This is a genomic window from Amycolatopsis japonica (assembly GCF_000732925.1).
GTDB lineage: Bacteria > Actinomycetota > Actinomycetes > Mycobacteriales > Pseudonocardiaceae > Amycolatopsis > Amycolatopsis japonica.
This window is the reverse complement of the sequence record NZ_CP008953.1, coordinates 8,031,852-8,144,355: the sequence shown is the minus strand read 5'-3', so window position 1 is coordinate 8,144,355 and position 112,504 is coordinate 8,031,852. Positions and strand designations below refer to the sequence as shown.

Genomic DNA, 112,504 nt, shown 5'->3' with positions numbered 1-112,504 from the left:
CGGCGGGCGGGACATCCTCGCGGAGATCACCGGACCGCGCGCCGTCGGCGATCAGTGTCTCGACGAAACCCTTGAGATGTTCCCTGGCGTGTTCGACGTGCTCGCCCCGGTGGAGCAAAGCGGCCAGTTCAGTGCCGTGATGTTCCTGAGAAATCAAGGCGTAGGTCTCGAGCACGACGGTGAGCCGGTCCAGCGGGTCGGTGGCACGATCCTTCGCGGCGGTGAGCAGGCTCAAGTGACGAGCGATCTGGCGCTGGTGCCAGGCGACCAGGATCGCCTCGACGTCGGAGAAGTACTTGTACAGCGTCGCGCGGCCGATTCCGGCGCGCTCGGCGATGTGCGACATCGTGACGCCGGTCAGGCCACGCTCTCCGACCAGGGAGGCGGCGGTGTCCAAAGCCGCGTCCCGCACCGCCTGCCGGTGCGTTTTGATCGACTCACTCCAGATCTTGGGCACTTGATCAGCCTACGCGCGCCTTGCCTTGCGCTGCCCGTAGCGCGTCAGCCCCCGCGGTTTATAGACGGCCAATGCCGTGGTCGCGAGCAGGATCAGGATCGCGGCGCCGGCGTCGACGACGAGCTGGGTCCGCATGCCGGACAACGGCTCCAGCGGCAAGGAAGGCTGCGCGGCTGTTTCCGCCACATGGTCGATCACCTGCGTGTGCACCAGCAAGACGATCGTGGCCAAGGTCGTGAGCAGAAGCTTGATCGTCACCCAGTAGTGCCGCAGTAATCCCCAGGCGGTCCCCCAGGACTGCACGAGGCCCGAGAGCAGGGCGGCGAAGCTCAGCGGCACGATCACGAGCCAGGACACCATCTCCGTCGCGACGTACGCGGCGCGTGCGGCCTGGACGTCTTCGGCGGCCAGGCCGACGATGGCGAGGGCCAGAAACGCCGCCACGGCACCGAGCCAGCCGAGCGACGTCGCGATGTGGACCGTGAGCGACAGCTTGCGCAACCGCGGAGTCATCGATGCCCGCCGATGTTCACGCCGGCCAGGTGCAGGACCACGAAGATGACGAGCAGCGTGATCGCGACCGCTGCGACCGCGACTACCCAGCGGGGCCTCGGCTCCGGACGATCGGCGGGCTCGGTGTCGGCTGGAGTGTCCGGACGGTCGGGTGGTGTGGTCACGGCGGCGTCCCTTCGGTGAGTTCGAGCGCACACGCTAGCCTTTTTGGAGACACTCTGTCTACATTTGGAGACGATGTGTTCGGTGTGAGCGGAGCATGACCGGAGCCGAACGGGGAATTGACGCCCGTGCTCCGTATCATCGCCGTCGTGACGCGGACAGCCCAGACGACGACCGTGCGAGGACAGCTCGCCCGGCTTGTTGCTGTGCTGGCCGTCCTGGCGGGTGTGGCGTTCGCGGCCGGGTTGCAGTGCACCGAAGGCATGGCTATGCCGATGGCGCACGACATGGGCCACGCGGAGACGCGCATTGCCTGCGATTCCCTCGCATCATCGGCGGAAACGCGGGTCGCCGCACCTTGTGCGGCTGAAAGCGGCGGAATGCTCGACCATCAGGGTTTGGGCGGGACGCTGGCGACCTGCCTCGCCTTCCTCTTCGCGGTCGTCGCGGCCGTCGCGGCGTTGCCACCTTCACGGTTGCGGGGCCTGGTGACGGCTTTCAGGCGAGTACGCGTTGTAGCGAGCCCAGTTATCTGGTCTCGGGCTCCGAAACTCGAAGAACTCTGCCTTCTGCGGACGTAGGAGAAAACTGGCCGCACTACGGCCGGTCGCTCGTTCTGGCCGCCGTGTCGGGCTAGCGCTCATCGACTTCTCGCTACTTCCTCGCAGGAGGCTTTCGCATGAATCTCGCTGCTGTCCTGGTCACCGGTCTGTTCGCCGGCGGCGTTTCCTGTGCCGCGGTCCAAGGTGGACTGCTGACCGGGCTGATCACCCGCCAAAAGGCCGCGGCCGCATCATCGGCCACGCCGGCTCGCCCCGCCAAGGGCCGAACGCAGTATCAAGGGAACACTCGAGCCCGGTCCGAACAAGAGGCGGATCAGCGTGGTTGGCGTGCCCAGCTCGGTGACGACCTCGCGCCGGTCGGCGGGTTCCTCGTGGGCAAGCTGGTCTCGCACACGCTGCTCGGAGCGCTCCTGGGCGCCGTCGGCGGCGCCGTCGAACTCTCCGTCGGCGCCCGCACCTGGCTGCAGATCGGAGCCGGTCTGCTGGTCATCGTCTTCGGGCTGGCTCAGCTCGGCGTACCTGGGTTCCGCCGGGTGGTCGTCGAACCGCCGATCTCGTGGATGAAGATCGTCCGGAATCGAACACGGTCACAGGCCGCGCTGGCACCGGCGCTGCTCGGGCTGGCCACCGTCCTGATCCCCTGCGGGGTGACGTTGTCCGTCGAAGCCCTGGCGCTGACCTCGGGCAGCGCGCTCGCCGGCGCGGCGACGATGGCGGTATTCGTGCTCGGCACCGGTCCGTTGTTCGCGATCCTCGGCTACGCCGCCCGCAAAGCCGCGACCGCATGGCAGGGCAAGCTCGCGCTGGTGACCGGGCTCGTGGTGCTGGCTATGGGTCTCTACACCCTCAACGGAGGTTTGGAGCTCGCCGGATCACCGCTGGCGGCCAGCCGCATCGCTCAAGCCGTCGGCGGCTCGGAAGCAAGTGCCGACGCCACAGCCGCATCCACAGTGGACGGAAAGCAGACCGTGGTGATCACTGCGCGCACCGGTTCCTACAGCCCGGAGAACGTTCAGGCGAAATCTGGCGTGCCCACCACACTGGTGATCAAATCGGAAAGGGCCCAGGGCTGCGTGCGGTCGTTCGTCATCCGGGACGAACAGAAGATCCTGCCCGTCAAGGGGGAGACCCGGATCGACCTCGGTGTCCTCCAGCCGGGACGGCTGGATTACGCCTGCAGCATGGGCATGTACACCGGCGTCATCACCGTCGTCTGAGTCCTAGGAGTCCACAATGGCATCAACCGAGAAGTTCATCTTCCAGGTCGACGGTATGCACTGCGGCAGCTGCGCCTTGCTCATCGACGACGCGCTGGAAGACCTCCCCGGCGTGCTGAGCACGCAGACGACCATGAAAAAGGGGATCAGCACCGTCGAGCTGGACGCGGACCGAAGCAGCGTCGAGGACGTGATCAAGGCGATCGAGGGACTGGGCTACCGAGCATCTCCACGGCCCTGATCGCCGGCCTTCTCGGGCGTGGCGTCATCGGATCCATGCCTGCTCGCTCGTCGGAGCAGCAGGTAGCCGAGCGCCACGCCCAGCACGGCGCCGACCGTGTTGGCGGCCTGATCGGACAGGCTGCAGTACCGGCCGGGGATCAAGGTCTGCAGCGGCTCGATGAGCGCGGGGAGCAGGAACGCGAAGAACAACGTCGGCAGCGCGCGTTTGGTCGCCAGGGTCGCGGCGCAGGTGAGGGGAAGCAGTAGCAGGGCGTTGAGCAGAGTGCCGCCGAGTCCGCCGCCGGAATGCAGGAGTCCGTCGATCGGATCCGCGGTCCCGATGGACAGGCAAGGGTGAAACTCGTATACGCCCGAATCTTCGCCGGGAGTCAGCGTGATGGCCAGACTGGCGGCGAGCAGCATGAGCGTAGTCAGGGTGGCGTTCCTGCTCCAGCCGGTGCGAGCCGCAAGTAGCTTGGCGAGTGGCACGCTGACCAGGCAGCCGGCGACCAGCGCCACCAGTGTCCAGCTCGAAATGGGCACGTGGGTGCCGAAGACCGTCACTGTCGCTCCTCGCTGCCGGGTCGGATCGTTTCGACACCACTACTACGGTTGCTAGTAGGTAGATCGCCGACGTGGCCTTCTCCGTTTCAAGGGGAGGGTTAGCGGTTCCGGGTGCGCTTCTTCGTTGCAAGGTCGGCCTTCATGGCTTGAAGCAGCCGAACGACCGGCGTCAGGTCGTCGACTTCCTGGCGGCAGCTCCGGCAGAACCGGATGTGTCGTTCGAAGTCCGCTCGTTCGGTCTCGTCGAGGATGCCGATCAGGTAGGCCGCCGCCGAGACGCCGAGTGGGCAGAAGCTGGCCATCGCGCCTCCTCGGGCTCGGGTCCGATCCTCTACTATAGCTCCTAGTAGAGAGCTGGAGGGCTGGGATTGCGCGCCGGGTACTATCATGGTTAGTATTCGGCTCGTGCGAGTTTCCCTGCTGGTCACTCGTTACGGCGCGGCGGGCGCGGACTTGGTTCCTGTACCCCAGGTTCGCACCCGCCCGTTGCCGCTGTTCGTTCGCGCCTTCTGTGCCAGAGAAGTGATGACTCAGCTGTGACCGGTCGTGTTCTCGTATCGCTGGATCGTGATCGTCATCGTGGACTTACCATCGCGGCCGTCGTCTTCTTGGCGGGGGCAGTGATGTTGCGAATGGTCGGCGTACCGACGGTCGATCTTCACGGACCACTGCACTACCTGGGCATTATGGACCCGTTGTGTGGCGGTACGCGGGCGACTTTCCTCTTGCTAACGGGGGAAGCGACTGCTGCTGCCCGCTACAACCCGCTGGTCTTCCCTCTCGCCGCCGCGGTTCTCTGCATGCTGGTCCGCTCCGGAGTCGGGATGATCGCCGGTCGTTGGCTTGAGATTCGCTTGCCGCGGCGATGGCGGCGTGGCGCCGTGGCGATCCTCATCATCGGAGTGGCCGCTTTGTCGGTTCGCCAGCAGTGGAATGCCGAGTTGTTGATGCAGTCCTGGCCGGTGGCATGATCCGGAGTCTGAGCGTGCTCAGGCTCCGGTCAACGGGCAAGCGACGACGGCGACCGAGAGCAGAACACCGGCGCCAGTGAACATCGGAAGCGTGGTCATCGTCGCCGCGGCGAGAGCGCACGCCAGAATCCGCTTCGCGCGCCCAGCGGGTGCGCCCCCGTTCGTCAGCGCGGCGAGCCGTAGCTCCACGCCGCCGCCACCCATGGCCAGTGTGCCATCCGGAGTGCCATGCCCGGCGACGCTGAGCAGCGCCGTACGTACCGTTGCGGCGCCATGTTCGCGTACCGCGGCGACGTCCGCGGCCAGCTCGACGAGCATGCGCACGGCCGAAGGAGCCTCGCGGAAGAGCGGGAGGAACGGCAGGGCTTTGGCGAGTGCGTCGACCCAAGTGATCACGTGATGGTGCTTGCCGCGCAGATGTGCGCGCTCGTGGGCCAGTACGGCGGCGACCTCGGCGGCCGAGAGATGTCGTTCGAGACCTTCGGTGGCGACGATGACCCCTCGGCGATAGGCATAACTGAACGCCATCGGTTCATCGTGGTCCAGCCACCAGGTGCGGGGGCAGTGGTCGTCGCAGCGCGCGGCCATTTGCAGGGTCTCGAGATGCTGCCGACGGGTGCGAGCACGTCGTCGAGCGAATTGCACGACGATGACGGCGAACCGGAGGGTCAAGAGCGAAACGAGCGCGATGCCGGCCAGGCCCGCGAAGACCTCGGCACGTGGGGGAGTGCCATGGGAGATCGCCGCCAGGCACTCGTTGACGATCGACATCACAGTGGTGCCGGCACCGTGGCCTGGAGACAGCAGTAGGACGGTGCCCGCGATGGTCGCCGCGAGAACGCCGACGGCGGCCAGCAGCCAGGCGACGAGTAGCGCCGAAGGGTCTGTTCGGGCCGGATTGATCCTGTTCAGCAGGGCGGGTGTGAACCAGCCGGTCAGGGCCGCGCCCAGCAGGAGCGCCAGTGCCGCGGTCATTCGCGGGCCGTTCTGCGCAAACCCTTGCGCAGCACCGCTGATTCCTCGGGTGACACCGTCGTGGCGAAGTGGAGAAGGACGGCTTCGGGATCGCCGGATTCGTTCAGGACCTCGCGCAGCGACTTCGCGGCGGCTTGCGCCCGGCTCTGTGCGGGGTGGTAGACGAACGCCTTGCCGTGCCGTTCGCGTTCCGCCCACTGCTTGCGGTGCAGGTTGTCGAGCACCGTCATCACCGTGGTGTAAGCGAGGTTCTTGCCGGTGTCGAGTTGCTCGAGTACTTCACGGACCTTCAGCGGGGTTTCGGCACACCAAAGGATGTCCATTACCGCACTCTCAAGATCGCCGAGACCGCGCATAAGACCTCCTTGTCGGCCGTCATGGTCCTGTCCGGCGCTATCGCGTGCACTGTCTACTAGGGCTCATCGTATCACTTGGCGGCAGCGAGGCAGGGCGCGGCGAAGCTCCTTGGTTACTCCTATCCATGATAGTAGGTAGGCTACTATCATGGATAGTTGTTGCTGTTGCGGGGAGGGCGGAAATGAAGGTTCGCTACCAGGCGCGAGGTACAGATCCAGACGGCCCGTCCGGCTGTGCGGAGATCCGCACGCGGTTCGATGACCCGTCGTTTGCTTCCACCTACGCCGCTTCATATCGGGAGTCGGGGCCTGCTCAGCGGTACTTCTCTTCGAGACTGCATGCCGTGTTCGAGGTTTTGGATCGATGTCCGGGTGGTGACCTTCTCGACGTCGGTTGCGGTCCGGGAGTCTTCGTCCGGCGTGTGCTCGATGCTCGCCCTGGAGATTTCCGGATCACCGCCGTCGACCGGTCGCCGGCCATGGTCGTCGAGGCCGCGGGCGGTACGGCCGATGCCGAGGTCGACCTGGTGGTCGGCGTGGCCGAAGCGTTGCCGTTCCCTGATGCTGCCTTCGATGTCGTGGTCGCGATGGGAGTGCTGGAGTACTGCGACCCTGTCGCGGTTTTGCGGGAGCTCGAACGGGTTGTGCGTCCAGGCGGGATCGTTCTCGTCAGCATGCTGAATCCGCTGAGTCCGTACCGGTTGTTCGAGTGGGGTGTGTACTGGCCGCTTCTTCGGCTGCTGGGGCGAGCCGAGGGTTTGCTCGGCCGTTCGTCCGGGCGACGGCACGGTGTGCCGAAGTCCGGCATCCGGGCTCTTCCGGTCGGGTGGCTGTGGCGACGGATGCGAGAGGCTGGACTTCATCCCGTCGACGTCGTCCACTACGACCTGACCCCGGCGGTTCCACCGTTCGATCGATTTCTGGGCAAGTGGACCCGTCGGCGTGAGCGGCCCGCGGACACCGTCACGCGCGGCTTCCGCCGCTGGATGGGCACCGCTTACCTTGTCGCGGCGACCAGCTCTCGACGGTCGAGGAGCAGGGTGATCACGACCGACACCATCGCCGACACGACGACCACGCCGCCGGTCAGTTCGGCAGACCACTGAAGGCCGTGTGTCAACTCCAGGGTGAGCATCAAAGCCGACCACAACAGGGTGGGAATCACGGCGGCCGTCGCCAAGGTCAGAACCCGTGAGGAGAGTCCCGACCGGCGCATGATGTCCAGCGCGGTGTCGGCGATGAGGCCCGCGGTCGCCGCGGCGACGATGGACCAGGCGCCGGTGAAGGCGAAATCGACCACAATGGACGCCAGTGTGGCGTGCGCTATGACGAACGCGGTCACGATTCCGAACGGCAGCCGCCAGGTCCGGCGCAGGTAGACCAACGGCAGCACGATCACCAAGGAGGTCACGACAAAGCTGCCCAGGCCGGCCACTGCCCTCGATTCGGTCGCGACGTGTTCCGGTGTTCCTTCGGGGAAGTCGCCCACCGCTTGCAGGGGTGAATCGGTGAGGAACGCGGACAGGAAACTCAACGCGAACGCGGCCACCGCCGACAGCGCGAGAACAGCCACCACGATCGGCAGAAGCGGTGTCTTCGGCAGGTTGCCTTCCTTCGCTCGCGCGGCGAGCACCGGACCCGACAGGAGCATGCCCGCGCCCGCGAAAAGCACGAGGTGCGACGGGCTCAGCAGCGCGTCGATTCCTGCCTCGATACCGAAAATCTCATGCCAGATCATGTCTGCGGCACCACCTGCCGCGAACACGACAGCCCCAGTCAAGGCCCATCCGTATCCCCGGGGAGGCGCGAAGACCGCGGCCGGCCCTGAAGTCGTCCGCCGCCGCCAGCCCATCACGACAAGCCAGCCGCCGAGCGCTGTCAGCCCGCCATAGAGAGCTCCATGCCATGGGGTGAAGAAAGAGTCCGGCAAGCCGAGCCAGTGCGCCCGGCCGTCGACGAAGACGGCGACGACGATCCACAAGCCGAGTAGGGCGGCGCCGACGTCCTCCCACTGAGTGCTCGCTGTGCGGTCGCCCGGCGAGGTGTGCCTTGTGGGTCGAGCGGCCGGCACTGTCTGTCCCGTGGCCATGGCTCCTCCTGGATATACGGGCGGAGGGTATGTGGAGCACTAAAGATATACCCCCACGGGGTAAGTCGCAAGGGTGGATTTTCGAGCCTGTGCCAGGGATATTCGCGCGGTGTGTGACATCGCTCGCTACCTACTATTAAGCATAGTGGTAGCGTGCCGCGGCGGTGAGCTTGTTCCCGACCGAGAGGTGTGTTCGTGGCCGGCTATCACTCCGGAACTGGAGTTCGCGTGCGAACTGCGTTACGGGCAGGAGTGTTCCTCTTCGGTCTCAGTGCGGGCGCCGCGACGGCCGCGACGCAAACCGGAATCAGCGATGGCGGCACTCCGTCGCTCCAGGAGCCGGTGATGAACGCGGCGCTGGCCGCTGGAGGAGGGAGTTCGGCGGCAGGCATGTTGTTGCCGGTCGCCGCGAGGCCTCAGCACGATGAGGTCGCGGTCCTGCGGACCGCCGAGCGCGTCCGGCAGGACAGGGTGGCGCGCGAGAAATCGGCGAAGGAGAAATCGGCGAAGGAGGAAGCGGCTCGCAAGCAAGCCGAAGAGGCCGCTTCCAAGAAGGTGTATCCGCCGGTGACCGGCGTGATCACCTCGAACTTCGGCCCCCGGTGGGGTAGTACCCACTACGGGCTGGACATCGCCAACAAGATCGGCACCCCCATTCGGACTCCGATGCGAGGAATCGTGATCGACGCGGGGCCGGCCAGCGGCTTCGGGTTGTGGGTTCGTATCCGGCATGACGACGGGACGATCACCGTCTACGGCCACATCAACGACTACGGGGTGCGTGCCGGGCAACGTGTCGAGGCGGGGCAGGTGATCGCCGAGGTGGGCAACAAAGGGATCTCGACGGGACCTCATCTGCACTTCGAGGTCTGGGAACCCGGCGGCCGAAAGGCGGATCCGTTGCAGTGGCTGAAGGAACGTGGCGCAGACGTCGGCGATGAACGGTAAGTACGGTTGAGCAGTGTAATGAACTACTATGCACGGTAGTATTGCCGTGTGTGGCGACGCGACCGGAGACTTGCTCGAACGCTGCTGTGTGCACTGCGCTCAGGTGTTCCGGCCGTACTCGCCGGATTGATCCTCTACCTCAGCCTGGCGCCCCGGACCTGGTGGTGGTTGGCGCCGGTGGCGTTCGCCGTGCTCGGACTCGCCTTGCACGGTTGCCGGTTCCGGCAAGGCGCCGGTCGCGGATTCCTTTTCGGGCTCGCGTTCTTCCTTCCTCAGCTGTCCTGGTTGCAGGACTTCCTTGGCGCCGATTTCGGGCCGTGGCCTTGGCTGGCGTTGTCGGTGACGATGGCTCTCTACTTCGCCATCGCCGGTGGCCTGTCCGCCGCGGTTCAACGTCTTCCCTGCGGACCCATCTGGATGGCGGCGGTCGTGATCGCCGCGGAGACACCTCGCATGTGGGTTCCGTTCGGCGGATTTCCCTGGGGGCGTATCGCGTTCACGCAGCCCGAAGGGATCTTTTTGCCGCTGGCCTCGCTCGGCGGCGCCCCGTTGGTGGGCTTCGCCGCGGTGCTCTGTGGGTTCGGGCTCTCGCGACTTGTGCTGCGTATGCGCGAGATCGGATGGCGATTTCGTCGCGCCATCCTCGGACCTGCGCTGACCGTTGTGCTCCCGATAGTTGCCGGGGTGGGAGCAGTGCTGAGTGTCGACGACGGCGTGGGGGTTGGGAGCCGGACAGTCGCTGTGCTGCAGGGCAACGCCCCGGATCGTGGGCTGGCCCTGCTCGGCGAGCGGGATTCGCTGCGCGAAAACCATTTCGCCGAATTTCGGCGGTTGATCGAACGGGTTCGCGAAGGTCGGGTCCAGAAGCCCGATCTGGTCGTCTGGCCGGAGACTGCGGTCCGGATTCCCGCTGACGGAGACCGGCTCGGCGAACTGGTGAACGAACTCGGTGTCCCAGTGCTCGTCGGCGCGCTTGAGCGCCTGTCCGATGGGCGCAACCAGAACGTCGCTGTCGTCTGGGAGCCCGGTGAAGGGCCTGGGCAACGCTACGCGAAACAGCGGCTGGTGCCGTTCGGGGAGTACATGCCCGCACGTGAGATCGCCCGGCTGGTCACTCCCTTCGCGGACAGCGGCGAAGACATCTCACCGGGAACCGGGAGCCCGGCGGTGTTGCGCCTGGCTGAGACGGTCGTCGGTGCATCGATCTGCTACGAGGTCGCCTACGACCAGACGGGCCGCGACGCCGTCCGCGCCGGGGCCGAACTGCTCACCGTGCCGACCAACAACGCGTGGTACGGGCGAAGCGAGATGACCTACCAGCAGCTTGCCATGGCCAGGTTGCGGGCCGTCGAGCACGGTCGCGCGGTGCTGGTCGCCGCGACCAGCGGAGTCAGCGCCATCATCCGGCCTGACGGCACGGTCACGCGCGCTTCCGGGCAATTCACCGCTGAGACGCTGATCGACACGATCCCGCTGCGACGGGATCTCACGATGGCCGACCGGCTGGGCCCTTGGGTCGAGCATGTGCTGATCGCGGCCGCGACCGGAGCCATTGCCGCCACGTTGATCCTGTGGGTGAGGGCCCGGTCGCCGGAGCGTCCGGCTTCCGGAATTCTCCGGCGACGAGGCAAGGTCGACACCAACTACTACGATAGATAGTACGATCAATGGCAGTAGTTGGCTTTTGACTCGTGAGGAAGTGCGTCGCTGTGGGCAAGAAGGCACGGAACAAGTCGGCGAAGACCACTACCCGCCCGGCGCAGCGCACGGCGTCGGCACATCAGGCTGCGGGCCCCGCCCGGACCGATGGCGTCCTGCCGCCCGCGCTCGCCCGCCCACGGCCGGCCCCATCCGCGTCCACAACTGTGGCTGTCAGGACCACACCGGAGACCAGCCCGGCGGAGACTGGAAGACGCACAGGACAAGGTCGCGCGACGATGGTGGGCTGTATGGACGGCCTTGCCGCGGAGGTGCTGCCGCACGGGGTCGCGGCCACCTATTGGTTCGACGCCGCCGATTCCGGTGAGCCGTACACGGCGGCTATTCGATTCACCGGTGTGAGGACCGATGTCACGGGCAAGCCGGGCGTTGGCGACCGGTTCGACGTGATCGAGCACCTAGAGATCATCCCGGGTAGCGGGCGGACGGCCCTGACGGCGAAAGTGCCGGGCGTCAACCCTGGCACGTGGCGAGTCACGGCGAGGCCGGACACGGCGGCGGGGCGAGGCTCAGCCGCGTCAAGACACCTGCCGAGGCGGGTCGTCGACGTGGTCGCGAGGCCGGGCCCCCTGGGGCAGGGGCCAGGAGTGCGGTTGCTGTCCTGGCCGCTGCTGGTCGGACTGGGCGCGGTGGTGGCGCTCGTGCTCCAGGCGGTCCTGGTCGCTCGGTCCGGGTACGGCGTCATGGGGGTGCTCGCCGTCTCGCTCGTCGGCTGTGCGCTCGGGTTCGCCGGGGCGAAGGCCTGGTACCTCGCGTTGCATCGACGGCATCCACGCACGTTCATGAACTCCGGTGCGTGTATTCAAGGCTTCCTTCTCGTCGCGCTGGCCGTGGTGGCGCTGGGCGCGTTGGTGGTGGGCATCCCGATCGGGCGACTCCTGGACTTGACGACGCCGGGCATCTTCCTCGGTATGGCCGTAGGCCGTCCTGGCTGCTTTCTCACCGGATGCTGCGCGGGACGGCCGACGACTTCGCGATGGGGCTTGTGGTCCTCCGATCGGAGGTTGGGGGTTCGCAGGCTTCCGGTCCAGCTCGTCGAGGCGGCCGTCGCCCTGGTGATCGGAATCGTCACGCTGAGCCTCGTACTCGGCGTCGAGCCGGGTGTCGACGGGATGATCTTCGCGGGCGCGGTCGCTGCCTATACGTTCGCCCGGCAGCTCCTGTTCCCGTTGCGCAACGACTCGCGAACCGCGACCGGTCGCGCCGTGACAATGGCCGCCTGCGGGCTGGTGCTCGCGGCGGCGGCCATTCTGGCGGCCTAGGACGGCTCGGACTGCACGGGCCCGTCGGTGCGTGACTGCGGCCGGCGGCCCGCCTGGATGTCGTCGAGCGTGCTCGCGAGCAGTGGAGGATCGGTCGGCCCGGTGATCTTGGCGACGATGGTCCCGGTCCGGTCGATGAAGAACGTTTCCGGAATGCCGATGACACCGAAGTCCATGGCAGCGCGGGAACCAGGATCGGTGACGTACTGGTAGCCCTTGCCACGGCCGAGCTCGTCGAGGAACCCGATCGCGGGTTTGCGCTGATCCTGGTAACTGATCCCGACGAAGGTCACGCCCGCATCGCCGTACGCGTCGGCCGCCGCCACAAGTGTCGGCTGTTCTTCGCGGCAGGGGACGCACCACGACGCCCAGAAGTTGATGACCACTATCCGGCCGCGTAGCGACGTGAGGTCCAGCTCTCCCTCGCGTTCCAGGTACGGCAACGAGAGCTCAGGCGCGGGCTTGCCGATCAACGGCGTGTCGACCAGCGTGGGGTCCTTGCCGAGGCGGGTGCCGAGCAGCGCGCCGACGGCGACCGCGGCGATGGCGGCGGCGAGGGCCACCCAGCGCAGCCATCGCATCGTCGCAGTACGGGGATCAGCGGATTCGGTGCTCATCGGCCGTTCCTGTCGAGTTCGCGGCGGGCGGTCGCGATCAGGGCTTCGACGTCCCGGCGGGTTTCCGGGAGCAGGTCGGGCCGCGTCTGGAGTTGCTCGAGGGTGCGGAGCGCGGCGGCCGGATCGTCGCGGCCGAAGAGTTCGACGTTGGCCCTCATCCACAGGGCCGTTCCCGCCGCATCGCCGCCGACGGGCAACGGCGGTGCGGGTGTGCTGCTCTGCGTGACCTCGTTGCCGGTCACGAAGCCGTTCTCCGGCCTGGGCTGCACCGACCCAGGGAGGACGACGGCAGCCGCGAGCCCCGCGACCAGCACGGTGACGACGTAGGCGAGCGTGCGGGCGACACTGAGCCGGGACGGTGTACGTGCACTGGGCATATCGAGGCCGTCGAGCCGGGCCATCGCATCCGCGGCGGCTCGTTCGTACTCGGTGCGCAGCCGTTGCCCGGCCTCGGCAGGGATCTCGCCGGTGCGAATCTGCACCTCCAGCGCCAGCAAATCCCGAAGCGCTTGCTCGCGCTCTTCCTCGAGACGTTCTCGTTCACGAGTCACAGGAGATCCTCACGACGGTAGTGGGCACGTGTTCGCTCCAAGGCCTGTGCGATCTGATCGCGCTGCTCCTCCGGTACGACGAGGACCACTTCTCGACGTCGCAGGAAGACGCCGAGCCCGGCGGCGCCTGCGAGCACGCCTGCCACCGGCAGGAGCCACAGCAGCAGCGTCGGGCCGTGGGCGGGCGGGTCGAGCAGAACCCAGTCGCCGTAGCGGGAGCGGAAGTACGCGACGATCTCTTCCTCGTCGCGGCCGGCCGCGACCTGCTCCTGTACGACCTGTCGCATCGCGGAGGCGGTTTCGGAGGGTGACTCGGCGATCGAGACGCTCTTGCACACCGGGCAGCGCAGCCGTTGCTCGAGTTCGTAGGCTCGGTCCTCCTGGCCGCCGGTGCTCATCAGCTGAGCCGCGACTACTCCCAGCAGGATCAGCACACCGGCGATACAGGCGAGACTGACGACTCGGCTACGCACCGGCTTTCGCCTCCGCCGGAGGAGCCGTCTCGGCCGTGGACCGCTCCAGACGGCCACGTCGCTTGCCGGTCAGTGCCCAACCCCCACCGGCGGCGATCATGAATCCTCCGACCCAGAGCCACGACATCAGCGGGTAGCGATAGAGGTTCACCGTCACGTTCTCCGGGGTGAGCTGGGCGAGCGCCACGTAGATGTCCCGGCCCGCCGTGCTCCACACGGTCGGCGTGCCGACCGCCTGCGGCTGGTTGACGAAGGTCTCGAGCCGGGGCTCTGCCGTCCAAACGGCTTGGCCGTCTTCGCGGAACACGAAGTGCGCGTCGCGCAGCGTCCGGTCGGGTTCGACATGCTGCTCGGTGGTCTCCAAAGTGACCGTGTACCCGGCGAACTGCGCCGTCTGCCCTGGAGCCAGGGTGACGGTGGCGCGGTTCGTGGTGGCTCCGGAGACCGAGATCGCCACAGCGACGACGGCCACACCGAGGTGAGCGAGCTGCCCGCCCCAGTACGCACGCTGCCCGGTGACCAGCCGCCACAGCCCGCGCGGCCGCCGGTTCGGCGCGGCGACAAGCAGTTGCCGGACACTCGCCGAGGAAATCGTCACCGCCAGGAACACCACAGCGACGGCGCCGACCGACCGGAGACCCGCCACGGTCACGACCGCGGCGGCAGCGCTGCCGAGCAGAAGCGGTACGCGTAGCCGGGTCCACAGCAGACCCGGTGTCGCCCAGCGATAAGGCGTGAACGGTCCCGCGCCCATCGCCAAGAGCAACGCGAACGACAGCGGTACGGCCATCCGGTCGAAGAACGGCCGTCCCACCGACACCTGCCCGCCGGAAAGGGCTTCCACGAAGATCGGGTAGAGGGTGCCGAGCAAGACGACGAAGGCGAACAGGCACAGCAGAAGGTTGTTCACCAGGAACAGACCCTCGCGACTGCCGAGTCGCAGGGATCGTGTTCGCGTGGCGATGTCCTCGCCGCGCAGTGCGAACAGCGTGAACCCGGCCACCAGCACCACGACGAGGAATCCGAGCAACGCGGGGCCGACACCGGACTGCGTGAACGAATGCACCGACGCGACCACCGACGAGCGGGTGAGGAACGTGCCGAGGATGGTGAGCGCGAACGTCGCGAGCGCCAGCACGAAATTCCACGCCTGCAACATTCCGCGCTTGACCTGCACCACGGACGAGTGGATGAACGCCGTGGCCACCAGCCACGGGATCAACGCGGCGTTCTCCACCGGATCCCACGCCCAATAGCCGCCCCAGCCGAGGACCTCGTACGACCACCAGGCGCCCACGATCAGACCCGCGGTCAGAAAGGTCCACGCCACGAGATTCGCCCGGCGAGTTCGGACGAGCCAGTCGACACCGCCCCGCCGGAGCACCAGCGCCGACATCGCGTAGGCGAAGGACACCGTGAAGCCGACGAAGCCGAGATACAGCAGCGGCGGGTGAATCGCCACCATGATGTCGTTACGCAGCAGGGGATTCGGGCCTGGCCCGTCCATAGGCGGAGTGGCCAGGATCTTGAACGGGTTGGCGACCGTGGTCACCATCCCGAAGAAGAACGCGGCGACCAGTCCCATGACGCCGAGCGCCCCGGTCCCGAGCCGGTCGTCCGCTCCCGTCAGGTTCCGGCCCGCGACGAAGATGTACCCGGCCAGTACCAGCGTCCACAGCACGATACTGCCGCCGAGTCCGGACCACGCGCTGGTGATCGTGAACAGCAGAGGGGTCGCGCGCGCGTGGGTCTCGGCGACGTACGACATCGCGAAGTTGTCGGTGAGCAGGGCGGTTTCGAGAGCTGCCATCGACAGGACCGCGCCGCCGGCCATCACCGAGGTCGCGGCACGTAACTGTCCTGTCCGGACGGTTCCTGGGCGGTGTTGCGCGCGGAAGCCGTACAAGGCCAGGACGAGCGAAGCGGCCAGGCCGAGCAATGCGCCACCCCAGCCCGCGGCCGGGACTGCTTGCGTCATCGAGGATCACCTCCGGGACCTGGCTGCGGCGTCGGGCCCGGCGGACGATAGTTCTCGTCGTGCTTGACGATCATGGTGTCCGAGAGGAATTCCGTGCCACGCCAAGAGCCTTCGACCACCACACCGATGCCGGGCTGGAAAAGCTGCGCGACCGGGCCGGTATGCAGCACGACGACCGCGGCGCTGTCCGGACGCACCTCGGAGGTCACGACGAACGTGAGCCCGTCGGCGGTGCGCCGGTCGCTACCCGGACGGATGAATCCGCCGAGTTGGAAACGCCGCCCTTCGGCGTAGTCGGCGTGCTTGGCCAGCGCCTCATCCGGCGTGAGGTAGTAGACGAGGTTGCCGTTCAGGTTGCCGAAGAGCAGTACGCCGACGAGCACCGCGACGACGCCGATTCCCGAAACGGCGAGCAGCCGGTAGCGCTTCACCGGTCACGCCCCAACTCGCGCTGGACGGCCCTGGCCCGCTGGACCAGCTTGACCGTGTACGCGGTGAGAACGCCGAAGGTGACTACGAAGCCGATGATCACCCAGGTCCATTCAGACATCGTTCGCCGGCCCTTCCAGTCGTGGTGCGGCCACCGCGAGGCCGGCCAGCCGGCTGTCCGCGGTGGCTTGGGCGGTAGCAAGGTCCTCTTCCAGCGAGGACAGGCGAGTGCGGGCTCGCAGCAGGGCGATCGCGAGTAGGGTGAACCCGAGCACGTTGACCAGCAGCACCAGCAGCATGCGATGGTCGATGGAAGGGTCGCCCGGTTTCAGGACGGTCGGTGGCTGGTGCAGGGCCCGCCACCACACCACCGACAGGTGCACGATGGGTACCTGCACGAACGCGACGACGCCGAGCACGGCCGCGCGCCGTGCCCGCGCGACAGGGTCGAGCGTCGCGCGCCGGAGAGCGAGATACCCGAGGTAGACGAAGAACATCAGCGCGGTCGTGATCAGCCGGGGATCCCAGGTCCACCACACGCCCCAGACAGGTTTGCCCCACCAGGAACCCAGTGCGATCGTCAGACCGGTGAACAGCACACCGACCTCCGCGCTGGCGGCCGCGAACCGGTCGAAGCGTTCCTTCCGCCGCCACAACCACAGCCCGCTCGCCACGAAGGTGATCACGAAGCACAGGTAGGCCGTCCACGCCGTCGGAACGTGGAGGTACATCAGACGCTGGTACTCACCCTGGATTCGGTCCGGTGGCGCGAGGACGGCGCCGGTCAGCCCGGCGGCGAGCACGACGACGGTGGCGACCGGCAGTCGTCGTCCGAGCGGGTTCATGCGTTCTCCTCACAGGCGTTCGCGCTCAGCAGCAGACCGAGCCAGCCGATCGCGGTGGTGGTGACCAACAGCAGGAGCCAGGGCCACGGAATCCGTCCGTAGGCGGCCGTCTTGATCACTTCCGTGGCGCCGAGCAGCAGCGGAAGCGCGAGCGGGCAGACCAGCAGCGGGCCGAGCGTGCCGCGCCCGGCCAGGCCGCGGACGACGGCCCCGGCGAGGGTGCCGAGCGCGGCCAGTCCCGCGGCTGTGACGGGCAAGACAGCCGAAAGCCACGCCCAGCCGCGCATCGGCGGCTGGTAGAACACGACCAAGGCCGGCAGCAACAGCAACTCGAAGGCCAGCAGCACGACCGTGGTCGCGACCGCGCGACCCGCGAGCCGGGCCGCCGGGGCGACTCCTGCCAGCCGCAGCATCCCCAGGTGTTCAGGCGAATCGGTCGTGGACTGGCGCAGGGTGACGAGCAGGCCGAAGAGCAGCACCACGACCCAGTACATCCCCAAGCCGAGCTGCGCGAGCAGCGGGCGGTCGGCGCCGACGGCCAATGGTACGAGCAACAGCGCCACCGCCCCGAACGGCGCGATCACCCAGAGCGTCTCACCGGCACGGCCCTCGATCCGCAACTCGGTGCGCGCGACGGCACCGGCCTGCCGCAGCGGCGTGGTCATCGGTGCTCACCGTCCGGCACGAACTCGTGGACGCACGGAACCAGTCGCCCGCCCTCGAGGAGAGCGAGCCGGTCGGCCAGCGATGTCAGCCGTGGGATGTCGTGGGAGACCACGACCGCCGCGCCGCTGCGGATACGGACCCGGTGCACGACCAGATCGACCAGACCGAACGACGCGGGGTCCAAACCGGCGTGGGGTTCGTCGAGCAACAGCAGCTTCGGAGCGGTCAGGATGACCCGTGCGAGGTCGGCGCGCCGGAGCATTCCCTGTGAGCATTGGTTTGCCCGGCGGTGAGCCGCTTGTCCCAAACCCACGAGGTCCAGTGCGGCGGTGGCCGCGGAAGCGGACCGCCCGGTCAGTGTGGCCACGTAACGCAGGTTCTCTTCCAGTGTCAGGAGCGGGTGCAACGCCGACTGATGTCCGACCAGCGCGATCGACGGCCTGACACTCTGGGCCGCCGAAGTGCCGAGCCTCGCACCAAGCACGGTTCCGAGCCCGCCGGCCGGTCGCAGAAGGGTGGCCAGGACGGCCAGCAACGTGCTCTTCCCCGAGCCGTTGGGGCCGAGGACACCGAACACTTCACCGGGGCGCACCACGAGGTCGAGTCCGCGCAGGACAGGGCTGCGGTGGACGGTGACGTCCAGATCCGTCACGGCCACCACGGCATCCCGCTGCTCTACTAACATCGCTAGTAGATTACAGTCGGTTGGAGCCGACCACTCGTCCGGGTTCCGACAGGCAGGTTTCTGACGTGGAGTTGTACGCATCGCTGTCGCTGGCCATCGTGGCGGGGATCATCTCGTGCACTTCGCCGTGCGTGCTTCCGCTGCTGCCCGGCTATGTGTCCTACATGTCCGGCGTCGGACGGTCCTCTGTGGACGGACCGACCATGACGCTGAGCAAACGTCGTGTCGCTGTCGCCTCGCTATTGTTCATCCTCGGCTTCACCGTGGTGTTCGTCGCACTCGGGATGACGGCCTCGGCCCTGGGGCTGGCGCTGGCACAGCAGAAGCAGACTTTGACGGTCATCGGCGGCATCCTGGTGATCGTGATGGGCTTTCTCATGCTCGGCGTCGTCCGGATTCCATTGCTGTACCGGGAATTCCGGTTCGACCTGCATCGTGTGCGCGGTGGCCCGGCAGGCGCGGTCGTGCTGGGCGTCGCATTCGGCCTGGGATGGACGCCCTGTGTCGGCCCAGTGCTCGCGTCGATTCTCGCGACCGCCGCGAGTACGGCGACGGTCGGCACCGGCGCGTTGTTGTTGTTCGCCTACTCGGTGGGGCTCGGGGTGCCGTTCCTGCTTGTGGCGTTCGGAGTGGCGCGGGGGCAGCGTGGCCTGGGCTGGCTGCGGAAGCATACGAGGAAGATCGAGGTCGTCGGCGGGGTTTTGCTGATGGCGATGGGGATCGCGATGCTCACAGGTGGCTGGACGCTGCTGATGAGCCAGATGCTGGCGTGGTTCGCCCGTCTGGGCTGGCCTCCCGTGTGACTTCCGGCGCGCAGGCTTCCGTGGTGCAGTCTCGCTGCCGCCAGCGAATCACCACGGCGGCGCCCAGAGCGGCCACCGACAGAGCCGCGAGTACGGGCTGAACGGGTGCCCACAAGCCGAGAGCACCGGACACGCCGAGCAGTCCCACGATGATCTTGTTGCAAACCGGGCATCCGACAGCGAACACCGCGGCGGTCACCGATCCGATCACCCGGCCACGCCCGCGGGTGTCGCTTTGGGGACGTCGAATGGACACCCAGAGCCCGGTGAGGACCGCGGTGAGCGCCAAAACGGGATACTCCCACCATCGGATCGGTGTCATGCGGGTGAAGTACGACGTGTCGATGACATCGGTCGGCACCCCGACTGCGAGCGCGCTCAGTGCGGCGGCGGCCACTGCGGCCACCCATCGACGGGATCGCTCACTCCACATAGGACACGACCGACATCATCCCGGCTTCGCCGTGGTAGACGTTGTGGCAGTGGGTGAGCCATTGACCGGGGTTGTTCGCGTCGAAGTCGACTTCCACGGTCGTGCGAGGGAGGACGATCGCGGTGTCCTTGCGAGCGCCGAGATTGTTCTGACCGCGAACCTGGAACGTGTGGCCGTGCAGGTGCATCGGGTGATACATGTCGGAGTCGTTCACGAAGCGCAGCCGGACCCGCTGCCCTTGCCGGATCGGCAGGCCGTCGTTGGGGTTGAAGGGCTTGCCGTTGATCGTCCAGTCGTATTTGGCGCCTGGCCCGGCCAGGACCATGTCATGGACGACGTCCGGATTCTTGGCAGGAAGGGAGACTTCGGGGGTGGCCTGGAAGTCGGCGAGGCCGTGTACTTGCCGCGCTTTCAAGGCCGCGACCGCGGTGTCGTTCGCCGTCGCCGATTTGCTGCCGCCGGAATGCAGGAGGATCTGGGCGTAGGCGTTCTTTCCTTCGGCGATGGCGATGACAGGCACACCCTTGTCAGGGAGGGAGATCACGGCGTCGACTCGCTCACCCATGCCGATCAGGACCGTCTCGGCGGGGTTCGGAGTGGTCGCGGGGAAGCCGTCGGTGTGGGTGATCCGCATCGGCACACCGGGAATACCGACCCGGAACACGGTGTCCCCGCCCGCGTTGATCAACCGGAGCCGGATGCGCTGCCCGGGTTTGCCGTCGAACGAATGAGGTGCGGTCGCGAGCCGGCCATTGGCCAGCATATGCGGGTAGATCACGTCTCCGGCGTCGCCGCCGAGGACGTCCGACTTCGGCATGCCGGGCATCTCGGACATGCCCGGCATCGAGTGGCCCATGGCCATGCCGTTCTTTTTCAGATTGTCGAGGACCGCGTCCGGATCGGTGCCGGTTCCGTCGATCCAGTCGTCGAGCACGATCACCAGTTCGTCGTCGTAGTCCTTGCCGTCGGCCGGATCTTCGACGATGAGCGGGGCATAGAGCCCGCGATCGAGCTGCACGCCGACGTGCGGATGGAACCAGTACGTCCCCGCGTCGGGCACCGTGAACTCGTAAGTGAAGTCCGCGTTCGCCGCGACGGCCTGCTGGGTGACATCGGGCACGCCGTCCATGTCGTTGCGCAGAGCGAGGCCATGCCAATGGATGCTCGTCGGCTGGGGGAGCCGGTTGCCGAGGTTGGCTTTCAGTACCTCGCCGCGTTTCAGTCGGATTTCCTTGCCCGGAAGCGCTCCGCCATACGTCCACGTCTTGACCGGTACACCGCCGAGGTCGACCTCACCCACCGTCGCGGTCAAGTCCGCCGTCGTGACGGCCGCGTTCGCCGCGCGCCGGGCCTGCTCACCCCTGGCGACCAGGGGTGAGGTCGGTCCGACCTTGGCCTGCACGGGCGTGCCGCCGCCGGACGAACAGGCGGACAAGCCCACAGCCGCGGCGGTACCGGTGCCCAGCACCAGGAAACCGCGCCGGCTCATCCGGCGGTTCGGGAACGGCGGGTGCTCGGCAGGTGTCATGACTCCCTCACGGTTCAGCGATCTACGAAGTCCGATAGTACATGGATTCTCCGGCGACATCTTGTGGCGTGGCTTGATGTCACTCGCTGGAGTTGTCCTTGGAGTGGTCACCCGGCATGGCCGCCTCGGTGAGCACCTGGGACGGCGCGCGGTGGGTGTTGACCTTCTGCTTCCCGAAGAAGCCGATCTCACCCTCCTTGTGGATGCGCTCGACCATATGCGGGTAGTGCAGCTCGAACGCCGGACGCTCGGACCGGATCCGCGGCAGCTCGGTGAAGTTGTGCCGCGGCGGCGGGCAGGACGTCGCCCATTCGAGCGAGTTGCCGTAACCCCACGGGTCGTCCACCGTGACGATCTCGCCGTACCGGTAGCTCTTGAAGACGTTCCAGATGAACGGCAGCGTCGAGGCACCGAGGATGTACGCGCCGATCGTCGAGATCGTGTTCAGCGTGGTGAACCCGTCGGACTGCAGGTAGTCCGCGTACCGGCGCGGCATGCCTTCGGCACCCAGCCAGTGCTGCACCAGGAACGTGGCGTGGAAGCCGATGAACGTGGTCCAGAAGTGCCACTTGCCGAGCTTCTCGTCCATCATGCGGCCGGTGATCTTCGGGAACCAGAAGTAGATCCCGGCGAACGTGGCGAACACGATCGTGCCGTAGAGCACATAGTGGAAGTGCGCGACGACGAAGTAACTGTCCGAGACCTGGAAATCGATCGCGGGGGCGGCGAGTAACACCCCCGTGAGCCCGCCGAACAGGAAGGTGACCATGAAGCCCACCGAGAAGAGCATCGGCGTCTCGAAGGTCAGCTGCCCTTTCCACATCGTGCCGATCCAGTTGAAGAACTTCACCCCGGTCGGGACCGCGACGAGAAAGGTCATGAAGGAGAAGAACGGCAGCAATACGGAGCCCGTCGCGTACATGTGATGGGCCCACACGGAAACCGAGGTGGCCGCGATACCGATGGTGGCCCAGATGAGTCCTTTGTAGCCGAACACGGGTTTGCGGCTGAAGACCGGAAGGATTTCCGATACGATCCCGAAGAACGGTAGGGCGACGATATAGACCTCTGGATGGCCGAAGAACCAGAACAGGTGCTGCCAGAGGATCACGCCGCCGTTCGCCGGGTCGTAGACGTGTGCACCGAGCCTGCGGTCGGCCAGCAAACCGAACAGTGCCGCGGTCAGGATCGGGAATGCGATCAGGATCAGGATACTGGTGACCAGGATGTTCCAGGTGAAGATCGGCATCCGGTACATCGTCATCCCGGGGCAACGAAGGCACACCACGGTGGTGATCATGTTGACCGCGCCGAGAATGGTGCCCAATCCGGACACCAGGAGACCGGTGATCCAGAGGTCGGCGCCGACTCCGGGGGAGTAGATCGCATTCGACAGCGGCGTATAGGCGAACCATCCGAAGTCGGCCGCGCCGCCCGGGGTGAGAAAGCCGGACACCACGAGCAGACTGCCGAACAGGTACAGCCAGTACGAAAACGAGTTCAGGCGGGGGAACGCCATGTCCGGGGCGCCGATCTGCAGCGGCAGGATGAAGTTCGCGAATCCGAAGATGCTCGGTGTCGCGTACAGCAGCAGCATGATCGTGCCGTGCATGGTGAACAGCTGGTTGTACTGCTCGTTGGACAGAAACTGCATCCCCGGCCGGGCCAGCTCGCTGCGCATCAGCATCGCGAGCGCACCGCCCACCATGAAGAACGCGAACGACGTGACCAGATACATGATGCCGAGCTGCTTGTGGTCGGTCGTGCGCAGCAAACGAAGGAGAACGGAGCCCTTCGGCGGTGCAGTGCGTTCCGAGCCGGGCCGCAGTGCGATGGGAGCGGGTTTGACGACCATGGGGCCTCCGTCCGAGTAACTACTAGATAGCATAGTAGATACTCGGGCGGAGGCGAGAAGTCAGGCCTGCCGTGGCGTCAGTCGGAGCCGGAGCAGACGATGGCGGGCTCGGGTTCGTACCGGACAGTGCGTGTCGACCGGGAGATCTCGGCGCCGCTCAGATCGCGGATCACCCGCGTGTCCGAAGTCGTGAACCCGGACTTACCCTTCGCCGTCCGGCAAGAGCCTGCCGACTTGGTGACGGTCGGCGGGCTGGTGTAGCCGTGTTTGGGGCCGGGGATCGATTCCACGGTGACGTGCTTCGTGCCCCAGAGTCGCACGGTGATCGACGAGTTCGTCCAGATCGTCTGGATCGCCACGCCGGTCGGTGCGTCGTTCTTGAACCTCAAGTCGATGACGCTGCTGCCGTCCGGATTCTGGAAGACGGTCGCCTCCCGTGCCGCCGGGTAGCGGCTGATGTGGAAGCTGTGTTCTTTGTGGCCGGCGTCGGTCATCCCGGCGAAATACGAGGCGTTGTAGAGCGTCGTGGCGAATTGCGAGATCCCGCCGCCAACGGCGCGCGCGGGCACGCCCTCTTCGATCACGCCTGCTTCGACGTAGCCCTGGGCGCGGCCACGCGGACCCGTGTAGTCGTTGAGGCTGAACGTGCTTCCGGGTTCGACGATCGCGCCGTCGACCTTCTCGGCGACCACGCGGATGTTGACCCCGGAGTCCCTGGCGAAGCCGCCGGTCGTGAATTCCCCGACGACCTCCCTGATGCCGAGCTTGGCGATCTCGTCGGCGGTGACCTGGGCTTGGGTGTTCCGGTACTCGGCGACGGCCACCCGGTTCCCGTCCTTGGAGATCGCCTTGATGAGCGCGGGCAGGGTCTTGTCCCAGTCGACCACGCGCCCCTCCTTGGCGGGAACGACCTGAGGTCGGTCGCCCTCGAAGGTCATCCGCGCGTCTTGGCTGGGCTTCTCGGTCGGGGCGAGCTGCTCGGCGAGCTCGCGGAGCTTCGCCTTGTCGAGGCTGGGCACCAGCTTCCCGTCCTCGGACGGGGTGAACGTCAGTGCCTCCGCGATGTCCGACGCGGACACGGTGGACTCCCGGCCATCGCCCCGGACAGTCGCAGGTCCGGACACCGCGGGCCCGGCCACCTGCTCGGCCGCCGCCCGCGCGCTTTCGGCGGTGGCCTTCGGCCGGACGGTCTCGACCGGCAGCTCGATACGCTCCGCGGAGGCCCAGCCGGTCAGCAGCGCGTGCCGAGACGTCGCCGTGTCCAGCCGTCGGCCTTCCTGTGGTAGGACGGGAACAGGGGTCAATCCGTCGAAGCGGACGTTTCCCTCCACGAGGACGCGGTCGACGCCCGTACGCAACTTGTCGATCGTCGTAGTCAGCGCCTGGTCGTCGCCCTGCGCGACGACGGGGAAGCTCTCGCCGGAGAACAAGGACGTGAAGCGTGCCCAGGGGTTGGCGGGCGGTGTTCCCGCCTGGGTGACCGAGGCCGCGAAATCCACCGTGATGCCCGCGGAGTTCGGGACGAACGCGGTCTCGCGCCCGTCCACCACGATCTGGACCGGCCGGGACAGTCGTGGCGTCAGCGCCTCGCGAAGGGTTTGCTCCGCGACGGCCGACGTAAGCCCGCCAAGCGCAACGCCACCCACAGAGGTCCCCCGGGGAACTTCGCCCGCGGTCAACGCGAGGTCAAGCCCGTACAGCACGGCCAGTCCGCCAATGACGCCGGCCGCGACGATCGTGGCGGGATGGCGCCACCACGGGCGTGCATTTCGGTTGGTGCCCGCTGGCGGCTCGACCTCGAGCTGAGTGGTGGTTTCTCCAGCATTTTCCCCTGACGGAACCACTGTTTCCCCCGGTCCTTCTCGCCGCGCCACGCGTTCCGGAGCCGCACCGTCCGGAACGTGACCTAGGCTACTATCGAACCTAGTTGACCTCAGAACAGGGCCAGGTCGCCGTGCAGCGCCCCCAGAGCCACTCCGGCCAGCGGGCCGAGGGCAACCGACGCGATCGTTGCGACGTAGGCGGTATTCGCGGCCCACTTGTCGACGGGAGGCGCCTCGGTGTCCCCTGTGGACCGCATCGCCGGGGCGATCCAGCGCAGGTAGTAGAAGACGCTCGCCACCGTGTTGACGGCCGCGACGACGACCAGCCAGGCGAATCCGCCGTCGAACGCGGCGGTGAAGACGGTCAGTTTCCCGACGAAGACCGCCGTCGGCGGCGTGCCGACCAGCCCGAGAAGGCAGACCGCCAGGCTGACCGCCAGCCATGGCCGTCGCCGCACGAGCCCTCGGTAGTCGTCGATCAGCGGCGCCTTCGGCAGGGCGCACACCACGGCGAACGCGCCGAGGTTCGTCACCGTGTAGGCGCCGACGTAGAACAGCAGCCCCGGCAGCGCCAGTGAGCTGCGAGTCGCGACGACGACGGCCATCAGCAGATAGCCGACCTGGCTGATCGTCGAGTACGCGAGCAGCCGCCGGACGTTCCGCTGGAAGAACGCGGCGAGGTTGCCCAGTGTCATCGTCACCGCGGCGACGATCGCGATCAGCAGCGGCCAGTCGACGGCGGTCTCGGACATGCCGGAGGCGACGAGCCGGTAGGCGGCGATGACACCGCCGATCTTGGGCACGGTGGTCAGGAACGCCGCCACCGGTGGCCGGGTGCCCTCGGTGACGTCGGGAACCCAGAAATGCGCCGGGACCGCACCCATCTTGAACAGCAATCCGGCGAACACCCCGACGAAGCCCACGGCCACCGCGACGCCGGGTGCCGACCCCAGCGGTTTGGCGATGTCGGCGTAGGCGGTGGCACCGCCGACGCCGAACAGCACCGTGGCGCCCGCCAGCATCGTGATGCCGAGCAGCGCGCCGAGGAGGTAGAACTTGAGCGCGCCTTCGGTGCCGGTGTCGTCCTTGGCGAACCCGGCCATCGCGTACAGCGGAATGCTGGCGAGCAGGAACGCGGCCACGAGCAGCAAGAGATCGTTGGCGCCGGTCAGCAGGACCGTGCCCAACGCGGCCAGCAGCACGAGTACGTAGAGTTCGCTCTCCCGTGGCGACGACCGGAACTCGCGCGCGCTCACACCCAAGGTCAGCACCACGGCGACGAGGACGATCGCGCGCCCGGCGTTGGTGGCGACGTCGATGGCGTACGTGCCACCGAACACCGTCCGATCCGGACTCGGCCACGCCAGCACCGTGGCGACCAGACCACCCGCGCAGGCAAGGAAGGTAAGCAGCCGGACCGGCCACTGGCGCTCGCGCGGAAGGTACGACCCGAGCAGCAGCGCGACCACGGCGGCCACCGCCAGGATGATCTCGGGCAGCAGCGCCGACGGGTCCTCGTCCAGCATCTCCACGGCGCGCTCACCGGGCCAGCAGCGTCAGGACGGACCGGGACACGGGCTCGATCGCGTCGAGCAGGAACCGGGGGAAGATCCCGATGACGACCGTCAGCACCAGCAGCGGCGTGATCGACACCGCCTCCGGGACGGTCAGGTCGGCTGCCGGAGCCGATTGTGACGGCCCGAGGAACACCTTCTGGAACGCGCGCAGGAACAGCGCGGCCGTGATCAGGATCCCGAGGAACGCCACGATCGTGGCCACCGGTGCGGCACCGAGGGAACCGGTGAAGATCTGGAACTCGGCGATGAACCCGGAGAATCCGGGCAGCCCCAGAGAGGCGAAGGCGGCGACGGCGGTCAGCCCGGCGAACCGGGGCGCCGTCCGCGCGAGCCCTCCGTAGCGGTCCAGGTCGTACGTGCCGCCCCGCTCGTACAGCACGCCCGCGAGCAGGAAGAGCGCTCCGGTGATCAGGCCGTGGCTGACCATCTGCGTCACCGCCCCGGTCACCGCCAGTTGCCGGGCCTTGACGGCCGAGTCCGCCACCAAACCGGCCGCGCCGACCGCGAGGACGATGTAGCCCATGTGGTTGACCGAGGTGTAGGCGATCATCCGCTTGAAATCCCGCTGTGCCAACGCGACCAGTGCGCCGTAGACGACGCTGACCACGCCGACGATGACGAAGACGAGCGCGTACCGGCGCCAGGCCTCGGGCAGGATCGGCATGGCGATCCGCACGAACCCGTAGGTACCCATCTTCAGCAGCACCCCGGCCAGGATCGCCGAGCCCGCGGCAGGGGCTTCGGTATGCGCGGGAGGAAGCCAGGTATGGAACGGCACGGTCGGGGTTTTGATGGCGAACCCGACCCCGAGCGCCAGCAGGATCAGGCCGGCGGCCCAGCCGCTCCCCGCGAGCGGGTTCTGCCGGGTCAGCTCGACGATGTCGAAGGTGTGCGGCGCTGCGGAGAGATAGAGCGCGATGAATCCGACCAGGAGCGCCAGCGAGCCGACGAACGTGTACAGGAAGAACTTCACCGCGGCGCGCGCGGCGTCGCGATGTCCCCAGCCCGCGATCACGAAGTACATGGCCACGATGGACAGATCGAAGAACACGAAGAAGAGGATCAGGTCGAGCGCGACGAACAGACCGAGGCTCACAGTTTCGAGGAACAGGAACAGCGCGGCGAAGGAGCGCACGCGCTTGTCCTGCCGCAGCGAGTACACCGCGCAGGCGAGGAAGAGACCGCCGGTGAGGGCGATGAGCGGAAGACTCAAGCCGTCGACCCCGATGTGATACCCCGAGCTGACGCTCGGGATCCAGCGCAGGTTGACCTCGTAGACGTAGCCGTCGGAAACCGGCGCCGCCACCCACAGAGCCACGATCAACGCGAACTCCACCGCGGAGACGCCGACCCACCACCAGCGGGCGAACCGAGCGGAGACGCGCGGCACCGCGAACAGGACCACCGCCGCCGCCAGCGGCAGGAACACCACGACGCTGAGCACGCTCTACCTCACGTTCTTCACAGGATCATCAACAGCACGGCGAGCACACCCAGCGCGACCGCGGCCTGGGCGTAGTACTGGTGCAGCTGCCCGGTCTGAGCCTTCGGAGCGAGCCGGCCCAGCGCGCGGGCCGTCCGCGTCACACCGCGGACCGCGCCTTCGATCGACCACTCGACACGGACGTCCGCCAGACGCCCGAGCGCCGTGCCCGTCGCCGCGGCCGCCCGGACACCGCCGTCGACCACGTGATCGTCAAACCGCGCAAGGGCACTCGCCAGCCGCATCGTCGGCCTCGCGACCACCAGGTCGGCGAGGCGTTCCAGCCGTAGCCAGTCCGCGAGCACCCCGTTTCCGGCCCCGGACAACGCAGGCCGCGATCGTGTCCAGATGGCCGCCGCGACCACGCCGACCACCGCGACTGCACCCGAGACCAGCAGTTCCACACCGTTGGGTACGGCCGCCGGGGAACCGCCCACGAATTCGGCGAACCAGGCGGCGGGACCAGGCAGGCCACCGATGCCGAGCAGGGCGGCCGCCGCCGCGAGGACCGGCAGCGGTGCGAGCAACAGCGGACGCAACCGCGTCGTCGGAGTCGTCTCGGTGGGCTGCCACAGCAACGCCAGCACCCGGCCGACGTAGGCCCCGCTCAGCAGCGCGGCGGCCAAACCGGCGACGTACAGGGCGGGGGAGTCAGCGAGTGTCGAGGCGAGAACCGCGTCCTTGCTGACCCAGATGGACAGCGGCGGTACCCCGGCCAGGCTCAAAGCTCCGACGGTGAACACCACGCCCAGGAACGGGAACCGCCGAGCCGCGCCACGGAGCCGTTCGAGATCCTTCGTGTCCAGCGCCACCAGCCACGCACCCGCACCGAGAAAGAGCAGGCACTTGGTCGCGGCGTGCGCCACGAGCTGCCCCGTCCCCGCCGCCGGTCCGCCGGCTCCGGCCGCGAGCACCATGAACCCGATCTGGGAACAGGTCGACGCGGCGAGCACCTGCTTGAGATCCCGTTGCACCAGCGCCACGGCGCCGAGCACGACCGCCGTGCCGGCACCGATCCAGGCGACGACGTCGGCCGCCCAGACCGTCGAGGCCAGAAGCGGCTCCACCCGCACGAGCAGGTACGCCCCGGCGGCGACCATGGTGGCCGAGTGGAGCAGAGCCGAGACGGGGCTCGGACCGTCCATCGCGCGGGAGAGCCAGAAGCTGAACGGAAGCTGGGCGGATTTTCCTATCGCGGCCAGCACGATCCCGGCCGCGATGACGTCGCGCCAACCGGCCGCTGCTTCAGGCAGTCCGGCGAGCGTGAGACCTCCGACCCCGCCCGCCAGCGCGGCGCCCGACGCCAGATACAGCCCCAGGTCGGCCGATCGGGTGGTCAGCAACGCGAGCGTTCCCGAGTCGACACGGCGGGTCTCGCGCCACCAGAAACCGATCAGGGCATACGAGCACGCGCCCATGACCTCCCACGCCATCAGCAGCACGATGAGATCCCGGGCGCAGACGGTGACGAGCATCGCGCCCGCGAAGACCAGCATCAGCCCGTGAAAGCGGGCGCGGGACTCGCCGGCGCCGAACTCTGCGGACGCGAACACGAGCACCGCCACCAGGATCACGGCCACCGTGACCACCATGACCGCCGACAACCCGTCCACGGCCAAGCTGACAGGCAGCCCGGCGAGCAGCGGTGCCGAGGCGTCCGGCCGGCTGCTCGCGGCGACCACCGCCAGCACTGCTGTCAAGGCCGCCGATCCAACGCCGAGGGCAGGCGCGAGCCGGTCGGCTGGGTGCCCGGCGACGAGGAGGATACCGCCGACGACCAGGGGGAGCGCTACGAGCAGCCACTGGACCATCGGCTCAGCCCTTGAGATCCGCGGCGGAGTCGGTCATGTCGACGTCCCGGCGCCGGAAGATCGCGGTCGTCACCGCGAAGCCGACCGCCATGTCGAGCGCCATCAGCGTGACGGCGACGAGGACGACGACTTGCCCGTCGGGGCGCATCGGCGAGACGAAGTACCAGAACGCCGCACCGGCCACGATCACCGCGTTGGCCATCAGTTCGAGGCCCATCATGATCATGACGATCGATTGCTGGGACAGCGCGCCGTACAGGCCGACACTGAACAGCGCGGCCGCGAGGTAGAGAAACCACTGGAGGGTCACCGGTTCAGGCCCCCTCGGACCGGGTCGTCCGGGCGCTTCGCGTCGAGGCGATCGCCGTAGCGGTCGTATCGGCCGCGGTTCGTGGCCAGGACGACCGTGGCGACCATCGTGGCGAAGAGGCACAACCCGATCACCATCATCACCAGCATCTTCGAACCCATCAGCGCCTCACCGAGCGCACGTGTCGGGTCGGCCGGGCGCGCGGCGTCCGACGTGGGCCACCGGACCAGCGAGATCCCCACGGCGAGCGCCACGAACACGCCTCCGGCGATGGCCAGCGACCCTTTCTGGTTGTGCACCATCGTCATCGGCATCAGCCCGGCGGGGTTCATCATGTACATGATCATGAAGACGACCATGACGACCATCTCCATGATCATCATCAGGATGACCAGGACGCCGAGGTAGGCGAGGTTCAGCAGGAAGACCGTTCCCGAGGCGAAGATGAACGACGCGAGCAGAGCGAACGTCGCCCGCGCCATCGAATCCACCCGGAAGACGGCAACGCCGGTGGCAACGGCTCCGACGGCGCACGCCCAGAAGGCGATCTGTGTCCACATTCAGCCGGGCTCCTTCCTCATCGGGCGATCACCACGATGGCGACGACGAGTGCCTGCAGCAGGGTCAACGGGATGAGCACCAGCCACGCGACTTCTTCGTACCGCTCCATCCGCACCGTCGGGATCCGGCGCCGGACCCACACCAGTAGTCCGAGCACGGCGACCGTCTTCACCAGCGTCCACAACCAGGAGGGCAGCAGCGGCCCGGCGCCGCCGCCGAGGAACAGCGGCACCGCGAACGCGGCGCCGGAGACCAGCAGCAGCCACCGGCCCGCGGCGAACACCAACCGGTCCACTCCGGACAGTTCCGCCGTCGCCCCGCCTGCGATGTCCGCGCCGACCGCTTGGTCGAACGGACCCCAGTACGACATCGCCAGCACCGAGAGCAGGTAGACGACGAAGGCGATGGGCATCCACGCGACGAACCACAGCGAGTCCTGCGCGGCGACGACGTCGGCCACCCGCAGCGAACCGGCCCCGAGTGCCGCGGTGATCAACGCGAACATGTGCGGTAGTTCGTAGGCCAGCCCCTGAGCGATGAACCGGTATCCGCCGATGAGGCCGTACGCCGAGTTCGCGCCCCAGCCGACCAGCCACACCGCGGCCCAGGCGACGACCTCCATCGCGTTGAACCAGACGATCCCGATCGAGAGGTCGGCCACCGCCCATCGGCCGAACGGCGTCACCAGGGACGCGAGGACTCCGGCCACCACGAGGGCGAGCGCGCCACCCCGCCACAGCAGCGTATCCGCGGCGAGCGTGCGACGTCGCTGCTGCACCAGCAGGCCACCCGCCTCGCGGAACGGCAGCGTAAGCGCCTGCCCGGCGTTCGCGCCGCTCGCCCGCGCGGACAGCAGCGAATCCCAGGACGCCGCCGCGGCGACCAGGAGTCCCAGCGCGAGGGGCAGTACGAGTCCGCCCCACCAGGGCAGTTCGTCAACCATGGGCCACCCGGAGACGCTCGAGGTCGGGATCGAGACTCGCGACGATCAACCGCGCCGTGGCGAACTCGGCGCCGGCCAGCAGCCGGGGCAGCGCGTCCAGGATCGCGGCCGGGTCATGCTTTGTCGGAGTAGGGGACAGCCGCCGCATCAGGCGGTCGTAAGCGTCGCCCTCCTCGGGCCGATCTGTCCACTTCGGACCATTCAGGATACCTAGGCCGGACAGGGACCACCGCAGCGTCCGGGAACGACGAACCCGACGCACCCATCGCGCGACGGCGCTTTCCACATCCTTGTCCGCCAGGATGTCGTCCCGCAGCCGGGCCGCGGTGATGGCCGCGTCTTCCCAACCCGCCACTGTCAACAGCCGTACACAGCTGTCGAGCCGTCGCGCCGGGTGGCGTCGCACATCCGCCCAGAACGGCTCCGTTCCCGCTGGAGGGTTGCCGAGCACGTCGACAGCCGCCTCCTGGATCACGTCACCCTGGAGCTTGGCCCGGATGAGGAGTCCGCTCGGCCAAGCGGGTAGCCCCGGTCCTAAAGGGACAGTCAGCTGGTCGAGCTTGAGTTCGTCCCGGTCGGGAGCCCGGTCCGCCATCGGGATCCCGCCGGGCATCTCCATGCCGCCCATGTCGTGTCCGGCATGACCGCCATGGTCATGGGACATCGCCATCTGGTCGTGGTGGGGCATCGGTGTCCGGTGCTCTTCGTGAGGCGGGCTGATCTCGGCCTCTGGCTGCCCCTCGGTCGACCGCACCTGATCCGCACTGGAGGCGAGTCCTGCTTCGACCGCCTCCGGGACCCCGAGGTGGATCCGGGCCCTGGGGACCGGAATCTGCTGCCACATCGAGTCAAGGAAAGGCGTCATCGCGGGATCGTCCGGCCCCGCGACGACCAGCAGGTTGGCGTCCGCTGGACTCAGGGCAGGTCGCCAGCCGTGGATCCGTGCGACCCGCTCGGCGGCGAGCCGCACGTTCGTACCACCCAATGTGGTGACGATCAGTGGACGTATCGGGGTACGCCGCACCAGCCAAGCCCTCACGTCCATCGGAACGCGCCCTCTCGCCAGGCGTACCACACCCCGGCGACCAGAACGGCGAGGAACAGGAACATCTCCACGACGGCGGGCGTTCCGACCTCGGCGACGACGAGCGTCCACGGGTACATGAAGACCATCTCCATGTCGAACGCGAGGAAGACCATCGTGATCGTGTACCAGCGGACGTGATACCGCGAGACCGCGTGCTCGGCAGGTGATCCGCCGGAGAGAAACGGTGCCACGTCCCGGACCATCGGCGCCAGCCTGATGAGCCTGGCGAACCCGTAGACCGCGGCGACGAGCACGACCACGGCACCGAATGCTGCCACCGCACCCAGCACGGTCTCACCTCACTCGACGTGGGATCTACTATGGAGGCTAGCGGAGCTATCGCATCTCGGCTGGGTGAAGAATCCTCGGCTCAGGCCTTGACGAACTCGGTGATGCGGTCTGTCCAGGTCTTGATGTCCGCCACCGACGTCGACACGTGCAAGCTGGATCCGGGGATGAGCTCGTGCAGGCGTTCGGCTGTCGACGCGGGGTGCAGGGGATCGGTATCCCAGGCAAGGATCAGCGTCGGGTGCGTCAGCGTCGCGATCGCCTCGGGCGCGGGCAGGTCCGACCTGCCGACACCCCGCAACACCGCGGGGAGCAGTGCGTCCGACACATCAGGCGAAAACCGGTAATTCGGGTAGTCGGCGAAAATCGGCGGCGGCTCCGCGTGTGCCCACTGCCGGCGCCATTGGGCCGCTCCGAGTTCCTCGATGCTGTCCGCGCTGTCGAAGTACCACTGCTTCGCCAGTTCGGCGTCAGGCGTCCAGGCGACTGGCGGAATCATCAGGACGAGCCGACGGAAACGGTCCGGGGCCGCGATGGCCGCGCGCAGGGCCGTATCGCATCCCAGTGACGACCCGGCGAAGTCCGTCGGCTGGGTGATGTCCAGGGTGTCGAGGAGCGCGAGCAGGTCCTGCGCGAAGTTCTCGAAAAGGTAGTCCTCGGGAATCGGGCGGCCGGTCGAACGGCCGTGGCCGCGCTGGTCGTAGACGAGCATGCTGCGCCCCGCGCCCAGGGAGTCGACGTCGAACAGCTCCAAGCTCCGCACGGCTTTGCGACTCAGCGGAACGCCATGGGCGTAACCGAGCGGAGGTCCGGATCCTTCGAATTGGTAGGCGATCGACGCTCCTGCGCGCTCGAAGTACTTGTCGGCCGACACTTGTACTCCTTCGTATACTCTTAGGGGGTATAAGTACCGTAGCGCGAGACGTGAGGTGTCGACAAGCGGTCCGCGTAGAAGAGAGGCGGGGTAGGGGTCGTCCGACGGGCGGTCTCATGACAGGGTGTGGGCATGACCAGCAGCGCGACCCGGCTTCGTGACGGCGCCATCGGCGTCGGATACGAAGGGCAGGAGATCTCCGAGTTCATCGACGGGCTCGTGCAGCGTGGCGTGACGCGTCTGGTCGACGTCCGGTTGACCCCGATCTCGCGCAAGCGGGGCTTCAGCAAGACAGCGCTACGGGCCGCGCTGGCCGAGGCCGGGATCGAATACGACCACCGTCGCGAGCTCGGGAACCTCAAGACGAATCGGGCCGGCTTCGCCGGTGACGAGACCGAGCTCAAGCAGGCAAAGGATCGGTACGTCGAGCTGCTGGAGAACACCGAGGCCCAGGCCAGCCTGGATGAACTCGCTCGCCTGTCTGCCGGTGAACGAGTCGCCGTACTGTGTTTCGAAGCCGACCAGCGGCGATGTCATCGTGACGTCGTGCTGGCGGAGATCGCCGGCCGCCTACCTCGGAACTGACCGCGGCGGCCAGTAAACGCCGAGGACGCTGAACGTCCGGGGATGCGCTGCGACGTTGCCGACGTAGAAGGCGACCTCACGGTCAGGGCCGCAGACTTCGCGCAAGAACCGCTGCTCGAGAAGTTGGGCGGCGTCGGCATCGTTCATACCGCGGAGGTTCCGGATCTGGAAGGCGACGAACTCCCAGTCGATGAACCCCTGCTTGTGGCCGTTGCAATCGCGCTCTTCGCACTCGTAGTGATAGGTGCCGGCGAACCGTGGCGCTCGTAGCGGCGTCCGGTCCTCGTTCTCGAACAGATCGAGCTGGCCGACGTAGCTGTCGATCTTGGCTTGCTGAGCCTTCGACCAACCCTGATGCCGGGTAATTCGCAGGGCCGTGATCCTTTTCGGGCGGATGAGGGCCAGTGACTGCGTGCTCATGGTGGCGCCGCGCACGAGACGGCACATCGTGGTGTGTTCGCTGATCGCCGGATCGATCCACGGGCGGCGGTGCGACCACTTGGTCAGGTGTTTCCCGACCTTCAGGGTGGGCATCCGCGGTCGCCAGCTCTCCTGTCTGCTGTCCTGCCTCGCCGGGACTGCCTCGACCGTCACGACGTCGTATTTCGCGAAGCTCGCGTCAGGGCCGAGCTCGCGGAAGTTGATCGGGTAGAGGCGGATCCAGCCGGGGCGATCGTGGTCGAGGCTGAGCCCGGCCACGCAGACGGTTTCGCCGTACTTCTCGGAGGGGTTGGGCGCCGCTTTCACGGTGATCAGGACCTGCAAGGTGACAGCCTGATCGCCCGCCGGTTTGGCGGTGGGTGTGTCCGGTGGCTGGCCGAACATCGGAAGCTGCGTCATCGGACCTCCCCGATCCGTCCACGTGAACTACCCAACGTAACTCCGGATTTGTCACCGTGTGAGCGGCCAAAGGAGTGATCTACCGCGATCGCTTCACTGTTCCTGGCGCCCGTCACGATTCCCTTGGGCAGGCAGCCTGAGCTGCTGTTGGTGGAAGTCGAAATGCTGCGCAGGGAAGCGGTAGACGTCGGCCAGGGTCATGTACTCGGTGAAGAACGGATCCCATCGGTCCGGGTAATACATGCCGCGGGCGAGGTCGGTGTCGGTTTCGGCGTCGAGGCGGTGGTGGAGGCGGCTGATCGTGTGGTCGCAGAGGCGCTTCATGGCCCGTCGGGTGAGCGTGTTTCCGGCGAGCCAGGAGCCGAGGTAGTTCACGACGTCGAAGGGGCGAGTCCCCGCGTTGAGCAGGCGGGCGTAGCCGCGGCTGACGCCGGGCGGGAGGCGGCCGAGCAGCCGCACGAGGTTCAGCAGGGCGCGCATGATCAGGAATCCGAGCAGCATGTGGAACAGCAACTGCCGGTTGGTCCATCGCGTTCCGTCGCTACGACGGCGCAGGTCGGCATCGCTCGCCTCGTCGAGTAGCCGGCCGAAGGTGAGACGAACTCGTTCCCAGTCCTGGTGAACCGCGTCCCGGTCCATCCAGTCAGTGTCCGCCCGCTGGGCTCGAGTGGCTAGTCACCATGGTGGCGAGTACGGGCGGTTCAGCAGCGGAGCTCCGCTCTCGGGGTGAGAGCGGAGCAGCTCGGTCCGCGAGGGGGCCGCCGCTGCGCAGAAGCGTTTCCAGGGTCTGTAGCAGTTCGGGCTGGACGCTGTACCAGCTCCAGGTTCCGCGTCGCTCCCGATCGAGGATCCCAGCCGTCACCAGCACGCGAAGGTGGTGACTCAGCGACGGCTGCGGCATGTCGAACTCCTCGGCGAGGTCGCAGAAACAAGCCTCGCCGCCAGGCGAGTAACGCACCAGCGACAACAGGCGGATACGCACCGGATCCGACAACGCCTTGAATAACTTCGCCGCCCGCTCTGCCTCTTCCTGCGTGACGACGTCCGCGGGCTCGGCCATCAGCAGTGTGACGGGCACCGGCTTGCGGGTGCGTCCGTTCTCCAACGCCATGCGCCCTCCTCGGTACGGGTGACCCGAAGGAGATCATACCGGTTGAATTGACAAACATCGATGCAGGCTCTTGAATTGGATTCACAGACTTCGATCCAGTTGTCCTTGTCTTGAGGAGACGTCATGACCCACGCCACGGACGGTTTGCCCGCCGGCAAGGTGCTGGACGTGCTCGATCGGATTGCCGACGAGCTCGGCGACAGGTTCCAGGGCACCTTCGGCCGGGATACGGTCGAACGTTTCGTCACCGAGACCTACTACTTGCTCGAACGGACGGCGACGGTCAAGACCCACCTGTCCACGCTGACCGCACGGTTCGCCCGCGAACGCCTGCTCGACCTGGCCAAGGCCGATGGGCTGACCCAGGTCACCGCACCGCAGGTGTTGTTCGTCTGCGTGCACAACGTCGGCCGGTCACAGATGGCCGCGGCGCTACTCGCCCACCACGCTTTCGGGCATGTCATGGTCCGTTCGGCCGGGTCGCAGCCGACCGGGACGATCCCGCCGGTCATCACGGAGGCGCTCGGCGAGTTCGACATCGAGCTGTCGAACGGGTTCCCCAAGCCGCTGACCGACGAGGTCGTCCGTGCCGCGGACGTGGTCGTCACCATGGGCTGCGGGGACGCCTGCCCTGTCTATCCAGGCAAGCGCTACCTCGACTGGGACGTGCCCGATCCGATGAACCAGCCCCTGAGCGTGGTCCGGACGATCCGAGATGAGATCGACCGCCGGGTCCGCCAACTGCTCGAAGAACTCCAGGGTTGAGGATCGATGCTCACTCGCACCGATCGTCATGAATGCAGCAACATTGTCTCGAGAGGATCCATTCATGTCCCGCACGCCTGAGGTGTTGTTCGTGTGCGTGCACAACGCCGGCCGCTCCCAGATGGCTGCCGCGCTGTTGCAGCACTACTCGCTCGGCCGGATCGCCGTCCGGTCCGCGGGTTCCGAGCCCGCGGAGAAAGTGAACCCCGCTGCTGCCGCGGCACTGGCCGAGTGGGGTCTGGACATCACGGCCGAGGTGCCGAGCAAGCTGTCCACTGCGGACGTCGAAGCGTCCGATGTGGTGATCACCATGGGGTGCGGCGATACCTGCCCGGTGTTCCCCGGCAAGCGTTACCTCGACTGGCCGCTGGAGGATCCCGCGGGTCAGGGTGTGGAGGCCGTTCGCCCGATCCGTGACGAGATCGACCGGCGGATCCGTGGCCTGGTCGCCGAAATCCTCGACGCCTGACCCTCACTTCCGCCTTCCTCGCACTTATGGAGACCAGCCCGTGACTCAGACCGCCGACAAGGCCGGTGCCCCGGCCGACACCGACGTCCTGCACAAACTGTCCTTTTTGGACCGGTTCCTGCCGGTCTGGATCATCGTCGCGATGGGCGCCGGGCTTCTGCTGGGCAGTGTGATCCCCGGTCTGCAGGGTGTGCTGGACGCGGTGAAGATCGGGCAGGTGTCGCTGCCGATCGCGCTCGGTCTGTTGCTGATGATGTACCCGGTGCTGGCGAAGGTCCGCTACGACAAGCTCGACACCGTGACCAAGGACAAGCGCACGATGGTGCTTTCCTTGGTGCTGAACTGGATTCTCGGTCCGGCGCTGATGTTCGCGCTCGCCTGGCTGATGTTGCCCGATCTGCCGGAGTACCGGACCGGGCTGATCATCGTGGGTCTCGCGCGGTGTATCGCGATGGTGATCATCTGGAACGACCTCGCCTGCGGTGACCGGGAGGCCGCGGCGGTGCTGGTCGCGCTGAACTCCGTCTTCCAGGTGATCATGTTCGGCGTGCTCGGCTGGTTCTACCTCGACCTGCTCCCCGGCTGGCTGGGCTTGGACACCACGAACGTCGACTTCTCGCCGTGGGAGATCGCGCTCAGCGTCGTCATCTTCCTCGGTATCCCGCTCGCCGCCGGATACCTTTCCCGCCGCATCGGGGAGCGGAGCAAGGGCCGCGACTGGTACGAGGGCGAGTTCCTGCCCAAGATCGGCCCCATCGCGCTCTACGGCCTGCTGTTCACCATCGTGATCCTGTTCGCCCTGCAGGGCGACAACATCACCTCCCGCCCGCTCGACGTCGCCCGGATCGCGCTGCCGTTGCTGGTGTACTTCGCGATCATGTGGATCGGCGGCTACCTGCTGGGCAAGGCGTCCGGTCTCTCCTACGAGCGCACCACGACGCTGGCGTTCACCGCGGCGGGCAACAACTTCGAACTCGCGATCGCCGTCGCCATCGGCGTCTTCGGCGTCACCTCGGGGCAGGCGCTCGCCGGGGTCGTCGGACCGCTGATCGAAGTACCGGTGCTCGTCGCGCTGGTCTACGTCAGCCTCTGGTTGCGCAAGCGTTGGACCGCGAAAGCGCCCGCGGAGTGACCGCAGCCGTGCGGGTGGTGGTCATCGGCGGAGGTCAGGCCGGTCTCGCCGCGGGCTACTACCTGCGCCGCGCCGGCCTGGACTTCGTCATCCTCGACGCCCGAACCCAGCCGGGCGGCGCCTGGATCCACGGCTGGGACTCGCTGCGGCTGTTCTCCCCGGCACAGCACAGTTCCCTGCCGGGGTGGCCGATGCCGCCCTATCCAGGGCCCGGGTATCCGACCGCCGAACACGTTGTCGACTATCTGGCCGCGTACGAGAAACGCTACGAACTCCCGATCCGCCGCGGGGAGACGGTGACCGCCGTGTCCCGGGACAGCGACCGGTTCCAGGTGAGCACCGATACAGGGGAGTGGAGCGCCGAGGCGGTCATCAGCGCCACCGGAACCTGGTGGCGTCCCTTCCTGCCGCTCATGCCGGGCGGTTTCACCGGCCGCCAGCTGCACACGGTGGACTACCGGGGCCCGGAGGAGTTCGCAGGCCAGGACGTCGTGGTGGTCGGCGGCGGCAACTCCGGCGCACAGATCGCCGCCGACCTCGCGGGCACGGCGAACCTGACCTGGGTCACCCGCCGCCCGCCCCGCTACCTGCCCGACCACATCGACGGCAAGGCCCTCTTCGACGTCGCCACCCGGCGCCGTCAAGCCCTGGAGACCGGGCAGGCCGACACCGCCGGAGTCGCCGGGTTAGGTGACATCGTCGCCGTCCCGCCCGTCCGCGAAGCACGCGACGCCGGACTGCTGCGGCCGAGCCCGATGTTCGCGCGACTCGACGCTGACGGTCCTGTGTGGACAGACGGCACCCGGCGGCACGCCGACGCGGTCATCTGGTGCACCGGGTTCCGCCCCGCGTTGAGCCACCTCGCCCCACTGCGGCTGCGCACCACCCGCGGCCACATCCCCACCGAAGGCACCCGCGCCGTCGCCGAGCCCCGGCTGCACCTGCTCGGCTACGGCGACTGGACCGGGCCGGCCTCGGCCACACTCATCGGCGTCGGCATGACCGCGCGGGCCGCGGTCACCGACATCAAGGCCGCATTGGACACCGGTCGCCGGTGACCCACCCAGATCCGCTCAGGCCAGACGCCCCAATCCCGGCAGGAACCTGCCGGTTCGCGACGCGTAGTCGCGATAGGCGGAGCCATGGGCCGTCAGTAGGTAAGGCTCCTCCACGGCGCGGACCTGGATCTCGATCGCCGCGGCCAGCGCGACTAAACCGGCGAAGGCAACCAGGTTCGGTGCCAGCAGCGTGATTTCCAGCGCGGCGGCGATCATCGCGGTGAACACTGGGTTGCGGGCCCAGCGGAACACGCCGCTGGTGACCAGAGGGGTCGCTTCGGTTTGATCGACGCCCGATGCGCCATGAGGTGCCCATGCTTTGCTGCGCGGCCAGTGTACCCACGACTCCGGCCAGTGTCAGCAAAAGTCCCAGGACGTGAACGCCGGCGGCATCCAGCACCGCCCACGGCCCCACCACGCTGGCCAACTGCAGAGCCGGCGCCACGAGGCCGAGCACGACCGCGACCGCGAACAGGGCGCCGCCCCACCACTCGAGCGATCCCGGACGCCCGCTCACTCCGCGGAAACCGACGTCGCCAGTGCACCGGTACTGCTGCCAGCTACGCATTCCGAAGGCCAGACCCAGGTACGTCAGGTACACCAGCAACGCGACCGCAGCCATCGCTTCCCTCCCAGTGTCGTTTCGCAGATAGTTCAGCTATTGCTGTTATATCAGTGACCGATGTACTGTTCTAGCTGTGCTGACGTGTGAAACCCGCGGTGCCGCCCTCGCCCGGCTCGGCCGGGCTCTCGCGGACTCGACCCGCTGCAAGATCCTGGTCGCCCTCCTCGATGGCGTGAGCTACCCAGGGAAACTGGCCGAACAACTCGGCTTGAGCCGCTCGAATGTGTCGAACCACCTCGCGTGCCTGCGCGGCTGCGGCCTGGTCGTGGCCACCTATGAGGGCCGCCAGGTCCGCTACGCTCTGGCCGACGCCCACCTCGCCTGCGCGCTGCGGGAACTCGTCCAGGTCGTCCTCGCCGTCGACATTGACGAGCCCTGCATCGACGACCAGGCTGCTCCCGGTGCCACGGCGATCAGCATCAGGACGATCCGATGAGCGAACAAGTGGAATCCAGCGAAAACCTGCCGATGGCCGATGCGCCGGCCGAGGGCTGTTCCGACGGCTGCTGTGCCGCGTCTAGCACCACCGCGGCTTCCGTGAGCCCGGAACGGCGCGCGGTCCTGTCGCGTCGGGTGCGGTTGTTCGTTGCCGCGACCATCACGTACAACATCATCGAAGCGATTGTCGCCATCTCCGCCGGGACCATCGCGTCCTCGACCGCGCTGATCGGCTTCGGGCTGGACTCGATCATCGAGGTCGCCTCCGCCGCGGCGGTCGCCTGGCAGTTCTCCGGCAAGGACCCGGAAGCCCGCGAACGGACCGCTCTCAAGGTGATCGCGGTCTCCTTCTTCGCTCTGGCCGCCTATGTCACCGTCGAATCCGTGCGTAGTCTGTTCGGCGCCGACCCCGCCGAGCACTCCACGGTCGGCATCGTGCTGGCGGCGGTCTCGCTGCTGGTGATGCCGTTCCTGTCCTACGCCCAGCGGCGCGCCGGGCGCGAACTCGGCTCGGCAAGCGCCGTCGCCGACTCCAAGCAGACCCTGCTCTGCACGTACCTCTCCGGTGTGCTGCTCGTCGGGCTGCTGCTCAACAGCCTCTTTGGCTGGTACTGGGCCGATCCGCTGGTCGCGCTCGTCATCGCCGCCGTCGCCGTCAAGGAGGGCCGTGAGGCCTGGCGCGGTGAGCACTGCTGCTGAGCTGCGCATCGACGAAACCGTTGTCGGCCAACGGAAATCGCCTGTGATCGGATGCCGGCGCGAGTCGAGGCGATCGGCCGCGTGAGTGGGTCGCCAGCTGAAGCACCGTCGCCACGACGAGCCGGGTCGCCGCGACGAGGGTTTCGGTCTCGACACGGTCCTCGGTTTCGGCCGGGGTCTGGTAGCCGGGCATTCCCATGCCGATCCCGACAGCGGGCAGCCCTGCGGCGGCGTAGCGCCGGTTGTCCGACGGCATGGCCCCGGCCCGCAACGGAACCCCGGTCTCCCGTCCCGCTTGGTCGAGCGCGGCCAGCAGGTCGTGCGCGGGCCCGCCCGCTTCGACCGCGGCACCGTCGCCGAGCTTGGCGGCGCCGTCGACGTTAATCACGTAGGTGCCGGAACGCACGCTGGGCGCGTGATGCGCGGACCCGCGAGCCCCGGCTTCCTCACCGTCGAGCAGGCTCACCGCCAGCCCGACGTGGTCCGGCAGGAACGGCGCGAGCAGGCGTGCGGCTTCGAGGACGACGGCGACACCGGAGGCGTTGTCCGCGGCGGCGGGCAGCCGCTGCTCCGGGTCGTCACCCACTCCATCGAAGTGCGCGGTCAACAACACATTCGGCGACCTGCCAGCGGGTTCGCGGAGAACCCCGTGCACGCTCGACCCGGCGACCTCGACAACTCGCATCGGCATCGAGGCGGTCACCGTGCCCGACCCCGCACGAGTCATCTCTTCGTGGAGCTCGGTGCAGACGGCGATCACCGGCAAAGCGCCCACCGACGGTCCGGCGATCATCTTCGGCATCCAACCTGCGGCGTCCGTTCCGCGGGGCACCAGCAACCCCGCGGCGCCCTCGGTCAGTGCTCGCGCCGAAACTCCCAGGTTCGGCGCGAGCACCCACTTCTCCCGCCACGCATCGGAATCGGTGAACGCGAGCTCGCCCGTGCGGGGTGCGGGCAGGTCCGTCGATGCGAGGTGCTCGGCGAAGTCTCGGCGGTGCACCCATCGCCGAGGTGCCGAGTCCGCGCTCCAGGAGAACTCGGGCGTGCGATACAGCTCCCGCACGCCCGCCACGGGGAACTCGTCGGTGGTGACCGACGCGCCGATTGCCCGCAGTTGCCCGGCGAGCCAGTGACCGGCCGCGCGGCCGCCGGGCGTCCCTGCCCGGCGGCCCGCGAACCGGTCGTCGGCCAACGCGGCGATCGTGGCCTTCAGCCGAGAGGCGGACGCCGTCGCGGTCATGAACAGCAACCGGCGCCAGCGGCCACCGCGTTGGCCTTCGCGGCCGGTTCGCAGCAGGATCCGGCCGCGGTCGCGGCCTCAGTGGTTCCGCAGCAGGTGCTCGTGGCCGTCGTCGTGCTGGCGGGGGCGGTGCCGCAACAGCCGCTCGAGGCCGGCGGGGTGAAGGCCTCGGCCGGGTTACCGGCGAAACCGCCGGCAGTTTCGTTGCTCATCACAGAACTCCTTGTGGTGTCGAGGGGTTTCAGAATCGCGTGGACAGCTGCAGTGCCCGGTCGCGGGCGGTGTCGAGCAGGGTGTCGGCGCGGCACTGGCCGGCGCACACCTGCACGCACGAGTCGCAGAACTCGACGGTCGGCGTGTTGGTGAACAGGCGACGGAGGAGCTTGATCATCGGAAGCCCTATCTAGACGCTTATCGAAACAGTGCCGATAGTTTGCGCCCGACTTAGATGGATGTCAATATAGATGGGTGTCGAAGTCTGAAGCGGGTTTGAAGCTGCTGCCGGTGATCGAGCAGGGTTGCTGCGCGCCGCTCGCGGCTGAGCCGTTGTCCTCGGAGCAGTCGGTGGACCTGGCGAAGGCGTTCAAGGCGCTGGGTGATCCGGTGCGGCTGCGGTTGCTGTCGCTGATCACCTCCGCGCAGGGGGAGAGCTGCGTGTGTGATCTGACCGCCGCGTTCGACCTGACCGGGCCGACGATCTCCCATCACCTGAAGGTCCTGCGCGAGGCCGGGCTGGTCGGCAGCGAGCGCCGCGGCACTTGGGTGTACTACTGGCCGCGCACCGAGACGCTGAGTCAGTTGTCGGGCTTGCTGTCCGCGCCAGGACTCGTGCCGGGATCCTGATCATCGTCCGACGACGCTGCACGGACCGCGGCTTCGTTGATGATGGCTCGCGCTTCCTCGATCACCTCGGGCGGCTGACCTTGGTCTCCCCAGAGCGCCGTCGTGCTGGTGTCCCACAGCCGTCCTGCCACTGTGGAGGGTGTGAGCATGACGCCGAGCGTGCAGTGCTCCCAGTCGCCGATGGCGGTGCTGTAGTCGTGGTGCAGAACCTGCAGTCGGATCATCAAGGCATCGCGCGCCTCCTCGGAAAGCTGTGAGGCGACGACGAACTGCAGGGGAGTGAAGTCGCCGGGCGTCGGGATGACCGTGCGGCTGTGGATGAGGGTGCCGGGCTTGGTGTGCTGGGCCGCGGACTCTATAAACTTGATCAGGTTGCGGCCGAGTTCGGTCCGGTGCTCGACCGGCAAGCCGTCCAGGGCGGCGAGCATGAGCAGCAGGTCGGCGTCGCGTCCTTCCGGAATCGGGGTCTCCGCCACGTCCTCCATGATCATGCGGAGCATGACGTGAGGCGCCTGCTCGTCGTGTCCGGCGGGATGCAGTGGCGCCCGGGCCGCGGAGATCGTCTCCCACGGTTTCTCGGCCAGCAGCGATGCCAGCGCCGGGTCCACGACCCCGGGGATGGCTTCGATGTCGGCGAGGGCGTATTCGTGGTAGCGGCGTGGTTCGTCGCCGAGTTCGACGGCGTCGCCGCCGGCCGCGCGCATGAGGTAGGCCAGTACCGCGCGGGTGGAGCGCAGGTGATCGAACAGGAATTCCCAGTCCCGTCGGAGGATCACGATCGCGGGAACGCCGGTCGGTGCCTGGGGAGGCAGGTAGCCGCGGGGCGGATCCGCGTGGTCGACCACCACGACCGTCAGCCACTCGTAGTCCTCGCCCACCACCTGAATAGTTCGTCCGCGCGCGTTGGTCATCGCCGCGGCAGCGAGCTTGAGGCGCCGCACAGTTCCGCTGCCCTGACCGAGCGCCTTCGTCACGTTTTTGCCCAGCCAGGACAGTTCACGTTCCGGCTTGTCGCTGGGATTGGTCCGGCTCTTGGACTGAATAACCGCTGCCTGGTCGCCGACCAGGAGCAGCCCGTCTCCGAGTTCTCGTGTTCCCGAACCTGTGCGTTGTTGCTCAGGCGGGAACACGAAGTCCGGCAACCCCCATGTCGCGGCGGCGTCCCGGACAGCGTCCTCGGCCGCGTACCCCTGTGTCGCGGCGTCGGGCAGCGGCGAGGCATCCGGGATACGCCGGATCGCGGTCCCCGCCGCGGTCTCGATCACCAGTATGAGCGGCTCACCCACGGATCAGCCTCCTCTTCTCGGCACCAAGGGATCGCACCATGTGCGAGCCGGTGGCGCCAGACGCGTTACCGCGCCGAAGCGGATTGGCAACACGCCGTCCGCGGCGATGAGCCGCTGCCGAGAAGGCGTTTAGCCACGTACTGGGCGTCGCGTCCGACGCCGCGGAGGGTGGCGGAGGCGAAGCTGCGTTGCCATTCCAGCCCGACGTAGGCCAGTCCCGGGTGTGTGGTGGACAGGCCTCGGTCGTGCAGCGGCCGATCGTTTCGGGCCAGTGCGCCGAGTCCGTCCAGGTAGGACAGTCCGGGTCGGAAGCCGGTGGCGAACAGGATGGTGTCGACGCCTTCGCGTGGTCCGTCCGGCCAGGCGACGGTGTCGCCGTCGATGGTGGTGAACATGCGCCTCTGATCCGGCCGTCCCTGGCTGATCGCGGCTTTGTAGACGCCGGGGTCGTTGACCGGCGAGGTGAGCGGCTTCTTCAGCAGGTGGCCGATCGGCAGGTGGTCGAACCCGACGGCGGCGGACCAGAAGTGCACGTCCTTCCCGAACGGACGTTGCGGCGCGAACTTGACCGGTGCCCGGGTGGCGAGGGTGACGTGGGCATGGCCGGCGAGTTCGGTGGCGATCTGGACGGCGGAGTTGCCCGCTCCGACGACGATCACGCGCTGTCCGGCGAACGGTTCCGGGCTGCGGTAGTCGCTGCTGTGCAGGAGGTTTCCGGTGAAAGTGTCCATGCCGGGTAGTGCTGGGTGGAAAGGCTTGGAGAAGCCTCCGGAGGCGGCGATGAGGATCGGCGCGGTGAAGGCGGGTTCGCCGGCGGCGTGCACGGTGAAGGCGCCGTCGTCGTGGGTGACGGTGTCGACGCGGTGTCCTGTGCGGATCTCGGTGTCGAGACAGGCCGCGTAACGGCGCAGGTAGTCGACGACTTCGTCGCGGTGTGGGTAGTGCTCGGGGTCACCGGGGAAGGGCAGTCCGGGGAGGCTGCTGTAGCGGGCGGGGGAGAAGAGGGTCAGCGAGTCGTAGTAGCGGGGCCAGGACCCGACCGGTTCGGTGTCTGCTTCGAGGATCACCGGGCGTAGGCCTCTGCTGCGCAGGGCCTGGGCGGCGGCGAGGCCGGCCTGGCCGCCGCCGACGATGATGGCGTCGTGGTCGTTCATGAGTTCCTTCCGGAATGAGGTGTTGCCGCGAAGGCGAGGACCGCGGCGACCACCGTGACGGCGGCGAGCACGAGGAAGGTCGGCGAGTAGCCGCCGATGCCGCTCGCGATGGCCGCGCCTGCCCAGGGGGCGAGGGCGACGGTGATGGTCAAGGGTGCTTGCAGGAGGGCGTTGAGGCGCCCGTAGTGGGTGGTGCCCCAGCGGTCGGCCACGGCGGTGGCTTGCAGGAGAGTGAACACGCCGCGCGCCATCCCGGCCATGATGGCGGCGACGATCAGCCCGGCGGTGGTGGTGAGCAGCCCGAGCACGGCCGTGGTCGCGGCGGCGGCGAGGAACACGATCGCGGTCCGGGTCTGGACCGTGGTCAGCCGGGTAAGTGTGGTGTAGCCGAGCCGTCCCAGGACCTGTCCGGCGCCGCCGAGGCCGAGGGCGATCGCCGCCGTCGTGCTGCTGACGCCGCGTTCTGTGAGCAGTGGTACGAGGTTGATCACTCCGGCGTAGACGGCGAACGCCGCCAGGCTGAACGCGATCACCAAGCCCCGGAACGGAATTCCCCTGGCGATCCGCGCCGGGTCGCTGTGCGTGCTGAGCGGCGGTTCGGCCGCTGGCCAGGGTCCGCGCAGGCCCCACAGGTGTGCCGGGATGGTGACGACGGCCAGCACCACCGCGAGGACGAGGTAGGTCTCCCGCCAATCCAGGTGCGCGGTGAGCAGCGCGGTCAGCGGCGCGAACACCGTGCTCGCCAAACCGGCGGCCAGGGTGAGCACGGTCAGCGCGAACACCCGCCGCGGCCCGTACCAGCGGGTCAGGGCGGCGAACGCGGGTGGGTACAGCACCGCGCCCATCGCGACCCCGGCCAGTAGCCACGCCACGGTGAACCACACCAGGTTCTGCGCCAGTGCGACGGCCACGATTGCGGGCACCGCCAAGACCGACCCGGCTGTCATCACTGAGCGGGGACCTCTGCCGTCGAGCCACCGCCCGACCGGGATCCCGGCCAGCGCGGCGACGACCTGACCGGCCGAGAACGCCGCGACCACCCACGCGGTCGGCCAGCCTGTGGTCTGGCTGATTTCCGGTGCCAGTACGGGAAAGGCGTAGAAGAGGATGCCCCAGCTGGTGATCTCGGTGACGCAGAGGACGGCCAGCACGCGGCGCAGCCCGGACGTGGTCAGCCCGGGCGACGCCGCGGCGGTCGCGATCGGCATGGCGGTCAGCGCACGGCGGCCGACGCCGCGGACAGCGTGAGGGCTTCCGGCTCGGGTGTCGCGCAGCAGCCACTGGCGGCCGGTGCGTCGTCCGGCTCGTCGAACAGGCCGGCGCCGCCGCAGACTCCGGTCTCGGCCCTGCGCAATTCGACCCGCGCGGCCGCCTCGTGGTCGCCGGCCAACTGGGCGGCGATGCTGCGAACCTGCTCGTACCCGGTCATCGCCAGGAACGTCGGTGCCCGTCCGTAGCTTTTCATCCCCGCTAGGTAGAAGTCCTTCTCCGGATGCGCGAGTTCCTTGGCGCCGTGGGGATACACGGTTCCGCACGAGTGGACGTTCGGGTCGATCAGCGGGGCGAGCGCGACCGGTGCCTGCAGTGTCGGGTCGAGCTCGAGCCGGATCTCCGACAGCCAGGTCAGGTCGGGCCGGAAACCGGACAAGGTGACGACCTCGTCGACCTGCTCGATCCGTTGTCCGGTGGAGGAGAGCAGAGTCAGCCGTCCGCCGGTGTCGCGTTCGACGGCGTCGGTGCGGAATCCGGTGATCACCGTGATCAGTCCGGATTCCACCGCTTCCTGGGCGCGCAGGCCGAGCGCGCCCCGTGCGGGAAGCTGGTCGGCGTCGCCGCCGCCGAAGGTGTTGCCGACCGCGCCGCGGCGCAGCACCCAGCTGATCCGCGTGCCGTCCTTCGCGAGGCCGGACAAGGCGACCAGCGCGGTGAGCGCCGAATGCCCGCTGCCCGCGACCACCACGTGCTTGCCCGCATATCGCGCTCGCACCGCTTCGTCGCCCAGATTCGGGACCCGGTAAGTGATCCGCTCCGGCGCCGCACGCTCTCCGGCGGCGGGAAGTCCTTCGCCGCCGAGCGGGTTGGGCGTCGACCAGGTGCCGGACGCGTCGATCACGGCCCGCGCCGCGATCCGCTGCTCTGTCCCGTCGGCGGCGCGGATGTGCACGGTGAACGGCTCGTCGTCGCGGCCGCTGTCCACGACCCGGTCCCGTCCCCGGCGGGCGACGCCGATCACCTCGGCGTCGAAGCGCACCCGGTCGCCGAGCGCCGCGGCCAGCGGTCGCAGGTACAGCTCGGCCCAGTCCGAGCCCGTCGGATACGCGTCGCCGTCGGGCCGGGTCCAGCCAGTGGTCTCCAGCCGGCGCCCGGCCGCGGGGGCGACGAGTTCGGACCACGGCGAGAACAACCGCACGTGATTCCACGCCGCCACGTCGGCGCCCGCGTGTACGCCGCGCTCCAGAACCAGCGGCTCGAAACCCCGCTCCACCAGTTCGGCGGCGGCCGCCAGCCCCACCGGGCCGGCTCCGATCACCACGACGGGCAGCTCGTTCATCCCCATGCACCTTTCATCGATCCATCTCGATTGAGTCGATGCGAGGGACTGTATCGACCGGAGTCGATTGACGCAACCATCGATTCTGGTCGATACTGGGTGGCATGACGACCGTTGTGCCTCTTCCTCTCGCCGGTCTCTTGCCCGAGCGTGAAGCCGCGACGTATGCCGGGTGGTTCGCGTGTCTGGCCGAGCCGATGCGGGTGAAGCTGCTGCACGCGGTCGCGACTTCACCGCGCGGTCTGACCGTCGGTGCGCTGACCGAGATCCTCGGAACCAGCCAGTCGACGTGCTCGCATCACGTCCGGAAACTGGCTGATGTGGGTTTCGTTCACCTGCGGAAAGAGGGCACGGCCACGGTCGTGACGATCAATCAGGCCTGCTGCAGCGGGCTCCCGCACGCGGCCGACGCCGTCATGGGCCTGCTCGCGCCACGTCCGTGCTGCCCGGACAACGTGCCCGACGACGTCACCATCCGCGCCCTTCGCGACGACGACTGGGACGCGGTCCGCCGGATCTACGGTGAAGGCATCGCGACCGGGCTCGCCACCTTCGAGACCGATGTCCCCAGCCGCAAAACGCTCGACGCGAAATGGCTCCCCGGGCATCAGTGGGTCGCCGACATCGATGGCGAGGTCGCCGGCTGGACCGCCGCCACCCCCGTCTCAGAACGCGAGTGCTACCGGGGACTCGCCGAGACATCGGTCTACGTCGCCGAGAACCACCGCGGCCGTGGCGTGGGCAAAGCCCTGCTCTTCAAACAGGTCACCGAAGCCGACGCCGCCGGGCTCTGGACCCTGCAGACCTCGATCTTCACCGACAACCGCGCCAGCATCGCCCTGCACCACAGCGCCGGCTACCGCACCGTCGGCATCCGCGAACGCATCGCCCAACGCGACGGCGTCTGGCACGACACCGTCTTCCTCGAACGCCGCAGCCCAGTCAGCTAGCCAGAGGATTTGCGCCCGTCACATACTGGTTCAGGGCTGAAGCGCAGTCACACGTCAGGAGGCCAATGCCTCCGCGAGTGTCCGGCAGAACAGATCGATCTCCTCGATCGTGTTGTAGTAATGGACCGACGCGCGGACGACTTCGTCCAGCCCGCGGTTTTCCATGTCCCAGCGCGTCGACGCCACCCGCGAGACGCTCACGTTGATGCCGCGCCTCGCCATGAACGCCTTGATCTCCTCGCCGGACAAACCTTCCGCGGTGAAGGAGGTGATGCCGCAGCGCTCGGACCCGACATCCCGTACCTCGACTCCGGGGATTCCGCCTAGACGAACGCGCAGGCCATCCGCCAAGTGGTAGACCCGGTCGCGGATGCTCGCGAGCCCCCAGCCGAGTGCGTAGTCGATCGCGGCACCGAGCCCGATCTTCGCCGCGTAGTTGCACTCCCACGACTCGAACCGGCGTGCTCCTGGCCGGACTTCGTAGCCGTCGCGTGAAACCCAGGTCGCGGCGTGCAAGTCGAGCATCGGAGGGCTCAGTTCGTCGAGCCGGTCGGCCCGGACGTACAGCAGGCCGGTACCGCGTGGGCCGCGGAGGTACTTCCGACCGGTCAACGACAGCAGGTCGCAGCCGAGGACGTCGACGTCCAGCGGCATCTGCCCGGCCGACTGGCACGCGTCGAGCAGGTACAGGACGCCGGCCTCGCGGGCCACCCTGCCTACCTCGACTGCGGGGTTGACCAGGCCGCCGTTGGTCGGCACGTGGGTCAGCGACACGAGCCGGACCCTGTCGTCCATCAGTTCGCGGAGACGCGCCACGGACAGCTGGCCCGACTCGTCGTTCGGTACGACCTCCACTTGAACGCCGTACCGTTGCGCCACCTGCAGGTACGCGATGAAGTTGCTGGCGTACTCGGCCTCGCTGGTCAGGATCCGGTCGCCCTGCTGGAACGGGATCGAGTAGAACGCGAGGTCCCACGCGCGGGTGGCGCTGTCGAGGACCGCGAGCTCCTGTGGCGTGCAACCGAGCAGGCGTGCGGCCGAGGCGTACACCCCGGATACGTCGTCAGCTGCTTCCGCTGCCGCCTCGTAGCCGCCGATACGGGATTCGAGACGGAGATGATCGATCACGGCGTCCAGCACGGGCTGCGGCATCAGCGACGATCCCGCGTTGTTGAGGTGGATCACCGAAGCGCAGCCCGGCGTCTCCTTGCGGGCCAGCTCCACATCGAACGGTTCCCCCGTCATACCGCCTCCTCCCCGCGGCGCGGCGCCGGAGCCGAGATGACTGCCGAATGATCGACGAGGCGGAGGAACGACCTGGCCCGTTCCTGCGACGGTCGCGTGAAGAAGACGTCCGGAGTGGCCTCCTCGACGATCACCCCGCCGTCCATGAACACGATCCGGTCGGCGACCTCCCGCGCGAAATGCGTCTCATGGGTGACGATCACCATCGTCATGCCCTCGCGAGCCAGACTCTGGATGACGTCCAGGACCTCGGCGTGGAGTTCCGGGTCGAGCGCGGAGGTCGGCTCGTCGAAGAGCACGACCTCCGGTTCCATGGCCAGCGCTCGGGCGATCGCGACGCGCTGCTTCTGCCCGCCGGAAAGCCGGGACGGGTACTCCCCGCTCTTGTCCGCCAGCCCCACGCGATCCAGAAGTCTTTCCCCCAGTTCCTTCGCCGCGGCGTCGGACAGTTTCCGCACCTGCCGCGGCCCCTCGATCACGTTGCCCAGCGCAGTCATGTGCGGGAAGAGGTTGAACTGCTGGAACACCATCCCCGCGTGTCTGCGAGCGCGTTGCTCCAGCCGCTTACGTCCGCGATCACGGCGCGTTCCGCATTCGAAGTCGCATCCGCAGATGCGCACGTGGCCGGCGTCGGGTTCCTCCAGGAGGTTCATACACCGCACCAGTGTTGTCTTTCCCGACCCGGACGGGCCCATCAGCACGATCACCTCACCTCGCTCGACGGCGAGGTTCACGCCGCACAGTACGTCGAGTTCGCCGAAGCTCTTCCGGATTTCTGTCAGCTCGATCGTGAAGTCGCTCATGCTCAATACGCCCTTCCCAGTCGCCTTTCGAGCATCCCCTGCCCGATGGACAACACCGTGTTGATCATCCAGTACATCAAGGCCGCGACCAGAAACGCTTCCATGTAGCGGAAACTGGCATTGCCGACACTTTCCGCGACCCGCGTGAGCTCGACCACGGTGACCGCGGATGCCAGCGACGTGTCCTTCATCAATGCGATGAATCGGCTACCGACGGCAGGCGTGGCGATTCTGATCGCCTGCGGGAAAACAATCCGCCGGAACGTACGCCAGTACGGCATGCCGATCGACGATGACGCTTCCCACTGTCCTTTGTCGACGCCCAGGATTCCACCGCGGAAGTTCTCGCTCAGGTAGGCGGCGGAGAACAACGTCAGTGCCAGGATCGCGGAGGGGATGGGTGCCAGTTGGATCCCGAGCTGCGGTAGTCCGAAGTAGAGCAACATGATCTGGATCAGAAGCGGAGTTCCCCTGAACACCGAGACATAGGAGATCGCCACAGCTCTCAGCACCCGGAAATCGGAGATTCTGGCAAGTGCGATCAGGGCACCGAGAAGAGATCCGAGAACGAAAGACGCCACACCGAGCAGCACCGTGACACCCAGTCCTTGCAACAACATCGGGAGCGCGCCGGCCAGCAGGTCCACGATTTCCTCCTCACCACACGAGTCGACTACCCTTTCAACCTGCCGGCAGCGCCTTCAGTTCGGCCGCCATGTCCAGCCCGCCCAGCCACTGCTGGGAGATCCGCGTGAGCGTCCCATCCGCGATCATTTCGTCGATCGCCTTGTCGACAGCCTGCTTCAGGGCCGCGGAATCCTTCTGGAAGGACATCCCGTTGACCTCGCTTTCCAGCAGCGGCCCGACCGGCTCGACGCTCAGGCCGTTCTTGCTCGCCAGATAAGCGCCCTGGAAGCGGGAAACCAGCATGGCGTCGGCGTTGCCGCGGGACAGGTCCGTCAGGCCGAGCGTGGCGTTGTCATAGGTCTTCACGCGTACGTCCTGGATCTTTTCCGTGGCGTATTTGTGCTGGGTGGTTCCGGCCGACACCGCGACTGCTTTCCCCGTCAGGTCGGCCAGCGAGCTGATCGAGGTGTTCCCCTCGGCGACGAAGATCGAGATCCCGTTGACTGCGTAGGGACGCGAGAAGTCGACTTGCTGTTTGCGTTCGGCGGTGATGGTCTGCCCGGAGATGACCAGGTCGAACCGGTCGGCCTTCACGCCCTCGATGAAGGTCTGGAAGCTGGCTTGCACGAACTCGACGCCACTGGCGCCCAGTCGACGGGCCAGATCGTGTGCCACGTCGACGTCGTATCCCGCCGGGGCGCCCGACCCGTCGACGAAGTTCCAAGGTGGATTCGCTTGTGTGAGCGCGATACGGATCTTCCCGCCGCTGCGCAGCTTCTGGAGGACGTCACCGGACGCCGTACTTGAGCATGCCGCCACGGAGCCGATCGAAGCGACGATGGTGGCGGACAGGAATGTCCTTCGGGACAGATGGATTGGTGACTTTCGCATAGCGTCTCCCTCACGAACGAGGGCCTGCGGCGCTGCCGCACGGCGGCGTCCGGAGAGACCGCCGAGCGTCAAGCGCGACCCTGTGGTGGTGCACTTACGCGTCACTCGAGTGAGTGGGACTGTATGCCCCCATAGGGTATAGGTCAACACGGCCAGGGTAAGCGCACGGCTAAGTAACGTCGTCGCAACAAGTCAAGCCACCGAACGAAACCCGGACGGCCGATTGTCCACGAAGTGTCTTAGTAGGACTGTTGAAACTGGGGTTATGTTGCCGTTGAGGGAAAGCTGGCAAGGTGGTGCTGGGGGTGGGCCGCTGTGTCCGGTTGCGACAGCTGAAAGGGTTGCTACCGAGCTTCGTAACACGACTGAGACGTGCGGTCGGCAGGGGAGGCCGACGACGCCCGCCCCGCCACAGCTGGTCGCGTTTGATGACCGCGCATCGGTCCTGGATCTCTTCGGGGGCACCTTCGGTCTCGGTGTGATAACCGCCGTAACGGCGGGTAGTGGGCCGCCGACCACAGTGGGCAATGGTCTGGCGGTCGCCAGGGCCACTCGGCCACTGGGCAGGGAGCGGGGTGTGATTGTGAACGTGGGCCCGTGGGGTGAGGACGTCGATGAGACGACGTACGCGCAGGGCAGGCTTCCGAGTCGGACCTATGCGTCGGCGAGCTTCCCGATTTCGTGGCCGAATTCCGCGGACAACGGCCAGCCAGCCCGGTTTGTGTACAAGGTGTTCGATCCAGAGGTGGAGACAACTGCGGAGCTTGACGGAGAGCAGTGGCTGATCTCCGAGTCGCCGGCCGGCCGGTACCAAGTCAAGCTGCTGATCGCGCGGGAAGCGGGCAATGTCCGTGAGCTCTGGGTGCAGCGGGTGCCGACCAAAGGCCAAGGCAAAGTCGAAACGAAGCTGAATCTGAGGCAGCCGGAGGCGGGACGGCTGGTGGAGTTGCTGCGCACCCTCGAGTGCATCCCGGCTGATGGCGAGCAGTCTGTACGGGTTGACGACTCTCTGGTGCGGGAGCTGTTCGCCAATCCGGAGTCGTTGACGAGAATCTATCGCGAAGACCCATCGCGGCTGCGGCAGTTGATTTCCGACGATGAGTCCGCGCGCGATGTGATCGCGTTGTCGCATCGCCGCGGTCAGCTGCAGAAGTTTCGGCGTTTGCTGAGTGATGACGACTATTTCGATGCTGAGGTCGGGCAAGCACCCGGGAGGCGGCGGGAGGCGGTGTGGCAACGGTTCTTCGAGGATAACCCGTGGATACTCGGAGTGCCGCTCACCGGTCAGCTGCTCACGGCCTGGAATGATCAGAAGTTGGAGCAGGTGGTCGCCGGCGCATCGGTCGTCGGCGTGGGCAAGCGGGCTGACGCGTTGCTGCGCACCTCCGGTCGGATCAAGTCGATGGTGTTCGCCGAGATCAAGACTCATCGCACTTCACTGCTGGCCGCCAGCGAGTACCGGTCGGGTTGCTGGCCGCCCTCCGACGAGCTGGCCGGCGGGGTGGCACAGGTGCAGGGCACGGTGCATCGCGCGGTGAGCGAGATCGGTGAACGCCTTCAAGACGTCGCTCCCGATGGTTCGGACGTGCCAGGCGGGTTCACCTACATGCTCAAGCCCCGGGCTTTCTTGGTCCTCGGCACCCTTGATCAACTCGTCGGGCAGGACGGCGGGCATCATCGCGACCGGATCCGCTCCTTCGAGCTGTATCGGCGACAGCTCCACGAACCCGAAGTCGTGACTTTCGACGAACTCCTTGCCCGCGCGGAATGGCACGTCACCATGGCTGAAGACGACGTCGAACCCCGGGAGACTTAACGTCAGAGGGACCTGGCGCTTGGTTCCCCGCTTGCGGCCAGTGGCCGGACGATCGGTATGACAGGAATGTTCGGTTCTTGGCCACACCGCAGTCTGCGGCGGGCCTCGTACGGGGGCGACCGCCCGAGTGGCAGGTGTCCACACAACTCGGCTGGAACGGGGCTACAGCCCTACCGCCATTTCCAAGTTCGGAATCACTACGCCTGTCGTAGGGGCCACGCCGTCTCCGATTGGGCTCCGTTGCCGACGTAGAGCCCGACACGCGTTGGTACAGACTGGCACTCGGCCCCGGCGAAGACTGGCGTTGACCTGCACAAACTGGCATAATTTGGTACTGAACGCTACTAGGCAACATGGTGGAGCTGCGGACTTTTAATCCGTAGGTTCTGGGTTCGAGCCCCAGGCGGCCCACCAAATTTGTCATTGCACGAACACCTTCCTTCGAGGCCCTGACCAAGGTTTTCCTCTGGTCGGGGCCTCGTTGTGGTTCATGGCGGCCTCGGCCGCCGGTGGTTGGGGGATGCGGAAGATCGGGATGATGCGGTCTGCGGCCGTGATCTTGATCTCGGCGATGAGCGTCTCAATGCGAGCTTGCGGGCGGTGCTGCGGGAACGTCGGTGATCTTGTCGGTCAACTCGTCCCGACGGGTACGAAGCTGCTTGGACTTGGCCTTGAGACCAGCGAAGCGCGAGGCGAGGTCGTCCTCATCGAGCGTGCCGTTCTCGAACGCGTTGAGGTACCGGTCGATGGACTGGTTGGTCTTGCGCCGATCATGGCCTTGGCGCACCCGCGTGAGATCGAGGAATTCTCTGCACGCATCCGGACATTCCGGACGCGCAGGTGATCGGTGTGCCCGACGAGAGCTACGGCGAGGAACTGATGGCGTGGATCCGGATGCGCGACGGGGCGCGACCGCTCACCGCAGAGTCGGTTCGCGAGTTCTGCACCGGAAGACTCGCACGCTACAAGGTGCCCCGGTACGTGCACCTCGTCGAGGGGGTTCCCGATGACGGTGACCGGCAAGATCCGCAAGGACGAGATGCGTGCGAAGTCCGTGGAACTGCTGGGTCTCGACGCCGCTGCCGAGATCGAGCACGCCTGACGGTGGTGCTCGCCCCGGCGGCCGGGGCGAGCACCGGTCACAGGATCAGAGCGGCAATATCGTGCACCAGATCTGGCCGTCGTCCATATTGCACGTGGCGAATTGGTAATCGCGGATTTTGGTCCAGACGCCCTTTGTGCGCCAGTGCCAGGTACCGAGTGGTCCGAATCGTTCGTGATATCCCTGGCCGTTGTAGGTAAAAGCGTCCACATCGAAGTAGGGCGGTTTGTTCCGGGGTCCACCGAACGTGCCGCGGCCGAGATCAAGCTGGTCGCATTTGGCGTACTTGAACTTGTTGGCGGTGCCGCCGTCGTAGTTCCACACGTCGCAGTGGCCGGAGCCGGAGCCCAGGTTGACCGTGACCGACATGGTCTTGCTGGTGTTGTTCCAGACCCCGCCGCAGACCGGCGGAACGCAGCCGCCTGCGGACGCGGCGGGCGCGTTGAGCACCGCCAGGCCGGTCGCCACCGCCACACCGGTCGCGACCACGGCGACGGCCCGGATGAATCGGGCCATTGTTTTGCGCATGTGAATCCCCCTTGCTGAAACGGCACGGTCCGGCGCAATCCGTGACCGCGCACTTTGTCGTGGGGCACACTCTGCTCGGTGATCGTGGCCGGGGGAACACTTTTCAATGCTCCGTGAAACGTCCGTCGGGTATGGTACTCGCGGGGCGTGGGGGGGTGCGCGATGTTGCGTATGCATTTCTCGATTACCGATCTGGCGCGGACGAGACTGGCGGCGGGGCCGGTACCGATCTGGGAGACGGTGCTGAGTCTGCACCGGCTGCAACGCGGTGACGGCGGGGCGCTGGTCGGGCCGTGGCGCCGGCACGCCCGTACCGCGCCGCCGGACGGGCGGCGGTCGCTGACCGCGTTGATCCCGCCGAGCGGCTACTTCCCGGACTTCCTCACCCCGGCCACAGAGGCCGACCTGCCCGAAGTCGCCGAGCAGGTCGCGTCGACACCACGCGACGTCCTCCGCCAGGACCTCGCACACCTGCGGTCCGGTCACGCGGACACGTCGTTCACCAAGGCGTTGTGGCACGGCTCGGCGACCGCGTCGAAACAGCTCGCGACGGCGTTGACCGGCTACCACCGCGCGACGATCGCGCCGATCTGGCACCGGATCGAGGAACAGGTGCACACCGATCGCACCCGCATGGCGGCGGGACTGGCCGCGAACGGTGTCGCGGGCATGCTGGCGTTGCTGCCGCCGGCCCTGCGCTGGCGTCCGCCGGTGCTCGAAGTCGACTACCCGGTGGACCAGGACGTCGTGCTCGGCGGCCGCGGACTGGTGCTGGTGCCGTCGTTCTTCTGCCACCGCACCGCCGTGACGTTGTTGCGTGACGACGACAACCCGGTTTTGGTTTACCCGGTCCAACATCGAAGCCCCGACCTCCGGCCGGACCCGGCGCATGCCGTCGCGCTGGCCCGGCTGCTCGGGCACAGCCGCGCGGCCGTGCTGGAATCGCTCGACCACTCGCGGACCACGAGCGAGGTGGCCGAGCAGGCCGGTGTCCTCGTCTCGTCAGCGAGCCAGCATCTCTCCGCGTTGCGGGCCGCGCACCTCGTCCGGACGGGCAGACATGGCAGGTCCGTGCGGCACACGCTCACCGAACTCGGCGCCGCGGTGCTTCGGGGTGACCCGTCCGGGCGGTGACCGGACCAATATATTCACTTGGGAGAATAGACAATTCCAGGTGCCGCGTGGTCGTGCCGTTCACCGTGGGTTTCGACCTGGAAATGACATTGATCGACTCGCGACCGGGGATGACGCTGGCCATCGACACGCTCGCCGAGGAAACCGGGTTCGCTACGGACGGCGCACACTTCGCCGTGAACCTCAGGCCGCCGCTGGACGCGTGGTGGCCACCCAAGACCAAGATCATCTCCCCGGTTTATCCCCGGTTTTGGGTCGAACGGGTTTACCAAGAGCCCTTCCTGGGAAAGTGTGGGCCGTCAGATCAGGAGTCCTGTCCGCTCAACTGCCGTGCGGCGTCCTGGTGGAGCGATACCAACTCCGACAGTGCGACGACTGCCCGCGACACCGTCGAGAGGTCTTTGCCTTCTTTGCTCCAAGGCGGCGGGAAGGTGTGAATGCCTTGGTCGGCTGCAACCGCACTGACGTCATTTTGCCAGCCGGGCCAGCGCAGGGTTCCGTAAAACCTGTCGAGCGAACCGACGAGCACAGCGTGCAACCATTCGGCGTACCCCAGCTCAAGGTCCTCCCAATCGAGGACGTCTGGTCCGAAGTAGCGGATGGTCGGCCGCCCCGCAGGGTTGGTCGCCCAGACGTACATACCGCCCAACACGTCGTAGGCGACTGGCAAGGCACCTGAGGCAGGTTCGGCGCGGTCGAGGATGTCGGGCAATGCCTCCGCGCCGCTGCCGAGAATGCGCAGCCACCCGTGGTCCACCAGTAACCCTCCAGTGTGGCCGACAACGGCTCCCAACCACGAGGTAGTCGTGATGCCCAATTCGCGCAGACAGTGGGCAGCGCGTTCGCCGTCCGGGGCGAGCACGGCCACCGGATAGGGCGCTGCCGCGACTGCTGTGGATACTTCGTCCCACGCGGATGTCGTCACGCCATAGAGCCTGGCAGACGAGAAAGCGTGATCATCTTCCCGGTTCATCCCCGGGAAACGACCGCAGGCGGCGCCAGACCCGGCCCAGGATTGGGTTCGAGCCCCAGGCGGCCACTCCTATTCCGGTGATGTGCGTCGGGCGGCGGTGGCGATCCGGACGAAAACGATCGCCACCACGGCACCCCAGAAAAGGGAAAGCCCGCCGTAGCCCCACAAGGCGACCATGACGCCGGCGAGCAGTGCGCCGCCGGCGGAGGTGAGGAGCACGAGGAAGTCGGCGGCGCCCTGGACCAGCGTCCGGATGCCGCTCCGGGTGGACGCTGTGAGCAGCACCGAGCCGGAGAGGTAGCCGGCGGACCACCCCGCGCCGAGCAGGAGGAGCCCGAGGCCGACCAGGAAGGGATCGTGCGCGGGAGTGGCGGCGAGTGTGATCGCGGCGGCCACCTCCAGGGCGAGCCCGATGAGCAGCATCCGGTGCGCGCCGATCCGGTCGCTCAGGTAACCGACCAGCGGCCCCGGAAGGAACATCGCCGCGGTGTGCACGCTGATCACGACACCGATCGTCGCGAGGGTCGCCGCGCCGTGGTCCAGGTGGATGGAGGCCATGTTCATCAGCGAGATCATCGTGGCGTGCACGATCATCAGCGAGAGGACGGCGCGCCGCACGGGCGGATCACCGGCGACCGCGGCCAGCGCGGTGCGGAATTTCGGCCGCGCCTTCGTCTCGCGGTCGAGGGATCTGGCCAGCAGCAGCGGATCCGGCCGGAGCGTGACGAAGACCAGCATCCCGCTGATGGCGAGCCCGGCCGCGATGGCGACATACGGTCCCGAGAATTCCGGCAGGACTCCCCGGCCGATCCCGGCGAAGGCACCGGTCAAGGCCGGGCCCAGGACGGCGGCGGCGATGGAGCTCCACGAGAGCACGCCCATCGACCTGCCCAGCCGGTCCGCCGAGGCGAGATCCGTCGCCGCGTAGCGGGCTTGCGCGCCCGCGGCCAGTGCCGCCCCCAAGGCGACGGCGCCGACCAGCAACAGGACGTAGGTCGAGAACACCGCACCGAGGACGACGGCCGCGGCGCCCGCCGCACCCGTCAGATAGCCCGCCGCGATCCCCGTCCGCCGTCCGCGGTCCATCGACAGCGAGGCCAGCGGAACACTGAAGAGCACCGCCCCGCAGTAGATCATCGCCTGCGCGAGCCCGGCCTTGCCCGCCGAGCCGGTCAGCCGCTCGGCGATCAACGAGATCAGCGGCCCCGCCATCGCGAACATCAGCGAGAAGACGGCTTGGACGAGCAGGAGCGAGCGGATCACCCGCCGCTGAACGGTACGCAGCGACTCGTCGCCGCGTACCGTCTCGCCGTCCGCCGGTTTGACCGACACCCTCGGCCCTCCTCCTCTACTGGTTCTTGGCGCCCTCGGTGATCCGGCGCTCGACTTCTTCCGGGGTGTCACTCACCGGCATGCCGTCGGCCCGGCGAGCCGGGACGCCGGCGCCGAGGACGTACAGCGCCGTCTCGCCCGCGCCGTCGATGCCGAGCGCGGCTTCCAGCTCGGTGTCGCGGAAGGCGTCGTTCTGTGACGGCCCCAGGCCGACCGCGGTGGTGCACAGGGCGAAGGTCTGGGCGAGGTGCCCGGTGTCGAGCAGCACCGTTCGGAGCATCCGCGCGTTGCGGTATTTGTACATCGCGCGGTGGACGTTCAGGGTGAGGAAGACGACGAAGCCCGCGGTGGTGATCATCCGCTGCCCGAAGACGAGCCGGTTCAGTTCCTCGTCACCGAATTCCTGCGAGACCACTTCGAGACTGTGGTCGTCCTGCGAGTACCGGTAAAGCCCGGGCGGAATGGATTCGACGTTGCGGACGACGATGTAGCATTCGCTCTCGTGCCTCGCGCCTCCACAGGGGCTGGTCCGCAGAGTCAGCGTGCCCAGCACACCGGCGTCGAAGAAATGCATCGGCGCGAACGTGTAATGCAGAATGGTGGAAAAGCTGCGCAGCGGAACCGCGTCCGTCGTGAAATGACGATGCGTCCGGCGGGAAAGCAACACGTCGCCGAAATCTCGCTGCAGCGGAAGGAAGGCCCGTGTCAGCCTGATGCGCTTCGCGTCGGGGCGCCGGGTGAAGGGCTCGGGCGGCGGGCCGCTTTCCTCGATTTCGGTACGGGCGGCCACGCGCCATGCCGCTACCTCGGCGTCGCTGGCGGCGCGTTCATGCGTGATGTACGCGGTGTCCTTGGTGCCGAAGTGGAAGAACTGCGCCGACGGTCCCCATGAGCTCCATTTGTCGAGCATGAGGTCTTCGTCGGCGGCCTCTTCCTTGGTCCGCAGGAGGCCGGCACCGGCGAGCGCCTCGACGGCCTCCGCGACGGAGGCGGGGTCGTAGCCGTTGAAATCCCTGGTCACAGACTCGGGATCGGTCCACTCCTCGAAGCGGTTGAGCAGCTCCACGGCCGTGCCGTCGACGGCGATGCCCTGCTTCTCGCCGTCTTCGGGGGTGACCGCCAGATAATCGTCGAGGACGAGGTCCCCGTTCACCCAATACCCCACCAGGGAGCGGGCGCGTCGCAGCTCCATCGTCCTGTTCCTCCTCGGGCACAACACAGGTACACTGCGGAGGGGTCGAAGGAAGTCGACCCCTCCGCAGTGGTCTCATCGAATCCGGCGGTCATCGCTGGAGACGATCGGCCTGATTTCAAGCCGACCCGATGGGCCGCCACGACTCGACTGCGCCGCCGATATAGGCCATCGGCGGCTCAGTCGATCAGATGGTGTGCGAACACAGCAGCATCTTCTTGACCGGGAGTTCGGTGCGCTGCACCTTGACCGTGATCTTCATCTTCCGTCACCTCCTTTTTGTCGTCTCACCTCAGCCGGATCCTCTTGTCGCATTTCCTGCGGCCGGTGGCTGCGGTCCTCCAATAATGGACCCGCCGCATAGGGGTGTCTTCTTCAGAAGTGCTACCCGGTATTTCGGTTCACCGTCCATTGTGGCCATTTCCCGGCCGGCGCCCGCATATTCGATCGTGCGATAGGCGGTGCGGGAGGTGGCTGCTCGCCGCGCCGGGGCGGGTCCCGGCCGAGCCCGGCGACCGGGGTGGCGCGCTGACCGGGAAGCGGCAGTTTTGGCGCACAGGGGTCACAACAGCGCCGCATTCTGTGACACTTTCACGGGCTGTGTCCCGTTGTGACAGCGCGAGAAGGGAATCTGCTGTGTCCGGAATGCTCAACAGACGCAAGGCGCTCGCTCTCGGTGGAGGTGTCGCGCTCGGCGCCATGGTCGCCGGTGCCGGTACGGCTTCCGCCGCGACGGGATGGATCCGGCTGCCGATCGTCACCGCCAACATCGGCCGCGACAACCTCGGGGCGCGCGAGGCCGCGATCGACGCCGTCCGCAACTGTGACTCCCTGGTGCGGCCCCTGGTCGGCTGGCAGGAGATCAACGAGGGCGACACCGGTGAGCCCGCGATGATCGATCACTACTTCGGGCCCCTGTACAACAACGCGTTCCTGCGCCACAACACGTCGTTCCGGATCCCGATCTCGATCCCGCAGCCGTGGGAGGTGGCGAGCGCGAAGACCACGTATGTGCACGGCGGCATCACCGGGGTGACCCCGCCGCGCTGGATCAACGAGGTCGTGGTGCGTCACCAGAGCCACCCGACGCTCCAGTTCGCGCTGATCAACTCGCACTACATCGCGAACGCGTACAACGGCGACCAGCGCGCCGACCTGCGCGACGAGTGGAACGAGCACAAGAGGATCCACGCCAGTCGCGTGCTCGCGCACCACAACGTCGGGCGCCTGGTCTTCTGGACCGCGGACACCAACAACCCGAACTACTACAAGGCCACCGGCCTGGACGCGGAGCGCCGGTGCTTCGGCACCGGGATCGACCGCATCAACTGGCTGGCGGGCAACGGCGTCGTCCAGGAACAGTTCATCGACACCAAGACCGTGGACATGCGCGTGGACGGGCATGACGCCCGGGTCGCCGTCTTCCAGGTCCGTCTGGCCTGACGGCACGCACGGGCCGGGCGCCGCCCCGCCCGGCCCGTGCGGGTCAGGAAAGGAAACCGGCGCGGAAGCCGATGGCGACCGCTTCGGCGCGATCGTGGACGCCCAGCTTGCGGAAGATTCGTTTGCAGTGGGTCTTGACGCTGTCTTCGGAGAGCGCGAGATCGGCGCCGATCTGGATGTTCCGTTTCCCCTGTGCCATACCCCAGAGGATCTGGAGTTCACGTTCGGACAGGCGAAGGCGTTCGGCGTCGGGTGGCGCGGCGGCCGGTTCGGGGTACAGGCCGTCGTACTTCCGGAGGAATCCGCCGATACCGGGCACCAGCGCCCCGGCGGCCGTGCCGAACGACCCGAACATGATCACCGCGGCGTCGGGGGCGACCGACAGTAACGCCGCCGCGGCGGCGGGACCGGTCGGCTCGTCCGGCCGGACCGCGACGAGCACCACGTCGGCGGGCGCGCGCGTGTAGCCGCGGACGAGTTCCTCGGCGGTCGCGGCGCATTCGACGCGCCCGATCCCCGGCGCGCCCCGCAGGGACCGTGCGATCCCGTGGCGCGTACTCGGCCGGTCGGCGTAGACCACTATCGCCACCGCGGCCGTCCTTTCCGAGGATCGATCGCGATCGCGTTCGTTTCGGGGATCGAACACGGCCTCCATGTCCGTGGAACGCCGGTTCGCACATTCTCTTACGCGGGATGATCAAAAATTTCCGGCACCCGATGTCGAGTTATCGAACTGTGACCCTCGACCCTGGGCTGGGATTTCGACAAGCAGTTGACCGCCACTATTTCGATTCACCCGATCGTGGTCATAAGGTCGAATTTTCCGCGTTACGGCTCCGACGGAGAGTGGTTCATTCGCGGCGGGGGAGACTGTAAGGAGTGGCGGCCGCGGGTCCCGTAAGTGGCAGTTCCCTATTGCCTGACGGGTCCTTACTGTCTGCTGTTGGGGCAAACCTTCGAGTAAGCCGGAAATGGTGGAGTGCGATGGTGTGGCTGCGAACGACCGACGGTGGAATGGGCACGGCGCCCGTTTCACGCGGTCTTCGCGAGCCCGCCTCGCGGCGGGCGAGTTGCTTCGCCGTGGTCTGCCGCGCGGTTCTGCTCGGTGCGTTCATCCTCGCCGGTTTCGCCGTGATGAACGCCTTCGAGACCGCTGTCGCCGCCGATTCCGGATGCGATCCAGGTGACCCCGCCACGGCGCCGCCGGGTTGCGAACTCGCGACCGTCGGCGTCCAGGAGACGGAGCCAGCCGCACGGATCGCGACCTCGCCGATCACGACGAAGGCGATCTCCCTCGTGAACACGACCGCCGGGCGGACCACGGCCTTGGTCGGCTCGGCCGCGCCGGCGCTGGCTCCGGCGATCGAGCAGGTCACCGCGATGACGACCGCGCTCACCCAGGCTGTCGACACCGCGGTGAGCGAGACCGTCACCACGGTGAACCGCACGCTCGACAACCCGATCACGACCAAGCTCACCGGCACGGTGTCCGCGCTCGCGCCGGTCGTTTCCAGCACCGGCCTGCAGCCCCGGATCAGCGTGCCGGGCGTCGTCACGATCACGGCGACGGAGGGCTCGCAGCCGGAGCCGCCCCACCTGCGGCCCGACCCGGAAACGCACCGCGAGCCGGTTTCGGCTGCGCCGCAGACCTCGACGGCGGTGGACCTGCCGGTGGTGTCCGCCCCGGCGGCTCCGCTCGACGGCGACTGCGCGTTCTGCGTGAACGGGCCGCACGAGGCGTCCTCGTTCCAGTGGCCGACCGCGACGGCGGCGCTTGCCGACATCGGCTCGCAGCGCCCGGTCGACCGCCTTCCCCTTGGTTTCCCGGCAGCGCCCATCGGCGCCGTCGGGCCCGGCGCCGGCACTTCGTCGGCGGGCTCCAACGGTGGCCACGCGCAAGGCGCGATTGTGCTGCCCGGGAGGTCCGCCCACGACCAGCGAATCGCCTGCTGGAGTGTCGGCCCGGATCACATCGCTCCGCTGCGTAAGCGCGCGCAGCAACCTCCAGTGTCGCCTGACTGACGTGTCGGCCACGAAGTGAATTCTTTGATCGGTAGCGACAGCAGGACCGCCGAGGTGCAACTCGACGGCAGGCTCGCGAACTCATGGGCTGAAATCGCCAGTCTGTAGCTCCCGCTGCCACTACCTCCATCAAACGGTTCGGTGTCCAGGGCTGTCGGTGAACAAACCCCTTTTCTCAGCAGACACGTCAACCGCCATGCCGATTTTATCGGCAGGCGCTCATGAACTGGAGCGTTGAAAATGAAAATCACACGTCGGACTCGGCGCCATCGCGCCGATGTCCCCGGCGGACGGGCCCCAATCGGCCTTTCCCCGGCAAATCCGTTCTCCCGCCGATCGAACCGCGTACTGCGCGGGGCGGCGATATCGCTCACCGCGACCTTCGCGATCGTCGGACTGGTCACGAACACCGCCGCTGCTTCCTTGCCGGGCCTCGACGGCCTCGGCCTTTCCGGAACGGACACCACCTCACTGCTCACGAGCTCTCAGCCCGGCTCGTCGGTGAGTGCTTCCGGAACGAGCGGCACCTCCAGCCCGGTCCCCACGGGGGACCTCCCGACAGCGCAGATCCCGACCGTCGGCAAGTTCCTCAGCGGCGACGTGCTCAGCGGTGGCGTCTTCACCGGCGGCCTGTTCGGCGGCGAGACGAAGCAGACGTCCGTCGACCCGAATCAGTCCGGCGGCCACTCGACCGGGGACACCACCCATGAGGGCGGCGGCGACGCGTGCGACTTCTTCCTGCAGCACATGTGGAAGAACGAGGACGGGATCCCGCTGCTGGGCAGCAACTCGCACGCCCTGACCTACCACACGGACCCGGCGTACAAGAACCTGATCCTGTCCATGGCCAGCGGTGCGATCGGCAACTCGCATATGCCGGTCATCGACGCGTACGGCGGACCGCTGGGCTGGATCCCGATCTTCAACCCCTCGCATGTGCGGGGCCACGGCACCGACTACCTCACGATGGCGACGGGATGCGGCGGCATGGGGCTGCCCATCGACACCAAGACCATGGCCGTCGACATGTCCCGGCTGCCGACGCCGGAGAAGGTGGTCAACTTCGTCCAGAAGGGGATGCCGAGCGTTCCCGACCCGGCGAGGGTCCTGGCACCGGACTACCTCTACAACACCCTCCAGGTCGCCGAGATCATGAACCGGCTCGGCCCCGACACGGTGTTCACCCCGGATGAGTACTTGTCCTTCGCGGGCAACAACTTCGACGCCATGCGCCTGCTGTGGCAGACCGCGTTCGAAAAGGTGAGCAGCGGCGACCCGGCCGCGGTCCTGGACGTCCTGAAGGTCACCGACAACATCAAGACGTTCGAGTCGCTCGGCATGCCGGGCCTGCCCGGCTCGGGTGGTGACACGGCGACCGGGAGCTTGCCGCTCGTCGGTCCTGCCTTGGGCGGCGTTCTCGGCGGTTCGCCCACCAAACCGGGCACCCCGGGGTCGTCTCCGCTGCGACCGGGCGTTCCGGCCATCGGCGGCACGCCGATCTCGGGCGAGGGTCCGACCATCCCGGCCGGTTCGCCGGTCTCGGGTTCGGTCACCTTCACGAACACCGGCACCGAGACGCTCACCAACCTGAGCGGTTCGTTCCCCGGCGGCACCGTCACCCCGTCCGCGACCTCGGTCGCGCCGGGCGGCACCGTCACCTACACGTTCACGGCCCCGGCGAAGCCGGGTTCGCAGAGCGCGAAGCTGACGATCACCGGCACCAAGCCGAACGGCTCGACCGTCAGCACGGAGATGACGATCCGTTATGTGGGCAAGCCTGCTCCTGACATGCCCGGTACCCCGGCTCCTGGCACGCCGCTCCCGGGGCTGCCTGGTCTGCCGAGCCTGCCGGGTCTGCCCGGCGCCGGGCAGCCGGGTGTCGGCGGGATTCTCTCGCCGGTGACCGGTCTGCTGGGCAACGTGGTTCCGGGCTCGACCCCGAAACCACAGCCGGTCCCGCAGCCGACGCCGAAGCCGACTCCGGTTCCGGTTCCGACGCCGCAGCCGGTTCCGGTCCCGCAGCCGCACCCGACGCCGCAGCCGTCGGCGAGCATCTCCATCGGTACCCCGCTGGTGAACGGGAAGGCCGCGGGCAGCGCCCCCGGTCCGAACGTTCCGTCGGGCAGCCCGGTCACCATCACGATCCCGGTGACCAACAACGGCACCGTCCCGGTGTCCGGGCTGGGTGGCAACACCTCGCTCGGCAAGCTGAACTGCGGCTCGGCCCAGCTGGCGCCGGGCAGCACGGCCCGCTGCACGGTCACCACGACCGCGCGGCCGGGCTCGAACACCGCGCAGTTCAACTTCACCGTGTCGGGTCCGAACGGCACGCAGCAGAGCAAGGCCTGCCGGATCTTCTACACCGGTACGCAAGCGGGTGCGGGCAAGCTGTCGATCACCGGCAAGCCTTCGGTCAACGGCGCCGTGGTCGGCTCGAACTCGACCGCGACCGTGCCCGCCGGCAGCACGTCCACCGTCAAGGTGCAGATGACCAACACCGGCACCGCGCCGATCGCCAACCTGCGAGGCACCTCGCAGAACGGCCGGGTCACCTGCAACGGGACGACGCTCGCGCCGGGTGCCAGCACTCAGTGCACGATCACGTTCACCGCGAGTCCCGGTGCCAAAGCGGTGAAGGCGACCTTCACCGGTAAGGACGCTTCCGGCAACACCTCGACCGTCGGTTTCTCGCAGAGCTACACCACCACCGGTGTGTGCACCTGCGACCCGGCCATGTCGACCGGGGGCCACCAGCCGCAATCGTCCGCCACCGGCACCGGAACCCACTGACAGACCGGACACCGCCGAGAGCACTGATCAACTCAGCAGAACTTGGAAAGGTTTCCCATGCGTACCTGGGTAAAACGGTCCCTTCAGGCCGGGTTGCTCGCAGGTGGCTTGATGCTCCTCGGCGTGGGTGTGGCCCACGCCGAGGAGGGCACCGATCCTCCTGAACCCGGTAACCAAATGACCGAGACGACCGCGGGCACCAGCCCGCTGAACACCGTGACATCGCTGGTGTCGGGGCTCGTGCAGCCGCGGCAGGCGACAACGACCGGCACCGCCTCGACCGCGTCGTCGGACAGCGGAGCCGCCAGTGACGTCACGACGTTGCCGGCGGTCGAGCCGCTGCCGACCCCGGTAGCGGCGACATCGGCCGACGCCGCGGGCGAAAGCACGGCCGGCGCCGACACCACCGCCACGACCACGTCGACGCCGGCGGACACCGGGTGTTCGTGCGATCTGACCATGGGCACGCCCACGGTCAACGGCACCGACGCCGGATCGTCGGACAACGCCGTACCGGTCACCGCCGGCCAACCGGCGACGGTGACAGTGCCGGTGACGAACACCGGCACCGGCACGGTCGGCAACGTCAGCGGCACCACCGCCGACGGTGCGATGACCTGTTACGACAGCACGCTGACCGCCAGTGAAAGCACCGTGTGCACCGGGCCGTTCACGCCGACCGCGGACACCACCGCGGCACCGGTCACGGTCACCGGCACGACGGCGAACGGTGAGCAGGCCGGCACCACCGGCACCGCCTACCTCGCGCCGGCCGTCAGCCCGGCACCCGCACCGGGTACCGGCAGCGACACCGGGTGTTCGTGCGACCTGACCATGGGCACTCCCACGGTCAACGGCACTGACGCCGGATCGCCGGGCAACGCGGTACCGGTCACCGCCGGGCAGCCGGCGACGGTGAGCGTGCCGGTGACGAACTCCGGCACCGGCACGGTCAGCAACGTCGAGAGCACCACTCCCAATGGTGCCTTGACCTGCGGTGACAGCACTCTGGCCGCCAAGGAAAGCACCGTGTGCACGGGAACGTTCACGCCGTCCGCGGACACCACCGCGGCACCGGTCACGGTCACCGGCACGACGGCGAACGGTGAGCAGGCCGGCGCCACCGGCACGGCTTACCTCGCCCCCGCCGGCCCGGCACCGGTACCCGTTCCGGCACCGGCTCCGATGCCGGTACCGGGCACCGGCGACCCGCATGGTGACCCCGGAACCCACCCGGGTCCGCCGTCCGGCGGCGGAACCGGCGGCACGACCGGTCACCAGACCGGTGGCTCCGGGCACGGCACCGTGGGTGCCGGTCAGGGAGTGGTCATGGTGGGGAGCGGTCTCGTTTCCCACGCGGCCGGAGCGCACAGCGGTTCGGCGGAAGCGTCCCTCCACGGCGCCTCCGGCGAGCACGTCGACGCCGGATACCCGGTGCCCGCCGGTGCCGTCGAGGCCGGTGGCGGCGGGACCGCTGACGATCAGTGGCCCGTCGGCGGCGGACTGGCGTTCCTGGTGATCGCCCTGCTCATGGTGACGGCGGCAGCCGCGCGCCGTCGTCGCTTCCGATAGGGGGAACGGTGTGGTGTGGCCTTGCCCCGGCCACACCACACCATCCCTCCTCGTTCGACGACTGGAGAGGCATGGCTGTCGAAACCATCCGGACCCGGCTGCTCCTGCTCGCCCTGGTCGGCCTGGCGTGGATGCTGGCCGCCGTCACGTTCTTGCCGGGCAACACCGGTTTCGCCGTGGTGAGCGCGTCTTTCGTGATCATCGTCGGCGTCGGCTGGGAGACACTTCAGCAGGCCGGTCGGCAGCTGCGCCGAGGCAAGGACCGGCCGAGTCCCGGGTTCGGCGCGATCACCTCGGCCTTGGCCGCCGCGGCGGCAATGGGGCTGGTGATCAGCCTGACCACGAACCCGATGCCGGCTCCGCCCGCGCCTGCCATGGCGGCCCCACGACCGTCCTCACCGCCGGTGATGCCGGCCAGGACGGTCGTCGATCCCGCGGTCCGCGTGAACCCGGTCGCGGTGCACATCCCCAGACTCGGCGCCGACTCGTCGCTGATCGAGCTCGGCCTCGACGCGAACCGCCGTATGCGGACCCCGCCGGTGACCACGCCGATGCAAGCGGGTTGGTACGAGCCGGGACCGGCGCCCGGCCAGACCGGGCCCGCGGTGATCGTCGGTCACGTCGACGGCGCGTCCCAGCCCGGCATCTTCTACCGGCTGCACGAACTCGCGCCGGGAGATCGCGTCACCGTCGAACGCGCGGACGGTTCCGTCGTCACCTTCGTGGTGCGCCGGACCATCCACGCCCCCAAAGATCGCTTTCCCACCAAGGAGGTCTACGGCCGCACCGCCGGCCCGGAACTGCGGCTGATCACCTGCGGCGGTTCCTTCGACCGAGCCGTGCGCTCGTATCGCGACAACGTCATCGTTTTCGCTCGGCTCGAAGGAGACGACAGCCACGACCGGCATGGGTGAGCACAGAAGCCCGTCGTCACCCGTTATGGCGGTAAGTAGCGATCAGCCGTTCCATCACTTCGACGGGGAGTGACGGGTTGGCGGCCGCGCATCCGGCCAGGCTCGGGTCCTCCACGAGTCCGATCAAGACGTCGGCCGGCAGGTTCGGGTGCGCCGCGGCCCACCGTCGTGCGACATCGTCCCCGAGACAGAGCAGCAACGTTTCCCCGCGCGTGTTCGGGTGTTCGGCGACCGCGCGGTAGATCCGGCGTGCGGTGGCGTTGTGTGCCATGTGATGCAGCAGGTCCGGGTCGCAGTGGGGGTTCGTCGCGAGCCTGCGGAACAGGCTCGGCCCGTGCCGCTCGGCGAGTGCCCACAGCCGGTCCGCCGACAGCGCGGGGTGCGGCGCGATTCCTTTGACGACACGGATGTCGTCGTCCGTCACGAGTCGTTCGAAGACGTCCGCGGGCAGTGCGACGCGCTCGGCGACCAGCATGCGGACCCGTGCGGACGGTGCTGCCGCGAGAAGACGCAGTTCCTCGTCCGTCGCCGCCGTGACGCGAGGCAACAGGCTCGGCCCGATCCGGATCGAGTCGGCCAAGCGGGTGAGGACGTCCAGCGGGACGGACGGGTTGTGCGCCACGCTTCGCCGAACGTCCGCGTCCTCGTCGTTCGCCAGTCCGCGCAGGATCGGCTCCGACACCACGGCGGGATTGGCGGCGAGGTCCGCGCGGACACCCGGGATGGGATCGGCGGCCAGCCGCGCGTGGACCTCACCGGGCAGGTCCGGACGACCGGCGAGGGTCCACCGGACCAGCGCGCTGTCGTGGTCCAGCAACGCGAGCACCTCGTCCGAGGGTGTGGTCGGATCGGCTGCCCGCGCGACGTCCGGATCGACGTCGTGCCACGTCGTGTCAGGTGCCGTCGCCACGGGTGGAGCGGGCAGGAGTGCGCGCAGAGGGCCGGGCAAAGCCGGGTTCGTCCTCAGACCGCACAGGATCTCTCGCGTTCGTTCGTCCACTCCGCACTCCGGTCGGATCGTCGCGGTTCCGCTCAAGATACGGCCTGAAGCCGGGGCCGCGGCCGGTACCGCCCGCGGCCCCGGACGTCACTTCAGGTGCCGGGCGAGGAACCGGCCCGCGGCTTCCCCGGCGAACGACGGGACGCCCGTGTGCCCGCCCATGTTGGCGTTCAACGTCTTCTCCTGGGAGCCGAAGGCGTCGAACAGATCCAGCGCCTGCTGCCGGTCGTTCCCTTCGTCGTCCCACTGGAGCAGGACGTGCAGCGGAATGGTGACCTGCCGCGCCTCTTCGAGGATGCTGCGCGGCACATAACTCCCGGCGAACAGGACGGCGGCTTCGACGCGCGGCTCGACCAACGCCAGCCGCGTGCCGATGGCGATCACCCCGCCCGAGAACCCGACCGGGCCGCCGATTTCAGGCAGTGCGAGGAGCGCGTCGAGGGTGGCCCGCCATTCGGGGACGGCCGTTTCGACCAGCGGTAGGACGAGCCGGTCGACGATGTCGTCGGTGACCGGCTCGCCGGCCTTCAGCACGCGCTGAAGATCGGCGCGGGCCTCGTCGACGACGGTGAAACGCGGCCGGTCACCGGCTCCGGGGAGCTCGATGGTGGCCGTCGCGTAGCCATCCGCCGCGCAAGCGAGGGCCCGGGCCACGAGCCGCGGGTGCATCCTGCCCAGTCCGCCGGGGTGGCCCATCAGGATCAGCGGGACCGGCTCCGTGGACTCCGGGGTCCACAGGACGCCGGGGATCTCGCCGAGGGTGAATCCGCGCTCGAGGACACCGTCTTCGAGGCGTTTTTCGGAAGTGAAGTGCATGGTCGTGCCTTTCGGGAGTGCTCGTGAAACGGCGCTCCCGGACGACCTATCGCCCGACCGTGACCCCAGAGGGGAGCACCCATGTCGAAATGTCCACGGGTACCACCTCCTCGTTCGCTCGCACGGCCTCCGGCAAGCTAGCAGCGGCCGCGATCGGGCGCCAACGGTTTAACCCACCACCGAAAGCCCGTCCGCCACGACGACGCCGTCGTGCAGCACCGTGCGGTCCTTGCCCCGGTCCATCACCGCGCTCGTCGGGGTCTCGCCGTCCACCAGCACGAGGTCGGCACGGTCGCCGACGGCCACCCCCGGCCGGTCGGCGATGCCCGCCGGCCGCGGGACGTCGTGGCTCATGATCGACGCGCCGCCCATCGTGGCGACGGCCAGCGCCATCTCGATCAGGTCGTCGCGGCGGAAGCCGTTCGTGAAGGCGAGTTGCCAGGTGCGGTCGAGCAGGTCGCAGTTGCCGTACGGGCTCCAGTAGTCCCGCTGGCCGTCTTCGCCGAGGCCAACGCGCACACCGGCGGTCGTGAGGTCCGCGAGCGACAGCTGACCGTCGGTCGACGGCGCGACGGTCGCCATCGCGATGTCCAGTTCCGCGAACGTGTCGATCAGCCGGCGGCTCACCGATTCCGAGATCGAGCCCAGTTCGTACGCGTGCGACAGGGTGACCTTGCCGCGCATGTCCAGCGCGCGGACCCGTTCGATCACCAGATCGGTGGAGAACACGCCCAGGTGGCCGGGTTCGTGCAGGTGGATGTCGACCTCGACGCCGTACTTCTCGGCGAGCCCGAACACGACGTCGAGATGCCCCTTGGGATCCTTGTCGAGCGAGCACGGGTCGATCCCGCCGACGACCGTGGCGCCCGAGCGCAGCGAGGCCTCCAGGACGTCGACGGTGCCGGGCTCGCGCAGGATCCCGGCCTGGGGGAACGCCATGATCTCGACGTCCGCGTGCTTGGCGAAGCGCTCCTTCGCGGCGAGGACGGCGTCGAGCTTCTCGAGCCGGCAGTCGACGTCCACCTGCGCGTAGGTGCGCACGCGGGTGGTGCCGTTGGCGATCATCCGCTCCAGCGTCCCGGCGACACGCTCGGGCAGCGGGACCTCGGCGTTTCGCCAGTTCTCGCGGTCGTTCAGCATCATCGCCCATACGCCGGGCGCGCCGGTGTGCGGCCGGAACGGCAGGCCGATCCGCGTCGAGTCCAGGTGGACGTGCACGTCGCTGAACGACGGGAACAGCAGCCGCCCGCGACCGTCGACGGTGTCCGGCGCCGTCTCGGCGGCGGGATCGTGCGGCCGTACCGCGGTGATCCGGCCATCGGCCACTTCGACGTCGCTGCGCTGTCCACCCCAGGGGCGGACGTCACGGATCAACAAGGGAGCACCTTTCTCGACGAGCTCCCTTTGGTATACCAAAGCGCTCCGTCAGAGGCAACGTCACTTGGTGTGCCGGTACGGGCGCGTATGGCCGGTCTCGGCGTTGTGCTTGGTGATGTCGTCGATCCCCATCTTTTCCAGCCGCGGGTACTCGGTCACGTCGAAGACGTTGTCCTCGCGGCGATGCGGGTAGATGTCGTGCCCCTTGCCCGGCCAGTAGGGGAAGACCACGTGCGTGTCCTTGTTGGAGTTCTTGGCGAAGGTTTCGGAGACGTAGTCCCACTTCTCCTGGACGAGCGGCCTCCTCGGGTCCTTCGGATCGTTGATCCACCCGGGCATCTTGATGTTGTTGTCCTTGAGGGTGCCCTCGAGGGTGTTGCCGCCGTTCTGCTTCGCGATCTTGGTGGCCTTCTCCTCGATCGAGCCGAGGTACTCGTCCTCTTCGCCGCGTTTGCGTTTCTTGGTACCGCCGGACCAGAAGAAGTGCTTGTCCGCCTTCAGGATCTCGTCGAGCTTCGGCTTGAACTTCTCGAACTCCTCCTTCGACATCTTGTCGACGTCGATGGGAGGTTTCCGCGGGCTCCTCCGCAACGGCTGGGGTTGCCCGCTGGGTCCGGCGGGCTGGGGCCGCGGCTGGCTGCCAGGCCCGTTCTTGCCGCAGGTGCCGGCGAGGCCGAGCGGGTCGCCGACGAGCAGCGGCTGATCGACGTAGCCGACGGGGTTCGGCGCGGCCGCGAGGCCGAGCGGGTCCTGGCTGAGGTAGCGCGAGGTCCGCGGGTCGTAGTACCGGAAAACGTTGTAGTGCAGCCCGGTTTCCTCGTCGCGGTGCTGGCCGGGGAAGGCCAGCGGCATCGACGCGGTGTCCGCGCCGGGCAGCGGCACACCCCAGAAACTGCTGCGGTCCTGCCAGACCAGCGTGCCGCGTTCGTCGAGCATCTCGGTCGGCGTGCCCGCCGGCGACGTGATCACGGCGCGGAACGCCACGGCTTCCGCGGCACCGGTGCGCTCGATCTGCGCGACCGGGCGGTCGTCGTCGTAGCGTTCCCAGGTGAAGAGCCGGTACGACTCGTCGGCGGGGTCGTAGTCCATGCGCTCGACCACGTTCATCCCGCTCCACAGGAAGCGGACGTCGTGCGTGAGTTCGGCCTCGCCGTCCTGATCGATCAGCCACCGGCGTTTGGCGAACCGCCGCCCGAGCGGGTCGTAGTGGTACGTCCAGAACGCGCCGTCGGGAGTGCGCACCGAACGCAGCCGGTCGAGGTGATCCCACTCGTAGGCGCAGGATCGGTCGCCGGTGACGCGGCCCCGCTCGTCGGAGTCGTAGACGCCCTCGTCGTGGGTGAGGTTTCCGGCCGCGTCGTGGGCGAACCGCTCGACGCCGGCTGGTCCGCGTGCCTCGCTGACCCGGCCCGCGGCGTCGAAGGCGAGTCGCCACGGCCGGATCGCGTCGTCGACGGCGGCGAGCCTGCCGTCCGGGCGGTAGCCGTACACGCGCTTCCCGACCCCCGCGACCTCCTCTTCGGCGAGCCGGTCTTCCGCGTCGAAGCGCCGTTGGAGCACCACAGCGCCGTCGACGCTGCGCGTGATCTCGCGTTCGGCGTCGTCGTAGCCGAATTCGATCTCGTGCCCGGCGATCTTCAGCGACCGCGGCAGTCCCGATTCGGTGAACCGCCACTCACTGTCCACACCGGACGATGTCCGGCGCAGGAGCACGTCGCCCTCGCGGCGCCAGCACACCCCGAGCCCGTTGATCGTGTCGACGACGACCTCATCCCTGTCGTCGTGTGTCATCTCGACCCGCGACTCGATGTTCTCGGCGACGATCAACCTGCCGAGCGCGTCGTATTCGTAGCGGGTGACGTCGTCCGGAGTACGCCGCGCCACGACGTTGCCCTGGAGGTCGTAGAAGTACTCGGTCACGTCGCCCGTGCTGCTGGTCATACGAAGCAGCTGCCCGGCGGCGTCGTAGGTGTAGCCGATCCGGCGGCCGTCGTAGTCGGTCTCCTCGACGAGCCGTCCCGCGGCGTCGCGGACGTAGCGCCAGGTGAGGCCGTTCGGATTCGTCACCGAGGTGAGCCGCAGTTCGCCGTCGTAGGTGAACAACGTGCGCGCGCCCGCCGCGTCGGTCTCCTCCAGGACGAGGCCGAACGGGCCGTACTTGCGGCGCCGCGCGGCTCCGGTCGCGTCGCGGTGCTCGACGACGCGGCCTTCCGCGTCGTGCACCCACGTCTCACGGCCACCGTCCGGGCCGAGCCGCCACGCGCGGCGGCCGTCGGCCGTCCATCCGAGCTTCGCCGCACCACCGGACGCCGTGTACGCGAGCCGCGGGCGGCCGAACAGGTCGCGATCGCCGGGGCGATCCGTCACGGGGGCGTCGGTGAGCGGGTCGGGCGCGTCCGGGATCTCCATCGGCAGCCCGGTGCCGGTGAGGGTGGTGGCCGGATCGAACGCGGGGACCGTCCGCCGGACGTCTCCCGCCGAGAGCCGGACCTCGCCCTCGGCGTGTGCCAGCGACACCGTTTCCCCGCCGGGCCGGTGGACGGCCACCAGTTCGCCGTGTTCGTCGTATTCGTAACCGGTCTCGCGGCCGAGTTCGTCCACTGTGGACAAAAGCTCGTCGCGCCGGTTCCAGCTGTAGCGCTGGGAGTTGCCCAGCGGATCGATGCGTTCGATCAACTGCTTGGCGTCGTTGAGGCGATACGTCCACGTGTGGCCGACGGCGTCGGTGTGCCGGGTCGCGCCGGGCTCGTAGGCGAACGTCGCGTTGTAGTAACCACTCGCGCCCACGGCGCGGACGCAGCGTCCAGCGTCGTCGTAGACGTAGCGGTACCAGGTGCCCGTGCGGTCCTTCCAGCCGACGAGCCGGTGCCCGAAGTCGTAGTCGAGCGTCATCGGGCGCCCGGCGTAGTCCGTGACCGTGCTCAGCTGGCCGTGCCGGTTGTAGGCGAAGCGCACGAGCGGCGGCTGACCCGGGGCGCCGAGCGCGACGATCCGCCCGTTCGCCGTGCCGATCGCGATTTCGACGCCGTCGTCGCGGCGGAGTCCCATGGGAGAGCCGTCGGCCGCGTACGCGAATTCCGTGCGCCCGCCGTTCTGCTCGATGGCCACGAGCGGCAGGATCCGGCCCGCACCGGCGAAACGCAGTTCGCGATCGCCCATCGACAGCCGGTACCCGTCCGCCGCGCGGCGCAGCCGGTGCCGCGGCCCCTGCATCGGCAGCACGGGCGTGGCCGCCGGAACGGGATAGGTGAGCACCATGCCGTCTTCGGCGTAGAACAAGACCCGGTCGCCCGTGAACGCCAGTCGTTGGTCCATTGTGGACGTCCAAGAAGGACCGAACCAGCGTCCGGCGGTGTAGGACGAGAGATGCGTGCGCGAGAGCTCCAGCTCCGCCGCGTCGCCGGGCAACGTCACGTCGACCTGCTTCATGACGACCTCACCGGTCGCGACGTCGACGGGGTCACCGCAGTAGTTCTTGGAATCCGAAGACGTCGAGCGGTCCCCGTTGCCGTCCTTCTTGGTGGTGTCGTTGTTCCCGCCCCGGTCCCGGTCGCCCCCGCCGCCGGCGCCGCTGCTGTTCGTCTGGTCGTTGTCGGACTTGGTGTTGGTGCCCTTGTCGTTGGAGTTGCCGCCACCGTTGTTGTTGCCACCGTCGGGTTTGCCGTCGGCGCTGGAACTGGTGGTGCCCTCGTCGGGATCCTTGTCCTTCTTGGGGTCGAGCCCGCGATCGTTGCCGCCCTTGGTCTTGGGCGGCGGCGGGGCGTCGACCTTCCCGCCCTTCAGTTTGCGCAGGGCCTTCGCCGCGTCGTCGAAGAGCGAGTCGGCCCGCTTGAGCAGCGGCATCAGGCCCTTGAGCGCCTTGACGAGTTTGGTCGTGATGTCGGCGATCTTCGCGGCGGTCTTGGCGACCGCGGTCACCACCTGCGGCACCACCCAGGTCAGCCCGATGCCGAGGGTGAACAGCACCTGCAGCGCCCAGCTGATGAGGTGGCCGACGAGTTCGGCGATGATGTCGCGGACGAGGGTGCGGACGGCGGCGACGACCTCGCCCGCGGTCTTGACCCCGCTGGAGGCTCCTTCGCAGCCCTTCTGCGCGGCCGTGAGGACGTTGACGGTGTCCGCCGAGCGCTCGCGATAGCGGTCCGCCGCGTCACCGGCCCAGGTCTGCAGGTCGGCCTTGACCAGGTCGGTCAGTTCCGTGCCGACGGCGCCGAGTTCCTTGGCGATGTTGGCCCAGGTTTCGGCCTGCGCCTTGATCTGGTCGGCGTCGCCGGTCAGGGCGTCGAGCGCGTCGGACAGCGGGCCGACGTGTTCGAGCAGCCAGCCGACGCCCGCGGCGAGGATCGACCCGAACGGATCCATGGCCATCGAAAGCGCGTCGAGAGCCGTCCCGACGGCACCCATCGCGACGGCGGCCCAGTCGCCCTTCTCGATGCCTTCTTTGAGGTCGTTCGCCGATTCCAGCAGCGGAACGCCGGTATGCCCCTTGGTGGAGTCCTCACGTTCAGCGACCAGCGGATTCGCCATGTTGTGCCGTCTTCCTGCCTTCGGGATCTCGCCGACTGGGCCAGGCGTTTCTACCATCGCCGCGCCCCGGCTCCTTGTGCGGGAAAGGATCTTTGTCCGCGCGCCGGAAGGACGACCCGTACGGGCAGGGTCTTGCAACTTCTGCTATGTGGAAGTTAACCTCCGCAGACTGAAATTGCCCGGCATCGCTCGCTTCTACCGAGAGGCGGATCCATGGTGAAGAGGACGCAGGCCGAAACGGCCGCGAGCGGCAGGCCCGAGGACGAACGGCTCGGGATCGGCAAGAGTTTCACTTACGGCATCCAGCACGTCCTGACGATGTACGGCGGGATCATCGCGCCGCCCCTGATCATCGGCGGTGCCGCGGGCGTTTCGACGGCGGAGATCGGGCTGCTCGTCGCGTCGTGCCTGTTCATCGGCGGGCTGGCGACGATCCTGCAGTCGTTCGGCATCCCCTTCTTCGGTTCCCGGCTGCCGCTGGTCCAGGGCACTTCCTTCGCGGGTGTGGCGACGATGACCGCGATCGTCGCGGACGGCGGGCTGCCCGCCGTCTTCGGCTCGGTGATCGCTTCCGCGGCGCTCGGCCTGCTCATCACGCCGGTGTTCTCGCGGCTGGTGAAGTACTTCCCGCCGGTCGTCACCGGGACGGTCATCACGGTGATCGGGCTCAGCCTGATGCCGGTCGCGGCCCAATGGGCGATGGGCAACAACACCAGATCGCCGGAATTCGGTTCGGTCTCCAACGTCGGCCTGGCCGCGATGACACTGGCGATCGTGCTGCTGCTCAGCAAGGTCGCCGTCCCGGCGATCTCCCGGCTCTCGATCCTGCTGTCGATCGTGGTGGGCACCGTACTGGCCGCCGTGCTGGGCAAGGCCGATTTCTCCCAGGTCTGGGACGGCCCGATCTTCGCGGTACCGACGCCGTTCGCCTTCGGTATGCCGACCTTCGACGTCGCCGCGATCGTGTCGATGTTCATCGTCGTGCTGGTGACCCTCACGGAGACCACGGCCGACATCCTCGCGGTCGGCGAGATCGTCGACACCCGCGTCGGCAAACGCCGGATCGGCGACGGGCTGCGCGCCGACATGGCGTCCTCGGCGATCGCACCGGTGTTCAACGGCTTCATGCAGAGCGCGTTCGCCCAGAACGTCGGCCTCGTCGCGATCACCGGGATCCGGAGCCGGTTCGTGGTGACCGCCGGCGGCGTGATCCTGCTGATCCTCGGCATGCTCCCGGTGCTCGGCCGCGTGGTGGCCGCGATCCCGTATCCGGTGCTGGGCGGTGCCGGTCTCGTGCTGTTCGGCACGGTCGCCGCGTCCGGTATCAAGACTCTGTCCAAAGTGGACTACAACGGGAACATGAACCTGGTGATCGTCGCGGCCTCGGTCGGGATGGGCATGATCCCGATCGCGGCACCGGAGTTCTACCACCACTTCCCGGCGTGGGTCGGCACGATCTTCCATTCGGGGATCAGCTCCGCCGCGCTCACGGCCGTCGTGCTGAACCTGTTGTTCAACCACCTCAAGCCGGCCAAGGCGGGCAGTGATCCGTCGGTGTTCGCGACGGCGACCAGGGTGATCGACTACTCCGACCTGAAAGCCTTCTCTCGGCTCGAAAACGGCGACAAGATCGTCGACGGCAAGATCGTGGACGCCGACGGCAAACCGGTCGAGGTGCGCGACGAGGAAGGCAGGCCGGTGTCCTATCGGATCGGCTCGGAGCCCGACGCGCACGGGTGAGCGAGGCCGGCCGGGGACTCTGAACTATCCGCGCTCGGCGCGGCGCCGGGCGAGTTCGCCGACAACGCGTTGCCACGCAGGGGAAGCCTCGGAGACACGGGAAACCACCAGCTCGCCGTACCCCGGACGGCCGCCCCGCCGTTCGTGTTCGACCGCCCAGGCGTCCAGGTCGTCGATGAGCGCGTCCAGGCGCGGATCACGCGGGTCCCATCCGACGGCCTGATCGCACGCGAGGTACACGCGGAGCGTCTCGGGATCGTCGAAGGCGGCGTTCTTCTCCCGCACCCGTTCCGGTACGGCGCGGGGATCCAGCGCCCGCATCAGGATCCACGCGTCGCGTTCGAGCAGCACCCGCTGCTCGCTGACGCCGAGACCGCGCATCCGCTCCAGGAGGGCGACCACGTCGGGCGGCAGGACGAGCCGCTCGCCGCCGGTCAGTTCGGCGATCCGGAGCCGGTTTTCGGCGAGCCGGTCGATCTTGCGCCGGAGTTCGGCGTCGATGTCGGAAATGGCGGCGGCGAACTCGGCGGGTTCCGCGTGCAGCAGCGCGTCGACGCGGGCCAGCGGCACCCCGGCGTCGGCGAGGGTCCTGATCCGGATGAGGTCCACCGCCGCTTGCGCGGTGTAGCGGCGGTAACCGGAGGCGTCCCGTTCGGGCTCGGGCAGGAGGCCGATGTGGTGGTAGTGGCGGACGGTGCGCACGGTCACGCCCGCGGTCGCCGCGAGCTGGCCGATCGTGAGCACCCGTCCTCCTCTTCTTGAGCCTAAATGCCGTCGACGACGTCGCGGATCGCCTGGACCACCGCGTCAGGGCGATCGAAGCAGAGCCGATGATGCAGTGTGTCGGTGAGGACGCGTTGCTCCCCTCGGGAGAACCCGCCGACCCGGGCCGCGTCCATCTTCAGCTTGGCCTCGTCGATCTCCTTCGGCGGATGCGCGACGACGGTGAGCGCGATCGCCGGGACGTCGGGCAGCTCCGGCCCGGCTCGCAGTTCGGTGGCGAGTGCGACCAGCCCGGTGCGCTCCGCGGCGCCGATGCGCAGCCACTCGTCGCTCACCTTGGCGTCGACGAGCGCCTCGCGCACGTCTTCCGGGTAGTCCTCGCGCAGCTCGGCGTACATCGTGCGAAGGGCGGCGCGATCCGGACCGGGTGACGGCCGCCCGGCCGCGGACAGGCTCGCCTCGGGCGGCATGAAGTCGTCCCAGTCGGGATGGAGGGCGTCCAGGAAGACCAGCCCGGCCACGTCGCGCGGATAGAGCTGCGCGAACCGGTGCGCGTAGAGGCCGCCGAGTGAGTGCGCCGCCAGCACGTACGGGGCGGGAATGTCCAGGCTGACCAGCAGCTCGCGCAGTTCCGAGGCGACCGCGGCGGCGGTGCGGGGCAGGGGGAGGGCGTCGCTGTGGCCCGTCCCGCCGCGGTCGTACACCACGGCGGTGGTGAACCGCGCGACCTCCTGCTGGACGCCGAAGTAGTCGAGGCCGACCGCGCCGGCGCCCGGCAAGAACACGACGGCGGGCCCACCTTCACCCGATCGGTGCACGAAAAGGCGGTGCTCGTCGATCTCTTGGAGTCCTCCGACAGGGGGTGTGTTCGTCATGCGGCAAGGCTCCGACCCTGACGCAGCGTCAAGGTCAAGCGGCCGGGAAGGTCGACGCTGACCTGGGGAAATGACCCGGTTCGGGATGGCAGCGTGTGCAAACGGGCAAGACCTGCGACAATGGACGGCGAGATCGGGGCATCGAATGGGCTCAGACTCGCTATGAAGAGCAGGTAAAAAAGTATGGCTCAGGGCAGCGTTAAGTGGTTCAACGGCGAAAAGGGCTTCGGCTTCATCGCTCAGGACGACGGCGGACCGGACGTTTTCGTGCACTACTCGGAGATCCAGGGCAGCGGTTTCAAGTCCCTGGACGAGGGGCAGCGCGTCGAGTTCGAGATCGGCCAAGGTCAGAAGGGCCCGCAGGCCCAGCGCGTCGTCGCCATCTGACTTTCTTCACGCCGAAGGCCTCCATCCGTACCGGGTGGGGGCCTTCGGGCGTTTCGGCTACCGATATCGTCGAAGCATGCTTGTGATCGTTCGTGAGCACCCGTGCGGCCGGACGCGGTGAGCCGCTCCGCCCTGGAGCCCGAGCAGGTCGGGCGGAAGGTGCGGTTGCGCGAGGTCGGCCTCCGGGACCGCCGGGTCCTGATGGGCTTCGACCGCGACATGGCCCGCGAGGCGACGCCGCTGATCGGCGGCGGGCACCGGCACTGGGCTTCGCACCGTTCGGGGTCCGCCGGCGACGACATCCACTTCGGTATCGAGACCGTGCGCGGCCGCATGCTGGTCGGCTCGGTCTGCACCATCGGCGCCGACCCGGCGACCGGCCGGTTCGGCTACGGCATCGGGATCGCGCCGCGCCACCAGCGCTGCGGCTACGCCACGGACGCCATCACCGTCCTGCTGGCGCATATGTTCGGACAGCGCGGCTTCCGCAAATGCGAGGTCAGCGTGTACGGCGGCAACCTCGCGTCGCTCTCGCTGCACGGCGGCCTCGGCTTCCGCGAGGAAGGCAGGCTGGCCGACACCGAAGTCGTGCGCGGCGAGATCAAGTACCTGGTGCGGATGGGCATCACGGCCGAGGAATTCGCCGCACGGCCTCTGGACGCCCTCGGTGATCTCGGCAGGCGTGGCCAGCACCGGCGGCCCCGCCGAGGCAAGCACTGGCGCGCGCCCGCCGCGGTCAGCGGCTGATCAGCCCGGATTCGTAGGCGAACACGACCGCTTGGACGCGGTCGCGGAGGCCGAGCTTCGTGAGGATGCGGCCGACGTGCGTTTTCACCGTCCCCGGTGAGAGGAACAGCAGTTCGGCGATCTCGGCGTTGGACAGGCCCCTGGCCAGCTGCTGCAGCACCTCGTTCTCCCGTCCGGTGAGCAGGGCGAGCCGGTCGTCCGGCGGCGCCGCGGGCAGGCCGGTGACGACGCGGTCGAGCAGCCGCCGGGTGACGGTCGGCGCGAGAGTGGCCTCGCCGGAGGCGACCACGCGGACGCCGGAGAGCAGATCCGGCGCCAGCGCGTCCTTGAGCAGGAAGCCGCTGGCCCCGGCCTGGAGCGCGGCGTAGACGTATTCGTCCAGGTCGAACGTGGTCAGCACCAGGACACGGGCACGGTGGGCCGCGGCGATCGCGGCGGTGGCCTCGACGCCGTCCATCTCGGGCATCCGGATGTCCATCAGCACCACGTCCGGATCGAGGTCCGCCACCAGCGCGACGGCCTCCGCCCCGTCACCCGCCTCGCCGACGACGTCGATGTCGTCCGCGTTGTCCAGGATCATCCGCAGGCCGGTGCGCACGAGCGACTGGTCGTCGGCGATTACCACCCGGATGGTCATGACGGCAGGGTCGCGCGGACGACGAAGCCGCGCTCCGGACGCGGTCCCGCGTCGAAGGTGCCGCCCAGGACGTTCACCCGCTCCCGCATGCCCTCGAGGCCGTGCCCGGCGCCGGACGGCTCTTCCGTCGCGATGCCGTCGTCGGTCACTTCGATCTCCAGCGTCTCGGGCCCATACCGCATCACGATAGTCACCGACGCCGCCGGACCGGCGTGTTTCAGCACGTTCGTCAGCGCTTCCTGCACGATCCGGTACGCCGCCAAGTCCACTGTGGACGGAAGTGGGCGGGGTTCCCCTTCGACCAGGAACTCGACCGGCGTCCCCGCGGAACGGATGTCGGCGGCCAGCCGCGGCAGGCGTTCCGCGCCCGGCTGGGGCTCCCAATCGGGCTCGTCCTGGCCGAGCGCGCCGAGCAGGCGCCGGATCTCGCCCAACGCGGTCCGTCCGGTGCCGACGATGGCGTCGAGCGCTTCCCGCGTCCGTTCCGGCCGCCGTTCCAGTTCGGCTTGGGCGCCCTGCGCCTGCAACACCACCACGGAAAGCGCGTGTGCGACGACGTCGTGCAGCTCGCGGCTGATGCGGCCGCGTTCGGCGGCCACGGCCAGCGCGGCCTGGGTGTCCCGCTCGCGTTCGAGGTCGGCGGCCCGCTGTTCCAGCACCGAAAGGCGGATCCGGCGCTGCCGTGTGTTCAGCCCGGCGAGCCACGCCACCGCGAGCGACAACCCGATGCCGGCGAAACCGCCCCAGTCCTGCACCTGGTCGTCTTCGGGGCCGGGAGGTGCCAGCCGATCGATGATGATGATCCGCGGCGGTGGCGGAGCCGGTTCCCGCGTATTCGCGTCGGCGGCGTGGATCGCCCACGCCCCGGTGACCAGCAGGCTCGCCGCCAGCAAGGCGAACGAAAGCCGTCGCGACCCCCACGCCGCGACGGAGAAGAGACCGATCAACGCCACGACGTCGACCGGGCGAAGATCGTTGCCCATGGCCAGATGCAGGAGTGAGACCGTCGCGCCGGTCGCGAAGGTGATCGTGGGATTGCGGTGCCGGACGAGCAGGGAAGCCAAGGACACCAACGAGGTCAGCCACCAGTCGAAGCCCTCCGGATCGTCGGCCGAGACCACAGTGGACAGTCCGATGAGCACGGTCAGCCCGATGTCCACGGCTTTCGGGTGATTCCTGAGGAAGGAGAGCACCGGCCGAGCGTAATCCCGGATCGGGGCCTCGCGGATCCCTCTCGCGACAGACATCGGGATACGACCTGCGGCAGACGCGCGAATACGACGGCGGGTCCCAGGCTGGACGCAGGAAGATCCCCGACAGAAACGGAATCCTCATGAGAAGGCTTCTCGTCGCGCTGGTCGCCCTCGCCGGCATGGTGTCCTTGGCGAGCCCGGCCGCGGCGGCTCCACGACTGAAGTTGCCGCCGCCGACCGGCTCGCATCCCGTCGGCTCCAGCGATCTGCATCTGATCGACTCTTCGCGCAAGGACCCCTGGGTGCCGACCGGGCCGCGCGAGCTGATGGTGTCGATGTTCTACCCCGCGCTGGTGCCGTTCGGCGCGAAACGGCCCTACCTCACCTCGGCCGAGGCGAAGGCGTTCCTGACCGAATCGGGCCTGCCCGACGTCGACCCCGGGCTGCTCTCCGGGCTCCGGACCAGCGCCAGGGTCGACGCCCCGCCGCTGCCGGGGAGGCACGCGCTCGTCGTCCTGTCGCCGGGATTCGGCAAACCGCGCACCACACTCACCGGCCTGGCGGAAGACCTGGCGAGCAAGGGTTTCGTGGTCGCGCTGATCGGCCACAACTACGAGTCCCACGGCACCGCCTTCCCCGACGGGCACGTCACCGAATGCGCCGCCTGCGGATCCGACTCCACGTTGCTCCCGCCGATCCGCTCCGCGGACGTCTCCTTCGTGCTCGACACCCTGACCAAGCCTTCCTCGCGCTGGGCCCGGCTGATCGACCGGACGCGGATCGGGATGGCGGGCCATTCCATCGGCGGTTACAGCGCGCCGACCGCGATGGTCGACGACCAGCGGATCCGGGCGGGCGTCGACATGGACGGCAGGCTGTGGTCGCCGATCCCCGCGTCCGGTATCGACCGGCCGTTCCTGCTGCTCGGCCGCGAAAGCGAGTACACCCCGGCCGGCCCGGACACGACCTGGGCGGGCAGCTGGCCGAACCTCACCGGCTGGAAGCGCTGGATCAGCGTCGCGACGGCCGGGCACGCGTCCTTCACCGATGTCGGCGTCCTCGGTGAACAGCTCGGCCTGACCAAGCCCGGCCTGCTCGGTGGCGAGCGCGGAATGCAGCTGACCAGGGCGTACGTCTCGGCGTTCTTCGACGCGAACCTGCGCGGTGGGCACCAGCCGTTGCTCGACGGGCCGGTGGCGGACAACCCGGAGATCAAATTCTGGAACTAGCCGAGGGGGACCCCGGTGAGGCCGGCGGAGAACTTCCACAGCCGCTCGGCCTCACCGGCGTCGATCGCGTACGGGCGCACGCCGACCCACTCGCCCTCCTCAGCGGCGATCTCGGCGACGTCGCAGTCCTCGCAGTAGAGCCCGCCCATCCCGTCGAGCCGCGGCGACGTCGCCGCCCAGACCTGGGTGGCCGCGCCCTGCTCCGGCGATTTGAACTCCGGGTCGGCCTGGTTCCCGTGCTCGTCGATCCAGCCGCGCTCGACCATCTCCTCCGGCCGCAGATGCCGCTGGAGGGGAGTGAGGATGGCGCCCGGATGCAGGCTGAACGCGCGGATCCCGTGTTCGGTGCCGAGCTTGTCCAGGTGCACGGCGAACAGCACGTTCGCCGTCTTGGCCTGGCCGTAGGCGAGCCAGCGGTCGTAGCCGCGCTCGAACTGGACGTCGTCCCAGCGCATCGGCGACGAGTGATGGCCGGACGAGGCCACCGTGACGACGCGGGCGCCGCCGCCGGCCTTCAGCGCGGGCCAAAGCCGGTTCACCAGGGCGTGGTGACCGAGGTGGCAGATCGCGAAATGCGACTCCCAGCCGGGGCCGACCCGCCGTTCCGGCGCGGCCATGATCCCGGCGCTCGCGATCAGGATGTCGATCGGGCGGCCGGTGCCGAGGAAGCGGCCGGCGAAGGCCTCGACGCTCGCCAAGTCGGCCAGGTCGAGCTCGCCGACCTCGGTGCCAGGGATCCCGGCGAGGGCGGCCTCGGCGTCGGCCGGACGGCGCGCGGGGACGACCACGTGCGCGCCGGCGTTCGCCAGTGCTCGCGTGGTTTCCAGGCCCAGTCCCGAATAGCCGCCGGTGACGAGGGCGAGCCTGCCGGAGAGGTCGATGCCGTTCAGTACTTCTTCGGCGGTGCTGCGCGCGCCGAAGCCGGAGCCGATCTTGTGCTGTGCGGTGGTCATGAGGCGGACGCTAAGAGCTAGAGGGCTCTCTAGGTCAAGGCGCTATCGTCGGTCCGGTGACGGAACTCGCGATCGGCCAGGTCACCGAGCGGACGGGCCTCAGCGTCCACGCGCTTCGTTTCTACGAGAAGGAAGGGCTGCTCGCGGCACCGGTGAAACGGGACGCGAACGGGCGCCGCGTGTACACCGAACACGACGTCGACTGGCTGCTGAACTGCACGAAGTTCCGGGCGTCCGGAATGCCGCTCGCCGTCATCCGCGAATTCGCCGAACTCGTCCGCCAAGGGCCGGGAAACGAGGAAAAGCGGCTCGAACTGCTGCGGGAACACCAGAACACCGTCCGCGACCGGATCGCCGAGCTGGCCGACTGCCTGGAACTGATCAGCCGGAAGGTCGAGGTCTACGAGGAGCACGTCGCGCGGGGGACCGCGAACGAGCTCTGGCGGTAGCCCGTCACGTTTCGCGTGGCGGCTTCGTCCTCATGACATGACTAAGCAGCTCACCGAATTCACCGCCCAGAAGACGATCTTGCTGAAGACCTTCAAACGGGACGGGACACCCATCGGGACGCCGATCAACATCGCCGTCGAAGGCGATCACGCGTACATCCGGACGTATGACGCGGCGTGGAAGGCCAAGCGGATGCGCAACGATCCGCGGGTCGAGATCGCCCCGTCGACGTTCCGCGGCGTCCCGACCGGGGAGCCCGTGAACGCGCGGGTCCGCCTGCTCGACGGCGCCGAGGCGCGGCACGCGGCCACCCTCCTGGCGAGGAAACATCGGCTCTTGCACGGCTTCCTCGTCCCGCTCTTCCACCGGCTGAAGAAGTACAAGACGCTCCATTACGAAGTCCGGCTCGACGTCCCCTAGTGTCTACAATGGACAGACGTTGCCACCCGATCGGTGCAACGTTTCGCCTGGCGATGGGCAAGAGTGGCCCCTAAGCTTTGCCGCTCGTGACCTGCGAGGTGAGACGATGAGGTCCTTCGGCGCGGTGGATCCGGTCAAGGTGGCGCTCGCCGGGCTCACCACGATGGCCCTCGGCATGGCGGCGGCGCTCAACGCCGACGCTTTGCCGGTGATCGGCGGCGGCACGACGTATTCCGCCGAATTCTCCGACGCGGGCGGACTGCGCGCCGACAACGACGTCCGGATCGCCGGGGTGAAGGTCGGCAAGGTTTCCGAAATCGACCTCGAAGGCGATCGCGTGCTCGTCTCCTTCCAGGTGAAGGACGCCTGGGTCGGCGACGCCACGAGCGCGTCCATCCAGATCAAGAACGTCCTGGGACAGAAGTATTTGGCGCTCGACCCGCGTGGCGAAGCGATCCTCGACCCCGGAGACCCGATCCCGCTGCGGCGGACCACCGCGCCGTATGACGTCCTTGAAGCGTTTCGGGATTTGTCGAAAACCGTCGACGCCATCGACGTCGGCCAACTGGCGAGAAGCTTCGACACGATTTCGGCGACTTTCGCCGATACGCCCGCCGACGTCCGCTCCGCGCTCGACGGGATCACGAAGCTCTCCGGCACCATCGCTTCCCGGGATCGGCAGCTCCGGACGCTTGTCGCGAACACGCGGCAGGTCTCGCAGACCCTCGTCGACCGCGACACCGAGGCCCAGCGGCTGATCCAGGACGGCAACGCGCTGCTGCGCGCGATCTCCACCCGGCAGCAGGCGATCAAGGACCTGCTCGACGGCTCGAAACGGCTCGCGACCGCGCTCGACGGCATCATCGCCGACAACGACGGGCAGCTGGGGCCGGTGCTCGAACAACTCGACCGGCTGACGTCGATGCTCCAGCGCAATCAGGATTCGCTGGCCAAGGGGATCGCCGCGTTCGCGCCGGCGATCCGGGTGCTCACCAACGTCGCGGGCAACGGCCGCTGGATCGACGGCTACCTGTGCGGGCTGGTCCTGCCGACGTTCGGCCCGCTCAACGAAAAAGGCTGCTTCGAGAAGTGAGCGGCACGCTCGCCGTCAGGGCTTCGTCCGCCGCAACCAGAACAACCCGATCACCGGCAGCACCAGCGGGATGAAGAGGTAGCCCTGCCCGTACACCGACCACACGGTGGCGTGGGGGAAGGCCTCGCGGTCGAAAAGGCTGAACGTGCCGACGGTCAGCACGCCGAGCAGTTCGACGCCGCAGGCGATCAGCGCGATCCGCCACCAGCCCGCGCCGCGGCGGGCCAGCGCCACGGTGGCCAGCAGATAGACCACGGCCGCGAACGCGGAGAGGGCGTAGGCCAGCGGGGCTTCGTGGAACTTGGTGCTGATCTGCACGGCGGCGCGCGAGGTCGCCGCCAGCGCGAAGATCGCGTACACGGCGACCAGGATCCGTCCCGGGCCGGAGGCCTTGTCCGTCGCGGTGTCCACCGTCTTCTCCTCGGTTTCTTCAGGCACTGGCGCCCGCCCACACCTCGTGCAGCCGGAGCACCATCACCGGGATGGCGAGGCACGCGATGCCGAGGATCGCGGTGCTCGCCCGGGTGCGCTCGGCCAGCGCCCAGAACGTCCCGAGCGGAAGCACGACCAGGCAGCCGATCAGGTAGGCGAGATAGGTGGCCATGCTGCCGGGGCGGCCGCCGCCGATCAGCAGGACGACACCGATCACGAGCTGGGCCACCAGGAGTACTTCGATCACGGCGAGGCCGGCGAGCAGTGCGTTGTCGGGCAACTTCTTGCGCGCCGCCTGGACGAAACTCCACACCGCGACCAGCGTCGCGCAGATCGCGACGGTCACCGCGAACCCTGTGATCACGTCGGCCTCCTTACCCGCTCCACCGGCGACAACGTACCTCCGGGCCGATCATCGCCGACGGGCGACCGGTGGGCCGCGTGGCGGGCGCCACGGGCCCGGCAGTGGTCCAGACCTCGGGTGAATAGATCACGAAACGCGGCCGGTTGGCGCACTGTCAATTTCCTTGCGCATTATTGCGTTCGGTGCCTCGACCTGGGATTACGGCACCGGTGCGTTCCTGTTACACACCGACCGGGTGGTTGGAATCCGAGTTGATCTCACGCTGGGTACCCCTACCATTCGGTAGTTTTCGAATTCACGTCCCTGAACAGCCCATCCGAACCCCCGATATGGCGGATTGGCCGTTCGGGGTCCGGCGGGTGGAATATTCTGCATCGCGATGGTGCACATGGCCCATCCGATTGGTGCCAAGGAGGGGGCGCTCGATGGACGTCCGGTACGAAGCGTATTGCTTCGCCGATCCACTGTTCTTCGATGAACAGCGGGAAACCGGGGACGCCGCCGACGATTTCGCCTCCCTGTTGCCCGCTCCTGGGGACGGCTGGCGCACCGGAGTGCGCGGAGTTTGGCGGTTGCTGCACCCTGTTGCTCGAAACCTTCCCTTGCAGGGCTGGAAAATCCACGTGTCGGCAGGTCTGGGCAACGCCGAGCGGGTGCTCGTGAAGGTGCACGAGCATTGTGTCGAGCACGCCGTGTCGTACAAGCATCTGCGTTCGCGGACGACCCTGCTGGCCAGGAATTCGAAATACGCTCCGCGTGACGGAAGCGGTAAGTTACTGACTCTTTATCCGGCTGACAACAACGAGCTGGAGCGTGTTCTCGCGGCGTTGTCGGCGAAGCTCGACGGCGAGCCCGGGGCGTACATTCTCAGTGATCTTCGGTATGGTGCCGGCCCGCTCTACGTCCGCTACGGCGGATTCGCCGAGCAATGGGTCGAACTCGACGGCAAGCGGGTCCTCGCGATACGCAAACCGGACGGGACGCTGGTCCCGGACAAGCGCGAACCGACCTTCTCCGTACCCGACTGGGTGACGATTCCGGAGTTCCTCGCGCCTCATCTCGCAGCTCGCAAGAGCGGCGGAGCGGATCAGTTCCCCTATCAGGTGAAAAGTTCTCTGCACTTCTCCAACGGCGGCGGCGTGTACCTCGCCGACCGGAAGGCCGACGACGAACGAGTGGTCCTCAAGGAGGCCAGGCCGTTCGCCGGCCTGGACCGCGACGAGGTCGACGCCGTCGAACGCCTCCGCCGTGAGCACGAGGTGCTGGAGCGGCTGAAGGGCATCGATGGCATCCCCACCGCCTACGACCGCTTCACCGTCTGGGAGCACCACTTCCTGGCGATGGAGTACATGCCCGGCGTCTCGCTCGGCAACTGGCTGGCCCGCAACTACCCGCTCACCCGGCGCGACACCACCGAGGCCGACATCGCCGCGTACACCGAACGCGCGCTGGCGCTGGTCCGCCGGGTGGAGGCGATGGTCGGCGAGGTGCACGAACGCGGGATCGTCTTCGGCGACCTGCACTCGCTGAACATCCTCGTGGACGGGGACGACGACGCGGTCTCCCTGATCGACTTCGAGATGGCTTCGGACGTCGAAAGCGGCACCCGGCCCGCGCTCGGCGCGCCCGGCTTCCGCGCGCCGAGGGACCGGAACGGGTTCGAGGTCGACGAGTACGCGCTCGCCGTTCTGAAGCTGTGGATCTTCCTGCCGCTCACGACGCTCCTCGAACTCGCCCCGGCGAAACTGCGCGGGCTCGCGGACTTCGTCCAGCAGCGCTTCGACGTCCCGGAGGGCTACGCCGACTCGATCGTCGCGGAGCTCGCACCCCGGAACGTGCCGCCGCTCACGAGCGCCACCGAGCTGGACCAGGAACGACCGGACTGGGCGCTGGTCCGCAAGCAGATCACCGAGGCGATCCTCGCCAGCGCGACCCCCGAGCGCACCGACCGGCTCTTCCCCGGCGACATCGAGCAGTTCCGTGTCGGCGGAGCGTGCTTCGGCTACGGCGCGGCCGGCGTCCTCCACGCGTTGAAGGCGGTCAGCGGCGAGCGGCATCCCGCGCACGAACGCTGGCTGCTGGACTCGATCCGCCGCGATCCGCCCGGACGGCCGGGGTTCTACGACGGCTCGTACGGGATCGCATACGTCCTCGAAGAGCTCGGTTACCGCGAAGAGGCCACCAAGCTCTTGACGGCGTCGACGACGCTGGTCGACCAGACCACCGACCACGGTCTGGAAGGCGGCCTGTCCGGGATCGGGCTCACTCAGCTGCATTTCGCGGTTGCCCGTAAGGACAACGAGTTCGGCAGGCAGGCGCTCGCCACCGCCGTCCGGCTCGCCGAAGCGCTCGAGATCGCCGACCCGCCTGGCGACTTCGGCCGCGCAGGGCTGCTCAATGGCTGGTCCGGTCCGGCGCTGCTGTTCGTGCGGCTGTTCGAACGCACCCGCGAAGAAGGCTGGCTGTCCTTCGCCGACCAGGCGCTGGAGCGGGACATCGAGGAGTGCGTCGAGTCCGACGACGGCTCGCTGCAGGTCCGCGACGGCGAGACCCGGACGTTGCCCTACGTGGGTGTCGGCAGCGCCGGGATCCTCATGGTCGCCGAGGAGCTGGCGAAGCACCGTCCCGACGCGAAGGCGTTGAAGAGCCTTCCCGGCCTGCGTGAAGCGTGCCGCGGCGAGTTCGTCATCCACCCCGGGCTGCTGTTCGGCAGGGGCGGGCTGATGACCGCGCTGGCCATGGGCGCCGAACCGGACCAGCGCGTCCGTGACGCCATCGACCTGCATCTTTCCCGGCTGGCCTGGTACGCGGTGCCGTACAAGGGCGGCCTGGCGTTCCCCGGCAACCAGCTGCTGCGGCTGTCGATGGACGTCGTCACCGGCGGCGCGGGCGTCCTGCTCGCCTTGGCCGCCACCCTGGACGGGAAGGCCGCGCTGCCTTTCCTGTCCTCCCGAACTGCCGTCCGATGAGGACGGCGGACCAAGAGGTAACTAGTGAAAGGGAACACCATGGAACTGGTTCTCGACCTGCAGGCCCTGGAAGCCCCCGAGGTTCTCGAAGGTGGCGGCGGTGGCAGCCACGGCGGCGCGAGCAACCTCAGCCTGCTGGCCTCCTGCGCGAACAGCACCGTCAGCCTGCTGACCTGCCACTGAGTCACGGCTGAGCACTGAAGGCGCGGGAGCGGCACAGGCCAAGTGCGCCGCTCCCGCGTCTTCATTTTGCCTTCCGGTTCATCTCGTTGGGATCACGGTGTGAGGAGTGGGATGGCGGGTTCCGCCGATCGGTTGCTGGTCACGGTGACCGCACTGGATCGTCCCCGCCTGATCGCGCTGATCTTCAGCGCGCTCGCCGGGACGGCGGCGGGGCTGCTCCTGCCCGGCGCGCTCGCCGCCGCGGTCGACGCCGTCGTCGCCGGACGGCCCAGCCTGCCCGAGGTCACCTGGCTGATCGTCCTCGGCGTCACCGAAATCGCCGTCGGCCTGATCGGCGGCATCCTCACCGCGCGGATGACCGCGTCCGCCACGGCCTGGCTGCGCCGCAAGCTCGCCGACCGCTATCTCGCGCTCGGCACCCGATCGACCTTCGCCGACGGTGACGCGATCAGCAGGCTCACCGGTGACTGCACCGGCGCGGGACTGGTCGCCTCCGTCGTCGTCCAGCTCGGGTCGACCACCCTCATCTCCGGCGGGGCCGTCGTCCTGCTCGCGCTGATGGACTGGCGGCTCGCGCTCGTCTTCCTCGGCAGCATCCCGTTCGGCCTGATGCTCGCGCGCACCCACCTGAAGAACACCGCCGACGACGTCCTCACCTATCAAGAGGTGTCCGGCGAGCTCGCGGCGAGGATGGTCGACGCCGTCGCCGGGCTCCGCACGATCGCCGCGTCGGGCACCGCCGACCGCGAAGCCGACCGTGTGCTGCGGCCGCTGCCGAAGCTGAGCCTCGCCGGCCGCGGGATGTGGCGCACGCAGGCCCGGATGGTGTGGCGGTCCGGTCTGCTGCTGCCCGCGGTCGAGCTCGCGGTGCTCGCCGCCGCCGGTTTCGGCGTGCTGGAAGGCAGGCTGACCGTCGGCCAGGTCCTCGCGGCCCTCGGCTACGTCGCCCTCGGCATGGGCCTGATCACGCAGATTCCCTTGCTCACCACACTTTCCCGCGCGCGGTCGTGTGCGCGGCGGCTCACCGAGGTGCTGGAGGCGCCGGTCCCCGAACCGGGTGACCTCGGCGTCGTCCCCGGACGGGGCACGCTCGAACTGCGCGGCGTCACCGTCGCGGGCGCGTTGCGCGACGTCGACCTGCTCGTGCGGGGCGGCCGGTTCACCGCGGTCGTCGGGCGGTCCGGTTCGGGGAAGTCCGCGCTGGTCAACGTCCTCGGTGGGCTGCTGACCCCGGACGAGGGGACGGCGACGCTCGACGGCCGTCCGCTGGAGAAGCTGCGGCCGTACGAGCTCCGCGCGGTCGTCGGGTTCGCCTTCGAACGGCCCGCGCTGCTCGGCGCGACGATCGGCGACGCCGTCGGCTACGGCTCGTGGGCCGGGGAGGCCGCCGTACGCGCCGCCTGCCGGTCCGCGCAGGTCGACGACCTGATCGTCCGGCTGCCGGACGGCTACCGGACGCCGCTCAGGGAAACCCCGCTCTCCGGCGGGGAGGCGCAGCGGATCGGGCTGGCGCGCGCGATCGCGCACGCGCCGCGGGTGCTCATCCTCGACGACGCCACCGCCAGTCTCGACACGGTCACCGAAGCCGCCGTCGAGGAGGCGATCGAACGCACGCTGCCCGGCAGGACCAGGGTGGTGGTGACGCATCGCGCGGCCACCGCGTCGCGGGCGGACACGGTGGTGTGGCTGGAAGACGGCCGCGTCCGGGCTGTCGGCGCCCACGACGAGCTGTGGCGGACTCCGGCTTATCGCGCGGTCTTCACCGAGGGTACGCAATGAGCGTCTGGGGGCTCTACCGCTCGGCGCTGGCCGGGCAGTGGCGCGGCGGGCTGGTGCTGCTGGCCTGCTCCGTACTGGAGAGCGCGCCCGCGTTCTTGTCCGGTCGCCTGGTCGAACTCGCGGTTGACGAGGGGTTTGCCGCGGATCGGCCAGGCACCGGACTGCGTTGGCTCGCGGTCTTCGGGCTGGTCGCCGTGATCGGCGCGTTCGGTTCGCGGCTGGTGTGGCATCAGCTCGGCAAGGTCGTCGAGCCGTTGCGCGACGCACTGGTGACCGCCGTCGTGCGCGGGGTCCTGCACGATCCGGCGCCACCGCGGAATCAGCCGGACGCCAGCGGCGTCGCCCGCATCACCCAGCACGTCGAGGTGGTGCGTGACGCCACGGCCGGACTGCTGGTGCAGGCGCGCGGGATGATCGTGACGACGGTGGCGGCGCTGGCCGGGTTGTTCACCGTCGCCGGTTCGCTCGCGTTGATCGTCGCGATCCCGGTGGTGGTCTCGGTCCTCGTGTTCGCCTGCCTGCTCCCGTCACTGGCGCGGCGTCAGCGCGCGCTCGCGCTGGCCGACGAGCGGACCGCCGAGGTCGCGGGCGCGTCGTTGTCCGGTATGCGGGACATCGTCGCGTGCGGCGCGGAACCCTTGGCCGCGCTGGAGCTCTACGACGCCATCGACACGCAGGCCAAGGCAGCCGTGCGGGTGGCGCGGTCCGGGGCGGCCCGGACGGTGGTGATCGCGACCGGCGGGTTCGTGCCGCTGCTCCTGGCGTTGCTGGTGGCGCCGGGCATGGTCCAGGCCGGAGTGCTCACCGCCGGTGCCGCGCTCGGCGCGCTGGTCTACCTGGCGACGACGATGCAGCCGGCGTTGCGCGGGCTGGCCGCGACCGCGAGCACCGTGGTGCTGCGGCTGATCGTCGCGCTGCGGCGGCTCGCCGAAACCGCCGAGGCCGAGCCGGAGGCCGACGGCACGGCCGAACCCGACGGGACCGCGATCTACGTGCGCGACCTGACCTTCAGCTGGGGCGCGGCCGCGCAACCGGTGGTGCGCGGACTCGACCTGCACCTGCGGCCCGGCGAGCGGCTCGCGGTGGTGGGGCCGAGCGGGATCGGCAAGTCGACCTTGGCCGGGCTCCTGACCGGCATGCTCACCCCGCAGGCCGGCCGGGTGCTGCTCGGCGGGGTTCCGGTCCGGGAGGTCCCGGCGGCGCTGCGGCACCGGATGGTCGCGCTGATCCCGCAGGAGGCGTACGTCTTCGCGGGGACCGTGCGGGACAACGTCGGCCTGTTCGCGCAGACCGCGATGGACGGCGAACTGCTGGCGGCGGTGCGGGCCGTCGGCGCGGAACCGCTGGTCACGCGGCTGGGCGGGCTCGACGGCGAGATCGGGCACGGCACGCTGTCCGCCGGTGAGGCGCAGTTGATCGCGCTCGCCCGGGTGTACGCGAGCGACGCGACCGTCGTCATCCTCGACGAGGCGACGTCGCACCTCGACCCGCCCGCCGAAGCCCGCGCGGAACGGGCGTTCGCCGAGCGGGGCGGGGTGCTGGTGGTGATCGCGCACCGGCTGACGTCGGCGCTGCGCGCGGACCGGGTCCTGGTGATGGACGGCAAGGAAACCGCCCTCGGCACCCACCTCGAACTCATGGACCGGTCCACGCGCTACGCCCAGCTCATGCACGCGTGGTCGCCGCGGCTACCCCAGCCCAGTGCGCAGTTCTTCCAGCGCGCTCCTGAGTAGACCCTCGACGGGGACCGGGCGCCGGGATTCGCGATCGACGAAGACGTGCACGAAGTGACCTTCCGCGATCACCGTCTCCTTCGAATACATCCCGACCTCGTAGCGGACGCTGGACCGGCCGAGATGGCCCACCCGCAGGCCGACTTCGAGTTCTCCCGGGAACGACACCGAAGCGTGGTACTTGCATTGGGATTCCACGCACAACCCGATGACCTCACCGGTCTCGATGTCGAGTCGGCCGCGTTCGATCAGCCAGGTGTTGATCACGGTGTCCATCACCGAATAGTGGACGACGTTGTTGACGTGTCCGTAGACGTCGTTGTCCTTCCACCGCAACGGAACCGTCTGCCAGTGCGGATACTCGGCGTTCACCACAGCGTCACCGATTCCCGCAGGATGACGGCGAGGTCGGCTTCGGACGCCTCGCGCGGCGCCGTCGCCAGCAGCCGTTGTTGTTTCACCGTGCCGGAAACCAGGGAGTCCACATCGGACTCGGTGTAGCCGACGGCGCCGATCCCGTTGGGGATCCCGATCTCCCGCATGATCTGGCCGAGCACCGCGGGCAGGTGATCCCGCAGATCGCCCGGCCATTCGTAATCCGGCGCGAGCAGCCGCGCCACCCGGATGTGCCGTTCGGGCGCGGCGTCGAAGGTGAACCGGAACGCCGCGGGCGCGGTCAGCGAGACGGCCATCCCGTGCGGCACCATCGCTTCGTCGCCCGGATACCCGGACGGATGGAAGTCCCGTACCTGCCCGGCGATCGGATACGCGTTGGCGTGCGGGATGTGCACCCCGGCGTTGCCGAAACCGAGCCCGGCGAACGTCGCCGCGAGCGCCATCGCCTCGCGCGCCTTCATGTCGGAACCGTCGCGCACGGCCGCGGGCAACGCCCACGACAGCAACCGCAGCGACTGCTCGGCGAACATGTCGGCCAGCGGATTCGAACCACAGTAAGGAACCCGGTCCTCCGGCCGCTTCCGGTCGAACTCGGTGTACGGCTTGGCCGTGTAGCTTTCCGCGGCGTGGCAAAGGATGTCCATCCCGCTCGCGGCGGTCACCTCGGGCGGCTGCGAGACCGTGAGCCTCGGGTCGACCACCGCGAGGCTCGGCCGCATCCGGAGATGGCTGATGCCGCTCTTCACCCGCAGCGACAACACGTCCAGCACGCACACCGTGGTGCTCTCGGAGCCCGTCCCGGTGGTGGTCGGCACCGCGACCAGCGGTTTCAGCGGCGCGCTCGGGGCGCGGCCGCCGCCGACCGGCGCGTTGACGTAGTCCATCAGGTCGCCGTCGTTGCTGGTCAACAGGTTCACCGCCTTGGCGGTGTCGATGGCCGACCCGCCACCGACGGCGACGAAGGCGTCCCACTCGCCCTGTCCCCGGGCGAAGTCGACGGCCTTCCGCATGCTGACGTCGGTCGGCTCGACATGTACGCCGTCGAAGACGACGGCTTCGATGCCATAGGTCTCGATGCCTTCGGCGATCCGTTGTGGCCAGCCCGTCGCGGCGACACCCGCGTCGGTCAGGACGAGCACCCGGCGAGCGCCGTACTGGGTGAGGTCGTAGCCGATCTCATCGCTCGACCCGGTGCCGTACTTCAAGGCAGGCGCCCCGTAAGTGAAAACAGTTTCACGTCCGGCGGTGGCTGAGGTCACGTTTTCGTGCTCCCTTGCTCGAACACGTTCCGAATATCGGACATTCCGCCGCTCCGGGGTTGCCGGAATCGGAAGATCGCTTGACGGCACCGATCACCGCCCGCCTAAGCTCTTCTCATTAGATACCAACCGGGAGCGTCCGTCGCCCAGACGGCCGTGCGGATCCTGACCGAGGCGCAGATCCACCGCGTGTACGCGGTGGTGGGTGAGTCCTTCCTGGATCTGCTCGACGCGCTGCAACGCGAGCGCTCGATCACCTTCGTCTCGGCGAGGCACGACTCCGGCGCCGCCTTCATGGCGGAGGCCGAAGGCAAGCTCACCGAGCATCCCGCGGTCCTGCTCGCCGGCCGCGGCCCGAACGCGGCGAACCTCGCGATCGGCGTCTCCACGGCGTACCAGGACGAGAGCCCGATGGTCGTCCTCCTGGAGAACCCGCCGCAGGATCCCGGCCCGACGAGCGAGCTGCCCACCGCGGACCTGACCGCGATGTTCGAGCCGATCTCGAAGTGGACCGGGCGTGCGGAATCCCCCGACGAGGTCCCCGGCCTGCTGGTCGAGGCGCTGACCCGCTGCCGTGAGGGGCGGCCGGGCCCCACCGTCGTCGCCGTCCCCGCCGATTTCTGGGGTGTCCCGTTCGACTCGGCGAAACCGGTCGCCTCCGTGCGGCCGCCGGCCACCGGCGCGCTCGGCCGGACCGCCGAGGCGGTCGCGCAGCTGGTCGACGAGGCCCGCTACCCGGTGGTGATCGTCGGCGGCCGGGCCCGCGCGGCGCGCGACGAGCTGATCGCCGTCGCCGACGAGCTCGCGCTGCCGGTGTACAACGCGTTCCGCCGTCAGGACGCCTTCCCCGAGAACCACGCGCGCTACGCCGGCCATCTCGGCATCGGCATCCCCGCGCGGCAGCTCGACGCGCTGGAGCGCGCGGACCTCGTGCTCGCGCTGGGCACGCAGCTCGACGAGGTCACCACCCAGTCCTTCCGCTACCCGACGCCGTCGCAGACGCTGGTGCTGGTCGGCACCGGGATCGAGCCCGCCCGCCGCGGTGGCCTGACCTTCCGGGTCGACTCCGAGGTCGAACCCTTCCTGCGTGAACTGCGCAATGTCGCCTCGCCTCGGCAACGGCGCGCGTCGGCCGCGAACGCGGCGGTGCACACCTTCATGACGCCGCCCGACACCAGCGGCGCCACCCGCGTCCACCCCGCCGACGTCATCCGCGCGGTGCGCAAGCTCGCGCCCGAAGACGCGATCGTGACCAGCGACGCGGGCAACTTCGCCCAGTTCATGCATCGCTACTGGTGTTTCACCGCGCCGCGCAGCCAGCTCGGGCCGAGCAACGCGGCCATGGGTTACGCGGTCCCCGCGGCGGTCGCGGCGAAACTCGCCGAACCACGCCGCACGGTGATCGCGATGGCGGGCGACGGCGGCGCGCTGATGACCGGGCAGGAGATCGAGACCGCCGTCCGCTACCGGGTACCGGTGACCGTCCTGGTGTTCCAGAACGGACTGCACGGCCCGCTCGCCGTGCACCAGGCGCGCAAACACGGGAGGCTGTCGGGGGTCACCGTCCCCGTCACCGACTTCGCGTCGTGGGCGCGCGGGCTCGGCGCCGCCGGGTACACCGTGGACGATCGGGAAGAGCTGGAGCCGATCATCGCGAGCGCGCTGGTGCGGCAACGCCCTTGTGTGATCGACATCCGCACGGATCCGGACGTGGTGACGCCGGACATCCGGTTGACGAGCCTGCTGGGCGCGTCGAGGCAGCAACAGGGCGGCCAGTAGGGGCCGCCACGCCGATTACCGGGCGGTACTTTTTCTCAGGGGATACACAGAAACCCTTGTGGTGCCGCCTTCACCTGCCCCAAAGGGTGGGAACGAGGTGACGACTCGGCCGACTTTCGGTCGCGGACACCGGATTTTGTCGGTCGGCCGTGGCACAATCGCGGCAACACCGAGAGTCCGATATGGACCGGGCAATGGCCGGTGGGGTTGTTGGCACGCAGTACGTACCTAGAGCGTTGTGTTGACACTGGGAGAAAACATGGCTGACGAAGCGAAGCCACAGGACAAGTCCGTTTCCGGCGTGGTGCCGGTGCTGTTCAGCGCGGACGCGGAGACCCACGACATCGCCGTCGTGGCCACGAACCGGGAGGCGTTGCGCCGCTCGCCGTTCGGCAACGAGGCGCCGCTGCGCGCGGCCAGCGGGGAATAGCCCGGCCGGTCGCCCCTCCTGTCGGAGGGGTACAGTCGGCGAAGGTGCAGTGCGGCTGCGCACACCCGAGTGATGGCGCTTGTCGGCCTGCGTGAGGTGTGCTTTACTGCACCAGGTCTCGATTTTTGTGTTCGTGTTGGTTCACGCTCGCAGAACTCAGCGGGCGTAGTGTCTCCTCGTGTTTCCGGGGAAGCAAACCGTCTGGTCATGACCCGGGCTGCCGACGTGGCTTCCTGTTTGTTTGTGTTGCATATGGAGATTTTATGACTCAGGGCACTGTGAAGTGGTTCAACTCCGAGAAGGGGTTCGGCTTCATCACTCCCGACAACGGCGGCGGCGACGTCTTCGTGCACTACAGCGAGATCAAGGGCAACGGCTTCCGTACCCTCGAGGAGAACGCCCGCGTGGAGTTCGAGATCGGGCAGGGCGCGAAGGGTCCGCAGGCCACCTCGGTCACCGTGATCTGATCCAGGTTTTCCAAGCAGGGCCGCCATCCCCTCGGGGAGGCGGCCCTGCTGCTTTTCCCGGGCCCCTTCTTCACGCGGGGGAGACGAGTCCCGCCTCGTACGCGAGCACGATCGCCTGAGCGCGGTCCCGCACCCCGAGTTTCGCCAGTATCCGGCCCACATACGTCTTCACGGTCTGCGCCGACAGCACCAGATCCGCGGCGATCTCCGGATTGGACCGTCCTTTCGCGATCAGCCGCAGCACTTCCCGCTCGCGTTCGGTGAGCACGTCGAACCGCGCCGGGGACGGCCGCGGAACCGGAGCGGTGGCCACGAAGTTCGCGATGAGCCGCTTCGTGACCGCGGGGGAGAGCAGCGCTTCGCCGGCGGCGACCACTTCGATGGCGTTGATCAGCTCGGCGGACGGCGCGTCCTTCAACAGGAATCCGCTCGCGCCCGCCCGCAGTGCCTCGTAGACGTAGTCGTCCAGATGGAACGTCGTCAGGACGATCACCTTCGGCTTCGCCTCGTCGCCTTCGAGCAACCGCCTCGTCGCTTCGATGCCGTCCATGACCGGCATCCGGATGTCCATCAGGACGACGTCCGGTCGCGTCGCCAAGGCGGAAATACCCGCGAGCGCCTCGATTCCGTCGCCGGCTTGGCCCACCACGTCCAGCCCCGGCTGCGCGTTCAGCAGGCTGGCGAAACTTTCCCGCACGAGGGCCTGGTCGTCGACGATGAAGACGGTCGTCACGCGTCACTCACCCTCGGGAGATCCAGTTCGACGGCCACGCGGAAACCGCCGTCCGGCCGCGGCCCGGCCTCGTAGGTGCCGCCGATCAGCGTAACGCGTTCGGCGATCCCGGCAAGGCCGGTGCCGTCGCCCGCCGTTGGTGCCGCGGGCCTCGACGGCGCCCCGTTTTCGACGAGGATCGTGAGCGCGTCCGGTTCTCGCCGCACCACGACGTCCACTCCCGCCCCCGGACTGTGCCGGGCCGCGTTGCTCAGCGCCTCCTGCAGGATCCGGTACGCGGCCAGTTCGACCAAGGCGGGAATGCCGTCCCCATCGTCGATCTCCGCCCGGATCTCGATCCCGGACGCCCGGCAGCCGTCGATCAGCGACGGCACCTCCGCGAGCCCGGGCTGCGGCTCGTGTTCCGGTTCGGCGTCGGTGTCGCGCAGCACCCCGACCAGCCGCCTGGCTTCGTCGAGCGCTTCCCTGGCCGCGACCCCGATGGCGTGGAACTCCTCGGCCGCGGCCTCGGACACGTCCGGGACGCGATAGCGCGCGCTGTCGGTCCGCAGCGCGATCAGCGAGAGATGATGGCCGATGATGTCGTGCAACTCCCTGGCGATCAGCGCGCGTTCCTGCAAGGTGGCCCGTTTCGTCCGCTCCTCGACCGTCGTGCGCTCGGCCGCGTCGGCCTGCTCCAGCGCCCGGCGGCGTTGCTGCATCCCGTAGCCGGCCACGATGGTCACGGCCACCACGACCAACGACCACACCAGGGTCTTCGTACCCGCCCGAGGTATCCAGGCGATGCCGACCGCGACGGCGAGTGCCACCGCGATGATCGAAATCCCTATGCCCTGCCCGGGTTTCGTGCGGGCGAGCGTCATCGCGAGCACCGGCAGATAGGGCAGGACCTGTACCTGCAACGGCCATTCCGACAGCGTGGGGCCGAACAGCGCGTAGTCGGCGGGGAAGAGGATCGCGATGATCGCGCTGATCATTCCCGCCGCGGCCACCCGCACGGCGGTCAGCGGGAAGCGGACGACGAGCAACGGCGGCGTGATCTGCAGGATCAGCAGGAAGAAGACCAGCGGCACACTGCCGCCGCCGAGATAGCGCGCCCACGAGCCGTAGGTCAGGCCCAGCAGTACCGCGAGCGCGGAGCCGGCGAGGACGGCCTTGACCCAGGCCGGCCCGCGCCACCAGGCCGACGGCGGTTCGAGATCGGCGTCGCGGCCGGTGAGGAGCGCCCACCCCAGAGAGGCGCCGTACGAGTCCATGGCTCGACGCTAACGACGCCGACGACCGGGCACATCCCCTCCTGGGGGACACCACGAGTCCTCCACGGGGTGTCCGTGGCGCTCGCCGAACTCGCGGTGGCTTTGTGATGCAACCTCGTGCAACTCTTTCTTTCGTGGCCCGGAAGTCGTTTCCTTGTAGGGACTTGGCGCGGCAGCGGAGGACATGTGGGCGAAGCGGTTGCGGGGATCGTGGCGAACCCCGCTTCGGAGCGTGACATCCAGAGCCTGCGTTCGGCACTGAGGGTGGCCGGCGTCGGCCGCGTGATGGTGTGGACCGACGCGGGCAAGATCATCGGCACCGTCCGCCGGATGGTGGACGCGGGTGCGAGCGTGCTCATCTGCCTGGGCAACGCGACCATGATGCGGGCCGCGGCGGCCGCCTGTGGCGACGTCCCGCTGCTGATGCTGCCCGCCGGGGGTGCCGACGAGTCCGCCGTCGCCGGGCTCGCCGCGGGGCTGGTGGCCACCCATCAGGTGGACACGGACCTGGTCACGAACCGCGCCACCGTGCTCGAAGTCGTCACGAAGGCCCGGCGCGAGATCGCGCTGATCGACGTCAGCGTGTGCTCGGAGAGCCGATGGGATCCCGCGTCGCTGACCGAGCTGTACTGCACTTTCGCGGTTCCGGACGGGGTCGGGCTGTCGAGCATCCCAGGACGGCTGTGTCCCAGCCCGAAGTCCACTGTGGACGGTGTCGCGGTCTCGCTCGGACCGGTCGACGAGACGCCGTACGTCGTACAGGCGCCGATCGCGCCCGGCGAGGTGCGGGAGGTGGGCGTACGCGGCTGGAGCGTGCTGGAAGCCGGGGTCCGCGTCGATCTCGCCGCGGGCGGCGGCTCCATCGCGCTGGACGGCCAGCCGCATTTCGTGCTCAAACCAGGAGAGAGCGCTTTCGTCGAGTTGAAACCCGACGGGCCGTGGTGCGTCGACGTCCGCGCCGTGATGGCCGAGGCCACCCGGACCGGCCTGCTGCTCGGCCGGAAACCGACGCCGGCCCTTCCCACGCCCCGCCTGGCGGACGCACCCTTGCCCTAGCCCAGGTCACAGAGACCTTCCGCTCCCCGGCGCACGCGGGCACACTGGCCTGAACAGAGCAGAAGGAGTAGGCCAGGTGCAGCTCGAGGCGGCGCTGCCGGTCGGTGCGGATCCGCGGCGGCACGCGCGTGCCCTCGCCGAAGTGCGCGAGGCCGCGCTCGCCGGGACCACGCTCCCGGGCAGGCCACGTGCGGTGATCGGCGCGTCCTGGCAGCGTATGCGGCGGCTGGGCCTGGACCCGGACCACGGCTCGCCGACTCCTCCGCTCGCCCCGGAACAGCTGGAAGCCCGGCGTCGGGGCAGCGGCCTCGCGACCGTCCTCCCCGCCCTTCGCGGCGGTCTGATCGGCCTCGCCGAGCAGGCCGCGCACATCATGGTCGTCGTCGACGCGGACGGCCGGGTGCTCTGGCGCGACGGCAGCACCGCGGTCCGCCGTCGCGCCGACGGGCTCGGCTTCGTCGAAGGGGCGGACTGGCACGAACCCGCCACGGGCACCAACGCCATCGGGACGGCGCTGGTCGCCAGGCATCCGGTGCAGGTCTACTCGGCCGAGCACTACGTCAGCAACCAGCACGACTGGACCTGCGCCGCCGCGCCACTGCACGATCCGAGGAACGGCAGGCTGCTCGGCGCCGTCGACCTCTCGGGACCGGCTTCCACCGTGCATCCGTCCACCCTCGCCCTGGTCGACGCGGTCGCGAAGCTCGCCGAAGCGCATCTGCGCACCACGCACCTCTCGGATCTCGAACGGTTACGCGGCCTGGCCACGCCCCTGCTCGCCAAGGTGAAGGGCCGGGCGGTCATCACCGACCCGCACGGCTGGATCGCGGCCTCGGCGGGGCTCGTCCCGGTCGGCCGGATCGCGCTGCCGAACGACGCCGCCCCCGGCCGCACCTGGCTGCCGACGTACGGCAACTGCCTGCTGGAGCCACTGCCCGGCGGCTGGCTCGTCCGGCTCACCGAGGAGGAGGACGCGTCGCCGACCCGGGTCGTGCTCGATCTGAGGTCGTCGCGGGAAAGCACGCTGCGCGTCTCGGGCGCGGCAGGCACCTGGTCGCATCGGCTGAGCCCACGGCACGCGGAGATGCTGTACGTCCTCGCGCGCCATCGTCAGGGGAGGTCGGCCTCGGAACTGTCGCTCGACCTCTTCGGCGACGCCGGGCGCACCGTCACCGTCCGCGCGGAGATGTCCAGGATGAGGCGGCATTTCGGCGGGTTCCTGCTGGCCAGGCCGTACCGGTTCGACGACGACGTCGAGGTCGTCGTCGAGCGGCCCGCCGACGGCGACGTCCTGCCGCACTCCGTCGCGCCCGCCGTCCGGGCTTGACCTTCGGTGTGCGCAATCGTGCGGTACGGCCCGGAGATCACGTGCCGATGACACACCCTGGTGTCACTGGCTGCGCTGATCCCGACTCGGATACCTTCTTTGCGGATAGAGCCAATGGGGAGGATCGGCGATGACGAGCACTGTGACCCGGCCGGGGAGCCCCGCGCCACCCCCCGCGCCGGAAGGCCGCGGCGGGATCGCCGGGCTGCTCGAGCTGCCGGGGAACGGGATCCGCGCGATCGTCCGCTCCGCGGCGACCACGCCGGGCAGGTTGTCGGTGATCGCGATCGGGCTCGTCCTGCTGTCGCTGGTCGCCGGGCTGTTCGGCACGCTGGCGGCACAGGACAAGAAGGACACGATCAACGGCCTGATCGACCACCGCGAACCGCTGGCCGCCGCCGCGCAACAGGTCTATCGCGCGCTTTCGGACGCCGACGCGACGGCCGCCAGTTCGTTCCTCTCCATCGGCACCGAGCCGCCCTTGATGCGCCAGCGGTACGACCGCGACATCGCGGAGGCCGGCGCGGCGCTGGCGAGGGCGGCATCGGACTCGTCCGGCGCGGGCAAGGCGGCCGAGCAGATCAACATCCTCGGCCGCGAAATCCCCGTCTACACGGGACTGATCGAGACCGCACGCGTCTACAACCGGCAGGGTTATCCCGTCGGTGCCTCGTATCTGCGCGAGGCGTCCGAACTGATGCGGGCGAAAATCCTTCCCGCCGCACAGGATCTCTACCGGACCGACACCGACCGGCTCGCCGCCGAACAGGACGACGCGACCGGATTCCCTTGGCTGGCAACGGCTTTGATGCTCGCCCTGCTCGCCGCGCTGATCGTCACCCAGGTGCACCTGACGCGGAAGACCAACCGGTTGCTGAACGTCGGGCTCGTCGTCGCGACCGCGTCGGTGGTGGTCGCCCTGCTGTGGGGCGCGGTCGCGCTGATCGTGCAGAGCACCCTCGTCGGCAGCGGTGAGGAAGACGGCTCGCACCAGGTGGACGTGCTCGTCCGGGCGAGGATCGCGGCGCTGCAGGCGCGCGCCGACGAAACGCTGACCCTCGTCGCCCGCGGCGACGGCGCGGCGTACGAAAAGAACTTCGGCGATCTCGCCGCGCAACTCGGCGGGACGGACGGCCAAGGCGGTCTGCTGGGCGAGGCCCGCGGACTCGCGGCGGGCGGCGCGGCCGCGGAGAAGGTGGACGCGGCCATCCAGGCGGCGTCGGCGTGGTTCAAGGCGCACGGCGAGGTACGGCGGCAGGACGAAGACGGCTTCTACCAGGACGCCGTCGCCACGGCCACCCGCGACGACAAGAAGGACAGCGCGGCCGGGGCGTTCCTGCGGCTCGACGAGAACCTGGTGGCCGCGATCAACGTGGGACGACAGGAATTCCTCGACGACACCCGCGGCGCAGACCGCGCCCTGACCCTGCTCGCGCCGGGCATCGCGGTGCTGGCGGTGCTGGCGGCGGCGGGGTCGGCCCTGGGAATCCGTGAACGGCTGAGGGAGTACCGGTGATGCGGAACGGTCTGCGAACGGCCGTGCTCGGCGCGGTTTTGGTGCTGGCGACGGCTTGTGGCAGCGCAGGGGCGCCGGTCGACCCGGCACCCGTCGGCGACGTCGCGCCGCCGCTGCCCGCGAACGTCGGCGGCGCCGACAACGCCGGCGGTGGCGGAACGACCGACACGAGCTGCAACCCGTTGGCCAGCCTGCGGCCGACCAGCGGCACGTCGATCACCAGCGGATCGACGATGGCGAAGATCAAGGAGAACGGCAAGCTCGTCGCGGGCGTCGACCAGACGACGTTCCTGTTCGGCTTCCGCAATCCGACGTCGGGCCAGCTCGAAGGTTTCGACATCGACATGGTCAACGAGATCGCGAAGGCGATCTTCGGCAGCGCGGAAGGCCGCGTCCAGTTCCGGGCCATCCCGTCGAAACTGCGGGAAGAAGTGCTCGAGAAGAAGCAGGTCGACATCGTGGTGCGGACGTACAGCATCACCTGCAGCCGGCTGAAGAAGGTCAATTTCTCGACCGCTTATTACCAAGCGGGGCAACGGATCCTGGTCGAATCCGGCTCGAAGGTCGGGCAGCTTTCGGACCTCGCCGGGCGGCGGGTGTGCGCGACCAAGACGTCGACCTCGCTGACGAAGATCGCGGCGGATCCGTCGAAGCCGGTGCCGGTCTCGGTGGACAACTGGTCGGACTGCCTGGTGATGCTGCAGCAGAAGCAGGTCGAGGCGGTGTCGACGGACGACGTCATCCTCGCCGGGATGCTCGCGCAGGACCCGACGCTGAAGATCGTGGGGGACCGGTTCACCGAGGAGAACTACGGCATCGGTATCCCGAAGGAGAACGAGGACATGGTGCGGTACGTGAACGCCGTGCTGGAGAACGTCCGCGGTGGCGCGTGGCAGGCGATCTACGCCAAATGGATCGGGAACAAACTCGAGGGCGGGACACCGCCGTCGCCGGTGTACAAATGAGAACGGGCCGTTCGGGATTCGCTCCCGAACGGCCCGCTTCGTCTTACGGGGATTTGTCGCCGATCACCGGCGGCACCGGCTTCATCTCGCCGTCGTAGCCGCCGAACAAGACGTCGGCGTCTTCCTCCTGCAGGTAGTTCGGGGCCTTCTTTTCCTTGTCCTCTTCCTTCTGCCCCTTGCCACCGGGCGCGCCGGCCCCCATCGGTCCGTGCCCGCCGCTCTTGCCCGCCGCGGCCGCGCCACCCCGGGTGACGCGCTCCTCCGGCAGCTTGCCCGACCCGGACCCGCCGCCCTTGCCCGCGAGCTTCTCGGCGTCACCGGCCGAAACCTTGCCACCAGCGAGCCGCTCGGCGACGTTGCCGGACCCGCCGTTGCGCCCGAACCCGCCACTGGTCAACCGGTTCGCCGCACTGCCGCCCGGCCCGCTCGTCGTCCGGCCGGGCTTGCCGCGATACTGCTCGCTGCCCAGCCGCCCGAGCCCGGTCGGACCAGGCCCGTTCATCGCCGCCAAACCCGGCCCCGGCCCCGGCCGGAACGACCCCGGCGGCCCGCTGACCGGCTGATTGGGCCCCGGCACGCCGGTGTGCCCGCCGCCCGTGGTGATCCCGGGCCCCGGCGTCGGCCCGCTCGGACCACCCGGCACTCCTGGCCCTGGACCACTGTTGGGCCCAGGCCCCGGCCCGCCGCTGAAGCCCCTGGGCTCGGTGCCCCCGGAAAACCCGGACGCCGTCGTCGACTCGCCCATCTCCGGCGGCGGGGCGAAGGTGGGCTGCTTGGAATTGACGTCGAAGAGCGACTGGTCGTAGTTGTGCATCACCTGCGCGGCCTGCTGATGCGCCTGGAACGACTGCTCCTGCTTGGCCGAGATGTTGCCGACCGTGTCCACCGCGCCGGCGAGATTCCCCGTCGCGAGCTGGTTGAGGGCGTTCTTGTACTCGGCGTTGCGGTCGAAGGGGATCTCTTCGGGCATGGAGTTCTTCGCGGAGGTGGCCGCTGCGGCGGACTGGGAGAAGCGGTTGGAGGCCAGGTAAGCGCCGTCGCCCGCGGTGTCGGCCCACTTGCCCAGACTCTTGAAGAACCCGTGCGCGGCCTCCGCGGAGGTCCCCTGCCAGTGGGCGCCTTCTTTACTGGCGGCGGAGCTGAGTGCGCTGCTGAAGGTGTTCAGCGCGTCACCCTGCTTGTTCCAGATCTCGCCCTTTTGGTCGATCTTCTCGGCGGAGAGGTTGTCGGTGACCATGCCGATCAGGTCGCGGTGCGAGTTGCCCTCGTAGCGTTGGTTCGAGGACCCGAGCCCGGCCCGGAACTGCTGGCCTTGGGCGAGGGATTCGGCCTGCTCACCCGAATACTGGGCGGCCTTCGCCTCCGCTGTCAGCCGTGCGGTCACGGCGTTGCCGCCTGGCCCCTGGTTGACCTCGTCGTAGGTCTCCGCGTAGCGCTTTCCCTCATACGTCCGGCGCGCTTTGCCGTCGAGGTTCATCGCGGAATCGACCTTGTCCTGACCGGCGTTGTCCGCCATGGTCCCCTCCCTGTTCTGGTCAGCTGCCTTGGGGAAGCTTCGGTGCGATCTGCTCGGCGATGGACTTCGCGTCCGTGCAAGCCTGTTCAGTCGTGCCGCTGTTCGAAAGGCCGAGATTCACCGTCGCCCGGGCCTTCTCGGCAACGGCGATCCCGATCAGACAGGCGCCCTTGCCCGCGCTTCCAGGCAGCTCGACCGCCTTGCGGCCGGCGACGGTGATCTGGTTCATCTCCCCGGTGTCGGTCTTCAGCTCCGTGATTCCCGCATTGGGCACGAGGTAGACCGCTACCGTCCCGTATCGCGGCTTGCTCGAACCGCAACCGTTGTCACTCTCGTACGTCTCGGCCGCGGGAGGATCGAATCCCAGTGAAGAAGCGATCGGCTCAAGCAGATCGCATGCCTTCAAATCACCGAAGGCATCTTGGGGGGAGGCGCTGGAGCCTTGGCCGGATGTTGACGGCGCGGGAATCGACGGAGTCGGATTTCCGGGTTTCTCGGTCGTGCACCCCGCAAGGGCGAGTGGTAGGGCTGCGAGCGCGATCAGAAGAGAACGCTTCGGAAACTTGGCACCGTACTGGCTCATCTAGTAGATTTCCTTGCCGATATCGGACAGATCCTTGCTGGCCGCATGGTCACTGGACTGATATTTTGCCGATCGCGGTGTCGATTGCCGCTTGTGCGCGTTCGACGATGGTGGGCGGCTTTCGCCTCCGCTGTCAGCCGTGCGGTCACGGCGTTGCCGCCTGGCCCCTGGTTGACCTCGTCGTAGGTCTCCGCGTAGCGCTTTCCCTCATACGTCCGGCGCGCTTTGCCGTCGAGGTTCATCGCGGAATCGACCTTGTCCTGACCGGCGTTGTCCGCCATGGTCCCCTCCCTGTTCTGGTCAGCTGCCTTGGGGAAGCTTCGGTGCGATCTGCTCGGCGATGGACTTCGCGTCCGTGCAAGCCTGTTCAGTCGTGCCACTTGACAGAGTCACGCTCACCGTGGCCCTGGATTTGTCCGTGACCGAAATTCCGATCAGGCAATTCCCTTTACCGCCGCCGCCGGAAATTTCTACAGCCTTCTTTCCTGTCACACTTGTCTCAGTGGTCTGCCCGCCGTCCGGTTTCAGGTCGGAAATGCCGGCGTTCTCGACCAGGTAGGTGGTGGCGGTGCCATAGCGTGGCTTGTTGGCGCGGCAGCCGTTGTCGCTTTGGTAGGTCTCCGGGGCTGCCGGACTGAACCCCTTCTCGCTGGTGACGGGTTCCAGGAGATCACATGCCTTCAAATCGCCGAAAACCCCTTCGGCGGGAGGTGCTGTCTGTGGTCGACTGGAGGTGCCCGCGGTTGCCGTCGGTGTTCCGGTTTTCGCCGAGGTGCATCCGGAAACAGTCAGCAGGGAGATGGGCAGGAAGAGAAAGGCGGCAGTTCTATTGACCCGGCGGGCGGTTATGCGCATCTAACCGAAATCCTTGTTGAGGTTAGACAGGTCGACACTCGCGGCGTGATCGCTCGACTTGTATTTGCTTATGGCGGTGTCGATTGCGCCGCAGGCGCGCTCGACCACGTTCTGAAGCGTTTCGAGTTGCGTTTTGGCGGACTGATCGTCACCTGAAGCGACCAAGCTCATGTGCTGGGCGACCTCGCCCGCGTACGGGCTCGCTCCGAGCTCGGGAGAATTCGCCAGACTGTCGAAGTGGATCTTGTTGCCGGTCCAACTGTCCAGGTAGTCGTTGAGCGCGGTCTTGTAGGCCTCGCCCATCTCAGGGCTGACCGCGAACCGCCCCTCGTTCGCGGCCTTCACCATCGCGTCGGCCTGCGCCGAGAAGTCACCCAAGATGTCCGAGAAGTTGCCCGGCGGTCCGCCGGTGCCGTCCGTCATGGTCTCTCCCCTGTACCAAGTCCCGGTTACTCGTAGCGCTCGTCAGGTCACGATATCAGCGGAAACGGCCTCGAAGGCCGCCTTCCGGCGAGGATCACGCGCTGCCGACGCGGGCGGCTTCGACCAGGTCGTGGACCCATCGCGCCAGGTGAGAGCCACTCGTCGGGGTGAACGTGCGGCGGACTTCGCCGTCGGGGAAGCGGTCGGTGGTGAGCATGAAGCGGCCCTGAAGGCTGTCGAACCATTGGACGCTCTTCTGCTGCGGTTTACCCCGATCGTCGCGCAGGGTGACGCTGATCGTGCCCAGCCGCGCGAGCGGGTGTTCGAAGAAGCGGGCGGCCGCGCCCAGGCGGAGGTTGTTCGGGTCCTCGTCGAACGGGTCGTCCGGTCGTTTGGCCGGGGGGAGCGTGCTGGACGTCGTCACCCGACCGGGGAACGGCGGCAGGGACGGCAGATAGCCGAGCAGCGTCGTGACGACCTGTTCGGGGTAGACCGGCTCGAAGAGGATGTCGAAGCCGCGCTGCTGGCTCACGATGCCCAGGCGGCTGTTCCACGCACCCCGATAGAGGTATTCGGCGTCCTCCTCCACCTCGTGCGCCTCCATGGTGAGGACGAAGTCCCCGGTGGCCCAGAGCCGGAGGGATTGTTCGTAGTCGCGCAGGAGTTCGCGGCCGCGGGCGAAGCCTCGGTCGGCCAGCCCCGCCCAGATCTCTTCGCAGTGCCGCTCGCGTTCGGTGATGGTGGTTCCGACGGTCGGGATCTCGAAGGGCAGCACGAATCTGCCGAGCCCGAGTTCTTCGAGTACGACGTCGAGCTGGGCCATCGACATCGAAAATGACGCAGGCACCCGGTCCTCCCCCTCATCACCTGCTGAATCGGTTCTCTCCCGCACCGTAGCGGGTTCGACCCGGCGCGGGCACGACCTGGGCGCTCACCCCCTAAGATCTGGGGTGACGTGGTCGCGGGGGATTTCGGGAGGTACCAGTGTCGGAAGAGCCGCGCCGTCCTCGGCACGCAGCGCCGGACGACGCCACGCCGGAGCGTGAGGCGGAGTCCGCGTCCTGGACGCCGCCGGCGCCGGTCCGCTGGGAAACGCCCGAACCGTCCATTTCCGGCAGGCTCGATCTCGCCGAGCCGTCGCGGCCCAAGCCGAAGCCCCAGCCGGAGACGGACGCCGAGCGCACGATCTATCACGCGCCCGTCCAGCGTCCGCAGACTCCGCCGCGCGGCCAGCAGCGGCCGATCCCCGGCGCCGAGGATCCGACGCGTCCGCCGGGCGACATGGCCCCGGTGAGCCCGCAGACCCAGGTCGTCCGCCCCGCGTGGCAGGCACCCGCCGACGCGCCGCAGCCGACCAGCGTGCTCTCCTCGCCGGCACCGGAGACGCAGAGCATCATGCCGCCGACGCCGCGCGTCGACAACGGGCCCGGGCCGCTGCCGGACCCGGGCACGGAAAGCGTCCTTCCCGAACGTTCCAGCGAAAGCCGGGGAACCGGCACCGGCACCGGGTCGGGCAGCCACGGCACCGGAACCGGGACCGGGACGGGTTCGTTCCCCGGAACCGCACGCCGGACGTCGTCCCGCACGTCGCGTCGCGGCCGTCTCGGCGCCGGGCTCGTCGACGTCCCGCAGGTGCCGTACCGCGACCCGGCGTCCGCCGTCCTCGAGAACCCGATGGTGGCCGAGGAGAAACGCTTCTGCGGCAGCTGCAGTGCCAAGGTCGGCCGCGGCAAGGACGGCAAGCCCGGTTCGCCAGAGGGCGAATGCGAGAAGTGCGGGAACCCGTTCTCCTTCGTCCCGAAGCTGCGGCCGAACGAGATCGTCGGCGGCCAGTACGAGGTGCTCGGCGCGCTCGCGTACGGCGGCCTCGGCTGGATCTACCTCGCGCAGGACCACAACGTCAGCGACCGCTGGGTGGTGCTCAAGGGCCTGATCGACACCGGCGACGCCACCGCGATGGCGGCCGCCGCCAACGAGCAGCGGTTCCTCGCCGAGGTCGAGCACCCCAACATCGTCAAGATCCACAACTTCGTGCAGCACCCGGACGGCGACACCGGCAACTCGGTCGGCTACATCGTCATGGAGTACGTCGGCGGTCAGTCCCTGCGCCAGCTCGCGCTCGCGCACCACCGCGAGACCAAGCGCCCGGAGCCGCTGCCCATCGGCCAGGTGATCGCCTACGGGCTCGAGATCCTGCCCGCCATGGGCTACCTGCACGGCCAGAACCTGCTGTACTGCGACCTCAAGCCCGACAACGTCATCCAGACGCACGAACAGCTCAAGCTGATCGACCTCGGCGCGGTCCGCCGCATCGACGACTACGAGAGCCCGCTGTTCTTCACCACCGGCTACAGCGCGCCCGAACTGGCGACGCACGGCGCTTCGGTGGCATCGGACCTGTACACGGTCGGCCGCACGCTCGCCGTGCTCAGCTTCGAATTCTCCGGCTACACCAGCAAGTACAAGACGACCTTGCCCGGCCCGGACGTCGTGCCGCTGTTCGCGCTCTTCGGTTCGTACTACCGCTTCCTGAAGCGCGCGACGCACA

The 112,504-nt window shown here is 68.3% G+C and carries 115 protein-coding genes and 2 pseudogenes (2 of these 117 only partly in view); 46 read left to right on the top strand and 71 right to left on the bottom strand.

Going from position 1 to position 112,504, the window contains the following annotated elements; all coding sequences use genetic code 11:
• The 3 genes in view from AJAP_RS37745 to AJAP_RS44200 are tightly spaced (at most 9 nt apart) and all read right to left on the bottom strand, a layout consistent with a single transcriptional unit that may run on beyond the window.
• Positions 1-457, bottom strand: partial view of a TetR/AcrR family transcriptional regulator gene (locus tag AJAP_RS37745; RefSeq protein WP_038520464.1) — the 5' portion only. 113 nt of this gene lie to the left of the window's left edge; 457 of the gene's 570 nt are visible here — the first part of the coding sequence; the start codon lies at positions 455-457; the stop codon falls past the left edge of the window.
• A gap of 9 nt (positions 458-466) precedes the next feature.
• Entirely contained in the window at positions 467-970 is a 504-nt protein-coding gene (locus AJAP_RS37740) for a hypothetical protein (protein WP_038520461.1), read from the bottom strand.
• Entirely contained in the window at positions 967-1,134 is a 168-nt protein-coding gene (locus AJAP_RS44200; RefSeq protein WP_158509819.1) for a hypothetical protein, read from the bottom strand. Before AJAP_RS44200 ends, AJAP_RS37740 begins: the two co-directional genes overlap by 4 nt.
• Before the next feature lie 147 nt (positions 1,135-1,281).
• Between AJAP_RS44200 and AJAP_RS37735 the strand changes: the two genes are divergently transcribed.
• From AJAP_RS37735 to AJAP_RS37725, 3 genes are all read left to right on the top strand, one after another.
• Complete coding sequence (locus tag AJAP_RS37735; RefSeq protein WP_148311627.1) at positions 1,282-1,713, top strand: DUF6153 family protein; 432 nt, start codon at positions 1,282-1,284, stop codon at positions 1,711-1,713.
• Between the two features lie 98 nt (positions 1,714-1,811).
• A complete protein-coding gene (locus AJAP_RS37730) occupies positions 1,812-2,912 on the top strand; it encodes an urease accessory protein UreH domain-containing protein (protein ID WP_038520456.1) in 1,101 nt (366 codons plus the stop codon).
• Between the two features lie 16 nt (positions 2,913-2,928).
• Positions 2,929-3,153, top strand: a complete 225-nt coding sequence (locus tag AJAP_RS37725) for a heavy-metal-associated domain-containing protein (RefSeq protein ID WP_038520454.1) — start codon at positions 2,929-2,931, stop codon at positions 3,151-3,153.
• On the opposite strand, the gene AJAP_RS37720 is transcribed toward AJAP_RS37725, so the two are convergent.
• Positions 3,129-3,698 (bottom strand): VanZ family protein, encoded by a 570-nt coding sequence (locus AJAP_RS37720; RefSeq protein ID WP_038520453.1) that lies wholly within the window; start codon positions 3,696-3,698, stop codon positions 3,129-3,131. The genes AJAP_RS37725 and AJAP_RS37720 overlap by 25 nt on opposite strands.
• A gap of 98 nt (positions 3,699-3,796) precedes the next feature.
• The gene (locus AJAP_RS37715; RefSeq protein ID WP_038520450.1) at positions 3,797-4,000 is read right to left on the bottom strand and encodes a zf-HC2 domain-containing protein; all 204 of its coding nucleotides are present in this window, start codon (positions 3,998-4,000) and stop codon (positions 3,797-3,799) included.
• A gap of 234 nt (positions 4,001-4,234) precedes the next feature.
• Between AJAP_RS37715 and AJAP_RS37710 the strand changes: the two genes are divergently transcribed.
• Positions 4,235-4,669: a DUF2752 domain-containing protein gene (locus AJAP_RS37710; RefSeq protein ID WP_084098469.1), complete on the top strand. Its 435-nt coding sequence runs from the start codon at positions 4,235-4,237 to the stop codon at positions 4,667-4,669.
• Positions 4,670-4,687: 18 nt separating this feature from the next.
• On the opposite strand, the gene AJAP_RS37705 is transcribed toward AJAP_RS37710, so the two are convergent.
• Positions 4,688-5,644, bottom strand: a complete 957-nt coding sequence (locus AJAP_RS37705) for a M56 family metallopeptidase (protein ID WP_038520444.1) — start codon at positions 5,642-5,644, stop codon at positions 4,688-4,690.
• Complete coding sequence (locus tag AJAP_RS37700; RefSeq protein ID WP_038520441.1) at positions 5,641-6,000, bottom strand: BlaI/MecI/CopY family transcriptional regulator; 360 nt, start codon at positions 5,998-6,000, stop codon at positions 5,641-5,643. The genes AJAP_RS37705 and AJAP_RS37700 overlap by 4 nt, the downstream gene beginning before the upstream one ends.
• 344 nt (positions 6,001-6,344) lie before the next feature.
• Here AJAP_RS37700 and AJAP_RS43345 point away from each other — a divergent pair, with 344 nt between their 5' ends.
• Entirely contained in the window at positions 6,345-7,106 is a 762-nt protein-coding gene (locus AJAP_RS43345; RefSeq protein WP_407639388.1) for a class I SAM-dependent methyltransferase, read from the top strand.
• On the opposite strand, the gene AJAP_RS37690 is transcribed toward AJAP_RS43345, so the two are convergent.
• Entirely contained in the window at positions 6,998-7,981 is a 984-nt protein-coding gene (locus tag AJAP_RS37690) for a hypothetical protein (RefSeq protein WP_148311625.1), read from the bottom strand. The genes AJAP_RS43345 and AJAP_RS37690 overlap by 109 nt on opposite strands.
• A 336-nt stretch (positions 7,982-8,317) precedes the next feature.
• Here AJAP_RS37690 and AJAP_RS42760 point away from each other — a divergent pair, with 336 nt between their 5' ends.
• The 3 genes from AJAP_RS42760 to AJAP_RS37675 all read left to right on the top strand — a co-directional run bounded on the left by AJAP_RS42760 (position 8,318) and on the right by AJAP_RS37675 (position 12,018).
• Complete coding sequence (locus AJAP_RS42760; protein ID WP_063777826.1) at positions 8,318-9,037, top strand: M23 family metallopeptidase; 720 nt, start codon at positions 8,318-8,320, stop codon at positions 9,035-9,037.
• A 48-nt stretch (positions 9,038-9,085) separates the two neighbouring features.
• Positions 9,086-10,696: an apolipoprotein N-acyltransferase gene (gene lnt, locus AJAP_RS37680; RefSeq protein WP_051972721.1), complete on the top strand. Its 1,611-nt coding sequence runs from the start codon at positions 9,086-9,088 to the stop codon at positions 10,694-10,696.
• A 290-nt stretch (positions 10,697-10,986) separates the two neighbouring features.
• Positions 10,987-12,018 (top strand): prolipoprotein diacylglyceryl transferase family protein, encoded by a 1,032-nt coding sequence (locus AJAP_RS37675; protein ID WP_202965554.1) that lies wholly within the window; start codon positions 10,987-10,989, stop codon positions 12,016-12,018.
• Here AJAP_RS37675 and AJAP_RS37670 read toward each other — a convergent pair.
• From AJAP_RS37670 to AJAP_RS37635, 9 genes are read right to left on the bottom strand one after another with little or no spacing between them, the layout of a single operon-like run.
• Positions 12,015-12,635: a redoxin domain-containing protein gene (locus AJAP_RS37670; protein WP_051972720.1), complete on the bottom strand. Its 621-nt coding sequence runs from the start codon at positions 12,633-12,635 to the stop codon at positions 12,015-12,017. The two genes, AJAP_RS37675 and AJAP_RS37670, sit on opposite strands and share 4 nt — an antisense overlap.
• Positions 12,632-13,186 (bottom strand): hypothetical protein, encoded by a 555-nt coding sequence (locus tag AJAP_RS42640; protein WP_051972719.1) that lies wholly within the window; start codon positions 13,184-13,186, stop codon positions 12,632-12,634. The genes AJAP_RS37670 and AJAP_RS42640 overlap by 4 nt, the downstream gene beginning before the upstream one ends.
• Positions 13,183-13,659, bottom strand: a complete 477-nt coding sequence (locus AJAP_RS37660) for a cytochrome c-type biogenesis protein (RefSeq protein WP_038520434.1) — start codon at positions 13,657-13,659, stop codon at positions 13,183-13,185. The genes AJAP_RS42640 and AJAP_RS37660 overlap by 4 nt, the downstream gene beginning before the upstream one ends.
• Positions 13,652-15,637 carry a heme lyase CcmF/NrfE family subunit gene (locus tag AJAP_RS37655; protein ID WP_038520431.1) on the bottom strand — a complete coding sequence of 662 codons (1,986 nt, stop codon included), beginning with the start codon at positions 15,635-15,637 and terminating at the stop codon, positions 13,652-13,654. Before AJAP_RS37655 ends, AJAP_RS37660 begins: the two co-directional genes overlap by 8 nt.
• Positions 15,634-16,068: a cytochrome c maturation protein CcmE gene (locus AJAP_RS37650; RefSeq protein WP_038520429.1), complete on the bottom strand. Its 435-nt coding sequence runs from the start codon at positions 16,066-16,068 to the stop codon at positions 15,634-15,636. Before AJAP_RS37650 ends, AJAP_RS37655 begins: the two co-directional genes overlap by 4 nt.
• Positions 16,065-16,187, bottom strand: coding sequence for a hypothetical protein (locus AJAP_RS45155; RefSeq protein WP_267284116.1), 123 nt, complete (start codon positions 16,185-16,187; stop codon positions 16,065-16,067). The genes AJAP_RS37650 and AJAP_RS45155 overlap by 4 nt, the downstream gene beginning before the upstream one ends.
• Entirely contained in the window at positions 16,180-16,911 is a 732-nt protein-coding gene (gene ccsA, locus AJAP_RS37645) for a cytochrome c biogenesis protein CcsA (protein WP_038520427.1), read from the bottom strand. The genes AJAP_RS45155 and ccsA overlap by 8 nt, the downstream gene beginning before the upstream one ends.
• Complete coding sequence (locus tag AJAP_RS37640; protein WP_038520425.1) at positions 16,908-17,576, bottom strand: heme exporter protein CcmB; 669 nt, start codon at positions 17,574-17,576, stop codon at positions 16,908-16,910. The genes ccsA and AJAP_RS37640 overlap by 4 nt, the downstream gene beginning before the upstream one ends.
• A complete protein-coding gene (locus tag AJAP_RS37635; RefSeq protein ID WP_038520423.1) occupies positions 17,573-18,262 on the bottom strand; it encodes an ATP-binding cassette domain-containing protein in 690 nt (229 codons plus the stop codon). Before AJAP_RS37635 ends, AJAP_RS37640 begins: the two co-directional genes overlap by 4 nt.
• Positions 18,263-18,327: 65 nt before the next feature.
• Between AJAP_RS37635 and AJAP_RS37630 the strand changes: the two genes are divergently transcribed.
• Positions 18,328-19,065 (top strand): cytochrome c biogenesis CcdA family protein, encoded by a 738-nt coding sequence (locus tag AJAP_RS37630; RefSeq protein ID WP_038520421.1) that lies wholly within the window; start codon positions 18,328-18,330, stop codon positions 19,063-19,065.
• Between the two features lie 422 nt (positions 19,066-19,487).
• On the opposite strand, the gene AJAP_RS37625 is transcribed toward AJAP_RS37630, so the two are convergent.
• The 12 genes from AJAP_RS37625 to AJAP_RS37570 all read right to left on the bottom strand — a co-directional run bounded on the left by AJAP_RS37625 (position 19,488) and on the right by AJAP_RS37570 (position 33,638).
• A complete protein-coding gene (locus tag AJAP_RS37625) occupies positions 19,488-21,137 on the bottom strand; it encodes a multicopper oxidase family protein (protein WP_228694771.1) in 1,650 nt (549 codons plus the stop codon).
• The gene (gene ctaD / locus AJAP_RS37620) at positions 21,106-22,881 is read right to left on the bottom strand and encodes an aa3-type cytochrome oxidase subunit I (protein ID WP_038520418.1); all 1,776 of its coding nucleotides are present in this window, start codon (positions 22,879-22,881) and stop codon (positions 21,106-21,108) included. The genes AJAP_RS37625 and ctaD overlap by 32 nt, the downstream gene beginning before the upstream one ends.
• A 77-nt stretch (positions 22,882-22,958) precedes the next feature.
• On the bottom strand, positions 22,959-24,527 hold the full coding sequence (locus AJAP_RS37615; protein WP_228694769.1) for a VanW family protein: 1,569 nt from the start codon (positions 24,525-24,527) through the stop codon (positions 22,959-22,961).
• Positions 24,528-24,814: 287 nt separating this feature from the next.
• Positions 24,815-26,230, bottom strand: a complete 1,416-nt coding sequence (locus AJAP_RS37610) for an NADH-quinone oxidoreductase subunit N (RefSeq protein WP_038524633.1) — start codon at positions 26,228-26,230, stop codon at positions 24,815-24,817.
• Between the two features lie 13 nt (positions 26,231-26,243).
• Positions 26,244-27,725, bottom strand: a complete 1,482-nt coding sequence (locus AJAP_RS37605; protein WP_038520414.1) for a complex I subunit 4 family protein — start codon at positions 27,723-27,725, stop codon at positions 26,244-26,246.
• 17 nt (positions 27,726-27,742) lie between these two features.
• Positions 27,743-29,575 carry an NADH-quinone oxidoreductase subunit 5 family protein gene (locus AJAP_RS37600; RefSeq protein WP_038520413.1) on the bottom strand — a complete coding sequence of 611 codons (1,833 nt, stop codon included), beginning with the start codon at positions 29,573-29,575 and terminating at the stop codon, positions 27,743-27,745.
• A 4-nt stretch (positions 29,576-29,579) separates the two neighbouring features.
• The gene (gene nuoK / locus AJAP_RS37595; protein ID WP_038520411.1) at positions 29,580-29,885 is read right to left on the bottom strand and encodes an NADH-quinone oxidoreductase subunit NuoK; all 306 of its coding nucleotides are present in this window, start codon (positions 29,883-29,885) and stop codon (positions 29,580-29,582) included.
• Positions 29,882-30,445 (bottom strand): NADH-quinone oxidoreductase subunit J, encoded by a 564-nt coding sequence (locus AJAP_RS37590; RefSeq protein WP_038520409.1) that lies wholly within the window; start codon positions 30,443-30,445, stop codon positions 29,882-29,884. The genes nuoK and AJAP_RS37590 overlap by 4 nt, the downstream gene beginning before the upstream one ends.
• Before the next feature lie 17 nt (positions 30,446-30,462).
• Positions 30,463-31,389 carry a complex I subunit 1 family protein gene (locus AJAP_RS37585; RefSeq protein WP_038520407.1) on the bottom strand — a complete coding sequence of 309 codons (927 nt, stop codon included), beginning with the start codon at positions 31,387-31,389 and terminating at the stop codon, positions 30,463-30,465.
• Positions 31,382-32,359 carry a hypothetical protein gene (locus AJAP_RS37580; protein ID WP_051972718.1) on the bottom strand — a complete coding sequence of 326 codons (978 nt, stop codon included), beginning with the start codon at positions 32,357-32,359 and terminating at the stop codon, positions 31,382-31,384. The genes AJAP_RS37585 and AJAP_RS37580 overlap by 8 nt, the downstream gene beginning before the upstream one ends.
• 65 nt (positions 32,360-32,424) lie before the next feature.
• Positions 32,425-32,754, bottom strand: a complete 330-nt coding sequence (locus AJAP_RS37575; RefSeq protein WP_378438505.1) for an NADH-quinone oxidoreductase subunit A — start codon at positions 32,752-32,754, stop codon at positions 32,425-32,427.
• A 92-nt stretch (positions 32,755-32,846) separates the two neighbouring features.
• Complete coding sequence (locus tag AJAP_RS37570) at positions 32,847-33,638, bottom strand: alpha/beta fold hydrolase (protein ID WP_038520401.1); 792 nt, start codon at positions 33,636-33,638, stop codon at positions 32,847-32,849.
• 132 nt (positions 33,639-33,770) lie between these two features.
• On the opposite strand from AJAP_RS37570, the gene AJAP_RS37565 reads away from it, so the two are divergent.
• Positions 33,771-34,223, top strand: coding sequence for a DUF488 domain-containing protein (locus AJAP_RS37565; protein WP_038520399.1), 453 nt, complete (start codon positions 33,771-33,773; stop codon positions 34,221-34,223).
• Here the strand turns inward: AJAP_RS37565 and AJAP_RS37560 are convergent.
• From AJAP_RS37560 to AJAP_RS37550, 3 genes are all read right to left on the bottom strand, one after another.
• Positions 34,209-35,063, bottom strand: coding sequence for a hypothetical protein (locus AJAP_RS37560; protein WP_038520398.1), 855 nt, complete (start codon positions 35,061-35,063; stop codon positions 34,209-34,211). The genes AJAP_RS37565 and AJAP_RS37560 overlap by 15 nt on opposite strands.
• Positions 35,064-35,156: 93 nt before the next feature.
• Positions 35,157-35,702 (bottom strand): DinB family protein, encoded by a 546-nt coding sequence (locus AJAP_RS37555; RefSeq protein WP_038520396.1) that lies wholly within the window; start codon positions 35,700-35,702, stop codon positions 35,157-35,159.
• A gap of 4 nt (positions 35,703-35,706) precedes the next feature.
• Complete coding sequence (locus AJAP_RS37550) at positions 35,707-36,174, bottom strand: ArsR/SmtB family transcription factor (RefSeq protein WP_051972717.1); 468 nt, start codon at positions 36,172-36,174, stop codon at positions 35,707-35,709.
• A 123-nt stretch (positions 36,175-36,297) separates the two neighbouring features.
• Here AJAP_RS37550 and AJAP_RS37545 point away from each other — a divergent pair, with 123 nt between their 5' ends.
• The 4 genes from AJAP_RS37545 (at position 36,298) to AJAP_RS37530 (ending at position 39,598) form a co-directional block, all read left to right on the top strand.
• On the top strand, positions 36,298-36,939 hold the full coding sequence (locus AJAP_RS37545; protein WP_038520394.1) for an arsenate-mycothiol transferase ArsC: 642 nt from the start codon (positions 36,298-36,300) through the stop codon (positions 36,937-36,939).
• 64 nt (positions 36,940-37,003) lie between these two features.
• Complete coding sequence (locus AJAP_RS37540) at positions 37,004-37,408, top strand: arsenate reductase ArsC (protein ID WP_038520393.1); 405 nt, start codon at positions 37,004-37,006, stop codon at positions 37,406-37,408.
• Positions 37,409-37,448: 40 nt separating this feature from the next.
• Positions 37,449-38,540 carry an ACR3 family arsenite efflux transporter gene (gene arsB, locus AJAP_RS37535; protein ID WP_038520391.1) on the top strand — a complete coding sequence of 364 codons (1,092 nt, stop codon included), beginning with the start codon at positions 37,449-37,451 and terminating at the stop codon, positions 38,538-38,540.
• Entirely contained in the window at positions 38,537-39,598 is a 1,062-nt protein-coding gene (locus AJAP_RS37530; RefSeq protein WP_038520389.1) for an ArsO family NAD(P)H-dependent flavin-containing monooxygenase, read from the top strand. Before arsB ends, AJAP_RS37530 begins: the two co-directional genes overlap by 4 nt.
• Before the next feature lie 15 nt (positions 39,599-39,613).
• On the opposite strand, the gene AJAP_RS44995 is transcribed toward AJAP_RS37530, so the two are convergent.
• On the bottom strand, positions 39,614-39,826 hold the full coding sequence (locus tag AJAP_RS44995; protein WP_267284165.1) for a methyltransferase family protein: 213 nt from the start codon (positions 39,824-39,826) through the stop codon (positions 39,614-39,616).
• A 470-nt stretch (positions 39,827-40,296) separates the two neighbouring features.
• Here AJAP_RS44995 and cmtR point away from each other — a divergent pair, with 470 nt between their 5' ends.
• Both cmtR and AJAP_RS37515 read left to right on the top strand, forming a co-directional pair.
• Positions 40,297-40,659, top strand: coding sequence for a Cd(II)/Pb(II)-sensing metalloregulatory transcriptional regulator CmtR (gene cmtR / locus AJAP_RS37520; protein ID WP_038520387.1), 363 nt, complete (start codon positions 40,297-40,299; stop codon positions 40,657-40,659).
• A complete protein-coding gene (locus AJAP_RS37515) occupies positions 40,656-41,360 on the top strand; it encodes a cation transporter (protein ID WP_174492076.1) in 705 nt (234 codons plus the stop codon). The genes cmtR and AJAP_RS37515 overlap by 4 nt, the downstream gene beginning before the upstream one ends.
• Here the strand turns inward: AJAP_RS37515 and AJAP_RS37510 are convergent.
• The 3 genes from AJAP_RS37510 to AJAP_RS44195 are packed head-to-tail and all read right to left on the bottom strand — an operon-like array spanning position 41,317 to position 42,991.
• The gene (locus AJAP_RS37510; protein ID WP_063777824.1) at positions 41,317-42,600 is read right to left on the bottom strand and encodes a M28 family metallopeptidase; all 1,284 of its coding nucleotides are present in this window, start codon (positions 42,598-42,600) and stop codon (positions 41,317-41,319) included. The two genes, AJAP_RS37515 and AJAP_RS37510, sit on opposite strands and share 44 nt — an antisense overlap.
• On the bottom strand, positions 42,597-42,812 hold the full coding sequence (locus AJAP_RS37505; protein WP_038520386.1) for a hypothetical protein: 216 nt from the start codon (positions 42,810-42,812) through the stop codon (positions 42,597-42,599). The genes AJAP_RS37510 and AJAP_RS37505 overlap by 4 nt, the downstream gene beginning before the upstream one ends.
• 29 nt (positions 42,813-42,841) lie before the next feature.
• Positions 42,842-42,991 carry a hypothetical protein gene (locus AJAP_RS44195; protein WP_158509817.1) on the bottom strand — a complete coding sequence of 50 codons (150 nt, stop codon included), beginning with the start codon at positions 42,989-42,991 and terminating at the stop codon, positions 42,842-42,844.
• A gap of 77 nt (positions 42,992-43,068) precedes the next feature.
• Between AJAP_RS44195 and AJAP_RS37500 the strand changes: the two genes are divergently transcribed.
• Positions 43,069-43,443, top strand: a complete 375-nt coding sequence (locus tag AJAP_RS37500) for an ArsR/SmtB family transcription factor (RefSeq protein ID WP_051972716.1) — start codon at positions 43,069-43,071, stop codon at positions 43,441-43,443.
• Here AJAP_RS37500 and AJAP_RS37495 read toward each other — a convergent pair.
• The 4 genes from AJAP_RS37495 to AJAP_RS37480 form a co-directional block, all read right to left on the bottom strand.
• A complete protein-coding gene (locus AJAP_RS37495; RefSeq protein WP_051972715.1) occupies positions 43,395-44,729 on the bottom strand; it encodes a hypothetical protein in 1,335 nt (444 codons plus the stop codon). The two genes, AJAP_RS37500 and AJAP_RS37495, sit on opposite strands and share 49 nt — an antisense overlap.
• Before the next feature lie 65 nt (positions 44,730-44,794).
• Positions 44,795-45,883 (bottom strand): flavin-containing monooxygenase, encoded by a 1,089-nt coding sequence (locus AJAP_RS37490; RefSeq protein WP_038520383.1) that lies wholly within the window; start codon positions 45,881-45,883, stop codon positions 44,795-44,797.
• A complete protein-coding gene (locus AJAP_RS37485) occupies positions 45,880-47,091 on the bottom strand; it encodes an MFS transporter (RefSeq protein ID WP_051972714.1) in 1,212 nt (403 codons plus the stop codon). Before AJAP_RS37485 ends, AJAP_RS37490 begins: the two co-directional genes overlap by 4 nt.
• Positions 47,092-47,096: 5 nt before the next feature.
• Entirely contained in the window at positions 47,097-48,434 is a 1,338-nt protein-coding gene (locus tag AJAP_RS37480; protein WP_038524614.1) for an NAD(P)-binding domain-containing protein, read from the bottom strand.
• Between the two features lie 104 nt (positions 48,435-48,538).
• On the opposite strand from AJAP_RS37480, the gene AJAP_RS37475 reads away from it, so the two are divergent.
• A complete protein-coding gene (locus tag AJAP_RS37475) occupies positions 48,539-49,384 on the top strand; it encodes a helix-turn-helix domain-containing GNAT family N-acetyltransferase (RefSeq protein ID WP_038520382.1) in 846 nt (281 codons plus the stop codon).
• A gap of 54 nt (positions 49,385-49,438) precedes the next feature.
• On the opposite strand, the gene AJAP_RS37470 is transcribed toward AJAP_RS37475, so the two are convergent.
• From AJAP_RS37470 to AJAP_RS37455, 4 genes are read right to left on the bottom strand one after another with little or no spacing between them, the layout of a single operon-like run.
• The gene (locus tag AJAP_RS37470) at positions 49,439-50,629 is read right to left on the bottom strand and encodes an aminotransferase class V-fold PLP-dependent enzyme (RefSeq protein ID WP_038520380.1); all 1,191 of its coding nucleotides are present in this window, start codon (positions 50,627-50,629) and stop codon (positions 49,439-49,441) included.
• Complete coding sequence (locus AJAP_RS37465) at positions 50,626-51,432, bottom strand: amino acid ABC transporter ATP-binding protein (RefSeq protein WP_038520378.1); 807 nt, start codon at positions 51,430-51,432, stop codon at positions 50,626-50,628. The genes AJAP_RS37470 and AJAP_RS37465 overlap by 4 nt, the downstream gene beginning before the upstream one ends.
• Positions 51,433-51,434: 2 nt before the next feature.
• Positions 51,435-52,079 (bottom strand): amino acid ABC transporter permease, encoded by a 645-nt coding sequence (locus AJAP_RS37460; protein WP_038520377.1) that lies wholly within the window; start codon positions 52,077-52,079, stop codon positions 51,435-51,437.
• Positions 52,080-52,113: 34 nt separating this feature from the next.
• Complete coding sequence (locus tag AJAP_RS37455) at positions 52,114-53,022, bottom strand: transporter substrate-binding domain-containing protein (RefSeq protein ID WP_228694767.1); 909 nt, start codon at positions 53,020-53,022, stop codon at positions 52,114-52,116.
• Between the two features lie 505 nt (positions 53,023-53,527).
• Between AJAP_RS37455 and AJAP_RS37450 the strand changes: the two genes are divergently transcribed.
• Entirely contained in the window at positions 53,528-54,766 is a 1,239-nt protein-coding gene (locus tag AJAP_RS37450) for a Shedu immune nuclease family protein (protein ID WP_051972713.1), read from the top strand.
• 580 nt (positions 54,767-55,346) lie between these two features.
• Here AJAP_RS37450 and AJAP_RS44300 read toward each other — a convergent pair.
• The gene (locus AJAP_RS44300; RefSeq protein WP_038520375.1) at positions 55,347-55,553 is read right to left on the bottom strand and encodes a hypothetical protein; all 207 of its coding nucleotides are present in this window, start codon (positions 55,551-55,553) and stop codon (positions 55,347-55,349) included.
• Here AJAP_RS44300 and AJAP_RS43335 point away from each other — a divergent pair.
• Positions 55,551-55,868, top strand: a pseudogene (locus AJAP_RS43335) (AMP-binding enzyme); the annotation flags it as partial. The gene AJAP_RS44300 and the pseudogene AJAP_RS43335 overlap by 3 nt on opposite strands.
• Before the next feature lie 45 nt (positions 55,869-55,913).
• Here AJAP_RS43335 and AJAP_RS37440 read toward each other — a convergent pair.
• Positions 55,914-56,396: a hypothetical protein gene (locus AJAP_RS37440; RefSeq protein ID WP_148311623.1), complete on the bottom strand. Its 483-nt coding sequence runs from the start codon at positions 56,394-56,396 to the stop codon at positions 55,914-55,916.
• A gap of 171 nt (positions 56,397-56,567) precedes the next feature.
• Between AJAP_RS37440 and AJAP_RS37435 the strand changes: the two genes are divergently transcribed.
• Positions 56,568-57,530: an ArsR/SmtB family transcription factor gene (locus tag AJAP_RS37435; RefSeq protein WP_228694765.1), complete on the top strand. Its 963-nt coding sequence runs from the start codon at positions 56,568-56,570 to the stop codon at positions 57,528-57,530.
• Between the two features lie 83 nt (positions 57,531-57,613).
• Positions 57,614-57,730: pseudogene (locus tag AJAP_RS44990) on the top strand (HAD family hydrolase); the annotation flags it as partial.
• A 104-nt stretch (positions 57,731-57,834) separates the two neighbouring features.
• Here the strand turns inward: AJAP_RS44990 and AJAP_RS37430 are convergent.
• The 3 genes from AJAP_RS37430 to AJAP_RS37420 all read right to left on the bottom strand — a co-directional run bounded on the left by AJAP_RS37430 (position 57,835) and on the right by AJAP_RS37420 (position 61,027).
• On the bottom strand, positions 57,835-58,503 hold the full coding sequence (locus AJAP_RS37430; RefSeq protein WP_051972712.1) for a DUF2625 family protein: 669 nt from the start codon (positions 58,501-58,503) through the stop codon (positions 57,835-57,837).
• A 69-nt stretch (positions 58,504-58,572) separates the two neighbouring features.
• Entirely contained in the window at positions 58,573-59,835 is a 1,263-nt protein-coding gene (locus AJAP_RS37425) for an MFS transporter (RefSeq protein WP_051972711.1), read from the bottom strand.
• Positions 59,836-59,851: 16 nt separating this feature from the next.
• The gene (locus tag AJAP_RS37420; protein WP_051972710.1) at positions 59,852-61,027 is read right to left on the bottom strand and encodes a SagB/ThcOx family dehydrogenase; all 1,176 of its coding nucleotides are present in this window, start codon (positions 61,025-61,027) and stop codon (positions 59,852-59,854) included.
• A 645-nt stretch (positions 61,028-61,672) separates the two neighbouring features.
• Between AJAP_RS37420 and AJAP_RS37415 the strand changes: the two genes are divergently transcribed.
• Positions 61,673-62,470, top strand: a complete 798-nt coding sequence (locus tag AJAP_RS37415; RefSeq protein ID WP_038520368.1) for a hypothetical protein — start codon at positions 61,673-61,675, stop codon at positions 62,468-62,470.
• 43 nt (positions 62,471-62,513) lie between these two features.
• Here the strand turns inward: AJAP_RS37415 and AJAP_RS37410 are convergent, their stop codons facing one another.
• Positions 62,514-63,059: a response regulator transcription factor gene (locus AJAP_RS37410; RefSeq protein WP_038524599.1), complete on the bottom strand. Its 546-nt coding sequence runs from the start codon at positions 63,057-63,059 to the stop codon at positions 62,514-62,516.
• A 395-nt stretch (positions 63,060-63,454) separates the two neighbouring features.
• Here AJAP_RS37410 and AJAP_RS37405 point away from each other — a divergent pair, with 395 nt between their 5' ends.
• From AJAP_RS37405 to AJAP_RS44985, 4 genes are all read left to right on the top strand, one after another.
• Positions 63,455-64,492 (top strand): hypothetical protein, encoded by a 1,038-nt coding sequence (locus tag AJAP_RS37405; protein ID WP_038520366.1) that lies wholly within the window; start codon positions 63,455-63,457, stop codon positions 64,490-64,492.
• Between the two features lie 240 nt (positions 64,493-64,732).
• Positions 64,733-67,282: a COG1361 family protein gene (locus tag AJAP_RS37400; protein ID WP_148311622.1), complete on the top strand. Its 2,550-nt coding sequence runs from the start codon at positions 64,733-64,735 to the stop codon at positions 67,280-67,282.
• A 177-nt stretch (positions 67,283-67,459) separates the two neighbouring features.
• Positions 67,460-68,854, top strand: a complete 1,395-nt coding sequence (locus AJAP_RS37395; protein WP_038520362.1) for a hypothetical protein — start codon at positions 67,460-67,462, stop codon at positions 68,852-68,854.
• A gap of 71 nt (positions 68,855-68,925) precedes the next feature.
• On the top strand, positions 68,926-69,768 hold the full coding sequence (locus tag AJAP_RS44985) for a class F sortase (RefSeq protein WP_228694763.1): 843 nt from the start codon (positions 68,926-68,928) through the stop codon (positions 69,766-69,768).
• 16 nt (positions 69,769-69,784) lie between these two features.
• Here AJAP_RS44985 and AJAP_RS37385 read toward each other — a convergent pair whose 3' ends face one another.
• The 4 genes from AJAP_RS37385 to AJAP_RS37370 form a co-directional block, all read right to left on the bottom strand.
• The gene (locus AJAP_RS37385) at positions 69,785-70,678 is read right to left on the bottom strand and encodes a hypothetical protein (protein WP_148311621.1); all 894 of its coding nucleotides are present in this window, start codon (positions 70,676-70,678) and stop codon (positions 69,785-69,787) included.
• A gap of 177 nt (positions 70,679-70,855) precedes the next feature.
• Positions 70,856-71,584, bottom strand: a complete 729-nt coding sequence (locus AJAP_RS37380; protein ID WP_038520360.1) for a dienelactone hydrolase family protein — start codon at positions 71,582-71,584, stop codon at positions 70,856-70,858.
• 168 nt (positions 71,585-71,752) lie between these two features.
• Entirely contained in the window at positions 71,753-72,961 is a 1,209-nt protein-coding gene (locus AJAP_RS37375) for an amidohydrolase family protein (protein WP_038520358.1), read from the bottom strand.
• 60 nt (positions 72,962-73,021) lie between these two features.
• Entirely contained in the window at positions 73,022-77,488 is a 4,467-nt protein-coding gene (locus AJAP_RS37370; protein ID WP_051972706.1) for a DUF6531 domain-containing protein, read from the bottom strand.
• 213 nt (positions 77,489-77,701) lie between these two features.
• On the opposite strand from AJAP_RS37370, the gene AJAP_RS37365 reads away from it, so the two are divergent.
• Positions 77,702-79,228 carry a nucleobase:cation symporter-2 family protein gene (locus tag AJAP_RS37365; protein ID WP_038520356.1) on the top strand — a complete coding sequence of 509 codons (1,527 nt, stop codon included), beginning with the start codon at positions 77,702-77,704 and terminating at the stop codon, positions 79,226-79,228.
• A 24-nt stretch (positions 79,229-79,252) separates the two neighbouring features.
• Here AJAP_RS37365 and AJAP_RS37360 read toward each other — a convergent pair whose 3' ends face one another.
• Both AJAP_RS37360 and AJAP_RS37355 read right to left on the bottom strand, forming a co-directional pair.
• Positions 79,253-79,972 (bottom strand): MerR family transcriptional regulator, encoded by a 720-nt coding sequence (locus AJAP_RS37360; protein ID WP_038520354.1) that lies wholly within the window; start codon positions 79,970-79,972, stop codon positions 79,253-79,255.
• 20 nt (positions 79,973-79,992) lie between these two features.
• Entirely contained in the window at positions 79,993-80,826 is an 834-nt protein-coding gene (locus tag AJAP_RS37355) for an alpha/beta fold hydrolase (RefSeq protein WP_038520352.1), read from the bottom strand.
• A gap of 183 nt (positions 80,827-81,009) precedes the next feature.
• Here AJAP_RS37355 and AJAP_RS37350 point away from each other — a divergent pair, with 183 nt between their 5' ends.
• Positions 81,010-81,213 carry a cold-shock protein gene (locus AJAP_RS37350; protein WP_005149851.1) on the top strand — a complete coding sequence of 68 codons (204 nt, stop codon included), beginning with the start codon at positions 81,010-81,012 and terminating at the stop codon, positions 81,211-81,213.
• Between the two features lie 102 nt (positions 81,214-81,315).
• Entirely contained in the window at positions 81,316-81,960 is a 645-nt protein-coding gene (locus tag AJAP_RS37345; protein ID WP_038520350.1) for a GNAT family N-acetyltransferase, read from the top strand.
• Here the strand turns inward: AJAP_RS37345 and AJAP_RS37340 are convergent.
• Together AJAP_RS37340 and AJAP_RS37335 are read right to left on the bottom strand one after the other, a co-directional pair.
• The gene (locus AJAP_RS37340) at positions 81,950-82,597 is read right to left on the bottom strand and encodes a response regulator (protein WP_038520348.1); all 648 of its coding nucleotides are present in this window, start codon (positions 82,595-82,597) and stop codon (positions 81,950-81,952) included. The genes AJAP_RS37345 and AJAP_RS37340 overlap by 11 nt on opposite strands.
• Entirely contained in the window at positions 82,594-83,790 is a 1,197-nt protein-coding gene (locus AJAP_RS37335) for a sensor histidine kinase (protein ID WP_038520346.1), read from the bottom strand. Before AJAP_RS37335 ends, AJAP_RS37340 begins: the two co-directional genes overlap by 4 nt.
• A 140-nt stretch (positions 83,791-83,930) precedes the next feature.
• Here AJAP_RS37335 and AJAP_RS37330 point away from each other — a divergent pair, with 140 nt between their 5' ends.
• Positions 83,931-85,019, top strand: coding sequence for an alpha/beta hydrolase family protein (locus AJAP_RS37330; protein WP_038520345.1), 1,089 nt, complete (start codon positions 83,931-83,933; stop codon positions 85,017-85,019).
• Here AJAP_RS37330 and AJAP_RS37325 read toward each other — a convergent pair.
• Positions 85,016-85,972: an SDR family NAD(P)-dependent oxidoreductase gene (locus AJAP_RS37325; protein ID WP_038520343.1), complete on the bottom strand. Its 957-nt coding sequence runs from the start codon at positions 85,970-85,972 to the stop codon at positions 85,016-85,018. The two genes, AJAP_RS37330 and AJAP_RS37325, sit on opposite strands and share 4 nt — an antisense overlap.
• A 56-nt stretch (positions 85,973-86,028) precedes the next feature.
• Between AJAP_RS37325 and AJAP_RS37320 the strand changes: the two genes are divergently transcribed.
• The 3 genes from AJAP_RS37320 (at position 86,029) to AJAP_RS37310 (ending at position 87,935) form a co-directional block, all read left to right on the top strand.
• A complete protein-coding gene (locus AJAP_RS37320) occupies positions 86,029-86,421 on the top strand; it encodes a MerR family transcriptional regulator (RefSeq protein ID WP_038520341.1) in 393 nt (130 codons plus the stop codon).
• A 37-nt stretch (positions 86,422-86,458) separates the two neighbouring features.
• Positions 86,459-86,842, top strand: a complete 384-nt coding sequence (locus tag AJAP_RS37315) for a PPOX class F420-dependent oxidoreductase (RefSeq protein ID WP_037333189.1) — start codon at positions 86,459-86,461, stop codon at positions 86,840-86,842.
• 106 nt (positions 86,843-86,948) lie between these two features.
• Positions 86,949-87,935, top strand: a complete 987-nt coding sequence (locus tag AJAP_RS37310; protein ID WP_038520339.1) for an MCE family protein — start codon at positions 86,949-86,951, stop codon at positions 87,933-87,935.
• Between the two features lie 15 nt (positions 87,936-87,950).
• Here the strand turns inward: AJAP_RS37310 and AJAP_RS37305 are convergent, their stop codons facing one another.
• Positions 87,951-88,373, bottom strand: a complete 423-nt coding sequence (locus AJAP_RS37305; protein ID WP_174492075.1) for a hypothetical protein — start codon at positions 88,371-88,373, stop codon at positions 87,951-87,953.
• A complete protein-coding gene (locus tag AJAP_RS37300) occupies positions 88,366-88,731 on the bottom strand; it encodes a hypothetical protein (RefSeq protein ID WP_037333184.1) in 366 nt (121 codons plus the stop codon). The genes AJAP_RS37305 and AJAP_RS37300 overlap by 8 nt, the downstream gene beginning before the upstream one ends.
• Positions 88,732-89,156: 425 nt before the next feature.
• Between AJAP_RS37300 and lanKC the strand changes: the two genes are divergently transcribed.
• The 4 genes from lanKC to AJAP_RS37285 all read left to right on the top strand — a co-directional run bounded on the left by lanKC (position 89,157) and on the right by AJAP_RS37285 (position 95,395).
• On the top strand, positions 89,157-91,700 hold the full coding sequence (gene lanKC, locus AJAP_RS37295; protein WP_038520337.1) for a class III lanthionine synthetase LanKC: 2,544 nt from the start codon (positions 89,157-89,159) through the stop codon (positions 91,698-91,700).
• A 39-nt stretch (positions 91,701-91,739) separates the two neighbouring features.
• A complete protein-coding gene (locus tag AJAP_RS43890) occupies positions 91,740-91,883 on the top strand; it encodes a SapB/AmfS family lanthipeptide (RefSeq protein ID WP_123798255.1) in 144 nt (47 codons plus the stop codon).
• A 111-nt stretch (positions 91,884-91,994) separates the two neighbouring features.
• On the top strand, positions 91,995-93,662 hold the full coding sequence (locus AJAP_RS37290; protein ID WP_038520335.1) for an ABC transporter ATP-binding protein: 1,668 nt from the start codon (positions 91,995-91,997) through the stop codon (positions 93,660-93,662).
• The gene (locus AJAP_RS37285; protein WP_038520334.1) at positions 93,659-95,395 is read left to right on the top strand and encodes an ABC transporter ATP-binding protein; all 1,737 of its coding nucleotides are present in this window, start codon (positions 93,659-93,661) and stop codon (positions 95,393-95,395) included. Before AJAP_RS37290 ends, AJAP_RS37285 begins: the two co-directional genes overlap by 4 nt.
• On the opposite strand, the gene AJAP_RS37280 is transcribed toward AJAP_RS37285, so the two are convergent.
• The gene (locus tag AJAP_RS37280) at positions 95,351-95,770 is read right to left on the bottom strand and encodes an acyl-CoA thioesterase (protein WP_073846133.1); all 420 of its coding nucleotides are present in this window, start codon (positions 95,768-95,770) and stop codon (positions 95,351-95,353) included. The genes AJAP_RS37285 and AJAP_RS37280 overlap by 45 nt on opposite strands.
• A complete protein-coding gene (locus AJAP_RS37275; protein ID WP_038520332.1) occupies positions 95,764-96,996 on the bottom strand; it encodes a hydroxyacid-oxoacid transhydrogenase in 1,233 nt (410 codons plus the stop codon). The genes AJAP_RS37280 and AJAP_RS37275 overlap by 7 nt, the downstream gene beginning before the upstream one ends.
• A 171-nt stretch (positions 96,997-97,167) precedes the next feature.
• Between AJAP_RS37275 and AJAP_RS37270 the strand changes: the two genes are divergently transcribed.
• The 3 genes from AJAP_RS37270 to AJAP_RS37265 all read left to right on the top strand — a co-directional run bounded on the left by AJAP_RS37270 (position 97,168) and on the right by AJAP_RS37265 (position 99,726).
• Positions 97,168-98,829 (top strand): thiamine pyrophosphate-binding protein, encoded by a 1,662-nt coding sequence (locus tag AJAP_RS37270; protein WP_255355312.1) that lies wholly within the window; start codon positions 97,168-97,170, stop codon positions 98,827-98,829.
• A gap of 259 nt (positions 98,830-99,088) precedes the next feature.
• Complete coding sequence (locus tag AJAP_RS44470) at positions 99,089-99,259, top strand: hypothetical protein (RefSeq protein ID WP_162836881.1); 171 nt, start codon at positions 99,089-99,091, stop codon at positions 99,257-99,259.
• A gap of 263 nt (positions 99,260-99,522) precedes the next feature.
• Positions 99,523-99,726: a cold-shock protein gene (locus tag AJAP_RS37265; protein ID WP_005163378.1), complete on the top strand. Its 204-nt coding sequence runs from the start codon at positions 99,523-99,525 to the stop codon at positions 99,724-99,726.
• A gap of 70 nt (positions 99,727-99,796) precedes the next feature.
• Here AJAP_RS37265 and AJAP_RS37260 read toward each other — a convergent pair whose 3' ends face one another.
• Both AJAP_RS37260 and AJAP_RS37255 read right to left on the bottom strand, forming a co-directional pair.
• Positions 99,797-100,459: a response regulator gene (locus tag AJAP_RS37260; protein WP_038520330.1), complete on the bottom strand. Its 663-nt coding sequence runs from the start codon at positions 100,457-100,459 to the stop codon at positions 99,797-99,799.
• Positions 100,456-101,715, bottom strand: a complete 1,260-nt coding sequence (locus AJAP_RS37255; protein WP_051972705.1) for a sensor histidine kinase — start codon at positions 101,713-101,715, stop codon at positions 100,456-100,458. Before AJAP_RS37255 ends, AJAP_RS37260 begins: the two co-directional genes overlap by 4 nt.
• 186 nt (positions 101,716-101,901) lie before the next feature.
• Here AJAP_RS37255 and AJAP_RS37250 point away from each other — a divergent pair, with 186 nt between their 5' ends.
• The 4 genes from AJAP_RS37250 to AJAP_RS37235 all read left to right on the top strand — a co-directional run bounded on the left by AJAP_RS37250 (position 101,902) and on the right by AJAP_RS37235 (position 106,579).
• Positions 101,902-102,771, top strand: a complete 870-nt coding sequence (locus tag AJAP_RS37250) for an ATP-NAD kinase (protein ID WP_051972704.1) — start codon at positions 101,902-101,904, stop codon at positions 102,769-102,771.
• 76 nt (positions 102,772-102,847) lie between these two features.
• Complete coding sequence (locus tag AJAP_RS37245) at positions 102,848-104,098, top strand: GAF domain-containing protein (RefSeq protein ID WP_174492073.1); 1,251 nt, start codon at positions 102,848-102,850, stop codon at positions 104,096-104,098.
• A gap of 130 nt (positions 104,099-104,228) precedes the next feature.
• On the top strand, positions 104,229-105,614 hold the full coding sequence (locus AJAP_RS37240; protein WP_038520326.1) for a hypothetical protein: 1,386 nt from the start codon (positions 104,229-104,231) through the stop codon (positions 105,612-105,614).
• Entirely contained in the window at positions 105,614-106,579 is a 966-nt protein-coding gene (locus AJAP_RS37235) for a glutamate ABC transporter substrate-binding protein (protein WP_038520324.1), read from the top strand. Before AJAP_RS37240 ends, AJAP_RS37235 begins: the two co-directional genes overlap by 1 nt.
• Positions 106,580-106,622: 43 nt before the next feature.
• On the opposite strand, the gene AJAP_RS43885 is transcribed toward AJAP_RS37235, so the two are convergent.
• From AJAP_RS43885 to AJAP_RS37210, 6 genes are all read right to left on the bottom strand, one after another.
• Positions 106,623-108,095 carry a hypothetical protein gene (locus AJAP_RS43885; RefSeq protein ID WP_038520323.1) on the bottom strand — a complete coding sequence of 491 codons (1,473 nt, stop codon included), beginning with the start codon at positions 108,093-108,095 and terminating at the stop codon, positions 106,623-106,625.
• A gap of 19 nt (positions 108,096-108,114) precedes the next feature.
• Positions 108,115-108,678: a DUF3558 family protein gene (locus AJAP_RS37225; protein ID WP_084098454.1), complete on the bottom strand. Its 564-nt coding sequence runs from the start codon at positions 108,676-108,678 to the stop codon at positions 108,115-108,117.
• The gene (locus tag AJAP_RS43880; protein WP_148311620.1) at positions 108,675-108,959 is read right to left on the bottom strand and encodes a hypothetical protein; all 285 of its coding nucleotides are present in this window, start codon (positions 108,957-108,959) and stop codon (positions 108,675-108,677) included. The genes AJAP_RS37225 and AJAP_RS43880 overlap by 4 nt, the downstream gene beginning before the upstream one ends.
• Before the next feature lie 19 nt (positions 108,960-108,978).
• Entirely contained in the window at positions 108,979-109,533 is a 555-nt protein-coding gene (locus AJAP_RS37220) for a DUF3558 family protein (RefSeq protein WP_084098452.1), read from the bottom strand.
• Complete coding sequence (locus AJAP_RS37215; RefSeq protein ID WP_038520317.1) at positions 109,534-109,956, bottom strand: hypothetical protein; 423 nt, start codon at positions 109,954-109,956, stop codon at positions 109,534-109,536.
• Positions 109,957-110,050: 94 nt separating this feature from the next.
• Positions 110,051-110,803, bottom strand: coding sequence for an ESX secretion-associated protein EspG (locus tag AJAP_RS37210; RefSeq protein WP_228694761.1), 753 nt, complete (start codon positions 110,801-110,803; stop codon positions 110,051-110,053).
• A 137-nt stretch (positions 110,804-110,940) separates the two neighbouring features.
• Between AJAP_RS37210 and AJAP_RS37205 the strand changes: the two genes are divergently transcribed.
• Positions 110,941-112,504: the 5' portion of a tetratricopeptide repeat protein gene (locus AJAP_RS37205; protein WP_038520313.1), read on the top strand. It continues 1,112 nt past the right edge of the window; only the first 1,564 of its 2,676 coding nucleotides appear in the window; it begins with the start codon at positions 110,941-110,943; its stop codon lies off the right edge, out of view.

Coding starts and splice junctions, on each gene's coding strand:
- AJAP_RS37365 (WP_038520356.1), top strand. CDS start 77,702: ATGGTGAAGAGGACGCAGGCCGAAACGGCCGCGAGCGGCAGGCCCGAG.
- AJAP_RS37470 (WP_038520380.1), bottom strand. CDS start 50,629: ATGACGGGGGAACCGTTCGATGTGGAGCTGGCCCGCAAGGAGACGCCG.
- AJAP_RS37635 (WP_038520423.1), bottom strand. CDS start 18,262: ATGTTAGTAGAGCAGCGGGATGCCGTGGTGGCCGTGACGGATCTGGAC.
- AJAP_RS37215 (WP_038520317.1), bottom strand. CDS start 109,956: ATGACGGACGGCACCGGCGGACCGCCGGGCAACTTCTCGGACATCTTG.
- ccsA (WP_038520427.1), bottom strand. CDS start 16,911: ATGAACCCGCTCGGACGACGACTGCCGGTCGCCACCGTCGTCGTGCTC.
- AJAP_RS37265 (WP_005163378.1), top strand. CDS start 99,523: ATGACTCAGGGCACTGTGAAGTGGTTCAACTCCGAGAAGGGGTTCGGC.
- AJAP_RS43885 (WP_038520323.1), bottom strand. CDS start 108,095: ATGGCGGACAACGCCGGTCAGGACAAGGTCGATTCCGCGATGAACCTC.
- AJAP_RS37395 (WP_038520362.1), top strand. CDS start 67,460: ATGACCGAGACGACCGCGGGCACCAGCCCGCTGAACACCGTGACATCG.
- AJAP_RS37725 (WP_038520454.1), top strand. CDS start 2,929: ATGGCATCAACCGAGAAGTTCATCTTCCAGGTCGACGGTATGCACTGC.
- AJAP_RS37435 (WP_228694765.1), top strand. CDS start 56,568: ATGCATTTCTCGATTACCGATCTGGCGCGGACGAGACTGGCGGCGGGG.
- AJAP_RS37350 (WP_005149851.1), top strand. CDS start 81,010: ATGGCTCAGGGCAGCGTTAAGTGGTTCAACGGCGAAAAGGGCTTCGGC.
- AJAP_RS37440 (WP_148311623.1), bottom strand. CDS start 56,396: ATGCGCAAAACAATGGCCCGATTCATCCGGGCCGTCGCCGTGGTCGCG.
- AJAP_RS37675 (WP_202965554.1), top strand. CDS start 10,987: ATGGACGGCCTTGCCGCGGAGGTGCTGCCGCACGGGGTCGCGGCCACC.
- AJAP_RS37640 (WP_038520425.1), bottom strand. CDS start 17,576: ATGACCACGCCGCTGCGGCAGGCCGGTGCCGTCGCGCGCACCGAGTTG.
- AJAP_RS37545 (WP_038520394.1), top strand. CDS start 36,298: ATGACCCACGCCACGGACGGTTTGCCCGCCGGCAAGGTGCTGGACGTG.
- AJAP_RS37550 (WP_051972717.1), bottom strand. CDS start 36,174: ATGGCGTTGGAGAACGGACGCACCCGCAAGCCGGTGCCCGTCACACTG.
- AJAP_RS37340 (WP_038520348.1), bottom strand. CDS start 82,597: ATGACCATCCGGGTGGTAATCGCCGACGACCAGTCGCTCGTGCGCACC.
- ctaD (WP_038520418.1), bottom strand. CDS start 22,881: ATGGTCGTCAAACCCGCTCCCATCGCACTGCGGCCCGGCTCGGAACGC.
- AJAP_RS44985 (WP_228694763.1), top strand. CDS start 68,926: ATGGCTGTCGAAACCATCCGGACCCGGCTGCTCCTGCTCGCCCTGGTC.
- AJAP_RS37220 (WP_084098452.1), bottom strand. CDS start 109,533: ATGCGCATAACCGCCCGCCGGGTCAATAGAACTGCCGCCTTTCTCTTC.
- AJAP_RS37420 (WP_051972710.1), bottom strand. CDS start 61,027: ATGGAGCTGCGACGCGCCCGCTCCCTGGTGGGGTATTGGGTGAACGGG.
- AJAP_RS37255 (WP_051972705.1), bottom strand. CDS start 101,715: ATGGACTCGTACGGCGCCTCTCTGGGGTGGGCGCTCCTCACCGGCCGC.
- AJAP_RS37670 (WP_051972720.1), bottom strand. CDS start 12,635: ATGAGCACCGAATCCGCTGATCCCCGTACTGCGACGATGCGATGGCTG.
- AJAP_RS37225 (WP_084098454.1), bottom strand. CDS start 108,678: ATGAGCCAGTACGGTGCCAAGTTTCCGAAGCGTTCTCTTCTGATCGCG.
- AJAP_RS37325 (WP_038520343.1), bottom strand. CDS start 85,972: ATGACCACCGCACAGCACAAGATCGGCTCCGGCTTCGGCGCGCGCAGC.
- AJAP_RS37430 (WP_051972712.1), bottom strand. CDS start 58,503: ATGAACCGGGAAGATGATCACGCTTTCTCGTCTGCCAGGCTCTATGGC.
- AJAP_RS37465 (WP_038520378.1), bottom strand. CDS start 51,432: ATGAGCGACTTCACGATCGAGCTGACAGAAATCCGGAAGAGCTTCGGC.
- AJAP_RS37600 (WP_038520413.1), bottom strand. CDS start 29,575: ATGGTCCAGTGGCTGCTCGTAGCGCTCCCCCTGGTCGTCGGCGGTATC.
- AJAP_RS37240 (WP_038520326.1), top strand. CDS start 104,229: ATGACGAGCACTGTGACCCGGCCGGGGAGCCCCGCGCCACCCCCCGCG.
- AJAP_RS37655 (WP_038520431.1), bottom strand. CDS start 15,637: ATGACGCAAGCAGTCCCGGCCGCGGGCTGGGGTGGCGCATTGCTCGGC.
- AJAP_RS44470 (WP_162836881.1), top strand. CDS start 99,089: ATGGCTGACGAAGCGAAGCCACAGGACAAGTCCGTTTCCGGCGTGGTG.
- AJAP_RS37310 (WP_038520339.1), top strand. CDS start 86,949: ATGAGGTCCTTCGGCGCGGTGGATCCGGTCAAGGTGGCGCTCGCCGGG.
- AJAP_RS37515 (WP_174492076.1), top strand. CDS start 40,656: ATGAGCGAACAAGTGGAATCCAGCGAAAACCTGCCGATGGCCGATGCG.
- AJAP_RS45155 (WP_267284116.1), bottom strand. CDS start 16,187: ATGTCTGAATGGACCTGGGTGATCATCGGCTTCGTAGTCACCTTCGGC.
- AJAP_RS43890 (WP_123798255.1), top strand. CDS start 91,740: ATGGAACTGGTTCTCGACCTGCAGGCCCTGGAAGCCCCCGAGGTTCTC.
- AJAP_RS37510 (WP_063777824.1), bottom strand. CDS start 42,600: ATGACCGCGACGGCGTCCGCCTCTCGGCTGAAGGCCACGATCGCCGCG.
- AJAP_RS37370 (WP_051972706.1), bottom strand. CDS start 77,488: ATGGCGAATCCGCTGGTCGCTGAACGTGAGGACTCCACCAAGGGGCAT.
- AJAP_RS37585 (WP_038520407.1), bottom strand. CDS start 31,389: ATGGTTGACGAACTGCCCTGGTGGGGCGGACTCGTACTGCCCCTCGCG.
- lanKC (WP_038520337.1), top strand. CDS start 89,157: ATGGACGTCCGGTACGAAGCGTATTGCTTCGCCGATCCACTGTTCTTC.
- AJAP_RS37355 (WP_038520352.1), bottom strand. CDS start 80,826: ATGACGAACACACCCCCTGTCGGAGGACTCCAAGAGATCGACGAGCAC.
- AJAP_RS37400 (WP_148311622.1), top strand. CDS start 64,733: ATGAAAATCACACGTCGGACTCGGCGCCATCGCGCCGATGTCCCCGGC.
- AJAP_RS37505 (WP_038520386.1), bottom strand. CDS start 42,812: ATGAGCAACGAAACTGCCGGCGGTTTCGCCGGTAACCCGGCCGAGGCC.
- AJAP_RS37485 (WP_051972714.1), bottom strand. CDS start 47,091: ATGCCGATCGCGACCGCCGCGGCGTCGCCCGGGCTGACCACGTCCGGG.
- AJAP_RS37565 (WP_038520399.1), top strand. CDS start 33,771: ATGACCAGCAGCGCGACCCGGCTTCGTGACGGCGCCATCGGCGTCGGA.
- AJAP_RS37315 (WP_037333189.1), top strand. CDS start 86,459: ATGACTAAGCAGCTCACCGAATTCACCGCCCAGAAGACGATCTTGCTG.
- AJAP_RS37380 (WP_038520360.1), bottom strand. CDS start 71,584: ATGCACTTCACTTCCGAAAAACGCCTCGAAGACGGTGTCCTCGAGCGC.
- AJAP_RS37730 (WP_038520456.1), top strand. CDS start 1,812: ATGAATCTCGCTGCTGTCCTGGTCACCGGTCTGTTCGCCGGCGGCGTT.
- AJAP_RS44195 (WP_158509817.1), bottom strand. CDS start 42,991: ATGATCAAGCTCCTCCGTCGCCTGTTCACCAACACGCCGACCGTCGAG.
- AJAP_RS37475 (WP_038520382.1), top strand. CDS start 48,539: ATGACGACCGTTGTGCCTCTTCCTCTCGCCGGTCTCTTGCCCGAGCGT.
- AJAP_RS37405 (WP_038520366.1), top strand. CDS start 63,455: ATGGTGTGGCTGCGAACGACCGACGGTGGAATGGGCACGGCGCCCGTT.
- AJAP_RS37705 (WP_038520444.1), bottom strand. CDS start 5,644: ATGACCGCGGCACTGGCGCTCCTGCTGGGCGCGGCCCTGACCGGCTGG.
- AJAP_RS37415 (WP_038520368.1), top strand. CDS start 61,673: ATGCTCAACAGACGCAAGGCGCTCGCTCTCGGTGGAGGTGTCGCGCTC.
- AJAP_RS37610 (WP_038524633.1), bottom strand. CDS start 26,230: ATGCTGGACGAGGACCCGTCGGCGCTGCTGCCCGAGATCATCCTGGCG.
- AJAP_RS37235 (WP_038520324.1), top strand. CDS start 105,614: ATGCGGAACGGTCTGCGAACGGCCGTGCTCGGCGCGGTTTTGGTGCTG.
- AJAP_RS37560 (WP_038520398.1), bottom strand. CDS start 35,063: ATGACGCAGCTTCCGATGTTCGGCCAGCCACCGGACACACCCACCGCC.
- AJAP_RS37290 (WP_038520335.1), top strand. CDS start 91,995: ATGGCGGGTTCCGCCGATCGGTTGCTGGTCACGGTGACCGCACTGGAT.
- AJAP_RS37555 (WP_038520396.1), bottom strand. CDS start 35,702: ATGGACCGGGACGCGGTTCACCAGGACTGGGAACGAGTTCGTCTCACC.
- AJAP_RS37590 (WP_038520409.1), bottom strand. CDS start 30,445: ATGTGGACACAGATCGCCTTCTGGGCGTGCGCCGTCGGAGCCGTTGCC.
- AJAP_RS43880 (WP_148311620.1), bottom strand. CDS start 108,959: ATGGCGGACAACGCCGGTCAGGACAAGGTCGATTCCGCGATGAACCTC.
- AJAP_RS37700 (WP_038520441.1), bottom strand. CDS start 6,000: ATGCGCGGTCTCGGCGATCTTGAGAGTGCGGTAATGGACATCCTTTGG.
- AJAP_RS37480 (WP_038524614.1), bottom strand. CDS start 48,434: ATGAACGAGCTGCCCGTCGTGGTGATCGGAGCCGGCCCGGTGGGGCTG.
- AJAP_RS37490 (WP_038520383.1), bottom strand. CDS start 45,883: ATGAACGACCACGACGCCATCATCGTCGGCGGCGGCCAGGCCGGCCTC.
- AJAP_RS37715 (WP_038520450.1), bottom strand. CDS start 4,000: ATGGCCAGCTTCTGCCCACTCGGCGTCTCGGCGGCGGCCTACCTGATC.
- AJAP_RS37740 (WP_038520461.1), bottom strand. CDS start 970: ATGACTCCGCGGTTGCGCAAGCTGTCGCTCACGGTCCACATCGCGACG.
- AJAP_RS37540 (WP_038520393.1), top strand. CDS start 37,004: ATGTCCCGCACGCCTGAGGTGTTGTTCGTGTGCGTGCACAACGCCGGC.
- AJAP_RS37285 (WP_038520334.1), top strand. CDS start 93,659: ATGAGCGTCTGGGGGCTCTACCGCTCGGCGCTGGCCGGGCAGTGGCGC.
- AJAP_RS37330 (WP_038520345.1), top strand. CDS start 83,931: ATGAGAAGGCTTCTCGTCGCGCTGGTCGCCCTCGCCGGCATGGTGTCC.